Source organism: Heyndrickxia sp. NPDC080065 (genome assembly GCF_050281185.1).
GTDB lineage: Bacteria > Bacillota > Bacilli > Bacillales > Bacillaceae_C > Heyndrickxia.
The window spans coordinates 115,344-216,405 of the sequence record NZ_JBNNWS010000010.1 but is presented as its reverse complement, the minus strand read 5'-3'; the positions used below and the strand labels follow the sequence as shown (position 1 = coordinate 216,405).

Genomic DNA, 101,062 nt, shown 5'->3' with positions numbered 1-101,062 from the left:
TCGCTGGAGTCGATCCAAGTGTTTTTGAATCTGGTAAATTTTCTGCCACTAAAAATCGAATCACTAAAAGAGGATCTAGTAGACTTAGACATGCCTTGTATATGGCGGTTCGTTGTGCCATTCGTGATTGTCGTAAAAAGAAAACAACTGATGAAATCATCCCGCGAAACAAAAGAATGCGAGAGTTTTACGACAAGAAACGTGAAGAAGGAAAGCCTTTTAAAGTAGCTGTAATAGCATGTGTAAATAAGCTCTTACATTGGATATTTGCCCTTTTAAAGAACAAAACTGCTTTCCAAGATATAGCCTAGAACCTAAATATAACTAAATAATATAAAACCTTCCAAAGTTAGACTAACGGAGGGTTATTTGGCATGCACATTTTAGTATAGCATGAACTATTTAAAGTTTTTAATGAAATATATTGACAAACTATTAGCTGGTTTAGCTCAAGATCAAACTTCAACAAAAAAGAGCATTAATCCTTCTGGATTAATCCCCCCTTAGTACAATAAGTTTTATCAATAAGTTAATTTCTTTTTTAGGTAATACGGCTGATTTTCTATGTTTCGATGTTCTTCAATTACACCCAATATTTCATAACCATTTTTTTGATAGAAATTTGGGGCTTGAAATTATTCAACAAATAGGAATAACTACAACCCGTTATTTCTCCCATAGCTCAACCAGTCTACCTTCAGGATCTTTAATCCAAATAAAATTACCAAATTCACTAATCTCTTTTTCCTTTGCAAGAGGTACACCAATTTGTTTAAGATGCTCAATAGTCTCGTTTAGATTATAAACTTGGAAATTTAACATCACTTGCTGTTCTGTTGGGAAATAAAGGTCATCTTCAGTAAAGAAAGAAAAGATAGTTTCATTTCCTGAATGGGGTTTAATAATAGTCCCATTCCAATTTTCAATTTCAAGCTTCAACACTTCACTGTACCATTTTTTTATAGCATCTAGATTTTTAGTCCTCCAAAATATTCCCCCGAAACCTTTTATCATCATAATAAACTCGCACCCTTCTTTAATTTTTTGATTAAATTAGAAATTCAAGAAATAAAAACAAATTCCTTCTTTAACCAACCTCCCATAGTTGAAGAAGTATCTACCATTAGAAGCATTTTTCTCCACTTAATTTGAATCTTCTTTTCAACCACCATTTATTTTTTCCCTTCGACATATGTCAGATACTCCTTCACTGTCTGTCCTTCATAATGTTGATTAAATGTATCGAAATCCATTAAATTTTCGAATTCAAATTTTTTCCAAACCATTTGAAGTGTTTCAGCGCTCATATATTCTCTTTCATTCCATAATACATTCGTATATAACCCATGGTTCAAATAACGGCTACCTGATCTATAAGCGACATCTATTTTAGACTTAACCACTGTTCCTGCTCCCCAGCTAAAACAATATTGATCACCTATCTGTCCATAGCCCATAGGGAATTCGACTTCCTTAGCAGTTAATTTTTTCGTACCTATTACCGTTACTTTAAGTACAAACCTTCACAATCTTCAATGAAAGTAAGTGTCTTTTCAAATAATTTTGGTTGAATCTCTAAATAAGTAAGGTTATTGGGGAGGTTATCGAATAGTTTTACTTCATCAATTTCTGATATTGGCAATTGGCCAATTTCTTTTACCCTCGCAAGGTATAACCTTCCAAAAATCTTACTAACTGAATCATCCATTGAATAGTCACAAATTGGAACTAAATCAACTTCTTTGCACCCAGTCTCTTCAAATAACTCTCTTTTAGCAGTTTCATTAATTATTTCCCCAGGTTCTCTGTGCCCACCAGGAATTTCCCAGGACTTTCGTTTTTTATGTCTAACATAGAGCCACCGACCCTTATAAATAGCACTTATAACGGCAAATTTTAATTCATTTTCATTAACTGACCCTATATCATAAAATTGGATTTTCATTTTTGCACCTCAAAATTTATGGTTAATATTACATTAAATAATTCTTTACACTTTGGAATTCTCCTTTAAATTTTGTAGTGCATCTGCGTTCAAAAGAAGTTTATATAGTTGAACCCAAGAATAACTGGTATACACATTACAAAAATAGCCACAATTGGATCAAAAGCTTTATGTAATTAAACAAAGTGTTAGGTTAAAAGATTACTATCCAAACTTTGAGTTAGATAGTAAGACAAATAAACACATCTATTTACTTTTCCACAATCTTTTAACCTCTACCAACTCCTGACCATTAAATTCCATTCTGTATATATCTGGTTTTGATGTATGTAATAAAAAATTCAAATCATACTGACTGTCAAAATACCCCATCATTAAAGCCATTACAGCCCCATGAGTACCTATTACTACTTTCTGTCCTCGATAGTTCTCTAATATTTCTTTTAAAACATGTATCGCTCGGTTCTGACAATCTGCGTTAGACTCCCCACCGCTTAAAGCAAATTTCGGATTAGCAAAAGACTTCTCTAACAAAGGGAATAATTCCTTATCAGGTATTCGCTTTTCCTCAGAAGAAAAAATCCTCTCTTTTAAATCTTCAAATACTAAAACTTCTTGTCCTAAGCGATTAGCTAAATCCTGAATAGTAAGAATTGATCGGGTGTAGGGACTTGAAACAAAAACCTCAATACCTTCCTCTAGTAATATATCGGTTATTCGATAAACATCTGATTTCCCTTTTTCAGTTAACCCTCTTGTCCTATCAATACCTGTTTTTGGTGATTCTCCATGTCTCACCATGTAAATAAAAGTGTTCATAATTCCCCTCCATTGTTTTTCAATCTTGTTATTCTATATAAATCTTTGTTTTAAATCTAAGTTTAATCAACATCATATTTTATTTGATTTTTTAAAAAACTTTGCTCGTTCATCTAAGGAGTTTATTTTATAGTTGGACTTAACATGTTTATTTCATGAATGGTTTATCGGTTCTACAAATTCAAATTCAGTTTGACAATCACCTCATCCGAATCGTTAAGCTTGCCCGTTTCCTCAAACCCAAAAGATGAATACAGCTTCTTCGCAACCAAATTTGTAGGTTCATAGGCAATGTAAACTGCCGATGCTTCACCTTGGGGGAAAGTCTTAATATACTCAAGAGCTTTTTCTAAAGCTGTCTTGCCGTACCCTCTTCCTTGGTATCGTTTATCTATCATAAATCTCAGCACACCATAACAATTTTCATCACCATACTCATTCTCATCTGCATTATCATAATACATCAAGATAAAGCCAACCATATCATCATTATGATATATTGCATAAGTCATCGGAGGAAGATCATCATTTGCTAAAGCAACATATGATTGCGCAATACTATATACATTGGTTGCAAGAAAGTTTTTCTGCTCTTCATGGAGTTCTAACCGAATACATTCTTCAAAATTGTCCCAAGTAATTTTTCGAAATTCTATCATAGCCATACCCCTTCAGAATCTTGATATATAAATCTTCCATATATTACATCATGGAAAATATACAAACGATAAATCTTATTTAAACAATATAATTGTAAAAAAGCGCCTAAACTTATATAAAGGACCAAACCAATGGTTGAAGTCCAAATTTCTTAATCACTTAATATCTAATGCTATCTTTTTAATAAAAAAGCGACTGCTCATTTTGAACAATCGCACCCGATGAAAATGATTTTCCACTGTAAATGATTTAGTAGCTGCTTAATCTTTTCTTCCCGAACCAAATCCAATTACATATCCATCTAAATCCTTAATCGAAAATTCCTTCCAAGCACCCCAATCAAATTCTGTTACTTTAGGTTCTGACGCGATAATGGCACCATTCGTTTTATATTCATCATATAAAGCATCGAGATTATTATGTGTTTTTACATAGGCATATGTATTCCAAGTATCTTTATTAGGTCTAACATCTTCTATATCTTTTGCTTGTATTAATTTAAAACCTAATCCAAAATCATCTCGAACTGCCCATTGTTCATTCACGTCGCATCCTAATGCATCTTCGTAGTATTTCTTAGATTTCTCAAGATCTGAAACCAACAGTACAGTAAGGGAATTTTCAATTTTCGCCTTTATCATTAAATTAACCATCTCCTCTTTTTGTAATATCTAAATATTCTCTATAATCGTTAGAAAATCCTCCTTAAACCGAACACAATCGCAACAAGACATTTAGAAAAAACAATTTTCCAACCAAAATACCCTACTTTCAATTAAGAAGTAGGGATATATTTTCATCAGTAAGTTCTTATTTGCCTGTATTATTAAATCGAAAGATAAGTTTATATCCATCAAAAGTTTCCCCATATTCCTCAATATAATTCCCATTAGTATAATTGGAGATAGTCTTTCTCCAAAATTTTTGTCCAACTATGTTCTTTTCTAAAGGATTAGTAAACAACTCCCAATTCCCTCTAAATTGTTCAAACACTTTATTCGCCGCTTGTTCAGCAATACCATGACCTCTTAATGATTGAAGTAAGAAGAACTCATTTACAAAATAATCAATTCCTTTATTGCAATGTGGCGGGGTCGCTACTAAAATAAACCCTGCAGGTTTCTCATCTACTAAAATTAAGTAGGGAAATAATACATCTGGCTTTTCCCACCAAATATTTTGAACTTCATACTGATCTATCAATGTTTGGAAATCGTCACTCTCCTCATATATACCATGTATATTTGGAATATTGCCGTAATGTGCTGATAAATCAAATAAATACAAGGGAAATAGGTTTTTTATAATATGTGCTTCTGTTTTACCTGTTAATTTTACATCAATTTTCACCGTTTTCTCCTTTTATATGCTTCATAAAGTTAGGTAAGAGTTTGAATATAACATCCCTTTTTTCCGGCCAGACCGTAAGCGGGACTTTCATACCATTCGGAGTTGGAATGATTGTAAGCGTCATAAATGCGCTTCAATTTTTTATTTAGACAAAAACTCCTAAAATATAAACGCATTTATTAAAAAAGTACAATATCTTTCACTTCAACGATTAAGTGTAACGTTTTACAATACTAATGGAATCAATCCAATCGTAAATTGGCTTACTTATTATTATCGATAAAATATGTATCATAAGAGTCTTTTAAAATGTATCCTAGTTTTTGGGCTAATTTAACAGACTCACTATTAGCACCGTCCCAGCTCGGATATAATCCTCTATCCCTACAATCTAAAATCAATGCCGAGGCTGTAATTGTTGCTAAGCCTTTTCTTCTATGCTGAGGATGTGTAGCAATTTCTATCTCAATTCCATCATCATAGATACTATATGATGTCGCACCACATACAACTTTTCCTTCTTTCAACATAGCAAAACCTATGCCTCTATCAATAAAATCATCTAATGAATTAAACTGGCTTATAAAATCTTCCGAGAGTTCGTGGAATGATGGTTTTTTAGCTATAGTTTCATCGATTCTTATAAGTTCATAATTCGCTGGTAGTGGAGATAATAAACTCTTTAAATAGTTCCTATCGAGATGTTCCGGATTCTTAAAAAATTCGTACCTTTGAAACTTCTCAAAACTTCCTTTATGTACTTCTTCGATTCGATACTTCCATTCTTCTGTACCTACAATTGCTAGAGTATAATCTGGCAGATTGTTTAATAGTTCTTCAGCTTCCTTAGTGTGAGGGTTGCCTGCATAAAATACAAAGATCCCCACAGTAATTTGTGCAACTGTTGGTTCTTCGAGATTATCAGCCCACGCTTTTCCCATATGTCCTTGAAGACAAGAAAGAATAATTGTACTATTTAAATGCGCAAACATCGGCATAAGTTTTTTTCGTTCCTGTCCACCAATTTCAAAAATCATTCAATTCCCTCTTTCTTTATAAAAACAATAAATTCTTACCTAGTTAAATAGGCATTTTCCTTAAAGGTTATATTAATTTCTGGTAAATTACACATTTTGATTGTATTGGTAAAACGCCTATTTATCCCTGCTTTAATTTCTTCATACTTATCAGGTGATAGTGAAGATTGCCAAGCAAATTGAAAATGGAAAATATCATCTTTACCGTTTTTATCCAAGGGATTAAACGCCATACCATCTTTAGTTATTTGAGCATTTACTTGTGCAGCTAAGTTCAGGAATAAAACTTCAATAATTTTCATCTCACGTTCACTTAAATCATGGTTATTCATTATCACATTAATATCTACCATTGCAATTTTTATCTGAATCTCCACCTTTGATAAATTATAAATAGATTTCCTCTATGATTAAGCAATTATATGTATTCATACATAATTCCCCCTCTTCTTTATATATTCGACAAATTGTAATATTTTCCTTTTGTTTTCATATTTTTTCATTTTAGTTTTTTATATTAATCATATATCAAGTATATTCCTAGATTTATTTACTAACCCTAATACAAAAGCAACAAAACTGGATTTTTCCTGTTTTGTTGCTTTTTAAAGTGTTATAGTGATAGTTTTTTTTACAAAATAACTATCCAATTGTATTAATTTAACAATAAAAACTAAATTATTATAACCATTTTAATTTTTTTGCCTTCTCTTTAGCCATATTTAAAATCATTAATCTAGTTTCATTACCTTGTTCGATTTTTGTAATGATTTTTTCAGCAGTTTCAAAATTATAAATTACATAACCAGATTTCTCATAATCAAAAGTATAAGGTATAAACTTATTTGCCTTTACTAAGAACCAAACTGTATACGTATCGGTTGATTTCCAATACCACGATGCAAATGGAATCCTCTCAGAACATAGTGTCATTCCCACTTCTTCCATAGCTTCACGGTCAAGGGCTTCATCAATACACTCGTTTTTTTCAATTCTTCCGCCAATAGTTGTTAAAAGTTGCTCTTCTTCGTCCCACGCCATTACAATTGTTCCATTTTCCGTAATTGAAATACAATGTACACCCGCAATTCTTTTATCTTTTGGTAGATCAATTATAGAATTTAACATTAACATCTCACCTTTTTAATTCTTTTTCTCATCCAAAACTTCTTTTGTGATTTCCTAATCTCTACCTTATTCTGAATTATCTTTTTAAATAAATCCTTTTCGTTTGTTGAATAGAAAATGCGTTTTTATCCCCTACTTCAACAAAAATGAATAGATTTTAAGTTTCTTCCAATAAAGTTAGCAGATACAGGTTTTATTTCTATCTCTCTTGCCCATACAGAAAGTTGACCAATGTGATGGATTTCATGTGTAATAATATGATGTAATATATCATCACAAGTGTATTTATCTTCATCCCATGGGACACTTATAACTTTTTCTTTTAATTCATCTAAATTTGTATTTAATAAAAATTCAGATATTTCTTTTCGGTATGTATCTGAGAGAGATTTTACCTTCTCTAGTGTATTATGATCATCGAAATCGACTATTACATCTTCTTTGCCCTGAATACCACGAAGCCAACTATATTCCACATCGATTATGTGAAAAAGCGTATATAAAATACTTCCAACTCCACCGTTATGATCTTTTAGCAATTCCTCAGTTGTTATTTGATTACACCAGTCGAACCATTCATCTCTTACCTGCCAGTTATATTCAAAAAATTTTATCATTGGTAGCACTCCTATATTTAAATTGTCGTAATCTAAGAAACAATGTTTTATCCCAAAACTCCTTTTTTACCAAATTAATTCAACAAAAAATAAGAGCTGCCAATTTGTATCTGTAATACATCTTCAGCTCTTTACTAATCACATGAAAAAAAGTTGAATAATAAAAGTGTACAAAAACGCAACAAGATCTTCTGATTTCCTTAAGATAAATTGGTAGTTAGCCCTCTTCCAATTAAATTAGCAGAAACAGGACTTAATCCTAATTCTCTTGACCAAACCGACAATTGACCAATATGGTGAATCTCGTGAGCAATAACATGTCGAATGACTTCTGCATATGTAAAATCATCTAATTTTTGTTTTTCGATTTCTTTAGACCAGTTTTGAACAAAATCCTTGACTTTAAGTCTACAGTTATTAGACAATTCTTTTACGGAAGAAAGTGAAGGATAATCTTTGAAATTATAATGGTATTCAGGATTTCCTTGTAATCCATTAATCCAAGCTTGCTCCACATCCACTATATGAAATAATGTTTTCAAAATACTCCCAACCCCTCCATCTCGTGGGAGTATAAGTTCCTCTTCTGAAATATTTTCACACCATTGAAACCACTCATCTCTGACCTGCCAATTGTATTCAAAAAACATATACATTTGACTTACCCCCATACCCTATTGTATTTAAATTACTCTATAGTATCTAACAGCTCTACATCTAGATTTTCAGTATCATTCCAACTATAAAACTTTTCTATATGCCATTTATTTTTAAGTCTCAAATACTTGTTCTCTTCTATCCATGTATGTAAGTCATTATAGGCATCCATTATTTTATAATTAGGACCCTGATGTCTTATAACTGCATATCTTTGAGGTGGCACTGTTAAAGTTACCATATCAATTGGGATATCTTCGTACTCTTTCACTTCAACACAAACCCAATAACCATCTTCATCATCAGATTCATTTTCTACAACAAACGCTCCAAATTGTTTTAACGGGTTAACTAAATGTTTAATTTCATTAACTCGTTCACTCAACAGTAAAGACGCTTCAGGTATTTTGAATATATACTGGTCACCTGAACACAAAACCCGAAAACCTACTAACTTTAATTCATCAAGTTCTTTAATTGTCTTATTCTGTAATTTTGCTTCTGACATTTAATCCCCTCCGTAATGCAAATAATTAACTATTTCTATTATTAAAACTTACTTTTCACACTAATCTAATGTTACCTCTAGAAGTAACTTCTATAAAAAAGTGTATTAATCCTTCTTGGATTAGTACAACGGTCAGTTGAATAAAATTTGGGGTATTCGAATTATCGTGTTGAAAACATCATATTGTATATGTGTTATTTAAAGACCATGAATCGGATAATAGTGTGGAATATATGAAAGATGCATCTCCATATCAGTAATGTAGATATTTACATAGGTAACCAACACCCTGGAGTACATAAAAAGGACCCCGATTTGAGGTCAATTTTTATCATTTTCTAATAGCATTGTTTATGAAAAGTTCATCTACTGTGGTGTCCAGTACAGATGCTATGTTAAAAGCTAACTGTAAAGTAGGGTCATATTTATCATTTTCAATCGCATTTATTGTTTGTCTTGTTACATTACAAAGTTTAGCAAGCTCTTCCTGGGATATCTTTGCCGATTTTCTCAATTCTCTAATATGATTCTTCATTTAACCACTATATTTCTTCTTGTTATACAGTAGTGAGATTAAATATACAACCGAAATGGCTACAAGAAAGGTAAATGGATTCATACCCTTATAAGAACCATCTGACCAAAAAGTTAAATAAACAGATTTGATAAATTCAATTAACACTAAACCGATTACAATTGTAAATGCGTATGACTGGGCTTTAAGTTTAATGAAATTTCTTCTTTCATCCCCCAATTTGGGTAATGATGCAAGAGTAATTACAATTAGCAGGACACAAATTGCTAAAACAGCAAAAAACAATACAACCATCCAATTCATATTTCTATCTCCTCCCCATTAAAAAATGTAAAAAGAATTTGACATTTATTTTGTATCATTAGCTTCACAAATGTCAAAACCTTTTTACATTATATATTACCTATTTAAAATTTTTACTAATAGCAAAAATTTTTTAGAAAACAGCCTTTGTAGAAAAAGAAAAAGGCGTTACTCCATTGTCGAAGAAATGCCCTAATAGTTGAATATCATAAATATTTACTTATAGAAATACTTTTTGCTTTCTATATTTGGTATTTAAAAATAATCTTAATTCTGAATTATCTAGGTTCAACACAATCTGCCATTGCTACAAAATTCATAAAATATAAATCTAAAATTTGACTTGCTGACCAAGAGTTGTTGATTTTGTAATAGCAAAGTTTAGTATAGATCCGTTGAATAACTTAGGTTCTGGATATGCGTATTTGATATTTACATTCCTATTTACATCTCCATAGTATATTTTATATATATACTTCTGATTTAAAGCCAACCACCTCTATCTCTACTAACTTCTAGTCTTTTTTTAGATGTAGAGTTTGCTATAAAGACACCAGTTAAAATAATTAAAGCACCAAAATATCCCTTCACCCCCATATTTTCATGTAGGAAGATGTATGCGAATATGGCTGAAAAAATCGGTTCAAGTGAAAAAAGAAAACCAGTGCTTTCAGGTGTAGTGTACTTTTGAGCAATTGGCTGCATAACAAAGCCGTATGCAGAGCAGATGAGTGCTAATCCAAGTATGGCAAACCATTGAATCCCATTTTGGGGTAATACAGATGTTTCATAAATAACTGATCCTATCGTTGCAAATAAAGCAGCAAATCCGAGTTGAAATATTCCCAGTTGTAAGCTATCAACCTCTCGGATAAAATAGTTTGTTACTAAAATGTGGATCGCATAAAGGAAGGCTGCTATCAAACAATATATAGATCCAAACGCAAAAGTAAAATCATCCTCAATAGTAAGCAGAGCTAGACCAAACGAAACAATCGTAACTCCTAATATAATTTTTTTACTAGGCCATTTTCTTGTGATGAATGTCTGTAAAATCGGCACTAAAATCACAGTGGTACTAGTCAAAAAACCAGCCGATGAAGCATTTGTATTTTTAACACCATGCAAAAGAGCAAAGAAAATAGTGCATAGCAGTGCTCCAACAATAGCACTGTATTTCAATAATTTAACATCTACATGAATAATTTTTTTGTAAAATATCACTATCATCACGATAAATGCAATTCCAAATCGTAATCCAATGATTGTTAATGGAGAAATCGTATCCACACAGATTTTCATAAATAGATAAGATATACCCCACCCCATAGAAACAGTGGCTAATAAAAAGTTTGCTTGTTTTTGTGTCATAAATTAGTCCTACCCTTGCTTGTCGTATTACCCGCAGATCATCCTTTAGCTGCTCAAAGCAAAGTCACATTGAATGATTTAACTGATGGACCTTATATACTTAGTTTAATTTTCACCAAAAAAATCTTTTTCCAAAATAGCGTAAAAGTATTGGTCTATCCATTTATTTTGCCAAAATAGCTCTTCTTTAAAAACCCCTTCCCTGTTCATACCAATACGTTACATCAGGGCTGCAGAGCGTATGTTTTTTGAATTGCACATTCCAACCACTTTATGTGCTTCTAACTTTTCAAAAGCAAATTTTAATAATAGTTTAGCCGCATCACTTCCATGACCTTCACCTCTATATTCAGGAAGTATTACAAAACCAATTTCCCAGCTTTTCCTATAATCACTATAGCTCCATATTTGCGCTAAACCAATTGGTAGTATACTTCTATCAGCTTCTATAGATACTACAAAATCATAACTTCTTGGTTTTCCGCTTTCTTCGATTTTACTAATATACTTGTTACGGACTACATTTACATCAGTCTGTACAGATTCCTCAAAATACCATAATTTTTCATCACATTCAATCTTGCAAATAAAATCCATATCATGAATTGATATCTTTGACAATAATAAATTACCACTAGATATCTCCAAAATATTCCCTCCCTTTGTTCCACAATTGTTAAAGTAACCTTTTTCATTAATAAAAAGCGTATTACCTATTTGTTTACAATAAATTCATCACTAAAAAAATGATTATTTTAATTTGCTACGATACAAAGAACTGTACGTTAAAAACTTATAATAATTTTATAAATAGGTGGTAACTGGGATACAGTTACCACTTAATAGATATGTTACTTCCTATTAGAAAGTTTCAAAAGTACACCAACAGCATCAAAAAATATTTCATTTAGTTTATTTATTCATTGATTTATTTAAAATCCCCTTCAGCCTACCCAGCCCAGTTACAAATAAAATTATGTTGAATGAGTTTAGTAACTTCTTATTATTTATCCTCTAATCTTCCTAAAAGGTTATAAGGATCTACATCCCAAGTTTCATATGGAATAAAACTTGTTGCTCTTATAGAATCAATAGTCCGAGAGTTCATATGTGGACGAGTTATGTAATTATCAATATTATCTTCATTTAACTTTACAAATTTTGCCTCTTTTATCTCTTCTGCTTGAATCTTTATTTCCCCATCAACATACTTTGCTTTAAATACTATAGATAATATGTGCTTCGTTGCGTTGTAATAAACACCTGTAATTCCAATAGGTGAGATAACAATTCCAGTCTCCTCTAATACTTCCCTACACACAGCTTTATCTAATGGTTCCCCTTCTTCCACTTGTCCTCCAGGTGGTTCCCACGTATCAGAACGCCAATGTGTTTTAACTAATAAAGCTTCCCCATTCTCATTGGTAACATAAGCAGAAACTGCAATTATATGTTTTGGATTAAGACTACTCATTCTTATTATTCCCTCCTGATTTTTTTCTCTAAATACTCTTTTCTCCATCTTCAAGAAACCAGCCCCATAAAATAACCGTTAATTTCTTTTTCCAAAACCTACAAATGATAGACTCAAACCAATTAATATGATTATGTAAGCAAACTCTCCTAAGTTTAAACTATCATCTACAACAATGATTCCTCCAACTAAAATTAAGTTTAAACCGAGCAACATAAATTTTACCCCTGCTATATTACTTTTCCTCAAAATCCCAAAAATCACCAAACTTACCATTAACACAAAAAACATTCCAACTAACAAAGACATCTTGATCTCTCCTTATATCCTTCTTTAGTTGGTATATTCTATAAATTAATGATAATTCCTTTTTCAAATAAGATTGAACCGTTTAAGTGACTTGCTGCTGCATGTTTCTATACCGCTCCTAACATTCACCAATAAATTTATTGATAGAATAAAAGAACCTAAAAATATTCTCAATTTTTTTCCTCATGTTGCTTCCTTTATAAGAGAAATGAACAAAACAACAGACTAAAATAAATTAAAAGGAGCTTCCTAAAAGCCTTTTTGGCAATTTGGAAGCTCTTTTTTCTAATAATTTCTTTGGTCCTTATCAAATTTTTCTCAGGAACATATATTCTTTAGGTTCTTCTTGTAAATTTAAGGTAGAATAGCGAATGATCTTACTGGAAAGCCAGATGCCTTTTCTGGTTTTGGAACAATGTTAAATATGACCGCTCCTTTTGCCGGAAGCTGATCCAAATTTGTTAAAAGCTCAACTTGATATGTATCCTGCTCAAGTACATAGTATTCTGCTAACAGTGCTCCATTTTTTTGAAAGTCAATACTTGAATCAGTATCAAAGGTTTCATGACCGACCGCTTTAATTTTTCTTTCCTCAAATAAAAATTTCAATGAATCAACTGACCAACCTGGTGCATGATTATTCCCATCTTCATCTTTGTTATTAAATTCTTCTAGATTAGGCCATCGTTTACTCCAATCAGTTCGAAGAGCGACAAATGACCCTTCCTCGATTTTTCCATGATCTTCTTCAAATTTCAAAATATCGTCCACGGTTAAGGTGAAATCATGGTTTTCTGCGGCTTCCTTCGATTTATCAATTACAACAAGAGGCAAAATTAATTCCTTTAACTCTAATTCATCCAAATATCTCTTATTGCGGACAAAATGTATCGGTGCATCCAGATGTGTTCCATACTGCCCCGCAAATGTAAAACTTTGTGCAAGAAATCCATCATTATGATCAAATAATGTTTTAAAATCAGCTGAATCAAAAGCAGAAAAGTGCGGAGAATCAGGTCCAAAAGTATGGGTTAAATCAACCCAATGTTTTTCTTTCAATAGATTAATAGCTTTGATTAATTCACTTGCCATAATAAATTCCTCCTAATTTAAATAATAAAAACCTCTTCTTGAAAATAAGAAGAGGTTTTAGATTTACAATTAATACTCCTCTTATCTTCAAGCTATACGCTTCTGGAATTAGCACAGTACTTAAAAGCCTGTTGCTGAGGTATCAATGGGCCAGTCCCTCCACCTCTCTGGATAAGAAAATTACTCATATTTAATTATTTACAACTTTACATATGTCTAAGTTGAAAGTCAATTATAAATTTAAAAAATTAAAAATTATCTTAGTTAGAAATAACCATTTTCTCAAAATATATGACTAGCATATTTTTGAACATTATAAACATTTATCTTTAACACGGAAAAAGTTCTTATTACTCTAATCTATATTTTGGTCGTGATAAAAAACGTTACTGGGCAATCAACTGCAGCCCCTCTGTTAAGTCTTGATGGTATATCCAAGCGTTTTGTTCACGTGTTGTGGCACCTATCCAAATAAAATCCGGATTTGGCCCGTTTGCTCCATTGAATGTAACAATAAGATGTTTATATTTTTTAACATGATTAGATGCTATTTCTTCAAAAAATGATAATTGGGGGTTTAGTCTGCCGTTACCCCCCGTATATTCACTTCGGTATTCACTATATTCTGGTAAATCGTCATGGTGTTTTACTTGACTAAATGTAATTATGATATCTCTGTCTTCCAACACTAGTAAAACATATTCATAGGACAAGCCCGCATTTCGTACTTCAGCAATAATATTAAGTTCTGGATGTTGGTTCGCATGATGGTATATGGAGTCAAAAACATAGGAGGCACGCTGGCGGGAGATGAAATTTTTCTCTGTCAAGATTTCAGGTTTTCCTACCCTTTCCCTATAAAAGCGCGAAAGGCCTAGTTTAATACCCTTAATTATTATAAGCTTTTCTTGATCGCTAAGGTAAAATTCATGATGTAAATGATTCATTTCAATCACCATCCTCCATGATAATTCAAAACCTATATCTCAATAAGCTAACAACCCTCGAAAAAAACACAATCACAATTAATAAAATCAATTAATAAAATCTAGTCCTAATTAATCGTCTTATTCATTTTTATTTCAAACTCAGGTTTAGTTACAAATTCCATATATTTTATATCATTTTTAAAGTCCAAGTATGCTTTAAAACGTGTTTGAATAGCTGGTGTAGTAACTAATTCAAGAACTTTGTCCCTTGGTACCCACTCACTTTCTGATGTTTCTTCTGAAATACTTAGCTCTCCACCTACAGGCCTGCAAACAAAATCTAAAATTAATTTTGTAGGAACATCAGTTACACCGTCATACCATTTATGTATACCAGTATTAGAATAAACTCCAATTAATTGAGATACAGCTGTATCTATCCCACTTTCTTCTTTTACTTCTCTAATTAATGCATCCATTAGATTCTCCCCAACTTCCACTTGCCCACCTGGAAAAACCCAGCCACCATTATGTGTTTTTACTAAAAGTATTTCCCCCTTCATTATTTTCAACAATACCACTCACTGCTAATATATGTGTAGGCCAACTCATGTAATTGCCTCCTCCTGTATACCTTTTTAAATTCCTTTATTATGTATTCTTTTTCCTACTTTCACTAACCTGACTTTTCTATAAGACAAAAAATTCATTGTTAAAAGAATGTCCCCAGTAATTTATTTAGAACCACTATTTGAAATAGGATTAATAATATTCAATCACCTATTTTAACAACATTTGAGAGATCTCCTTTACCCAGTTGTGTTGATGTTGCCAACAATCCCACACATCATAAAATATTCTGAAGGTAACAAAAGTCAATTCTTCAAAGGAAATATTTTTACATTTTTCAAGATACCATTTAACTAAGTAATAGCCTAATGAATATCCTCCCCAAAAGGGTAATCCTTGTTCATCGTTTCCGAACATAAATAAATCAGTTGGACTTCCTTTATTTTTTTTGGTGTAATAACCAAATTTAAGTTTTGTATTCTACTGTATATATTCTCCTATACAACAATAAGTCCTGTTTTTATTAAAAAATAATCATGGTTAAACTACCCTGTCTTTTAGTAGAACAAGCAATAAATATCTTATCCCATATAATTAATGAATTTTACATAAAAAAATGTAAGTATTTAATTTGTAGTTATCTTGAATTTGACATATTTCAGTTCACCTTATAATACTATTATCGTAAATTATAATTGAAACGAATCCAGGGAGAGAAAAATATGGCAATAAGACCCTCGTTGTTACAAAGAGGAGATACGATTGGATTGGTTACACCTGGCAGCTCTCTAGAACCAAATGTTATAAATGCCAGAGTACAAGTGTTAAGAGATATGGGCTTTACTGTCGTTTTTGGCAGTCACGTTTATTCTCATAATGGCATCATAGCTGCCACACCTCAACAAAGAGCAGAGGATATAATGAATATGTTTAGAGATCCGAGTGTCAAAATGATCCTTTCAACCCGGGGAGGAACCGGGGTTCAAACCATTCTTCCTTATTTAGATTTTGGTGTTATAAACAATAGCCCTAAAATTATATCCGGTTATAGTGATACCTCGGTATTATTAAATAGTTTGTATCTGTATAGTAATTTAATTACGTTCCACAGCTTAATGCTTATTGACTTTCGGTCGGAAACTCCTGCTTATAATTATGACCAATTTTTCAAAGCAACTTCTACGCTTGCTTCTTCCAGGATCATCGAAAATCCACCGGACATTCCCCTGATAAGTTTAGTACCTGGTAATGTTACAGGTCCAATCGTCGGTGGAAATATGACTTCGTTAGTGAATACACTTGGCACACCATATGAAATAAATACAAAAGGAAAAATACTGTTTTTAGAAGAAACCCACACTCCTGCTACGTTGATTTTTAGGTATCTTACTCAATTCTTGATGGCAGGTAAATTTCAAGATTGTCTTGGGATTATCATGGGGGATTGTACAAATTGCCCAGTATCTTATAATACATCCTATGCAGATTTAATTAATAATTTGTTAGTCCCCTTAGGAAAACCACTGATCATCAACCTTGCTACAGGACATGGTTATTATAAAGCCGCTATTCCAATAGGTGCTAATGTTAATCTCAATTCGACAGATACTGTATTGACTGTTCTGGAACCTACTGTTTCTTAGCGAAATATAAATAGATTAGAAATGCTATTAACATTCCTAATCCAAATTTAAAGTGCATGCCTTGTTCCGAATGAATAAGAAGTGTATCTTTGTCTGTTAAGCGTTATACAGCTTAATCTAACATCGTTGAAACAAGTGAATAAGTTGATCTTAAACCGATTGTGTAGATAATAAACTTTCTCATTTACTTGAGCATGCTTAACTTTATTTTACAAAATCTGATCTAAATAGATTATTATTAAGTAACAATACTCATTAAAACTTTTCAATTGAAATATCTGTATTAATTGCCATTGCGGCTTGTATTCCAGTTGCTTCAGAAAGAACGATCTCAGTTGGTGCAGGCTGTGCAGCATCACCTGCTGCATAAACATTTTTTTCTGATGTTCTCCCAAAATGATCAACAACAATTAATCCATGTTCATCAAGATCACATGAAAATCCTTGACCAATTACGTTTGTTGTGTATGATGATGGTGTTATAAAACCTGCTTGCCTATCTACTTCTAACCCATTTTGAAAGACAATACTACTCAACACTCCATTATGACCCTTAATTTCCTTAATCTTTTCAGTAATCACATTGATTCCTTTATTTTCTAATTCCTGTTTTTCATTTTCTTTCATTTCATTACCATTTGTTGCAACGATCAGATCATTTGATAAGTTGTGAATTATTTTAGCAGTATGGGCAACTTCAGTTGTTTCATTAAAATAAATTAACTTTTTACCTTTTAATTCCCAACCGTAACAATATGGTGAAGTAAAAATACTTTTATTATAATACAAATCAATATTAGGAATATCAGACTGTATTTCGGTCCCTTCAGTCAGAAGGATTTTTTCAGCAAGAAAGCTACCATCATCAGTATAAATTTTAAATAGCTTATTGTCTGATTGTTTAATTACCTTAACACTTTTATTATCAATTGAATGAATAGTAGGGTAATGTTTTAATTTTTGTTTTCCTGATTGCATGAATTCAGGATGGTTATTACCATTTCTAAAAATACTTTCTTGGAGCTCGTATGCAAGGTGGTTATTATTTGTATCAAACAATGCTACCAATCGATTCGCTCTGCCTAACAAAAATGCTGCATTTAATCCAGCTGGTCCTCCGCCGATAATAGCACAATCATAAATACTCATCTTTCTTTTCCTCCTCTTATTTGATTTTTCATTACTTAAACCCCTATTATCTCTTTTAGATTCTCAAGAGGTATATACCCAACAATTGGATCATGTAATTTATTATTAACAATCAAACGAGAGTGCGGGATTCCTAGTACTTGGTATTCAGCTGTAAGGTCTGGGCTTTTGTCAACGTTAATTCTAATAATTTTTACCTTTTCACTCAATTCTTCATTGAGTTGATCAAGAACCATCACAAACATTTTACAAGGGCCACACCATTCTGCCCAGAAATTTATTAAGACAAGCTTGTCGGTTATTAAATGCTGTTCTAGTTCTTCCTTTGTTGATACTTGAATAATTGACATTATTTTTTCCTCCTTTATGGATATTAAATAGTTTTAAAATCTCTAAATAAGCTAATAAAAACTGTTCAAGATGAAATACCCCATATAATATGGTTTTAATTTATTTATCAAATCTACTATCCCCCTTTCAAGAAACATTACAGAGCTTTAATACCTCTAATTAAGAAAAAATTTTTTAACATCTTATATTAGATTAGTTTTCCTCTAGCACACTTAAATCCTCAACTTTCAATTGTAGAGTCGAAAACAACTGCCATCGCTGTTTTATATCCTTCAGCAGCAGCAACAATTAATGAAGACTGGCCTAATTTAGCTGTTTCCCCTGCTACATATACATTTTTCTGTGACGTACGCCCTGCCTCATCTGCCACAATGCTACCATTTTCATTTAATTTACAACCGAGTTGCTTCACAAATTGATTTTGACGGATGAATTTAGGTACTATAAAACCTCCAACTCTTTCTATTTCAAGGCCTGAACAAAATTCTATTTTTTTTAAATAACCATCCTCGCCCTGTAGGTTCTTAATAGGTTCAGTAATAATAGTTATATCTTTACTTTGAAGTTCATTCAATGTCGTAGCAGATAACTCATGACCATTTGTGGCAATAACTAAATCCTGTGACCAGTTATAGACAAGCTTCGCTTTATAAAGGGTATGTTCTTCATTTTCTGAAATAATAATTATGGGCTGATCTCTTAGTTCCCACCCATCACATGTTGGGCAGCTGAATAGACTTTTCCCATAATACATTTTAATGTTTGGAACTGATGGAAGTTCCTCTTGAACACCTGTTGCCAATATGATCTTCTCTGCTAAATACTCTGTGTCTTCTAAAGTCTCAATTTTAAACCAACCGTTTGATTGTTTTGTTATTTGCATAACCGTGTTTTGAAAATAATTAACTGATGGATATCTTTTTAGTTCATTTAAAGCTATTTCTTTAAACTCTGCTGGCTTAATTCCATCACGAGTAATAAATCCATGTGATTCCTGAGTCACGCGATTCCGATTTGTTCCATTATCAAATAAAGCGATTTTTTTACGAGATCTTCCTAAAATCAAACTCGCATTTAGACCAGCTGGTCCTGCACCTATAATTGCACAATTAAATAATTCCATAATGTTGTTTTCCTCCATAAATTGTTTTTATCATTGGCTCTTTTCGTATAAATTGTTGTTTTTAGACTATAAACTTAGTCCGTTGATTTCCGCTTCAGACACTTGCTTTCCGCGGGGAGGGATGGGAGCCTCCTCGGCGTTACCGCCTGTGGGGTCTCCCTCTTCCCTCTTTTTCCCGCAGGAGTCAAGTGCCCTCCGCTACAATCAACTCAGATTGTTAATAAAATCTCACTAAAAAAGCAACAAACTTTACGAAAACAGCCTTATCATTTATATTGTTTTCTCTAAAAAATATCATTTAAAAATCCTTTAAATAAATTAAATAGATTCTAAACTATAGCCATGCTAAAGAATTTAAAAGTAAGAAATTTAGTTAGTAGTCAAATTAAAATACAAACAAAAGACTTAAAAGACTCTTTATATCTCTAATTATTATAAAAATAATGGTGGACCATAAATCCACTACTATTTTTTTACAAAATCCGATATTTTTCTGTTTCTTAACTCATCTTCCAGTTTTTCCTCTGCAGATAACATCACTTCTTTTATCACACATTCTGGATTAGAGTATAAACAACAATCAAACAAAGACGATTTGCCCTCAATTGCATGTATAATATCTAAAAATGAAATATCTTCCCAATTCTGTCTAAGTGTATACCCTCCATTGGCACCTGAAACAGAATTAATCATTCCTTCCTTTGTTAACTTTGTTAATATTTTAGACAAATACGTTGGAGAAACATTCTGCCTTTCTGCTAATTGTTGTACACCTACTGGTTTATTTTGTGTTTCCATTGCAAGAAAAAGCATTGTGTGTAAGGCATAATTTGTAGCTTTAGAATATTTCATATTTAATATTCACCTCTATAAGAGACTTTATATATCTATAATAGCATTAAAAATATGTTATTTCAATATTTGTGTCTTAGATCTTAAGAGAAAAGTATGAATTCTAATAAAACAAAATTAGTAAATAGTAGAAAATAAACTGGCAAACTCCTCATCAGTTGATTTGTTTAAACCCATTTTACATATAGTTGGTGAAATTTATAGTATGTTACGAATTTGGAGGAATCCCATCTATTTTTTCCAAATTCTAGGTTTATATAACTTTAAATCTTGGTCGATTATTGATTAATTATGTTTGGCCACATACTAACCTACACTGATCCTATACATCCTTATTTAGTGATTTTTGATGTTCACTTAACAAGTTCTTCTTTCGTTGTTTAGTCCCTAGACGACGAGACCAAATTACCACTGGGATAAGGAGTAGAGACAAAACACCACCGGAAATGGTGAGAGTGGCGTAACTAAAATTTGAAACAACCATACCAGATAGCGCACCACCAGAGGCACCTGTTAAAGCGATCAGAACATCAACCGAACCTTGTGTTTTTGCACGCGATACTGCTGGAGTAGCATCAACTATAATTGCTGTCCCGCTAATTAATCCAAAGTTCCAACCGAGACCGAGCAACGCCAATGCGATAATTAGAAGAACAATAGAATCAGCTGGAACTAAAGCAGCCATAACCCCAGATAATAACAAAGTAACACCAGAGGTGTAAGCCATGGCTGTTCTGCCCCACTTATCAACTAAAATCCCAGTAATTAAAGAAGGGAGATACATAGCCGCTATATGAATACCAATGACTAACCCAACTTCCCCTAAACCATGTCCATGATGCTGCATGTGTATTGGAGTCATTGTCATAATGGCTACCATAACAACGTGTGTTAATATCATGACAGTTGCCCCAACCGCAATTTTTCGGTTATCGCTAACCTGATTGTCTTTCACTTCCACACCAGACTGTTGATTCTCATTTTGTGTCCGTGCAATGACTTTTGTCACTAGAAAAGGATCTGGTCGAAGAAAAGCAATTGACAGGATAAATCCATTATCTTAATCCTATTGGTGTCTCCATTACAAAAAATCAAAGTCCGATAAGCTTAATTTCAGATTTTGAATACTTAGTGAAGTGTAACTACCACCAATCATAGATTTAATATATCCATAATAACTTTTATATTTTTAATTTGTCAACCAATTTTTTTGAAAAAAAAATAATCCAAGTCTATTCAACATAATCTACCTGAAATATTTTGTTGATCTTTGACAAAGAGTTGGAGCAAAAAATAGCTATAAACCTGTATTTCAAGAAAAATTCAAAGAATCCTTTTATTATCGAACAATCAAATTAAATCTACGAATTGTCTGTTTACTTCAAGCCGATCAGAATGTTCGTAAGTGCCCTCTAGGCAGACAAGGCAGATCATTTGATTTTTAAAATGGCTAATGACAAAAATAAAAACATTTTCATGGATCGTATAAAAATAAAAGCCTTACTACATTTTTTATGTAACAAGACTTGTTAAAGTTGATTCATTTTTAATAAAGTTATTTAATTAATTCAATTAAAGCCCCGCGTTTTTTACCCAATTCTCAGTAATCTCGGCGAATTTTTTAACTGCAGGTGAAGTAGGCGTTCTAATGGCTAATCCAATGGTTCGATATTGTTCTAACTCGAGTGGTATGACCTTTATTGAATCCAATGCTTTTGGGATGACCATTTCCGGTAAAATGCTAATACCCAAATTATTCTCAACCATAGAAAAAATAGAATTTTCGGTCATATTCTCGAATCGAATATTTGGCTGGATATTGTTCTCTTTAAAAAATAGTTGTATATCGTCAAAACATGAATAAGTTGGCATAATAAAAGGAACGCTTTCTAATTCTTCAACCGATATATGTTTGTTTCTATGTAAAGGTGATTGATTTGATACGACACATAAAAGTGGATCGGTCTTTAACTTTACAATCTCGAACGAATTTAAAGGGGCTTTGCTATTAACAAAACCACAATCCACTTCACTATCTTGTAACCATTTTTCTATCTCTGCATAATTTCCTTCTAATAGCTGTATTTCTATATAAGGAAAGTTCTTCTCCATTTCCTTTATAATATAAGGAATCCAGTTCGTTGATATACTACTAAATACCCCTACCTTTACTGTTCCTTTATTCAACCCATTAATAGCACTTACTTCCTGCTTTAACATATCATTATAATATAGGATTTCTCGAATAGTGACTAATAAATCCTTACCATTCTGAGTTAGCTTAATAGTAGTATTGTTACGAATAAATAAAGGAAAATTAAACTCTTTTTCTAAACTTGTAATGGCATGACTCACAGCAGATTGCGTTAATCCCAATTCTTCAGCAGTTTTTGTAAAGCTATTTACCTCTGCTGCTTTACTAAAAATTTCATACTTAACTAAGCTCATCATTTACACCCCATGAAATTATTTCATGTACTTCATTATAATTATTCGCTGTACTAATGACAACCATATACTTATAATCAGGACATGCCTTGTAACATTACATTAAATAATGATTTAAAGGAGCGTGTATTGTGGTGAAGAAAATTTTAATTACAGGAGCTGCTGGAAAGATTGGTCAACATATTACTAATACTTTAATGAAGCAAACAAGCTACCAATTAAGATTGGCAGATATTAATTTATTTCCTTTAGAAAAATTTAAAAAGTCAGGTCATGAAATTATATATCTAGACGTATCCAATTTAGAAGAATGTAAAGAAGCATGTAATGATATAGATATAATTATTCATCTAGCAGGAGATCCTTCTCCAAATGCAGATTTTTATACTACTTTATTAGAGAGTAATATTAAAGGTTCATACAATATATTTCAAGCAGCATCGGATAACGGTGTTTCTAAAGTAGTAGTTGCTTCCAGTGCTCAAACAGTGGAAGGATATCCACTAGACTTTCAAGTAACAGAATCATCACCTGTTAGACCGAAGAATATGTATGGGGTTAGTAAATGTTTTATGGAAGCACTCGCATCGTATTTTGCATATGAAAAACAGTTACAAAGTATCGCCATCCGTATTGGTGCTTATGACGATTACAAGCCTGATGGGCAGCCACTCTCAGCTCGAGACATGAGTGCGTATATAAGTCCAGAAGATTTTAGTGATCTTCTCATAAAAACGATTTTTGCTAAAAACCTACCTCCTTTTTCCATCTTACATGGTATATCTGATAATCGTTTTAAACGTTTAAATACTGAAGAAACAAAAAGATTAGTAGATTACACACCGAATTCAAATGCATTTAAATTGTGCGGAATTCAGTTTTTTGATCGTTAGACATTGCTACAAAGCATTTAAAAGGAGGGTTTTCCGTGAAGAGCCTAACAAAAACTGTCAAAAAGAATATTCAATTAAAACCGATAGACACTAAAAGGAAGCATACTTTTAAATACTATTGGAACGAAATTATTAAAGCTCTCATTGCAACCAAGTAATTTTATACTTTTTTACTTAATTGAATCATACGTATCGATAATTAATTCATCCTTAGTGCACAAGTCTAATTCTATTACAAGAGAATTCAAGCTCAATTTGATTCATACATTTAATATCTTCAAAAGAAAATATCCTAATTTCTGTTTTCTTAAATTTCAAATATTTTATCGATTTTTTGGGCCAGCAAGCGATCATCTCATATACCACGAAGGTCGATTCAGAGTCTAATATGAGCTACTGAATTCGACCTTTTTCTTGCCCCCCCTTTAGTATAATAGAGGCAATACATTAATTATAGGCTCTTCATAAAGCCCTCAATTATTTAATTAACTGAAGACTTTTTAAAAGACAATATAAATTTTTGAAGAAAAATATTGTTCATACTGCTCATAGAGAACCAAGGAGTAACTAGAGAAACCACTAACAAATTTTAGGCAATTCGATAAGTCACTATTGACCATGAATACATCAACTAGTACTTATCAACTTTCATGATGAATATACCTAATAATCTTATTCAACTCCCCCCTTAAGCACATTACCGACACTAAGATGGTTGCGCTCCTTCGATCTCCAATTCGAAAAAAAGCACTAGTTTTCTAGAAGAATTTCAATTTTCATTAATAGGATTTTTTATCTCTAATTTCATCTTCAAATCAGCTTCTAGATATTTGTTATTCTCTATTTTTTTGGAGTAATCCTCATTACAATTCCCACCTATCAGTTCTTAATTGAGTAGACTGCCCCAATAGCTTAATAACAAAAAGCCACTAAAATAAGTAGCTAGTTCGTAAAATATTGTATCCTTTAATTGTATACAAAATTACTATTACGTTTCCTTAAGATTATTTGCAAATTTTTTATTAATCTCTTGTGAACCATTCTTAGGTATGCTAAGCAAAGTCCATTCATTATCTTTAATTTGTTTACATAGATATAGACATTGACCTAAATTATAGCTAATATGATCTCACTATAATTTTTCATTAATTCTTGGAAGTATCCAACCTAGTATGTCTTCTGATCGTTATTTACAATGGAACCTTTGTTTCATTTTTTCATCAAGTTTCCTGAATGCCTTTGTGATAGATTCCTTGGGCACATTCGCATACAAATCGCCTATACTTACCTCGAAATAGCAAGTCGTTTCATCAATTTCTTTTAAATAACTTGTTATCCCAATTCCTGTTTGCCGCTGAACTTCTATTAGAATAGGTTCTACTTGTTCTTTCGCTTGATGGAAATGGACATGAAACATATTTGAAACAGGAACGAGAGGTAAAGTTGAAATGTCATAGCAAGAATTAAAAAGACCAGCGAGTTCCTTTGCTTCTTCATAATACTGTTGCATTTTATGTGATCGCATCTCAAAATAATAATCCGCTGATATAATATAAGGATACAAGCTTATCAAATCACCGCCATAACGCCTTTTCCAAATTTTCGATTGTTCGATAAAATCTTGATTCCCGGCTAAAATCGCCCCTGAAATCCCACCAATGCCTTTATATAACGATATATAGACACTGTCAAAAAGAGAGCAGACTTCAACTGCCGACTTTTGGTAATACGGTAATACTTCTAATAAGCGAGCACCATCAAGGTGAAGCTTAATGCCATTATTGCGACAATACGTCGAAATTTGTTTAAGAGTTTCAAAGCTTGGCAATTGCCCTCCTATTTCTCGCTGAGGCAATTCCAACAATAAACATGAAACGCCTTCTTCCATTTCCATGATATCATTCAGCTCTATTACTCGGTTTTTTTCAGCAAGCAATACTGTTTCAATTTTATGTAATTCCTTTAAACCATCTTCTTCATGAATTTCTAAATGGCACAATGGATGATAAGCTACTTTTCTTATGCCTTTTTCATCACACCAGATTCGTAAAGCAATCTGCTGAGCCATTGTTCCACTTGGGAGAAAAACCGCCTTCTCTTTTCCTAGTAATATAGCCATTTTTTCTTGAAAATCTTCAATAATCTGTCCTTTTCCATACATATCACTTTCTAAATCACCTTCAATATTTTGAAAAGCTTTTTTCAAAACTTGAATATTTCGTTTACCATGATTCGCCAATTGGTATTTAGTATGGCTGTATGCAGCTTGTAGTGGATTTTTTTGATTCATTATGCACGCTCTCCTGACTTTTTTCTAAATATTCGATTTATAGTTATATAATATATCATTTTTTATATGTGTACTACTCTACAAATAATTTGATATTTCTTCCTTAAACAAATAATGAGATCAAACATTTCATTTCTTTTTTTAAGTACATGATATTGTGTTTTACAAAAATAAGTACACTGTGCTTGATAGTGGATAAAACCTAGAGGTAATGAGACTCTATTAATAATAAGGAGTTAAGAATAAAGGAAAGTAAAAAGGGGTTATATGGTGATTATATTGTATGAGATATAGCATTTTGAATGTACAGCGCTACATATGCTATATCTCATATACTAGTAAGCTTGGAGTAGTCTTCCTATCATCGATGGGACGATGGACCAGACCCTGTGTCCCTATCTACCGCAGCATTTTTTATATTTTTTTCCGCTTCCACAAGGACATGGTTCATTTCTGCCTATTTTCTTTTTGGTTTTCATATTTATTATGTTATTTTTCCCTGAAGGTAAAGGCTGTAATGATTTTTTCTCTTGTTTTGCTAATTCGTTTGGAGAATAGCCTTTTAGAAACCACTGCCTTGTATTATTCATGAGCTCGACCACTCGTCCCATAATTGCTTGTACTGAACTTAAACTTTCTAATTCAAGCCTGCTACTAAGATATTGAAGAATATCAGCGGGTTTCTCACCTATTCTCGTTGCGTATACACACTCTTCAGCTATGCTGTCAGCTTCTTGTTTAGTAATGTCATAATTATCGTTTATATAGGAAACCAACTTAACATAACTATCTGTTCTATCGACATAATCTATTTCTCCGGCTTTTAACAATTGCTGTTTGGTAAAAGGATAGAAATTAAGATCTTTTCTCATTTTCTGTTCCTTAATGACCTTTTCAGGATCAAATACCCTTGCATTGGAGAAGTCGTGATTATCTGAGCGAAACTCTTGATAGTATAAATTGGCATTATATATTACGCTCAAATATTCTGATAGATCTCCTCGAACATTTGTGTACTTTTCCATTAAATCTATTAGATCCGCGATGCTAACCGTTCCATAATAATAAAGTAAACCATGAGTTAGCTTGATCCATTCTGTGTTTTGGCTGATAATAGAATCTATTTTGTTGTTTTTTTCAATTAATATTAATTTCTCCATTATTTCCTTTGGAATTGAGAATATTCGTTTTCCCTCATAGGTACCTGTAAATATGAAACCTAATGATCGATAGTAATTGATTTGGTTTGTTTTTAAGTTTTGTGCTGATATGTATCCTCCTTTACTAACTATATTTCTAATTATTTGATAGCGCTCCTGATCCAGTTGGAGGATTACCTTCTCCAGCAATTCAGGAATTTTTTCTTCTAGTAATGCGATTAATTCTGCTTTTTTTAAACTACTCGCATTTTTTATCTCTAATTTTTTTCGAATCGTATCTAGGTCGTTTTTCGTCAGTCTTGATAAACCATCATGAAGGGTGATTGGAACTTGAATATCGCTCCATACTTTTTGATCTATTCGCTCCTGAGTTTTCCTATTCATTTCTTTAGCCCTTACTAAAGCTTCTTGTAATTTATTTGAAATTTTATTATCTATATCTTTTTTCACGGTATTCACCTCTTAAAGCCTTTCAACTTTTAAATCAACTTTTTTATGCACTATACATAGTAACATCTATATTACCGAACGTAAAACGTTCTAGGGAAAATCAAGATTAGGAAATTTTTGGGGAAGTTATTCAATAGGGAGCATGTTAGATGTATTTTTATTCTTTTTTCCTAGAAAATAAAAAAATCCCCCTATTAAGAGATCTAAATCAGTTAATAGAAAATTAAATGTAACCATGTTCTTTATGAACCTGTAAACACCGAAAAAAGGGGCATTTCCTTAAATTACCTTATACATTTTCACTAGATTGGCTATAATTTTAATAGAAATGGAGGAAAAGATTATGATTCGTTTTTTTATAGTACTTGCATCTATATTTTTATTAATTTTTTCCTGGCCTACTTTAAAGAACATAGATTATCATAAGGCAATTGATTCTATCAAATCTGAAATAGAGAATGTAAAAAAAAATAAAGACTTACAAGCAGCTATTGATTCTGGAACTGATAAGGTTCAACAATTTTTGAATCGGATTGACACACATTCAAGTGATCAGCCGCAAGCTGATTCAAGTCAAAGCAAAAATATTTCATTGAAAACTCCATCAAATCAATTGTTTTCTATTAATAACATTGAACTTGGGGATTCAAAAGATGATATAGAACACCGTTTAGGACCGGCAAAGCGGTCATCACTGAATGAGTATGGGGCAAAGTGGTATGCTTATCATAAAGATTACCAACAATTTTTTATGGTGATGTACGATAACAATCGTAAAGTGACTGGTTTATATACAGACCAAGCTTTGATTGCCTCTACTAAAGGAATTAAGCTAGGAATCTCAAAGGAAAAGGTTCGCGCTAAGTTAGGTACTCCTCTTTCCGGGCTACAAAAAGGGTTAATCATCTATCAATTTCAAAAAAACAGTGATTATGACATGTACTTGCTCGATGGGGTTTATGTGACTCTTTTTTATGATAAACATGAAGGCAATACCGTAACAGCGTTGCAGCTGATTAGCCAAAACGTGGAACAAAAGAAAAAAGATTATTTCACAAAAGCAAGTTCTGCATTAGAAAAAGGGTTTGAATATCAATTATTCGATTTAACAAACTCTTCCCGTGTTAAGCATCATCTTCTGATCTTATCTTGGGATCAGCATGTTAGAGGAACCGCCCGTAATCATAGCTTGGATATGGCTGAAAATCAATATTTTGATCATACAAACCTTAAAGGTCAATCACCATTTGATCGAATGAATCAGGATCATATCACTTTTCTTTTAGCTGGAGAAAACATTGCTTACGGACAGCTTAGTAGCATTTTCGCCCATGAAGGTCTGATGAACTCACTCGGCCATCGTGAAAATATCTTGCGTAAGGATTATAAATATCTAGGTGTGGGAGTCGCTTTTAGTAATGAGTCACAACCATACTATACGGAAGATTTTTATGCAAAATAGTGGTGTTAAGGGTAAAATAGAGCTTATCACTTCGGAAAAGAATTAAGATTATTAAATAGGATATATTATAAACGAGCAATTTTCATTGCTCAAAACTTCGTCGGGAGTGATGTATCATGGCTAGAAACAAACTTTTGGTTCCTGGTGCAGACAATGTTCTGGATCAAATGAAAGAAGAAATTGCCAATGAGTTTGGAGTTCAACTTGGTGCTGATACAACCGCACGAGCTAACGGTTCAGTTGGAGGCGAAATGACAAAGCGTTTGATCGCATACGCTGAACAATCTTTAAGAAATCAACAAGGCAAATAATTGCAGCCAGTGATTTCAAAGGAAAGGGTGTCCTAAATTAGTAGGACACCCTTTTCCCAATATGGTATGAAGATATTATTTTTCTTATGTAACTAATCCCCTACTCTTCAGGCATTAACATAATCCCTTTGCTTTTTCTTATCATGTCCGTGATATTTTCGCTTGGTACAGGTCGACTGAAAAGATATCCTTGTCCAATTGCACAAGAGTGCTGTGAAAGGAAATCCAACTGTTCTTTTGTTTCGATACCTTCTGCAATAACATTCAACCCTAGCTGTTGAGCCATAGTCATAATCGTTTTGACAATTACTCCATCATCAATAGAAATATCTTCAATAAAAGTACGGTCAATTTTTAACGTATTGACTGGAAATCTTTTTAGATGTGCGAGTGACGAGTATCCTGTTCCAAAGTCATCAATCGAAAGTGATACACCTATTAATTTAAGCCCTTCTAATAAAAGAAGTGCATTTTCCGGGTCCTGCATAAGACTTTCAGTAATTTCAAGCTCCAATAACTCGGGCCGGATTTGATTTTGTTGTATGATTTTATTAATGAGTTCGACCAATCCATCTGATTCAAATAGATATGGAGATAGATTGACTGCCACAAAGAATGAAGGAAGTCCGGCGTTTTGCCATTGTTTAAGCTGTTTACAGGCCGTTTCAAGCACCCATTCACTAATTGGGAGAATTAATCCTGTTTCCTCCGCTATAGGAATAAATTCGGATGGAGGAATCATTCCATCTGTTGGGTGATGCCATCTAATTAATGCTTCGACACCAATCATTTTTTGTTCATTTAAATCAATAAGCGGCTGATAATATAGCACGAGTTCCTTTTTAGCAATTGCCTCCCTTAATGCCATTTCGATTTTCATATTTTTTGAAAAAATATCATGTACATCGTTAGAATAAAAACGTACAGAGTTATTTCCCGATTCCTTTGCTCGGTACATAGCTAAATCAGCTTTCTTTACTAATGTTTCGATATCTGTTCCATCTTGAGGGGCAAAGCTTATACCGATACTAGGACTAAAATAGTATGGGTTGTTATGTAATAAAAAAGGTTTTTTAAATATCGATTGCACCCTTCGAACAATTTCCTTTACTTCAACAAGGGATCGATTTTTGATGACAATTGTAAATTCATCTCCGCCAAAACGATAAACATCCACAAATCCTTTTAAGTGGCGTGATAAGCGTTTGGAAATTGATTTAAGTAAATAATCTCCTTTAGAATGACCTAGCGTATCATTAATATATTTAAAACGATCGATGTCCAGAAAGATTATTGCTAACTGATTCGTTTGACTTTTCATGCTTAACCACATATTTAGTTCTTCATTAAAACAACGACGATTCGATAATCCGGTTAATTCATCATGATAGGCATTGTAAAGCAATTGCTCTTCTAGTTTTTTGAGATCGGATATATCTTGACGTATGGCAATATATTGATATGGCTTCCCTTTCTCATTTAAAAAAGGTACGATGGTCGTATGTACCCAGTAAAATGAACCATCCTTTGCCTTGTTTTTAATCTCGCCCGACCAAATTTTTCCACTCCCGATCGTTTTCCACATACTTTTAAAATAGCTTTTCGGATGATATCCAGAATTAAGAATACGGTGATCTTCACCAATTAATTCTCCCTGCCTATATTTAGAAATGTCACAAAACTTCTTATTTGCATATATGATTTTTCCTCTATTATCGGTGATTGCCACGATAGATGATTGATCTAAGGCAAATTTAATATCCATTAATTCTTTGAAATTTTGATGTTCATATGTCATTGACATACCTTTATTCTGTATTTCTTGTAGATTACTTATGGACTTACTCATTTCAAATCGCTCTCCAATTATGCAAAAAATCATTATAGATAATTATACCTATCATTTAATATTAGGATAGTCATTATAACACAAATTTTCTTCAATTTTGTGAAGAATAGAACAAGGTTATCCACCGGTCTTTCAAATAGAATATTATTACAAAAAGCATTTTGAACATTATTTTACTATTTAATGGTAGTTTTTAGAATCAGCATTTTTCTTTCCTTTTAAAGATACATAATATTCGCAATTCCCTAACAAATTCCTTATTATTAACTTAATGACATAGAAGGAGTTGATATGTTTGAACAAGTTTAAGGTTGGGATTATTGGAACAGGTTTTGGCGCAAAAGTTCATGCACCAATGATGAATTTTCATGATGGTTTTGATGTAGTTGCAATTGCTAGTGTTTCAAGAGGAAATGTGGAAAATGTGAAACAATCAAGCGGAGTAAATAACGTGTACACAGACTGGAGAAAAATGCTTGATCAGGAACAGCTCGATTTTGTAGTTATTGCTTCAGCTGTTCATATGCACAAGGAAATGACATTTGCTGCTTTTAAAAAGGGGATCCATGTATTAGGTGAAAAACCGATGGCATTACATATCTCAGAAACAGAAGAAATGATTTCTGCTCGAGACGATGCTGGGAAATTCGGACTTATCAATCACGAATTCCGTTTCCTACCTGCTCGAACAAAGGTAAAAGAGATTTTAGAAAGTGGAAAAATGGGAGAAATCATGCATGTTCGCTATGAATATACATTCTCAGGCTACACTTCCCTTATTTCAAATTCACGAGGTTGGCTTGGTCAAAAAGAAACAGGAGGAGGCATGCTTGGGGCGATTGGATCTCATATGGTAGACTCGCTCCATTGGTGGCTGGATTCAGAACTTAAAGAAGTGTTTGCAAATCTTTCAACCCATGTTCCTGTATTTACAGATGATCAAGGTAATGTAGAACACCGTACTGCTGATGATGCATTCCAAATTATTGGGACTTTAAAAAATGGTGCGACAGTGACATTGGAATTTCTTTCATCTGCCCGCCAAGCTGATAACGACTGTAAGCTTGAGATATTCGGAAAAAATGGTACACTCGTCATGCTTAACGATAGTAAAGTTCTCTTCTCTAGTGAGGATTCACCACTAAAAGAAGTAGAACTAGCACCAGATATAACAGCACCGGAAGGAATGCCAGTGATTGCCGCTAGATATTACAACGGTTTTAACCGTATGCTTGATGCACTTCATGAAACGTTTAGTACTGAAAAGAAACATCCTTATCTTGCTGACTTTGAAAATGGGCGAGTGACGCAAAAAGTGCTTGATGCCGTACGTTTGTCTGCAAAAGAAGGGAAAAAGATTAAAATCAATTAAATAATACCTGGGACACGGGACCAGGTCCCGCGTCCCAGTCCTTTTCGTAATACCAAATTCAGTATTTTATTAGCTTAGATTCGAAATAATTGAAGGTAATTCTGCTAAATCATTAATAATTAAATCTGTGGAGAAATTGTTCCATTGAATATCTTTTTTCCAAATTCCTTTCATACCTACGTTTTGTGCAGCTTTCACATCATTTTCTGGATGGTCGCCAACATAAATACTTTGATTTGGCAAAACATTAAGTTGTTCCAAGGCTCTATGAAATATTTCGGGATCAGGTTTTTTTATTCCTTCCCATTCAGATACTAAGATCGTTTGAAAATACTTTTCAATACCTAGAGCCTTTATGTTATCCATTTGAAAATGCCCTAAACCATTTGTAATTATTCCTAATGAAAAGTTGTTATTTCTCAATTCATCCAACATTCTAAAAAGATTTGGAAAAGGGATGCAATTATTCTTAAATTGACTTATATAATCTTTAAGTAAGTCCTCCCAAGTTAACCCAGTAATATTAAGTTCCCTAGTTAATTGTTGATATACTTGATCTTTCCAAACATACCCATGTTTGTCGAGTTCTATAAATCGTGTAATATATTTTTCTTTTGGTATATGGCTTACCCATTGATTCAATCGCTCGTATTGATTATCAATAAATTTTATTACTGATTCGTCTCTATTTAACAACGTTCCATCTAAATCAAATATGACAGCCTTTATCATTATGTACACCACTCCCTATACAAAAAACACTGTTTTACTTTTTCTTTTTCGTTAATTGAAATACTTAAATCTTAAAAAAAACTGAGATTCTATAACCGTTTTTATAAGATACAATAAAAAACAATACAATTGAAAGAATTGACACAAAAATGCTTACTTTTATAATATTAATGCTATTATAAAAGTATTGTAAATACTGATATACCATTTTTTACATAAATCGGATTCTATTTTAGCACTATAATTTAACATAATTTTATTATGTAAACTATTAATCATTAACCAAGAAAAGAGTTGGAAAAATGTCCATACATACCCAATCAAAAATTATAGTAGATTTACATACTTCCTTAATTGACCAAAATATTAACATTCAGGCAGTAGGTTTAAAACCTGGAGAAAAATATGTCATCGGTCTAAAAAGACGTTCTGTAACATTGAAAATGATTAAATATTGGGAATCAAGAGCCCTTTTTTGTGCAGACGCCAATGGAATGATTTCATTAAATGAGGATGCTCCCCTCTCTGGTTCCTATTCCGGAAAAGAAGGCATGGGTTTATTTTGGTCATTGGTAGTCAAAAATTCTCAAGAAAACGAAAATGAACCATATAACAAATTGGCTCCCAATGAATTTCTTCTTTATCTTGAACATGAAGGGAAAATTATTGATGAAAAACGAATAACCCGTTATTGGTATTCTCCAGAAGTTACGCGAATACCAGTAAAAGAATCAGGGCTTGTAGGAACATATTTCCGTAATCAACGTGCTAATTCACTTCCTGGCATTATTGTTGTAGGAGGATCCGAAGGCGGTATTTTTGAATTTCTTGCTGGATTACTTGCTTCAAATGGTTTTAATGTTCTTGCCCTCGGCTATTTTGGTGTCGACAATTTGCCAAAAAATCTAGCTAATATTCCTCTTGAATATATTCAATCTGCAATTGATTGGTTAAAAGAAAGAAAAGAAGTAGAAAAAGACTGGATTGGAATCCATGGGACTTCAAGAGGTGGAGAATTGGCATTATGGTCAGCAAGTCTTTTTCCAGAAATAAAAGCTGCCGTCTCTATGAACGGATCACCTATTTCATTTGCCGGAATTGTTCCTTGGTCGAATGATTTGATTTTACCACCAGCTTGGACGTTTAAAAATAATCCACTTCCATATGCTTCTCCAACAAATCCTGTTGATGTCGCATTAGAATGTAAGCAAATGTGGAATAATAACGAAAATCCATTATCTTTTTGGTACCGCTCCCTTATTTCTAACCAAAGTACTTTAGAAAAAACAATCATCCCAGTTGAACGTATAAATGGTTCTATCCTATTCATTTCAGGTGAACAGGATGCAAACTTCGACTCAGTATCGTTCAATCAAATAGCAATGACTCGTTTAAAAACATTTAAACATCCATACTCATATGAACATCTTGTCTATTCTGGTGCCGGTCATGAAGTAGGCTTTCCGTACATACCAATACTAGCAAACATATGGACTGGTGGTAATAAGAAAGAAACAGCTCATGCAAGTATCGAAGCATGGCAACGAACGATTGAATTTTTCAAAGAAAGTTATAAAAACACTAGGAAATAATCGTTTTACTTTAGGTTAGCTTTCATTGAAATAACCATTCTTTTCTCATTGCTGCGACAGCTTGCCAAAAGCTGTCGCGTAAATCATTTTTTCTTGATATTCATTTAAATGAAACAAATACCTATTTTGGTCCAAAAATTTCTTTAAATTAATTCCACTCTTCTTCTAAAATAGCGTAATAGTACTCATCCCACCATTCATTTCCATGTGGGATACACTTCTTAAAGTACCCTTCTCTTCTCATTCCAATTTTCTCCATCACTCGATATGAAGGAATATTCTGTGGCTGACAAGTAGCTATGATTCTATGTAATTTCATTTTCTCAAACCCATATTTCAATATAGCTTTTGCTGCCTCTGAAGCATACCCTTTATTATAATACTTTGGATTAAATACCCACCCAATCTCATATGTATGGCTGCCAAAATACTTATGGAAAATGATATGTCCAATAAGGACATTTTCATCTATTAAAATAACGGGAAATTTCTCAGCATGATCCCCCATGTTCTTTTTTACAAATTCTATTGTATCCTTATCTGAAAAAACTCCTTCAGGTATATATTTCATCACATTAGCATCTGATGTATATTCATGTACAGCTGCCCAATCATTCTGTTCAAAGTTACGAATTAATAATCTTTCAGATTTAATGTTCATTTCTTTTCTCCTATCTTGATATTCATTTCTTGCTTAATTAATATTTCTCTTTCACTATACATATTTCCTTCTTATTCAACGAACTCTGCATAAACTTTAATATTTTTTTAAAAAGGGATTGGGTTGCATTCATTGGAATTCTTTTTATTTTTGTTAAAATAGTTATAATACCATTGCAAACGTTCGGAGGAAATCATGAATCCAATTCCTGAGCATTTACAAAACAATTTAGATATTTTGTTCGTTGGCTTCAATCCAAGTATTCGTTCTGGTGAAACTGGCCATCATTTTGCCAATCCTAATAATCGATTTTGGAAAATACTATATGAATCTGGCCTCACACCGAGAAAATTTCATCCCGAGGAAGATTACAAACTGCTTGACATTGGATATGGTTTAACGAATATAGTTTCAAGACCTACAAAGGCAGCAGATGAAATAACGAAGGATGAGTATCAAAAAGGCAGGGAAATATTAAAAAAGAAAATTGCCAAGTATCAACCAAAAATTGTTTGCTATGTCGGGAAAGGTGTGTACCAAGAATACAGTAAAAAACGAGTGATCCCTTGGGGACGTCAAGAAGAAGCTGTTGTGCATGGAACAATCGACTTTGTAGCCCCTTCCTCAAGTGGACTTGTAAGGATGAAGTTAGATGAGATTATTGATATATATAAGAAGCTTCATTATCTGTTGATAAATCTTAAAGGTAAACATTAGACCCTGAAAAGGGATATAGAATTGAATGATCCATGGGGACTAGACAGGGCACAGTCCCGAAAGTGTTTTCCCACAAAGAGCAAAAAGATATCTGCTATATGTAAAATTAGAAATATAGTACTCTAGTATAACATTAATCCCAGTACCTTATCCTTAGAGGAAAAGGTACTGGGAAATAAATTAAAGATTGTTCAATAAAAGGACTTCTCCAGTTGACGCATGAATACCATAATCGCAATCAAGTTTTCCGCATAAAATATAATTTCTTTTCTTTCGATCGTATACATAGGTAGGTTCCAACTCGAACAAATCTTTTAATCTTTCATATGCTTGGATTTTATCGATTTTTATAGAATCTGATTGTTCATAGCTATCAAACATTTCTAGAAGTGGCTCATTATCTATATAATTAATCACACGAAGACTCTTGGAATCGATCATAACGAGAAGTTTCCTTTGAAATACACCCTTACTTTGTTCGACAAGCCTTAAGGTGGCATGTATGTAGCCATTATCACGATGCAATGTTTTAAGTATCCATTTTCCGGTATCATCAGGATATACCTGACGTAAAAAGTCTTCTACTACACTCAAACATTTATCAACATTCGTTATCGGAAATGTATCTGGATGAGTTTCTTTTGATAACGCTTGTTCGATTGTAATATCTTCTTGGAAGCTGATTAGATTTCTTTTAAAGTTCATTGGAATAGGTTCGTTCCAAATCATCTGTTTATCTATATTTATATATTCTCCAGTATCTACAAAAAACTCGAAAGGGAGTGTAGATATACCGTTATTAGTAATATAAATCTCCTCTATCCCATAAACTGCAACTAACTTTTTCTGTTCATCAGAAGGAAATTCAATCAGCTTCAATTGCTCTTTTACTATGAAATCTACATTTTCAAGTGCAAGAGAGTAACTCTCTATTATTACATCATCACTAGTAGGAAATGGCTGGAACACCGAAAAATGAATCAGCCTCCCTGCATCATCACATTCAATCTCAATTAGGCCAGATGGAGAGACAGGAGTTCCATCAATACAAGCTTGAAAATGTAATCTACTATCCTCAGTTTTTGTTTGTTGGAATTGTTCCCTATACCTCAAACCTGTTTCTGACTCAATATATTTGATCGCTTCATTTATATCAAAATGTTTAAAGGTAGGTACCGTAACAAAACTTTTCCCTCCTACAAAAATAACGCTTTTCGTCTGCGCTGTATGAAAATCTATTTCCACTACCGCTGTTCCATCAGGATTTAAATCCTCATCCTCCCGTTTTGTGATATGATTTGGAAACCATTCCATTGACAAAGAATATTCGGTTTCATTGTTCATATTTACCTTACGATAAAGCTGATATTCATATAAATGGTAGTCATTTAGATTGTATTTATCTCTTGTAAAATCAACTAATTCTTTTATTTTTGTATGCATATCCGCTACCTCCCTCTTATTTACCTCAAGAGCATTCTATTTCTTACTTCAGTCAATGAGCTTCCCTTTCATTTACCGTAAAGGCATTCTTTTTCTTTTTTCGGTAAACCAACCTCACTTTCATTTTTCACAAGAACATCATTTTTCTTTTTTCGGTTAATGTACTATGCTCTAAAGATTCACGACTTGGGCAAGGAACTCTTGTCCCACAATATTTCACGAATGTCTTCTTCAGTTAAGGTAAACGACGCTCGTTCTTCGTGATTAATAATTTCTTCGATTAAATTTCTTTTTTTCTCTTGAAGTTCGTTCATTTTTTCTTCGATAGTTCCGCGGGCAACAAGTTTTATCACTTGTACTTCATTTTTTTGACCGATACGATATGCACGGTCTGCTGCTTGATCCTCAACCGCTGGATTCCACCAAGTATCATAAAGAATTACTGTATCCGCACCAGTTAAATTAAGGCCTGTACCTCCAGCCTTCAATGAGATGAGAAATAAATCACGTTCTCCTTCATTAAATCGATTACAGATTTTAACACGGTCTTCAGATGGCGTTTGTCCATCTAAGTAAAAATATGGCAGTCCTTGTTTTACTAATTCTCTACCTATGATCTCGAGCATTTTTGTAAACTGCGAAAATATTAATATCCTTCTGCCGGATAGTTTGGATTCTTCAATAATCTGCAAAAGCTGTTGGAATTTCGCGGAACTTCCTTTATAGCCATCAACAAACAAGGCAGGGTGACAGCAAATTTGCCGCAACCGGGTCAGACCAGCTAGGATTCTGATCCGATTTTTTCGAATAGTATCCTTATCTAAATGCTTTAACGTATCGTGTCTTAATTTCGCTAAATAGGCAGCATATAGTTTTTTCTGGTCAGGAAGTAAATCAACAGAATCTGTCAACTCGATTTTTTCAGGAATTTCCGACAGGACTTCCGCCTTTAACCTTCGAAGCAAAAATGGACGAATCCTTCGGGAAATGGTCTTTCTAGTAAGGTTACTATATTCTTTAAACCCGAGAAACAATTCTGGAAAAACAACATGAAAAATGGACCACAGCTCTTCCAGTGAATTTTCTATTGGTGTTCCAGTAAGTGCAAATCGATGATCAGCTTGGATCTTTTTAACAGCTCGTGCCGTTTGTGTCATTGGATTTTTAAAAGCTTGTGCCTCGTCAAAAAACACCGTATGGAAATTTTGTTTTTCAAACCATTTTATATCTCTACGTAACAACGGATAGGAGGTAATGATCACATCCATTGTCATAGCATCCTTCTGTATGTTACTTCGCTCATTTTTACTTCCATCTACAACAATGGAGTTTATATCTGGGGCAAATTTCATCATTTCGCCAAGCCAATTATACGTTAATGATGATGGGCAAATAATCAAGACTGGGAGCTTTCTTGTTCGAATCTCAGGTAGTACGGAAAGAATATAGGCAATGCTTTGCAATGTTTTTCCAAGTCCCATATCATCCGCGAGTATTCCTCCGAAGCCAAAGCCTGCAAGTGTTTTCATCCATATGTAACCTTGTTTTTGATAATCACGCATGATCATTTCTAAACTTAATGGTACCTCGATTTCCGTGCTTCCTGGGTTTTGCAACGTTTTTAAGAAATGACGAAATGATTCCTCGACATTAAATATTTGACTTGTATTTATCGAATCAAGAGATGGAAAAGCCTGGATAACTGGTACTTCAAAGCGACTTTCCCAATCTTCATTTTGAACTGGAAGGGCTTTTAGAAAACGATGAATTTCTTCCATTTCCCTTGTCTCCAACGAGAGTAAAGATCCATCTCGTAATCGAAAATACTTCCGTTTTTCCTCTAGAGCCAAAAGAATATCACGAATTTGTTTTTCAGGAATGCCATCCATTTCAAATTTAAACTCAAGCCAATTTGTACGTTCTTTTTTCATCTTTATTCTAATTTTAGGAGGATGATTGCCCTTAGATATCCGATTTCTTACTGCTGTTGTTGCATAGATTTGAGCGAGCTTTTGCAGTTTTGGCAGGTTATGATACAAAAACTCATACTCTAACTCTTCATTTTGTAAAAAATAGCCTTCGTCCGTCTTCGTAAACGAGCTATTATCCATTATTTGCAGGACTTCATCTTCCTTCTCTATGTCCCTTATTATCATAGATCCTGCTAGGATCTCTCTATTTTCCAATGGATTAATGACCATATTTTCATAATGGAATTCCAAACTAGCAAGTAAACGATTTTTAAGACGATCCAAATAAAGCTTCGCTTTTAACGGTGTCTTTCTAAACTGCTCCACCATCGTTCCTTTGATATGAACCTCACCCAGTTTTTTTAAACCTGGAATGACTTTTTCTAGAAATAAATTTATTTGATTCTTGGAAAATGATATTTGATTCGTACCTGAGCCATCTAACATTTGCTTTAGGTCTGATAAACGCTTACTTTCCTCGCTTTTTAGCTGGATCAATTTCCCTTCAAATAGCACAGAATGGTAGGAATTGAGAACAATTATTCGATTCAATTCTTTGATCATAAGTGAGAAGCTATTATTTTCAGTTTCTTCAAGATCAAATTGTAATGGAAGATTTTCTTCAGAGATGTGGAGACCATTGACATATTGTCCTTGATACTCAAGCGTTACTGAAGGAGCATTTGAAAGCAAGGGATACAGCCTTTTCCAAGAAGACGGCGGAATGAGCAATATGTCTTCATAAAATGTGTAAGTCTCTATATCTGATAATTCTTCAACAAAAACTTTTTCATCCTGTATCACTTGGATTAACTGTTGTATTACCGCGTCTGTATCCATTTGAAAACAGTATACGCTTGGATCGTATGTAAATGAACTTGAAAGCAAACTAGAGTGACCTTTTTTCACCTGGGCCAGAAAATCGCGGATATTTTGAATGTGGATCGCGCCTATATTCATTTCAATACCGAACATATATCCCCTTTCTGTCGAAATAGGTTTGCAGATAAATTCGGCATTCAGTACTTGTCGATTTTCAAAGTGAAGCTGATGGCCACTAGGTCGTTTTGGATGATCATTGAAAATGTTCAGCAATCCATCTGTCAAATTCTTATCTATTGTAGTTAAGGATTGTGTTTCAATTGGAATAACGGGCAGTGTTCCTTTACGCTGATGCTCGTATATAGCAATTAGAACCGCTGCGATATGCTGACAATCCCTTTGAAATGAAGTAAGTGTAGGACAACTGCATTTTGTGTGAATCCCTCCATTCACATCTTCTTCAATGAGGACATGGAAATTTTCCATTCCTGAAACGATAGCTTCAGTTCGATCAAATCCATATTTTTGAAATATTACTTTATGAGCGTGAAAAAAAGCCTCGCCTCTTTTGTATGAGACAACACCACACCTTTCTTGAATGATTTTTTGGTTTAATCTTATATTCAAACTCCATGCCCCTTTCCGAGGATATACCACTTCAGGATCTGATTTTTTGATGATATTCTTAAATAATGGGAAAAATAGCTTTTCAGCTTCATAATTATATGTTTTTAAAGAGGTTTACTTTTTTATATAAAGATAAAATTGGCAATTAACGAAAAGTACGATATTAAATTATATCTTTATTATACGGCTAATTATAAAAAATATCTAAAGGTGATATACAAATGGCTTTGTTAATAGTTTTTGTTGTCGAAAACCACCAAATAAGTAGGGACAAGGGACCCGGTCCCTTGTCCCACTCATTATTTCCTTGCTAGTTGAATAGAGGAAAGTACTTCTGTTTTGTTAATTTCACCAAGAATTGCAGTTGTTATAGTGGAGGAGTTATGTTTTTTCACTCCACGTACTTTCATGCAGAAATGTTCTGCATGAATCATGATGAATACGCCTTTTGCGTTTAAATGTTTAAATAAATATTGTGCCACTTCATTTGTTAGTCGCTCCTGAATTTGTGGACGGGAAGCAAAGTAATCTAAAACCCTTGCGCCTTTAGATAGGCCCATTACTCGATCATTTGGCAGATAGGCAATCGTCGCTGTTCCTATAAAAGGTTGAAAATGGTGCTCACATAAAGAACTGAATGGAATATTTTCAATGATCACAAGCTCTCTTGAAGTATTCTCATCTAAAGGAAATGTCGTAATAACTGGTGGTTCTGAAAATAAACCATTACAAGTCTCATTCACTAGCATTTTCGCTACTCTTGCTGGTGTATCTTTTATTGAAGGGTCAGTTAAATCCAAACCCAATTCTTCTATTATATTAGCAAAATGACCGGCAATCCGTTGTCGTTTGCCCTCTAAAACTAATTCACTTGGATTTTCTAAATTTACATTATAAACTTTACTCATACTATACTCCTCGCTTATTTGCCCATACCAATGCGTGCAGCTGAGGCAAGGCTCGAACATTATTCATTTCCGGATCTTCTATCACTTTACCCCATAACCAATCGAGTGATTGCAATAATCGAGAAGAAATATCCCCTTCCTCGTATGGATCTTTATTTCCTACCGATACATAAAAATCTACATCTGGATAACGTTTATGTACTACTTTAGCAAACTCAAAATCTTTATTATCAAAGATAACTACCTTCAGACTAATTTTTTCAGGGTTCAAAGATTGAATCATTTTATCTAAAATGTTAAAGTCTGTTTTCATTCCACTGCTCGGTGGTTTTGGACTAATCGTTAGATCATCAACTAGAACAAACCAATCTTGCCATTTGCTGCCTTGTGTCTCAAGCCCAACCTTACAATGATTCTCATGTAATAATTGGATCAATTCCAACATAGGTTTCCCAATTAAGGCAGGATTTCCCCCACTGATCGTCACATGGTTAAAATTTTGCCCGCCTAATTGAACTAATTCCCGATAAACTTCTGATGCGGTTAATAATCTGGTATTTGCTTTTTCTGAACCATCCCAAGTAAAAGCAGAATCACACCATGAACAACGATAATCACAACCTGCCGTACGCACAAACATCGTTTTCTTTCCAATTACCATGCCTTCTCCTTGAATAGTAGGCCCGAATAATTCGATTACAGGAATTTTTCCATTACTCATGATTAGATTTCCCCTTACTCTCTTTTGGTCGATAAACTACGTAAGATGTCGGTGTTTCGCGAACCATTACTTGGATGCATTTTGGTTGATTAGCTAGTGTTACTAAATAGGCTTCAACCACTCCATAAATGGTTTGTGCAACAACCTCTGTTGATGGAGCCATTTTCTTAAATTCAGGGAAATCATTTAAGAGATGATGGTCATACTTTCCGTGAACTAATTTTTTCAAATCGCTAAAATTCACTAACATCCCCATTTCATCTAATTCATCCCCAACGATAGTAAGATTAACAAAATATGTATGTCCATGAGTTAAAGAACATTTTCCCGCCTTATCATTAGGGATAAAATGTGCTGACGAAAAGTTCATATCCTTATTCAACTCGAATTTATAGGAATGTGGAAATGGTTGCGGGTAAAACTGCTGTAACATAAGATCAACTCCAATTATTTTAATTCATTTCTTACTTTCAAATATGCTTCTAGACCCCTTTTTCGTAATTTACATGCAGGACATTCTCCACATCCATCAGCAATCATTCCGTTGTAGCACGTTAACGTTTTTTCACGGACGAAATCAAATGCACCAAGCTCATCGGCCAATTTCCAAGTTTCCGCTTTATCAAGCCACATTAATGGAGTGTGTATGACAAATCCCTCATCCATCGATAGATTTAAAGTGACATTTAATGATTTTACAAAGATGTCTCTGCAATCGGGATAACCACTGAAATCTGTTTCACACACACCGGTTATTATATGTTTTGCACCTACTTGACTCGCTAACACACCTGCAAACGACAAAAATAATAAATTTCTACCGGGAACAAATGTTGACGGAAGCTCGCCTTCTTCCCCATCCACGACCTCAATATCATTTCTTGTTAAAGCATTCGGAGCTAATTGATTTAATAGACTCATATCTAAAATGTGATGTTTAATCCCAAGCTCACTAGTAATATTTTTTGCACATTCAATTTCCGTTTTATGTCTTTGATTATAGTCAAACGTTACCGCAATGACTTCCTCAAATCGTTGTAATGCCCAAAACAAACAAGTTGTACTATCTTGACCGCCACTAAACACAACAATTGCTTTCTCTTTTTTCAAGTCAAAAACTCCTTTTTTTGAAAATAAGTTTTTAATATATAGATAGCTCAAAACTAACATAATATTTTCCAAAAAAATAAGTAGGCAATTCCCTTTCATCGCCGTTTTACATATGTAAAAACGGCCAAAAGAGGAAATCAGCCTACCCATACTAATTGTTAAAGAAAATAAAAAGGCTTTGTTAAAGGACAATGATGAAAACAAATGATCAGAGTAGTAGAGCTTAATGGTCTTTTATCCTCGAATCAATCATCATATTTTTTAACACAGCCAAATAAAAAAACAGTACAACTAAAAAAACGTACTGTTTCATTAGTTTTTTAAAGAGGGTAGCTAGAACCTCTACCGCAATTGCGGATTTTTCTATATTAAATTAACTTATTTCGTCATTAGATTAGTAGTCCTGTACTACGAGAAAATGTACTCCTACATATTAGCACTCTTTTCTGCCAAATGAAAGACCAATCTAACATAAGTCTAAAAAAATGATCAAAAGATTAAGTTACATTTTTAACTTCACCCGATAATGGCGCATCGATTTAGGAACACCTTTCATTTCAAGTACGCCGCTATATACTAACTCCCTGATTCTATATTCCATATATGAATGATCTAGTGATTTGTCTAATTGTATTAATGTACCGATGAGTCGACCCGTCAAGATGAAATCTTTTTCATCTTGTTTTTCATGAAGGTTTTTCAAGATATCAAGGATTAATGAATCATAATAATTTTCAGGAACATGGATAATTTCATTCTTTTTATACAAACGTAATATTTCTTTTGATTGGGTGAGTATTTCCCATTCATTTTGATATTGAACTCGTTCTTTTTCTGTCAGAGGTTTTGTCTTGAATCTGTCATATATTTTTCTTATTTGCTGTGGATGCAACCCAGCAGTATGAAGAATATTTTGTTCTTCATCATCTGGTTTCGTAAATGACTGAAAAAGTTCAGATGAGTTGAAAAGGAAAATATCATTTCGTTTATTCTTCAATAACCGAAGGATGAAGCGAAGTCCTGTTTGTTCATCGGGATTGTTCCCATACCAAATATGAATTGGAGCCTTCTCAATTATATCTTCAATTTCTAGCAATGTATTAGCAAAATTATTTTCATAAACATAATCATCCATTTCAAAATTAATATGATCTTTCAACCAATCATTTCGAAAAGCTTGTCCTTCTTGACTTTCTAACATCCATAATGGTCCGATTGAAAAAAAGCCAGGGAAACCGATGACCTGTTTCGGACGCTCTAAAGCTACTCTTAAACAACCTGCAGCATGTTCTGAACTGACGATATGAACTGGACTGACATCTTCTTGATTAGTTTGTTGGCGATGTCGTTGAATTTGTTGATTAATGATGTTAAGCATTTTTATGTTATCTTTTTGACTAATCAGGTATCCACGACCTTCTAATGCCTTGCTTTCTTTGTGATTAAATGAATCGAAGTCTTCACCATCCCCAAGCTCGAAAGTTTTCCATTCTCCTCTGTGACTCACTGTTTCTAAATTTAAATAATAATCCGATTCAATTTTATAAACAAAAATAATATTCGGTTCCATGAAAAAGTACACAAATGGATACTTTGCTCTGCTTTTCATTCATCAATCACCTCAACAAAAAATTTCCAATAATCAAAGTATACCATTATTCTCCAGGAAGACACAGTAAACTATCCCCCCTCGAGCTTCATACGACAAAAAAAGCCCTGCAGAGTTTCTCTCTCTACAAAGCTTTTTACAAAGAATTAGTTTATTAGACCTTGCCTGCGGGACGGTGGACCAGACCCCTTGTCCCTGCGACAAGACACCTTGTCCCTATTCCTTTACAAATTCCTTTGTGCTTCTTACTGTATCGATTGGTCGAACCATTTTTTCGATTTCTTCTCTTTTAGGTTCTAGGAATGGTGGCAATGATAGTTTTTCTCCTAGGGTTTCATACGGTTCGTCTCCCATGAAGCCTGGACCATCGGTTGCAAATTCAAATAGAATTTGTGGTGCTACTCTTGCGTATAAAGATTCAAAGAAGTGACGATTAACATAACCAGAAGTATGGAAACCAAAGCCTTCCATACGTTGGACCCACTCTTCTAAAACGGTACGATCTTCTACTCGGAAGGCAGCATGGTGTACCGTACCATATCCTTGTCTTCCTGGAGGGAGAATAACATTATGTTCCACTATGACTTGGGCACCATTTCCTCCTTCTCCAACTTCAAATAAATGAAATGATCCTTCATTAGCTATTTCCTTAAATAGTAGAACTGTTTCCATCATTTCTTTAAAATATTTAAAGTCTGCAATACGTACAAAAATAGGTCCTAAACCTGTAATTGCATATTCTAGTGGAATCGGTCCCTTTTGCCAAGGTGTACCTGATTCAACCCCTTTATTGTTCTCATCTGAAATTAATTGATAGTGTTGATCATCAAAATCAACAAAAGAAAGAGTTTTTTTGCCAAATTGTTCTTTAATGCCAGTATGTTCTACTTCTAGACGATCAAAACGTTTAACCCAATAGTCTAATGCTGCATCACTTGGTACTCGAAATGATGTTTTTGCTATTTCATTTGTTCCATGACTTCCTTTTGGAATTCCTGGAAAATCAAAGAAAGTCATATCAGTACCAGCACTGCCTTTGTCATCTGCAAAGAATAAGTGATAAGTTTGAATATCATCTTGATTCACCGTTTTTTTAACTAAGCGCATTCCAAGTACATATGTGAAAAATTCGTAGTTTTTTTCCGCACTACTTGTAATCGCAGTAACATGATGAATTCCTTTTAAATGGTTCATTTATAGATCCTCCTATAGAGATAATATATTAACTATTTTTTCATTGATTCTGAAATTTATTTTATATTTGAGTCGAATTCAAATATCTCGAATTCGAGATAAATATAACATAGCTTCAATTTGATTGTCAATCATTTACTCTATTTAAGATATTACGAATAAACAAGATATACGTAAATGAAAGAAACCCCACTATCAAAGCAGGGTACCCTTCAATCCAGAATCCATAATAAAATTACTTTTCTACAGCAATATTTTCCTCTGTTAATGCAGTAGAAAATCCTGTTAACATGTACGCGATATGGACGATACCATCTTCAAAATCTTGAATACGAATGGATTCATTAGGTGCATGTGCTTTTGATTCTACCCAGCCAACACCTGTACTGACAATTGGAAGCTTTAATTGCTCACCAAAAATGTACATCGGTCCCGTTCCAGCTGAATTCGGAGCTAGAATTACATCATTTTGATAAACTTCTTCTGCCGTGTTCAAAACATGAGTAACAAATGGATGATTGTAGCTTGATCGATAAGCTTTTTGTCCATTGATTAACTTCACTTCAACATCATCGAAACCGTGGTATTCTAAATGCCTTTTAATACAATGAAAAATATGATCAGGATCTTGACCAGGTACTAATCGACAATCAATCTTCGCCATAGCTTTTTTCGGTAAAACCGTTTTAGCTCCTTCTCCTGTGTAACCACCTTCTAGTCCACAGATCGTCATAGTAGGGTGAAAAACCATCGCTTCACGCGGGTCAACACCTTTAGATTTTGTAATGAGTGGCCTCTTTAGTCCATAGAGACGACTAATGGCATTTTCGTCAAAAGGTAAGCTATGTACAGCTTGCTTCTCACTTTCTGTAGGTTCTAGCACTCCATCAAAGAAACCATCAACTAATATTTCATTTTGTTGATTTTTCATTGTACCTAGTGCATGAACCAGCCTCCATGCAGCATTATCTACATATGCTCCTACAGAAGAATGCATATCAATATCTGCTCCAACACATGTTAGTTCCATATAGGCCATTCCCTTTATACCAGCTACCATACTTATCCTATTCTTCTCATCCTTACCGCCGAATTCCCAGATACAAGCATCCGCATGAAATAAATCACGATATTTTTCAAGATAAGGGGCTAAATTGGGGCTGCCAATTTCCTCTTCCCCTTCGATTAAAAATTTCACATTACAAGGTAATCCACCCTCTAATTTTTGTAATACGTTGATCGCGCTTAATCTTGCAACTAAATCACCTTTATTATCCGATGCCCCTCTAGCAAACAATTTTCCATCGATAATAGTAGGCTTAAAAGGTTCTGTGTTCCATTCATCCAACGGTTCAGGTGGCTGTACATCATAATGGTTATAAAAGAGAAGAGTTTTCGATGAATCTCCTTTTTTCCCTGCAGGAAAAAAACCGTAAACCACGGGATTTCCCCCAAGATCATCTAAAACTTTCGCTTCACCACCTATTTCCTTAATCATTCCTACAACATAGTCTACCGTTTCAGGTATGGCTTTATTTTGAGCAGATACCGTTGGCAAGCTTAAATATTTTTTTAATTTTTCAATAGAAACAGACGCTAGTTCCTTTACCGATAATCGAATACGTTCTAAATCTTGATTGCTCATATATTTTGTCCCCTTTCAAGTTGTTCTACTTTTATACTTCGACGCACGAAACAAAATACCTTTATATTTTTTAAATTGAAAGAAAATTTAAGCGTATTATGTTCATGGTGATTATCTTGGAAATAATTTGGAAAAACGCTAAGTTTAAAAATATACAGCTATTTCCAGTTTACATAATAATATTATTGAGTACTAATTTAACTTTAGAATTGAATATGTTTTTCAAGAACACTCGTTCTGTTTATGTGACAATGATATAATTAGGACTATAGGACAAATTATTAAAAGGAGGTTTTGATTATGGATCATGAAATTAAAGAGATGGTGCATCGACTTGAGCAAAGTGTTGAAAAGTTAAATGAAGGACAAACGAGGACTAACAAAATATTAGTTGGTATGGACAAACGATTCGACGGGATTGACCACCGCTTAGATGGTATAGACAAAAAGTTCGTTGAAATCGATAAAAGATTTGATACAGTCGATAAAAATTTTATTGCAATTGATAAAAGATTTGACGATGTGGATAAAAACTTCGATGAAGTTGGCAAAAGATTTGATACTGTCGATGGAAGATTAGATCATTTAGAAATAGGCCAGGATGAATTAAAAGAAATGCTTAGACACAGTACTACTCTTTTGACTGAAAATTTCACAAATATAAGACAAGACTTAAGACACAAACAATCAGAATCAGACTCCGATATAAACTTACTTTTCAAAAAAACCGAAAAACATGAACGTGATATTGAGAAAATTAAACAAAAATTAAATTTGTAACCTCTCCTATCTACTTCCAATATATAATATTATGTGAATCTTAAGTCTTTATTTTCCATAAAGACTTTTTTGTTTTAACACGAGATAAAAAGAAACAATCGTATAGTATATAATACGACTGTTCATTTTTCCTTCCATACCAATATTTGACTAAATCTCATATTGAAGAAGTAATAGCACAAATATACAATACTCCTTCCACCTCAAAATATGGAGGTCTACAATGCATTTTATTAGACTTCTAAATGCTTTAACATCATTTTTTTGATAATTCTAATTTGCCCTCTATGATTAAGTTCATCCTCGAAAACATGAAACCATTTAAAATAATTGTTAGCAGGCTGATCAAACCAAAATGTAGTTTGTTTAAGCAACCAAGTATCTGGAAGTGTTTTAAAGGTTTCAATTGTTTTGTTTCGCACTTCAATTAGTTCATTTAAATAAAAATCAATTGTATTCCCTTTAATTTCTTTACGAGCTCTACTTCCTAATTCTAAGGCAGGGTTCAAATTGTCAATTTCTTCGTCTGTTACCTCACGATTTTTGAAGGTTTCAATTTGATAGGCTTTTTCAACTGCTGTCATATGTGCTAAAAGCATTCCAATCGAATTGGCTTCTTCATCATAAAGAAAATCCAACTCTTCGACTGTTAAATTTTCCACTTCTTCAAGAGTCCTAACTCGCGTATAATTCATCATAGAAACTAATTTACTAAATTCTAAACTTAATCCTTCTTTTTGATCGATTAAAAATAATGTTGTTCTATCTACAGCCATTTCTTCATCCTCCTACTATAAAATACATGTATAAAACTTTCTACTTCCACTTTGGAAAATCCTACATAAAAATATAAATTTTACTGACACATTTATTGACGATAACTCCAAATTTAGGAATGATGATTTAGTTTATTTAATTTGGCTCTCTTCGTATAAATTGATGTTTTTAGACTATAGACTTAGTCCGTTGATTTCCGCTCCAGACACTTGCTTTCCGCGGGGAGGGATGGGAGCCTCCTCGGCGTTACCGCCTGTGGGGTCTCCCACTTCCCTCTTTTTCCCGCAGGAGTCAAGTGTCCTCCGCTACAATCAACTCAGATTGTTAATAAAATATCACTTAAAAGCAACAACCTTTACGAAAACAGCCTTTAATTTCAAAAGTGACTGTGACTATGTTTTTTGGAATTTTTTTATCTAGTTAATTCTGATCCAAACAACTTCTTTTTTCACTAGGCAAGTTTGAGTCATATTTTTCATTCGCATAACTAAAAAAGCCCTGCAGAAATTCACTCTACAGAGCTGTTCAAATTATTTACTCATAAATGCCTCGATTTCTTCAACAGAACGGATAATATCCTTTGATAAAACTTCATGACCCTCTTCTGTAACTAATACATCATCTTCAATTCGTATTCCTATACCTTCTTCGTCGATATATAGACCCGGCTCAACGGTTAATACCATTCCCGGTTTTAAAACTAAGTCCTTGTAACTTCCAACATCATGTGTATCTAAACCAAGGAAATGGCTGACACCGTGATAATAATATTTACTAATCTCGCTTTCTTCTTTAATCAACCCGACCTTGATACATTCTTCAGCTAGTACTTTCTTTGTATGTTCATTTAATCTAGCAAATGGTACACCTGGTTTGATCAGTGCTGTTGTTTCTCTCAAAGCTTTTAAAACTATATTATAAAAAGTTTTTTGTTTTTCTGAGAATTTTCCATTTACCGGAAATGTATAGCTAATATCGGCACTGTAATAGTCATATTGTGCACCTAAATCAAGAAGAACAAGGCTGCCATCTTCAACGATAGAATCATTTTTATCATAATGAAGAACTGTCCCATTTTTTCCACTTGCCACAATTGTGGGAAAAGCATAATCTTTTACACCTTCTGATTTAAGTGTAAAGTCAAAATAAGCTTCAAGTTGATACTCTTTCATTCCGCCTTTAGCATGGCTCATTAAATTCTTAATACCAGCAATGGTTATTTCTATAGCTTTGTTTATCTTCTCAATTTCTTCAGGCTTTTTATAAACCCGTAGTTCACAAATCTCTGGATACACATTTTTAATTTGCAAAAATGGATAATTCATATGTATTTTATTTGCAAATTGCTGTGCTTTTGTTGTGGCAGTATCCATTTCTCTTCTCTCAAGATCTAAATACAAATTAGCTGCCGAGATAGATAATAGTGTTTGTGATAAAACAGATTCAAATTGATCAATCAATCGAATATTAGTAATACCAGAAATAGCAGCAGCTTCTTCAGCAGATATCGTTTTTCCTACCCATTTTTCCATTACAGGATCAGCTTTTTTAATAAAAAGATATTCCTCAACCTTATTATCCATCTTCTTTGCTAGAAATATAATATTCGGTTCGTCTATCCCTGTTAAGTAATAAAAATTACGATTAGGAACAAACTTATAATCCTCATCAGCTGATTTTTGTGGAGCTTTGCCTGCAAACAAAATAAGTAATGAATTATCATCTAGCTTCTCGTATAAATCATTCCGATTATGTACATAAAAATCCTTGTTCATGATTTCCCTCTTTTCTAAAACTTCGAATAAATTATTATTCTTTAACTATATCATTTATCTGATATTTCTTAAATAATGAAGCATCAAAATTAAAAATGGTCTGTTCCGATAAAAAAAATATCCAGAAAATAATCTGGATATCAAAAGTATATATATAAGGGGGAAAAGCTATGCTATTAATTATATATGCTTTAAAGCGTTAACACATGAGTAAAATGGTATAAAGAAAATATACCTACTCAATGATTTTAGAACTTTTATTTTACTTGTGCCTCTCCCTTACCTAATTTAACAAAGTTTTCACAATAAATCTTGCTTATAAACATTGCCACATTCCAAATAAACTTTTAATAATGTTAATGCTTCACCCCACCCTACAGCGCACCCTAAACATGCTTCTAAATCCTTTTCAGAATTTGAATATCCCGTCTCACATAGAATGACTAAAGTTCCTTTCTTAAAAGATTCTAGTTTAAAAGATACTGTTGTTTCTCCCTCTCCTGGAGACCATCGAAAAACAAATGATTTATTAGGAACTGCCTCAAGAATGTTACCGCCATCCTCAATATTTTCCTTTTTACTTCCGAACTCAGTCCACCTTAATCTAATTTCACCCGTTCCATCAGAATTTAAATTTATAGAGGTGTTGTCTGTGAACCAGGCATTCCATCCTTCAGACGTTGTAAGTGTTTTATAAACATTTTCTTTATCAACTTTAATGTATACACGATGATTTATATCAGGCATTTTTCAACCTCCATTTTCAATATGGCTTCTGAGTCCCTTAAGCAACATTAAATAGATTTCAAACTAAATAGACCATTAGGCTAAAAAGAGTAAATACTTAAAAAATACCTACTGAAATTTCCTGTTATTCTTATTATACAAAAAATAATTATAAAAAAACTCTATTGGAAATCCAATAGAGTTTAAATTAATAATTAATGATTAAGTTCTTGAAGTTCGTTTTCAATCTTTTTAAATCCAACTGATAGAGAAGAAATTTCTTCATGTTGAGAAGAAACAAGCTCTAAAACATCATGTAGACTTTGTTTATTAGAATCTGTCATAGTCACACTTTCTTCTGCCTTTGCTTCTACTTCTTGCATCATCGATTGTACAGACAAGATGAAATCTTTAAGAATGGCTGTTTTACCTGTAAAGTCCTTAATATTTGACGCAACATCTTGAAAAATATCTTTTACTTCTTGCATACTACCTCTATTTTTCTCGATAGATGATTGAGATTCTGAAATAGTATTAGATGCTAAAGTAATACGTTCTTTAAAAGTTAATAAAAGCTTAGAAATGGTTTCCGAAGATTCTTTTGATGATTCAGCAAGTTTTCTTACTTCAGTAGCTACAACAGCAAATCCTTTTCCATGTTCGCCAGCACGTGCAGCCTCTATATTAGCGTTTAATGCCAATAAATTCGTTTGAGCTGAAATATCCGAAATTGTTTGGATGATTTTCTCAATATTTTCAGTTTCCAAATGAATTTCATGCATGTAATTAATGGTTTTTTGAATGTTTCCATTAAAACTTTCCAAATCATTTTCCAGGACACCGATTTTATTTCCACTTTCTTTTGTTGCTTCTTGTGTAGATTCGAGATATTCATTCATTTCTTTCATAGATTTTGTCATGTCATCTACTTGTTCATTTGTCTCAGCCATTCCAGATACCAATTCATTTGATTGCATCGTTTGAATATCAAATGATTCAATAATGTTTCGGATAGATTGAATAATTTCAGAAGATTGTTCACTTACTTCATTCGATGTATTATTCAAGTTATCTTGATATTTTTTAACGGAAATAAGAGAATTGTTTATTTGTTTCAACATGTTTTCCATTGATTCTTTTGAATTGACAGCCTCTTCTTTTTGAACTACTATTTCTTGTTGCAATTTGTTATTAAACATGGATTGCATAAAACTTGATATAGAGACAAAACAAAATGTTAAAACATAGTAAATCAAATCAGTATAATTTGTTGAATGAAATATGAGTTCCCCTTGCGTTACATAAAAGTAAATCAAAATCCCTAAAGTAAAAACAATGGTTAATGAATTTAACAATTTATCTTGATAAATCCCCATAACAGCTACGAAGAAAAATAAACTCATGATATTAATCAAATGAGGATCTAATGAAATAGCCACAAACATAAAAATGCCAATAACTAATAAGTTAAAGTATTGCATGGGAATAACTAATTTATCTTTAAATTTTGTTTTATTAGCAATAAATGTAAATGGAGCAATTACTCCACATAATATCCCCATGAGAGATATAACAAAACTAAAGGGTATTCCTAAAATAAGGTTTAAAATCTCAACAGCTGTTATCGTTCCTACAAATACAAATACAACCCAATTATTTCTCTTTCTTATTAATTCATAGTTTTTCATAATAAAACTCCTTCTTTCTTTTCAATTGGTTGCTTGAACCATGAAAATTTTTCATCATGAATATTGTCGTATGCTTCTTGTAAATGAAATAAAGCAGGAATTACATAATCACCTTTATACCAAATTTGTTCTTTTACTTGAGTAGCTCTAATATGATAAGTTTTATTAAAAGAACGAAAAACAGCTGGGTCAGAAATAGCGACAGCATGTGTATAGCCAGTTTTTTTAGCATAATCTAATAGAAAACAAATTATTTCACGACCAAGTTTTCCGCGATATTTAGGTAAAACTGAAAAACTATCTATTTCTACAGTAACCATATTTTTTTGAACAACATCATTAAATAAATTTTTCATAAATGGACTGGTAAACTGTGGATACGGTGTAAATTCAAATGTTCCACCTGGTAAATCATCATCGCCATAAAATAGAAAAAGGTCAGAACCTTCTTTTGCATATTCCATATCGAAGCCTTTTCCCTCCCAGGAAACCTGCTTAATTTGATGAAATACATTCAATTCTTCTTGGTTTGTTACACGTTTGTACATAAGTATCTCTCCTTTTTAGTTAAAACCTGTTGCAAATTTACATCTAAATATAGATTCTTTTCTTTTTCTAACCTTTTATATTATGTAAGAATACTAAAAAAATAATTAAATAGTCTGTGATAAAACCTATTTAAAGCTTTTGATTTAATCAAAATTATTCCGACAATCTTATATATCGGTTTTAATTTCTATTTTTGAATACTTTATGGTGGAAATTACCTTTGTAATAGTTGATTCTATTTATTCAGAAAAGGGGAATTATTGAAATAAAAAAAACAGAAGGAATGATTCCAACTGTTTTTTATGTAAACGATTTTTATATCAACAATTCAAAAATTTTTAATTCCCATTATTATTCAGAGCGATCGACTCTTTTTCCTCTTCTTGTTCCCATCCTTTACAAACATCTACCCACTCTTTTGCCGATGAAAATTGTTGCAATTCATCATTTGTCAATTCAATCGCAGAGTTTGCACTGCCGCATGCAGGGAAAACAGTAGTAAAACGTTTCATTGAAATGTCGAGGTAGACATCGAGTTCATTTTTCAATCCAAATGGGCAAACACCGCCAACGGCGTGTCCTGTTTGCTCAAGCACTTCCTCAGGTGAAAGCATTCGTGGTTTGATACCAAATCTTTGTCTGAATTTCTTATTATCAATTTTTGTATCACCAGCAGCAACTATCAAGATCGCTTTCCCATCTTCATCACCCCTAAAGGAAATCGTTTTCGCAATTCTAGCAGGAATGACACCAATGGCTTCTGCTGCCAATTCAACGGTAGCACTCGATGTATCAAATACCATTACATCTTGTTCACGATTCCATTGTTTAAAATGGGCTTGTACACTTTCAAATGACATCGTTATCTATCCTTTCCACTTTCAGTTTATGAAAAATGATAACATACTTTTACATAATATAGAAACTAACTAATTGATAAAAGCGAATTTTCTGATTTGCCCAAGTGTATTAATATATTACGTATTAACAATTTATATCAGCCTAAATATCAATAAAAGCCGATCTCCCTCACGTAAAAGAGAAACCGGCTAATATTTTATCGAAAGAAACGTAATTTCATAATATACTCATGATCTTAAGAAAATATTGAAAAATATATCGAATTATATCCATATTAACACTGCTTCTGTATGGAAAAACGTATTTACCTTCCTCTTAAACTATTTATTTAACTTGCATTTCTGCAATTAAATCTTCTAAGCGCTCTTTTTGTGCAATGATTTCTTCGATAGATGGTTGATAACCAGCTTGCGGCTGTTGTGGATATGCGCTTCCTGGTTGAACAAGACGCTTAAGTTGACCACTGTTTTGTTCATATAAGCGATATCCTACCGCACCAACAACAGTTCCAGATAAAAATCCCATTAAAAAATCTCGATTTAATGCCATAAAGTTTTTCCTCCTAATATAATAATTTTATTTATATAACTTTGTTCATAGTTATTGTTGATAAATAGACCTATAGGATGGGTATACGGATTAACACTATACCTTTCAAGACTTTATTATTATCAACAATACTATTTCACAAAGCCTTTTATATAAGCCCATTTATAGGTATGGACGAATACACTAAACGTAAGTTAAATGATTGTTTCGGCGAAGATCATATAAAAGCTCTAATGCGTTAACTGCCCAGGTGACAATTGAAACTTGAAGCATATTCGAAGCTCCAAGCGATATTAAACTGATAATTCCAGTTAAAACGTCGGGATGACTTAATCTATTTGTACCATGGGATATGACGGTATAACCCGTTGATATAACAGATATGTAATCTAGCACGTCAGGAGTACTCCCCTTCGTACGTCTCATATAAGCAACTAAAAGTAAGACCCCTGTTACTAATGATCGAAACAAATCATTTCTTAATCTTGGCTTTATATTGACCATAATGGGATCGAATGGATCAAAACTAGCCCGATGAAAGAAAATAGACACGTAACGCAATATGTTATTTCGTGATAATTCTTCTGAATTGTATTCTATTAACATCGTATGGATGATTGGTTGAATTCTTACGAACTGTATTCCTTTAATAGATGAAAACATATTTTCAATGTCCTGGTAAGATGTTTGGTCTATAAGTGCGGGAATTTGTAAGCGAATCCTTCCAGGAATATCATGAAGAATATAAAATTTCGGTTCCATGATCTTTATCTCCTATCCATAAGATTTTTGCGCTATTCAAAATAACACCAATTGTTGCTGTATTATGAATGGCTGCCCCCATAATAGGTGAGATAAATCCGCATGCTCCAAGTAAAATAGCTGCTCCATTAATAAAAAAGGTTGCTACAAAGTTTTGCCTAATAATATTCATTGTACGTTTCGATAAGTTAATGAACGCTGGTATTAGCTCAGGGTTATCAGACGTGATGATAATATCACTTGCCTCAGAAGCGATATCAGTACGTTTCCCACCCATTGTTACACCTACATTTGCATAAGCTAAAGCAGGTGCATCATTGATGCCATCACCGACCATCATGACAGAATGTCGACGTCGATATTGTTTAACATAAGTCACCTTATCTTCTGGCAATGTCTCTGCATGATACCAATTAAAATTTAACCTTCGAGCCATTTCTTTAGCTACGCTTCGTTTATCACCTGTCAGCATCACAACTTCACCAATTCCCTGCTTGCGAAGTTTTCGAATTGCTTGTGGCATACCGGTACGAATTTTATCAAAAATACTAATGATTCCTACAAGTGTATGGTCATAAGCAACATAAATAACATTTTCATCGTAATCAAACGTTTTTGGAAAATGATCAACATTAATTTTCAGCTCTTTAAAAAAAGAAAGACTGCCAACTACAATTGGTTTTCTATCAAAATAACAACGAACCCCTTTTCCAACGATTGTTTCTGCCAGTGTATTTGCATCCCGATTCGGAACCTGTATTTTCCATTCCTCTACCTGCTTTAAAATTGCCTCTGCAATCGGGTGGGAAGAATTCTTCTCAGCAATAGCTGCTAGACGAATGACATCCTCGTGGTAAAATCCATCACAAGGGAAGACTTGTTGTACGACGGGAGAACCTTCAGTAATGGTTCCGGTTTTATCCAAAATAATCATATCAATAGTTGATGTTTGTTCAATGTTGTGGCTGCCTTTTACAATTATTCCTTGTTTTGCTGCTTTTCCCATCGATGCATAAAAAGCAGTAGCAGTTGAAAGTTTAAGTCCACATACAAAATCAATAACAAGCATGTTCATGGCTCTGTTAAGATTTCGAGTGATCAAATAAGTAACAAGAGCTAATCCAAATGAAAATGGAACCATTTTCTCTGCCAAGGAATCCGCAGTGTTTTGAATCGGAGCTCGTTTTTTCTGAGCTTCCTCGAGCAACTTAAGCATACGGGAGATTGCCGTATCATCTCCGACCTTTTCTACCTCCATAACAATATGCCCACTTTTTAAAATGCTTCCGGCAAATAAGTTTTCGTAAACATTTATTACTTTCGGCATGTACTCTCCGGTAATGGATGATTCATCGACAATTCCAGACCCTTCAAGTACTCTTCCATCAGCTGGAATTTTTTCACCAGTAAATACTACAATATGATCGCTCACATTCAATTCTTTAACAGAGACCTTCACTTCTTCACCTGCCGGATTAAGACGCCAAGCATATTTTGTATCGAGTTCCATTAATGAAGAAATATAGTTTTTCGTTTTTTCAGCAGTGTATTCTGAAAGCTTCTCACTTATTGTCGACATAATGGTAATAACAAGAGCAGATGCTGGATTACCATTATAGATAGAAGCGAAAATAGACGCCGCTGTTAGTGTGTTCGCATTTACTTTCCTGTTTTTGAAAACCGTTGTAATTCCGTCTTTTATCACATCAATAGAAGATAAAAGAGCTGTTGTTGCTGCAGTTTTATACAAAATAGGCCTAAGCGGTAAAAGGATTGGAATTCTATTTACGGCACTGTGGATTATTAATACACTAATACAGCTAACTAATGACCCATATTGCTGCCATGAAAAAATATGATTACTTATTTTTATAGACATGAACGTTTTTGCAAAATTAATTATGGATTGAAGAGATAATGTTTGTTCGTGGTGTAATAGAAGACTGCACGTTTCTTTTGTATATGTAGCTGAATATATTCCCTTTATAGAACGAAAAAAACATTCAACTTGAACTGGGAGCAATTCACTAGGAATATAAAGCCGGGTTCTTCCTGGCAATGAATGAATAACTGCTACCTCACCATTCATGGAATTTTTTATTTTCTCCTTTTTTAATGATTGTGTATGCCCAGTAGAGAAGACTTGCTGAAAATGTGGGTGCACTTTTAAAACTATGCAATCCCTTTCCTAAAAGGAATAATGTAAACAGGCTGTCAAAATCAGCAAATCCACTCGTTTGTTTTTTAATCCCTTTGTCAACGATATGTAATGATTGCTGCATCATGTTCATCAATTTAGCATCTGTATGAAGGATCGCATCTGCTGCAGCTGTAACAATTACCTTCATTAATTCATCTAACTGCAGCTGGGTAATATGCGGCACTGTAAACTTTATTAGCAAGCTCCCTGTTATATGTGAAGCCTCGCAGGATAAAACAAGTGGTTCAGTTTTTAATTTTTTCTCTATGTTTTCTACAATAACTTTATGCTTCCATTTATCACATTGCAGCCTAAGTCTTCCAGGCATGGCATGTATAATTTTTATTTTTTGCTCACTAAATTGGGAAAGTAGTTTTGGGGCAATGAGAGAAGCTCCCAAACTCACAATTGATGAAATCATACCTGCCCCCCCTTAATTGCCGAATATTCATGCTCGTAAATTTGTTCAAGCAGTTGCAACCATTGCTCCATACCATGCGATACCTCTACAAAATTAGAATCATAGGTGACTAGTAAACTACCTGTCTCTTTTGTAAAGTGAATTGAAAAAATAAACGGTTCTTTTTCTAGTTGTTTTGTTATCTTTGTGATCAGTGATTCATTTATTTTCCATTCATTAGACTTTAATCGAATTCGACCTGGAATAAAATGGACAAGGGCTATATTATATTTATTTAGTTTTCTCTCTACTTCCTTTTTAACTAAAAATTCAGAAACTTTTTTAAGCACTATATTTCACCGACTTTTTTCTTTTACGTAAATTTTAGCAATAAACCCAGCACCTGACAATAAAAAAAATATTGTTGGAGCTCATTTTGAAGGAATACTAAATAATAAAAACGCTGGTGATCAGTATCAACAGCGTTTTCCAAAATTATGTACCTAATCAATCGTTAAGCTTTTCAAACAACAAAGGAAGATTATTAAAGTTCTTGCTCCAGTTTAGATAACAAGCTTATCACTTCTTTTGATGCTTGTTCCAATAGTACAAAAACTTCCTCTGCACCATTTGTGTCTCCTTTTTCATAGCACTCTACCGCTTGGATCGCGTATTGATGTACAGTATGGTGCGGAACTTCTAATTGTTTAAAAGACAAACTATTTTTCAGATTGTCAGGTAATTCACCATAGTACCATTTTCCAAGCCTACAATCCTCATAAGTTGGTATTTTCCTCATATCAATCTTTTCAATCCCTAAAAGCATGTTATAAACTTTCCACTTCCAGAGGAGATGATCGGTTTTAGTTACTTTTACAATATCTTTCGAATTCAAATGAACATTAACTCCAAAAAAGGTATTCCGATAATTCTCCATTTGTTGACTAAGTACAAAAACATTATGTGCAGTTTTCTTTGCAATTTCTTGGGAGGCCATATTGTGTTCGTAAATCACGGAATTACGTTTGGTGATTTCCAAAATCGTAGATGTCTGTTCTTCATTCATTGCTGCAATTTGTGATGTGGCATCATTAATTTCTTGCATCGTTGAAACAATGTTTTTTAGTGCATCACCTGCATATTCGGCTCTCATTACACTATTTTCAACCAGTTCACCGGTTTGGTTAATTTCTTGGGTGACCTGATTTGAAACCTGGTGCAATGATTCCATATTGGATGTAATTTGATTAATCTGTTCTTTAGTATGCTCAGATAATTTTCGAACCTCTGAAGCTACAACCGAAAAGCCTTTTCCATGCTCACCTGCTCTAGCTGCTTCAATACTGGCATTTAAGGCAAGAAGATTTGTTTGCTCAGCAATACCATTAATAATATTGACAACATTCTTCGTTTGTTCAATTTCTTGATTTAATTTGTCTACTTTCTCCACTACTTGATCATATATATGACCTACCTGCTTAACAACATTTAACGTTTCACCTACTACTTGTTTACTTTGCTCAGCAGCTTGAACCGCTTCATCGGTACCTTCAGCTACCTTTACCGCATAGTTGGAGACCTCTTGAATAGATGCTCGTATCTCTTCAGATGCTAATGTAACACTGTGAGTTTCCTCAATCTGCTGATCCATTCCAGTAATCAACTGTTTCGTCGTATCCAATTGAGTCGTATGATTTAGCATGTCAGAAACACCGAATAAAAAATATTTAATCGTTTCCTCCATATATACTCCCACAATCAACTGCTGATCAAATGCGGATAATTTTTGTAGGGCAACTACAGTCTCCATTAATTGATTACGTTTAAGATGTGATTTTTCCGTTAATATGGATATCATAATCTGGATTAATGTATGGTGGGAAGAAATAAAATGATCCGCAGTTAAATGGATTCGACTATGTACTTTTCCAACGATTTTTCTTGTTTTAATATATTCATCGTTGACCTCAGCTTGAAGAAATTGATCTAAATAACTTTCCATCGTTTTTCTTAACCTCTCGATGCTTGAATGCTTGAGAATAATATTCTGAAGATGATCGACAGAAGTAATATTTCTATAAAATTGATCAACCAATTCTTCTTTATATGGTGATAGAATAGTAGCTGCTTTCTTTACAAGATTCAATGTATCCTGATTGATGCCTAAAAATGATAAACGTTCTTTTGTTCGTTCATCTACCTGAGAAATATCTGTCCCACTAAATTGTTGGTTCATGGATGTCGCTCTTTTTGTAAAAATTGTCATCATTTCCTCCATTTTTCTTTATTCGCAGACGCTCATAACCTGCTTTGATACCTCAATCCCTATTTTTTACCGTTTTTTTAAAAAGGAGTTCCCAAGTTGTATATTTGATGCTTCATAAACTGGGAAAAGATTCATATGGAGATATTATATAACAATATAGGACTATTTATCCTAAGAAATATGTCCTATCACTTAATTATGAGGTATTTAATAAATAAATAGTTATTCTTCCCTATGTTTGATCACATAAATAATCAATCTCAATATACCTATTTTTCTATTTTTTTAATAAAAAGAAGCAATATAACCCCAAATAATTTTTAAGATCATCTCTCTATTTATCATATATATAACCATTTTGATTAACTATTTAAAAATTAATTAAAACATTTCTTGAATAATTAGTGACAAAAATCACATTTGATTCATGAACATTTTGTGAAATGATTCACATTATGATGTTTTCTAAAATAAAACGTATTAAGATAATGTCGATGTATCCATTTAACAAATTTCATATTTCTAATGCAATGAAACTTAGAGAACAGAGAAAGGAGTCTTACCATGAAAATTAAATGGGCTTTATTGACAGTAATTTTCACTATTATTACTGTACTTACGGGTTGTGAACCATTAAAGGTTTTGGATCCTAAAGGTCCTCAAGCTAAAACCCAAGCGGATGACATAATCTTATCTATTTTGATCATGTCATTTATTGTCATCGTTGTTTTTGGACTCTTAATCTTTATATTAATGAAATATCGAGCTTCCAAACAAAGTAAAGATTATGAGCCTCCACATATCGAAGGAAATCATATTGTAGAAATAATATGTGTGGGGATTCCGATATTAATCGTAATTTTCCTTTCTATTATGTCCGTCAAATCAAACTATAAAGTTGAGGCAACACCGAAAGGCTATGAAAATCAAAAACCATTAGTTATTTATGCTTCAACCTCAAACTGGAAGTGGCATTTTAGTTATCCTGAAGAAAATATCGAAACCGTTAATTACTTATACATTCCAACCAAACGTCCGATAGAATTTAGACTTTATTCATACGGACCGATCACTAGTTTCTGGATTCCACAGCTCGGAGGACAAAAATATGCGATGTCCGATATGGTTACCACATTACATTTAGCGGCTGATGTGCCTGGTGAATTTGATGGTCGAAATGCAAACTTCAGTGGGAAAGGTTTCGCAGAAAATACATTCAGCGTCAAAGCAATGCCTGAAGCTAAATATGATGAGTGGGTAAAAGATGTTAAAAAAACAGCTAAGCCTCTTACTGAAGCAAAATTCAATGAATTATTAAAACCTGGTCATGTTGGGCAGTCCACATACACTGGAACCCATTTGAAATTTTCACCGGCACCAGAAATGGAACATGGTGGACATCATCATGGCTCAAGTGATTCCGATGATAAATCTAAAGATGAACATATGGATATGAATCATATGGACCATATGGATATGGATCATATGTCAAATGATTCTGATCAAAAAATGGAGCATAATCATTAATCCTTTCTAAAAATAATCACATCAGGTTTTGTATGACAAGCAATATCACTCGAAAGGAGTCAAAAGAGTATGGATTTTTTTAGTAGATTCGCGATACCTAATCCAAGTTTTCCAATATACGCTTCCATGGTTGCCATTGGACTTACTGTTATCGCAATTATCGCTGGCTTAACCTATTTTAAAAAATGGGGTTATCTATGGCGTGAATGGTTAACAACTGTGGATCATAAACGTATTGGTATTATGTATTTAATCTCTGCATTGTTGATGCTCTTCCGTGGTGGCGTAGATGCCATTATGATGCGCGCTCAACTTGCTTTACCTGAAAATAAATTATTAGATCCTCAACATTATAATGAAATTTTCACAACACATGGGGTCGTTATGATCATATTTATGGCTATGCCATTCATTATGGCCTTAATGAACTTTGTTGTTCCATTACAAATTGGAGCTCGTGACGTAGCATTCCCTCGTTTAAATGCCCTAAGTTTCTGGTTATTTTTCATGGGTGCGATGCTATTCAATATCTCTTTCATTATTGGTGGATCTCCTGATGCAGGTTGGACATCCTACTTTCCACTTGCAGGTAATGAATTCAGCGAGTCTGTAGGATCAAACTATTATATGATTGCTATTCAGATTGCTGGTCTTGGTACATTAATGACAGGTATTAACTTTATTACGACTATACTTAAAATGAGAGCCCCTGGATTGACATTAATGAAAATGCCAATGTTCACTTGGGCATCACTAGTGACAAATGCAATTATTGTTTTCGCTTTCCCAGTATTAACAGTATTACTGCTTATGGGAACGATGGATCGACTATTTGGAACTCATTTCTTTGCAACAACAAATGGCGGAATGGATATGCTTTGGGCAAACTTATTCTGGGTTTGGGGCCATCCTGAAGTTTATATATTAATTTTGCCAGCTTTCGGCATATATAGTGAGATTATCTCTACCTTTGCACGTCGTAACCTATATGGCTATAAATCTATGGTTGCTTCTATGGTAATCATCTCACTTCTATCATTCTTAGTTTGGGCCCACCATTTCTTTACAATGGGTCAAGGTGCATTAGCAAACAGTATCTTCTCTATCACAACCATGGCGATTGCTGTTCCAACGGGAGTTAAAATCTTTAACTGGTTGTTTACGCTTTGGAAGGGAAAAATTGTAGTTACTACTCCAATGCTCTATTCATTACTATTCCTTCCGATTTTCACAATCGGCGGGGTTACTGGGGTAATGCTTGGGATGTCTGCAGCTGACTATCAATACCATAATACGATGTTCTTAGTTGCTCACTTCCATATGGTTATCATTCCTGGTGTAGTATTTGCGATGCTTGCTGGTCTCACATACTATTGGCCAAAAATGTTCGGTTTCATGTTAAATGAAAAAATCGGGAAATTGTCAGCATGGATCATCGGAATCAGCACGCTTGTTGCATTCATGCCGATGTTTTTCACTGGTTTAGATGGGCAAGCTCGTCGTATGTATACGTATTCTGCATCAACTGGATTTGGTCCATTGAATATGATTTCGTTTGTCGGTGCGCTTGGACTCGCAGTAGGTTTTATCTTAATAGTTTACAACATCTACTACAGCGTTCGTCACGCTTCAAGGGATATAGGATCAGACCCATGGGATGCACGTTCATTAGAATGGGCTACTCATACGCCAGTACCGGAATATAACTTTGCCATTGTACCGCAAGTTAATTCTTCCCAGGCATTTTGGGATGCTAAGAAAAACGGGGATGTTCTATTCAAAGGTGAATATGAAAAAATTCATATGCCTAATAACACCGGAGTACCTTTTATTATGAGCAGCATCATCTTCGTTTGGGGATTCTCACTAATATTTAGCCTGTGGATTCCTGCAATTATTACAACTCTTGGTATATTTGCTTGTTTGCTGCATCGTTCATTTGAGAAAGATCATGGGCGTTATATTTCAGTTGAAGAAATTAAAGAAACAGAAAACAAATTGGGAGGTACTAGAATATGAAAATAGATCACACGCTCCCTCTTGAATACAGTACAGAAGAAAATCGTTTGAAAATATTAGGATTCTGGATCTTCTTAGGTGCCGAAATTATGCTCTTTGCGACACTTTTCGCTTCCTATTTCACCTTGGTTGATCGTACAGGCAACGGCCCTGCTGGATCAGATATTTTCGAAATCACTCCAGTATTAATTGAAACCATCTTGCTCTTAACAAGTAGTTTTGTTATCGGTCTTGGAATCCATGCTATGCGCCTTGGCAAGAAGAATGCAATGATCACATTCTTTGCTATCACACTTCTGCTGGGTCTAGGATTCTTAGGATTTGAAATTTTTGAGTTCGTTCACTATGTTCACATTGGAGCAGGGATTCAGACGAGTGCCTTTACAGCGATCCTATTAACAACATTAGGCACACATGGAGCACACGTTACATTTGGTTTGTTCTGGGGATTAAGCATCATCATACAGGCGAAAAAACGCGGGCTAACTCCTGAAACAGCCAATAAATCATTCATTTTCTCTCTTTACTGGCATTTCCTAGACGTTGTTTGGATCTTTATCTTCAGCTTCGTCTACTTGAAAGGAATGATGTAATTATGAAAGAATTATTCCCGCTTAAACAAGTAATGGGCTTTATATTTTCATTAATCCTTACAATTGTGGCACTTGCTGTTTATTTCTTTAACATGTCATTCCCTTTTGGCATGACGGTTCTACTTGTAACAGCATTTATCCAAGCAGCTGTACAGTTAGTCGTGTTTATGCATGCAGGAGAAACTGAAGATAAAAAGTCCATCTATACGAATATATATTATGGAGTATTCATAGCATTAGTTACTGTTTTCGGTACCCTGCTTACCATGATCTGGGGTTATATGTAAAACAAAAAACAAAAGGAGCGTCTAAAATGGCGCTCTTTTTTACGTTAAATGAGTTTTTTATTTAGGCTCTTTTCTTAAACTTTGTTGCTATTTTTAAATAGAGTAAAAATCGGCAGAGATTTTACGCAGTAAATATCTAGTAGGATTTTTACGGTTATTTCCACTATCAAAATAAAATATAGGATGTAGAAAAGAGCTCGACACTATATTTATTCAGGCTTCACACTATATGCGAAAAGCAACAATCTTTACGAAAACAGCCTTTATTAAAAAAAGTATAAACTTATTTCTATTGTTTACTAATCAACGAATTTTTTATTGCGGGAACCATTTCCTCACGATGATCAATTTTCTCAAGCATTTCTTCAGTTGCTACAAAAAATATACCCATTAGAAAAATAAAAACTGCACCCATTACTGTACCAATACCTATTGGTGTGATCACATGGTAATCGTTTTTTAGAAATCCGAATACTACGATGATCGTTCCAATTGCAAGCACTGTTCCAGCAACAAACTTCACAGCATTTAATATTTTCAGTTTAGATTTCATTTCTCTCATCTCCCTTTACATATATTATTCCTCCAGTTCACAAAATTGTCAAATGAATTTCATTTTTTGTACACATTTCTTTTTTATTTTCGCAGCTAGTATAATTACATTCTTTTTGTACAATTAAAATGGATAAAATCTAATTTTTTATCGACCATTTCATTTTTTACAGGTCTGTAAATGAAAAATGCGAACAGAGTATTTACTGTTCGCATTTTTACTATTGCTTTTAAGGTGTGTTATTTTATCGTTTTTGTTGAAAAATTTTTCTGCGAGAGGTTTTATTAATAAACGTTTTCCTTAGGTTTTTTTAGCAATAATGTTAGAGAATAACTTTATTGAAGGTAATATAGGTTTTTTTCAGTGTATTAAAATGTTTGGTAGAGTTATAATAAAAGAAACACAGTATGTAGTGTGGCAAAGGGATGGTGACTTTCCATGAAAAATCGTGATAAAAGGCGAAAAAGGAAACGTGACGTTCTTAAGGATTATTTGAAAGAAAAGCTAAAAAATTGGAAGCCTAGATCGGAAAAATCGCCTTTGTCTAATAGTAAAATAATAAATAGATAGTAAATCAATGAGGTTTGTTTCTTGTGGCAAACGCTTTCACTTGCAAAGGAGAAAACATGCCTCCTTTCTTCTTTTTTTATCATTAATTTTATTATTGAATTTTCTCTAACTCCTCTTCAAAGTAAAAAATCGCTGGATGTTCTTTAACAATATATGAGTATCTTTTCATATTGCTAATATACTTCGATTTAATAATAGTTACGTTCTCATCGGTTTCTTTAATTTTTACGAATTCATTTTTTTTAAATTTACAATCCTTCATTTTTTTCACCTCTTATTATCATTATACCATATTGTAAATTTATATTTGCGTAATTGGGATATTTTGGTTTTGAGGGATGAATGATCTTTTTTAAAAGCTGATAATGACATTTTTACAATTGCAATGAGAAAGTAACAGGACACTTCTGTTGAAATTTCTATCATGATTGATTTTCGGTTTTCTAAATTTCTCGAAATCTCCATATAAAGCTTTGAAAATCCCCTCTTAAGTTCGAAGGAACGGCTACTCCAGAATACATCAACTCATCACCACCGTAAGAATTTAATGCCCCAGTTATTTGATATTCTTTTTTCGGATTTAAACCTTTTAGAAGGATTTTCTTGAGTGGCGAATTCGGTTCAGCTAGTATTCGGTAATAAAATACAATTGCCTCTGATTGATTTTCACTAACAAACATCCAAGCGGTTTCATTTCCTTCAAATGGACTTAGGATTCTGTGAAAGCTGCCGAACTGAATGAGGAATCTGATTTCTTTATAAAACTTAATTTGAGCTTTCACCTTTTCCATTTCTGCAGTAGATAGTTTCGTGAGATCCAATTCATATCCAAGATTCCCAGACTGGGCTACGTGTCCACGCAATTCCAACGATGTTGTTCGATGAACTTGATGATTAGGGACAGCAGATACGTGTGAACCGATAGAGATAGCTGGATAAACGATGCTTGTGCCATATTGGATTTTTAACCTTGAAATAGCATCTGTGTTATCACTAGTCCATGTTTGTGGCATATAATAAAGCATTCCTGGGTCAAATCTCCCCCCACCCCCAGAGCAGCTTTCAAATAACACACGTGGAAATTTTGTTGTAATTTCTTCTAATATTCCGTATAGTCCGAGCATATATCGATGGGCCGTTTCTCTTTGACATTCAGGAGGTAATTTTGCTGAACCAATCTCCGTCATATGACGGTTCATATCCCATTTAACATAATCAATCGGAGCATTCGCTAAAATGTTTGATACCATCGATATGATTTCGTCGCAAACATCTTTTCTAGATAGATCCAAAACTAATTGATTTCTGCCTTCTGTACGGTTTCGATTTGGTACATGTAAGCACCAATCCGGATGTTTTAGATATAATTCACTTTTCACTGAGATCATTTCAGGTTCAAACCATAATCCGAATTTCATTCCTATCCCATGTATCCGTTTTGCTAAACCATCTAAGCCATTTGGAAGCTTCTTTTTATGAACATACCAATCACCTAGGGAGGTTTTCGCATTGTCACGTTTTCCAAACCAACCGTCATCAAGGACAAAGAGCTCGATTCCAACATTTTTTGCTGCTTTCGCAATATCCAAAAGTTTATCTTCATTAAATTTAAAATAGGTAGCTTCCCAATTATTTATAAGAATAGGGCGCTCTTTGTCACGATGATATCCCCTAGCTAAACGTTTACGATATAAGGAATGATAAGTCCGCGACATATCTCCAATCCCCTCTGAAGAATAGACCATGACAACTTCTGGACATTGAAAGGCTTCATTCGGATGCAATTTCCAAGTAAAATCAAAAGGGTTGATTCCCATTGAAACTCGAGTCGTTCGAAATTGGTCAACTTCAACTTGAGCGAGGAAATTTCCGCTATACACAAAGCTAAAGCCATACACATCTCCATGATCCTCGTTTGTTTCTTTTCTTGATAGGGCTATAAACGGGTTTTGCTGGTGACTACTTGCTCCCCTTCTGCTTTCTATCAATTGTGCACCTAATTTAATTGGATACCTGACAATATCTCGTTCCCTCGCCCATGCTCCCGGCAAATGGATCAAATCATAATTGTCATCTTGGAAATCAACATTCATACTTAGAGCTCTGAGGATGCAGAGCTTCTGTTTCCCTTCGTTTTGAAAGCGAACTGATCGTGTAATAACATTTTGCCTTTCATAAACACAATATGTCAGGATTACTTTAAGACCGATTAGAGAATCAATTAAATCTATTTCAAGTGTTGTAGCTTCATTTTCGTTTTCAATATAAGTAGCGGGAAGTCCTTCCAATTTTTTCTTCCCTGAAAAAATTCGATGGGAGTAATAACGTAAGTCTGTGATGGTAGATCCATTTTCCAATTGAATTTGATAAGCTGGATTTCGAAAATCGGATGTCCCGTAACAAGGATATTCTTGTGGAAGTGTATCGAGTGAATAATCCTTCCCTTGTTCGGGATTCGATGTAAATGTCCTTTTTACTATTTGAAGCTTGCCTGAACCTGCATAATGGCGAAGCTTTTTTCCCCAATACAAATGTTTAAGATACTTGGATTCGAATAATTGGAAAATATAGCTTGTATTTTTACTCTGTAAATGGAATATTTGATTTGTTAAATCATAGTGTATTCCCATTTCTCCCCTCCTTGTCTGCCCATATGTCGTCTTTATTGATATTATATTTACAATGGATGTGTACTTAGACATAAAAAATTCCATCCTGATTCGGATAGGTCAATATGCGTTTATTTTGTGTTTCGTGATTTCGTGACTCTTTTTGTATTTGTGTGCCCCAATTTAGCTATTTTGTACCTCTTCCTTTCTTTTACGTGCCGAATATTTGAAAGTGCACGACTTTTTTTATTGTTCCCACTTCCATGTCTGTGAAGGTTACACATGATTCCTTGCACCATTGTAATTTTTTTGAAGGAATTTCCTATTATTAAAAGAATATTTAACGTAACGACATTAAAACTACTTTGGATAGTCAAGGGGGCAATTATGCATAAAAAGAAGTATTTGCTGCTTATTCCACCAGCATTAGTAATTTATATCGTCCTCATTCTAACTGTTTCAGCAGAAAAAAGACCATATATTATATTCATCCCTATTGTTGCTTGGTGTTTGTATTACATTTGGATATACATTGAGAAAAAGAAGAATAGGAAAAATTCTGATTAAGCAGAAACCGGTAATTATCTATTTTTATAACAAAGGAGCTATTAAGTTGATTTTTCAAAAAGATAAAATAGTTGTTCGTAAACTTCAGGAAAAGGATAAAGTTTTATTAGTTAAATGGCTCTCTAATCCAGTAGTTTTACAGTATTATGAAGGGCGAGATCGGCCACATAATTTAGAAATGGTCAATCAACACTTTTATAATCGAAAAAATCGTGAAGTGATTGGTTGTATTGTTGAATATGATGGTGTAGAAGTAGGTTATATCCAATACTACCCTTTAGACGAGGAAACCAAGAAAACATATGGCTATTCTGGAATAACAGAAACGATTTATGGAACAGATCAATTTATTGGCGAAGAAGAATATTGGAATCAAGGGATTGGAAAACTTCTTGTAACTTCCATGATTGAGTTTTTAGTTAATCAAAAAAAAGCTGATAGGGTCGTAATGGATCCTCAAGCATGGAATAAACGAGCCATTGCTTGTTATGAAAAGTGTAATCTTAAAAAAGTAAAATATTTACCGAAACATGAGCTTCATGAAGGTGAATACAGGGATTGTTGGATTATGGAGTACAAAAAATAGAATTAAGAAGGACACATGGGTTTCATGATGAAACTCATGTGTAAATGAGTTGCAATAATACCCTAATATTTTTAAATGCCGATAATGCCCCTTTTTTACCCCCAAACCTCATTTAAGGCTTCTCGGAATAATTTGTTTAAACTCTCGGTTGGGTCACTTATCTTTATGTTTAATGACTTTCCATATTGAGTTAGGTGCTCTATTTCAGATTCTAAATATTCATTAATAACCTCAATTCTAGGTTCAAAATTAAGTTCCATTCCACTTACTTTTCTCTCTATAAGATGATTAATCTCTGTTTTCAATAATCCTTCTGGAATGATATCGTTTAATAATTTTGTAAATAGCAACGGTGGGACAGAATTATATGTTTCAATCCATTTACATGCCAAAATTGGACGAAGAACATTGAAGTATTTTTTAACCTTCACCTGATCATTTTTTAATAAATCACGATAGTTTCTTTTTGCCATATTTAAATAATGGTATATACCTGCTGTTGGCATATAAAATCTATTTGTCAAATCCCTTAATTTATCAACTACAGAAAATGCTTGATAATATACAATTCCAGAATTTAGCCACTCAAGTAAGGGTGGATTAGATTTTCTAAAAAGTCTTAAAGCCTTGGTCAATTCCCATCCATTGATATCTAAAAAATCATTCATTGGAAGTTCAATTACATCTCGCTTTTGGTCGATTGATAAATACCAATCTCTATTATGTATATAGATAAAACGAACATCAAAATCGCTGTCTTTTGAGGGAAATCCCCATGCCCGGCTCCCTGACTCACAAGCATATAAAACTTTCACATGATGTGAAAGTTCGATTTTTTTTAGTTCCTCTAGAATTTTTCTCCTCATTTTATCAACTCCACAAACGATCACGTTTAATTTGTATCTTCTTTACTTGAAATTATTAATAATGAATAGCTATTTTTACAGATCACAGCAACAATTAAGCTTTTCTCTAGTATTAACAATAATCTGGTCATTATAGATTCGATCAGAAGTCCTTTTTTAGACAAGTAAAACCAGGAAATTAAAAATAAAAGTACTTTCTCATATTCGAAATAAAATAATAAAGTGGAGAGCAAATGTTTCTCTCCACTTTTTATTGAAGATTCTGTTCATTATACGTTATTGGTGAACCAGTTGAAGTATGCTGATTAACCCAGTCAAGTGATACTTTCGAAACGGCAGACCATTCTGGTATTTGCGCTTTATGTTGTTCCACCCAGCTCATACAATATTGCGGATCGATATTATTTTCTTGGCATTGTACTAAGAATGACTGAATAGTTTTTTCTGTACAGTTTTGCCATGATCCACATGTATTTACCCAAATACTTTCCATCTTCGTTTGGAGAGAGAGATCTTTCCCATTGGGCATAATGATTCCTCCTTTTGTTAAAGGCAGTTGATAACTTACACACTAACATCATTAAGTATGTCCAAGAGTGAATAATATATTACTGGTTTTGAATAGCAGTATGAACATGAAAAAGATTTTGAATAACGATTTAAAGCTAGCTTCATTTCATATACCCCAATTAATATACCCCTGAAATTAAGAATACAATCGGTAAAATACCAAATGCGATATTAACAATAAAGTGACATATAAGAAGCGGAAATAATCTTTTTTGTTTGTAATAGATGATGCCACTGCCAATCCCCCATAAAAAGAAAGCAGCAGCATAAACGATTGCTCCCTGTAAACTGGCCGCCAACAACATATGTTGCAAAGCAAAACCAACAGATGGAATCAATATTCCAATCCAAACTTTATTATAATGTTTAATAAATAATGGCTGCGCATAACCTCGATACATTAATTCTTCGATCGGCGCATTTAAAAAAGGGAAAACAACAGAGAAACATGCTGTGAACCAAATTAACCATCTAGGTCTTGTAAAAGAAAATGTGCTTTCATCCCCTGAAAAAATCGTTTGAAAATGTGCGAATAAGTCCATTCCATACATAATAAACATCGTTCCTAGAATTGCAATCAAAAATGGAATATACAAAACAAATAACCATACAAAGCCGAACAAAATATCTTTTATTAAACGTTCAGAGTGAAATCCGATTAGTTCTTTCATCGAACGTCCTTCTTTTATTGATAAGCGATGTAAAAGATAAAAACAAAGGACATTAACAACTGTAAAGTAAACGGTTGAGAAATCTGGTAAATAAGGAAAACGAAAACCTAATCCAAAGATTTTTAACAATAAAAAGAAAAACAATAAAGTAACAATAAGCATTGGGAATCTAATAAAAGAAACAAGCCACGCATTCTTCAATTAAATAGCACCTCGCCTCTTTGGAAGGAAATTATCAATAACTTCTTTTAGCTGTTCATAAAAGATAATTTCAATAAATATTCCAATGAATGTTAGGAAGTGAATAGCAGTTTACCTATTCTTACATTATATTTTTAATAGGTAAATAATAATCCTTAACAAAGATATATGTCATAATCGATCATATTTTTCATAATGTTTAACAAAGATAAAGAGGTGAACGAATTTGCTTAAATTTCTTTTTGTAACTTTAATCATCATTTCATTTATTGCCATTATATTTTTAATTCGTAAAAAAAATAAACAGCAATCTATACAAGTTTTTTCTTTCAAATATTTTATTGGTGATCATAATATTCATAGCACGAATGTACAAAATAAGTCTTTCATTCACACGATTAATGATTTCTTCGAAAAAAACAGTAATAATTTTGGCGACGATCATAATGATGATTCAGGAGACAATGGAGATGATGATAGTGAATAATCAAAGCCCAAATAAATCATCAATTCCGATCTCTTATTTGATATTGCAGTAAAAGAGGTTAAATTCTAAACTTAAAAAAATTGATCATCAACTACTAATTCCCAAATAATTGGTTTTCATTTCTTCCTCAATGATATTTTTATTCATAGATATAACTTTATACGCTTTGGCACTAGTCCTTGAGCTTATGATTTTATTAATCTTCTGATCAATATAATGAATGGCAGCCCCATCATCTACCGCAATTCCACTTTGAATAGCTCCAGAAAGAATGAGTTTATGATAAGCAGGCTTCCTATCTTGTTCGCCATCATAATGTGGACAATTGCTTCCTTTTAAAAATCCTAAACATTTAATAGGTTCAAGACCATCGCCAAAAGAATCAGTCACACCCTCCTCAAACCAGCATATGGATCCGGCACTAATGCCGGCTAAAATCGTCCCTTGTTCCCATGCCTTCTTTAAAATATAATCTAAACCCCATTCCTTCCATAAAGCTAACAAGTTCTTTGTATTTCCCCCACCCACATAAATAATATCTTTTTCCAAAATAAAGCTCTCTATATCTCTACTTGGTGGCTTAAATAATGATAAATGAGATGGGTTACAATTCTGCTTTTTAAAAAATTGATAAAATCTTGATATATAGTTATCAGAATCTCCGCTAGCTGTAGGAATAAAACAAATGCTTGGATTTAACTGGTTTGATTGTTTTAATATGTATAAGTCTAATAATTCATTGTCAGGTTCCATCGAGAAACCACCGCCACCTAAAGCAATTATTTGCCGCATTCGGTATCCTCCCTTTCTCTATTTTGAGTAGGATCATATAGCAATTGTCTTGATTAGTTTCTGCTTTCGACGGTAACAGACAAAATTCCTCTATTAAAATAAAATAATTGAACCATTATATTCGAATAAATATTGATCAAAAATCTTAGTCGTTTTATCCTGAAATATGCAAAATAAAAACACCCAGTTATTGAGTGTTGTCGTTATCCTTTTTGTTCGATCAGGTTGATTAATTTATCTAACTTTTCATTTCGTTCCTTTTCTAATCTAGATTTATCATCAAGATGCTTTAATACTCTCAACACCGCATACACCCCAAATATAGCAAATCCAAGTTTAACTAACATTGGAATTACCATTGAAAAGAATGCAATTAAATTTATCCCCAACATTTTAACACCCCCTTTTATATACAATACCATAATATTACAACAAAAATGATAGCAAAAAAAAATCCCCACAATTTAATGTAGGGACAATCTCCAATTAATGCACAACGTTTATAATTTTATTATATTAAAATAGGGAAGTCAATGTACATTATGTGAACAAAATGAAAAAGACACTTACAACTTAATGTAAGAGGCTTCTAAACTTATTTCTTTATTTCCACCATCTTACTTATTATTTAGACTAAAATGTAAACATCTTTCAAATAAATTTTCTACACTAACCATTTTATCAGAGAACAAATTTTTATCTCCAACTCATAAAAAATTCCTTAAAGAAATCTTCATAAAAACAAACAAAACCCACCTTTCGCATGAATTTCTCATGCAAAAAGTGGGTAAAACGTTTATCATCATAATAATTATTAATTTAATGCATGTATATCAAAATTCGTTAGATTTTCAAATTAGCTAATGCTTGATAAACCTTATATATCAAGGGATTAATCAAGTTCCACATTGTGGTAAACTTGCTGTACGTCATCTAAATCTTCCAGAGTATTAATCAATTTTTCAAATTGTACTTTGGAGTCTTCTGACAATGGTATGTCATTTTGTGCAAGCATTGTGATTTCAGCAACTGTAAATTCAGTAATGCCTACATTCTTAAATGCTTCTTGAACAGCATTGAATTGATCTGGATCAGCATAAACAACTACTGATTCTTCTTCTTCAATAATATCACGAGCATCAACGTCTGCTTCCATTAACAATTCAAGCACTTCATCCGCTGTTTTTCCTTCCACACCGATAACAGCTGTTTTATCAAACATATATGCAACAGATCCAGAAACACCCATATTTCCACCGTTTTTACCAAATGCTGCTCTTACATCTGATGCAGTACGGTTTACATTATTCGTTAATGCATCAACAATTACCATTGATCCATTTGGTCCGAATCCTTCATAACGAAGCTCGTCATAGCTTTCGTCTGAACCGCCTTTTGCTTTTTCAATTGCGCGGTCTATTATATGTTTTGGTACATTGTATGTTTTTGCACGCTCAAGCACAAATTTTAACGCCTGATTTGCTTCTGGATCAGGTTCACCTTGTTTTGCTACAACATAAATTTCGCGTCCAAACTTTGCATAAATACGACTTGTATTTGCATCTTTTGACGCTTTCTTATCTTTAATATTATTCCATTTACGGCCCATATACTGAACACTCTCTTTCCATTTTGAATCTACATAAAAAATACTAATACGAAATAAGCATCTCTTCAACACTTTTCCATAATAAATGATAGAGGCATATCGTGACAAATAATACGAATTACATGTTACACTCAATTATATTATACATCAATTACATTAATTGTTAGAAGCTATAATTTCATATGGTTATTTCGATTATTTTGCTCTTGTGACAAGATTATCCCATACCTGTATAATCACTTCCAGCTCTTATTCCTTTTCTAAGTATTTTTTGTTTCTCAGATAAGTTTTAAAAAAACAGTACAATCACCCTTTCATTTCTTTAATAATTTCATACCATATTATCGAGAAGGAAAAAGGAGGGATAGAGAATGGGTAGTGCATTTGCATTAATTGTTGTGTTGTTTATCTTGCTCATCATCGTAGGAGCAGCATTTGTTGGCGGCGGCGGATATGGTGCTTATTAATTAATTTAAGCATGTTCAGCAAAAAATTAGGTTCTTAGCTAAATTTTAGGGATACAAATCTTTTGCTTCCTATGATTTTAGCTATGCAAACATTGTTCAAAGGTAGTTCCAAAATTAATAATTTTTTATAAAGAAAGGAGAGTGTTTTTATGGGATTCGGAATAGGCTGTGGATGCGGACATGGGGGTTATGCTTATGCTCCCGCACCTAGTTATGGTGGCGGTGGCCGTTGGTTTGCTTTAATCGTTGTATTGTTTATTCTTCTAATCATCGTTGGAGCAGCATTTGTTGGCGGCGCATATTAATTAATTTTTAGCAGGAAAGAGAATTTATTTTCTAAGGCTAGTGGTAAAAGTGAATGTTATGCTTATGCAACCTCTTTTTCCAAAACCGCCACTTTCTTCAATAAGAATAAGGCGATCTTCTTTTGAAGATCGCTTTATTTATTCGTGTCATTATTTAGCAGTACTAACAGGATACTATGTCTCATATCCCCCCTGCTTAGTCATTTTATTTTACTTTCTTTACAATATCCATTAAATAATTTACAAAAATATCGTCTGTTACTAGCCAAGCTTCAAAATTTCTTTTTATATATTTTTCTCCTTCATCATAACTTGGAAAGGTCTGTTCCATTCTTTTATTATTTTTTTCAAGTACCCATTCACTATCGTTGGATGGGTAAAGCAAAAAGATCTCTTCCATCCGGTTTCTATAAAATGAACCAAATGAGGAGTGCTTTACATTATATCGATTACGTTTCGCATCTTCATGAAGTGGCTCTATGTGAAACGTATCTTCGACAAACTTCTTGTATGCTTCATCAGTTAAAGAACAACCAGATGCTTTAGCATGCCCTCCCCCACCGAAATGTCCTGCGATTTCAGACACATCAATATGGTCATGGATCGTCCGAAATCCTATTCGTTTTCCTCCAATATTTAATATAGCGATGTAATCAAGATGAGGATAATCTTTACCAAGTTCATTTCCCAGCTCCGAATGATAGGATTCTGCATAAACAACTCCAGCAAAAAAGCCATCCACTTCTGTCTGAACGAGTTCCCGTCTTTTTCTACGAATATATCGTTCGATTTTATGTTCTTCCATATCAAGTATTTTCGTCTCAATCTCATCAAAGTGGAAATGTTCACTTGTCATTAGCCGATTAATCATTTTTTCTTCAAATTCATCAATTGATACTAAAAAAAAGAGCGCATTAAGCCGCTGAGCTTGATAATTATCATTTTTCTCCCATTCCCATGTATCATACTGTCTCACAAGCTCTACAAATTCAGCAACTGCGTTAGATGGTTCCATTAAATGATTCGTTACAAGGTATTCATATAATAATGAAGTTGCAGAAGCTAATTTTCCTTCACTATCCTCAACCAATACATGCCCCCAATCATAAGCATTAAAATGCAGTGCTGTTTTATGGTGGTCAAGTAACTGTACATTACCGTGAGCTTGATAAAAATCATTAAGTCTTTTCTCATTTTCTTCATTTACAGATAAATCCGTAATAAATAATAATGTATCCTTAGCGTCATTTTCCAAAAACCATTCCACTTCACGATCAAGACCTGATACAGAATTGTATCTCACCTTGACTTGTTCACCAAAAGCGAGTTTCGTTAAAATTCCACAACCGACTCCATCTAAATCATTATGTGACAAAAGTTTATACATGTTCTTCACCTCTGAAACTAGTATGGTAATAACAGGCGAAAATTATTTGATTCTTTTTATAGTTTCAGCTCTTGATAAATCATTTAGATAACACATAAAATTTAAAAAAAGCAGCCTAAATTCAAAGGAATTTAGCTGCTTTATGATTGATTTCAATATTAATGTGCAGTATAACCACCATCAACAAGGAGGGTTGTACCATTCACAAAACTAGCATCATCGCTTGCTAAAAATAGTACCGCTTTGGCAATTTCTTCTGGTTTTCCAAGTCTTCCTTGTGGGTGTAGTGATGCTAAATATTCTTTCTTTTGAGGGTCAACCTCGGCAAGTAATGGTGTATCAATATATCCCGGACAAACCGCATTTACTCGAATACCTTCTTTTGCATAGGCTGTACAAAGGTTTTGAGTTAAAAGCTTTACGCCGCCTTTTGCAGAAGAATAAGCAGTTGGGTTGGGCAACGATACAAAACTATGAATTGAACCTGCATTTACAATTACTCCACCATTACCTTGTTTCAAAAACTGTTCGATTGCGTATTTATCAGAAAGAAATACACCTGTTAAGTTAATATCAATGGTACGTTTCCACTTTTCAAAGGATAATTCATGTGCAGGTGCATCATCTGCAACCCCTGCATTAGCATACATAATGTCAAGCTTACCGTATTTATTTACGGTTTCATTGATCATATGTTTAATCTGTTCTTCGCTTGTTACGTCTGTTTTAACAAATAATGTATCATATCCATTCGCATTCAATTCTTCTGAAATATCTTTACCACGTTCAGAAAAATCAGCAATAACGACTTTTGCTCCTTCTTCTACAAAAAGGCGAACTGTCGCTTCTCCAATGCCACTAGCTCCACCAGTTACGATCGCTACTTTATCTTTTAATCGCATTTTAATCTCTCCTGTCTATGATGATTACTTTTTTATCTTGCTGTTGCTCCGCCATCAATTACAAATTCCGCACCTGTTGAATAAGCAGATTCATCTGAAGCTAAAAATAATACAGTATTTGCAACATCCTTTACAGAGCCGAGATGTCCTAAAGGAAAAATACTTTTACCTAATTCTTCTTTTGAGCTTCCAGTTACTTCTGATGCATAATCCGCCATTCCTGTATCAATGTATCCAGGATGAATAGAATTTACACGAACTCCAAAAGAAGCATATTCCATTGCCGCATCCTTAGTCATAATACGTACAGCCCCTTTGCTGGCACCGTATAGAACATGGCCTGGTGAACCATTTAGTCCTGCAATTGAGGAAGCATTAATGACAGAACCTTTCTTTTGTTTGGCCATGAATGGCATAATATGTTTCATTCCTAAAAATACGCCAGTGACGTTAATAGACATAAGACGATTCCAGTCTTCTAATTCAATTTCTGCAAGTGGTTTAATAATATAGATTCCAGCATTATTGAAAAGAACATCTACTTTTCCAAATGTTTGAATGGTCTCCTCAGCAACCATTTTCCAATCTTCTTCTTTGCTAACATCATGATGGATATATATTGCCTCGCCACCATTTGTTGAATATCTTTTAATGTTTGATTTCCAGATTCTTGATTGATATCAGTAATGACAACTTTTGCTCCTTCTTTAGCAAATAGCAAAGCAGTTTCTTTTCCGATTCCCGTTCCTCCACCAGTAATAATTGCTACTTTATTGTCAAGTCTCATATTCATCACGAACCTTTCATTATTCTTTATTTACACCGCGTATCAATGAACATTTTCAATGATTTACTTTCAGCTATGAAAAGATTCACTAACTTGCTACAATTCCATCTTACTACTTTCATTTTGAAATACTATCCTATAAAATGCTGTATAATATAACCATGAATCCCCTCCATTTATAGGGTGAATTTTTGTAAGGAGAAACATTCTGATGACTCAATCTTTTATTCCATATGAAGAAATATCATTTGAGCAATTCCTTTTATTTATAAAAAATAATAGACAACAACTAGAAGAAAATATAAGTATCTATTTGAATCAAGAATCCTCTCTATCTGATCACGAGCAAAAAATGATTGGAACATTATTGACATCGTTTCTACATTTCTTCATTTATACCAGAATTGATGAGGTGGAAACCGATTATCAAAGTAATTTAACGACATGGCTTCAATCACAGTTAACTATCTTAAATGTAAAAAGCTTTAACCTGTTTCGGTTAATTTTTGAAAAGGCATTGATCACCTTAATGATACAAATGAAACATAATCGAAGCACTGCCATCCTGATGTTTTTGTTATCTATATATACACATCTAAACCAGAAATTTAATGAATCGTTAACCGAGGATAACTCTCATTTACATACAAAAATATCTCAAGAAAGTCGGACTCTTAAACAACTCCAATCATTAGACCGATTAAATAAACTTCTCATTCGTTCATCTGGAGTTCATGATTTCGCTCATATATTGAAAAAATGTGAAGAATATTTTCAATATAAACGATGTGTTTTTTACGCCTATATTCCTTGGTCAAATCAATTTTATGGAGTAATCGGAGCCGAACTGCCAAAGGTTCAAAGTATGAAAGGCGAGCTTAATTCGAAACAAGCAATGTTTTTTAATACTCAAAAAGCGATATTTTTAAAAAATCCTAAAGGGTTTGTAAAAGAAGAGCATATCGAGCTCTTTAATCTCTCCTCAGTTATTTTTGTGCCTATCATTAATAAACAACAATTATTTGGATGGTTAACATTTGATAAATTAGGGGAAGAATTCGATTCTTCCAAGGAAGAATTGGAATTACTCGAGCAAGTGGGAAATCGCTTAGGGTTATTTTTATCTAGAGATGGAGAAAAACCAATGGAACCTCCTAACCTTCACTTAACTGAAAGGGAAAGCATGATTCTGGACTTACTCGCTGAAGGATATGATAATAAAAAAATGGGAGAATTATTGTTTTTAAGTGAACATACAGTAAGAGATTATGTGAGTAGCTTAATGACAAAACTAAAAGCAAAAAATCGCACACAGGTCGTTGCTTCAGCTTTTCGTGTTGGCTTATTAAAATAATAACGTATTCTTTTAGGAAATATAGTACTTTTTTTGAGGAAAAAATCTGTACGAATAGACTTAACATTAAACTAAGTAAATAATTTCACAAAATAAATGGCACATAAAAAAGCTCAGACAAGGCGCTGAGCTTTCTATTGTTCTTGTTATCATACTCATTATTTCTTTTGAATCAGTCCAAAACCAATTCCAGTTGGATCTACTAAATAAGCGAGGAAAAACTCGTCAAATTCCATCTTATCTCTAACGACCATGGCACCATTTTCTTTTGCTTTCGAAATCGCTTCATCAATTACATCCACTTCAATTTGAATACGTGTTCCATGCGGATAATCAAATGGTCCTCTAGCTATCCCGCCATTTTTTCCACAATCACCAGTTGAAATTTCACGATAATCCCATTGAGGTTCAGCAATTTCCCATCCGAAAACAATAGAATAAAATTCAGCAGCTTTTTCAGGTTCTTGACTATTTAACTCAAATCCAATCACTTTTCCTGTAAGTTTTTTCATACTAGCTTCTCCTCTTGATAATAAATATTTAAGTTGAGAGTAAAAAATAAGCTTTCATCTTTATTTCATAATACTCCCCTTTTTTTCTTTTTTATGTGTACAAGAAACACCAATCTTATCCAAAAATCTGGGCAGCAATACCATACAAAGTATTATTCCGCTCTGGCAATACATCAGAATTTTTAACCATAATTGGAGGTTGACTCACTTTGGAGAATCCACATTTTTCTAATAGAGATATAAAAAGCTTATTCTCAGAAGGGACATCGATTCTTAATTTACCACTATGGTTTTTCGCTAATTTATCAACTAATGAAAATGCTGTTTGTGGGTCAGGCGCTACAATAGGACCTAAAATAAGATTAACAGGACCCAAAATAGACAAACCATAACCAATAATTTTCCCCTCTGAACTTTTAACAGTTAATGCTTCATTTGATTGTTTAATCCTATTGATAAGAAAGGTACTTCTATTTGCTCCAAAAGCAGCCTGATCCAAATCTACTATTTGTGATAAATCTTCTTCTCCAAAGGAGTTTATTTCACAAGTTATATTTCTTATTGTCTCGTTGGGTTGATAACTATCACAAAGAAATTTATGAATACGATCGATTTCAGTAAAACCCATTTTTTTATACATTGGTTTTCCTGCTTCTGTTGCAATTAACATAGCAGTGGTGCTTCTTGAAATAGACTCTAAACACTTCTGTGTAGTTATCCTCCCTAGCCCCAATCCTCTATATTCTTCATGAACGATAACCATGCCGATAGATGCTAAAATTGAATTATATTCAATTATTGCTGCACAAGAGACAATTTTACCATTGTTCGTTTTATGCCCATATACTCTCCCAGAAGACAGGATTGTCATAATTTCATTTTGATCATAATCCCATCCAACAGAATTTGATAATTCAATTAAACTAGTGATATCGCAATAATCAAATTTTTCTAAACGCATTTCTGCTATATTTAATTCACTCATATGTCAACTCTCCTTATGCATGAAGTAGCAGATCTATTTCTTTATCTTCTAAAACTAAGAATTAGATAACTTCTCCTTGATGTTACTGACAATTGTGTCGACACTTATATCTTCAGTGTTTATGTATTCCTCGAAACTATTTCCTTTAAATGCCTCTATACATTTTCTTGTTTGTTGAAAGCACCAATTCCCTTCTTCTTCTCCTCTATTCCTAAGCCTTTCGAATATGGTCGACTCATTAGCAACCAAACAAAAGTGATAGGTTTGTTCATCAATATTTTTAAATCCATTGAAAATGTAATTGAAATATTCTTCGTTATGTATGGTCATAGGTACGATAAGGTTTTTCTTATATTTTGTCGTTAAACTTTTGGCTACAGTGACAGTTAATTCCTTCCAGAGTTCTAAATCTTGAAAATCACCTGTTGTTGCTTCCATTTGCTTAATTTCTATCGGTATGATGTTTCGTAACATAAATCCTACTTCTTCAGGGTCAAATAACATACTATTTTCTACCTGTTTTAATAGTTCCATTGAGACAGTGGTTTTTCCTACACCAAAAGCTCCATTTATCATAATAATCACTATTTATACACCTCTTTTTCAACTGCCAAAACTACTATCTATAATAAAATTTAGCTTTCCTAATAATCACTCCAAATTTCAATCCGATTTCCATCAGGGTCCTCAAATCCAAATGATAATCCTGCATAATTAGAGATTTTTCCAACTTTTATACCTTTATCCTTGAATTGCTGATAAACGACTTCAAGATCAGAAACAGTAAATCCAAAGGAAGCCTGTGGGCCATTCGAGTAGTTCATATGTGAATGAATATTTTCATCGTTATTTGGTATTAAAAATATTCTGAATCCAGATTCCGTTCTTAATTCAAGAAAAATTGGGTCTTCCATTACAATATTAAATCCTAAATGTTCCTTATACCATTTGGCGGCTGCTTGAAGATTAGTTACAGGTATATAGTTGTAACTACTTGTAATTCGCACACTGATTCATCTCCATTTTTATCTTGTTCATGATATTATCCTATTTGCATAAACGCAAACATCTTTTGACGAATAATCTAGTTCAACACTATTGCTTATTATTCATTTAAATAATGTTTAACGTCATTAATATAACTTTCCAAAGGCTGACCAGAATCAACAAGCAGACACTTAATATCAGAAGGTTTTTTGCTATTATCAATTGCAATTTCAAAATTATTTTTCGAACTCACTTCATGAATTTGACTTGGCATACGATCCCGTTTTTTCAATCTTTTATTAATTTCTTGAATATCATTGAGATAACACTCAACATATTTATATTTTGCTTGATATTTCTTTGACAGTTTAGATCCTTTTTCAAATATTTCTGAATAAAAACATGGACTATCAAATATTACATCATAACCTTGTGATAAATGAAATTCAATTAGCGACCAATCGATATTGTAAGAAATCTTACCAGCAACTTTTGAATCAATATTTGATTCCTCAATGGATTCTAATAATGCGGATTTAACAATATCATGATCAACAATAATCGCACCAGTACTTTTAGCTATTACTCTAGCAAGTGTGGATTTCCCTGAACCCGGAAAACCCGACATTTGAAGAAAAAACATGTATTAATTCCTCACTTTTTACTTAGAATCACTTTCCATATAAATATTTCTTTCTCCTGAATAAAAATCTATCGTTTCTTTCTTTACTTCTCTAACCATCTTATTTAAATGAATCCCAAAATCCACATACGCATGACCTTGTGCTGTAAGAATATTTTTATACCTTACTAGAGGTTGATAAATATACGTTTCTTCGTCAAAACACCTTAGAAAATTTCTTTGTTCTTTTGATAAAGTGACAGTATACGGAATTCCTTTCAACACTTCCGCTTGAGCTAATACATATGCACCGCTACATATTGCAGCAGTTACCTTACCTTGTTCAGCAAAGTTTTTAACCCAATCAAATAATTCTTTTGCTTCAGCAATTGGTTGTAAGTCACCACCAGGAATGATGAGAACGTCAAAATCGTTAGGGTCTGCTTCATTTATGATTAAATCGGGAACTGTAGTCAATCCCGCTTCGGATTTACAAAGATTTTTCTGAAGTGATATCGTATATAAATCATGTGTTTCTCTTAACATGGAAATAGCTGCTGATATTTCAAATTCACAATATCCGTTAAATATGAATAATAATGCTTTCTTTCTAAACAATTTCTACCCCCCCTTCTCCTCAAATATTAAATTCGTCAATAGGAGTACGAATCCTTTATTTCATATATAATTAAGCAAACAAGATTTCAAATGAAAAAGTAATTTTCTATACTACAAATTTTAAAAACAAAAAAATGTAAGAACAGTCGATTTTTCAACAGTTCTTACATTTTTGTTAAGATAATATCAAAATATTTGCAGTATCATATTTACCTAAAAATACATCGTTAAAGAGATAAACCTTTCTCTAAAAGCATTAAGGAATCATCAATTATTTTTAAAAAGTCTGCCTCAGGATTTTGTGCACAGTAGAAAAAAATAGATGAAATGGTACCCGTAACTGCCCCAGCAAAAGTAATAACAGATACATCGGATTTGTCACGCCCAATCCTTTCAGCTACCAAATTGGCGATCATATGGGTACTTTCAGATAAATGAATAACTGAGGCTGCACGGAGTTCTGGAACTTTCATTGATAATTCCACTCGTTCACGAATTGTCTCTAGCTCCACATCTGTAAGCTTGGATAGACCTTCTCTCACTGCTCCCCGTAATGCTTGAATTGGGCTAAGTTCAGGTGGTTGTTGCTTATATGATTCAATAAGTAATGGATCATAATCATCTTCTAATACGACAGATTCCTTCGTTGGAAAGTATCGAAAAAATGTACTAGGAGATATTTCAGATACTTCTGCAATCTGTTCCACCGTGGTGGCTAGATAGCCCTGCTCACGAAATAGGCGAATTGCATTTTTTTGGATCGTTGCCCTTGTCTTTGCCTTTTTGCGTTCCCGAAGACTTGGCTTTGGTTCTCCTTGTGTAGACAATATTTCACACTCCTAAATTCACCGAAAATCACATAATTATTATAGAAGGCTATTTCTCAACGACAGCTATAATCTTACGCAATAAATAAATTAACATTGATTTTTAGAAACATTAAGAAGAAAGCCTAGCAAATAATTACTTCATATTTATATTTTACATTGTATACTTCCAGTGTACAATTAGGAGACCTTTTTTTCTACAATAGAGGTTTCTTTATTTGGCAAATATATTAATGTTAGTACAAATCCCATTACTGCAAAACCACTACAAAGCAATAGCATTATATCCATTCCATGAACGAAGGAGCTACGCACAGAATCGAGCAGGTTTACGGAATGAAGTTTATTAGCTATAGCTACCCCTGCAGATGCACTTTGTTTCACTATAACTGTAACTTCAGCTGGCAAATGAGTAACGTTAATGTGGCCACGGTAACTTGAATTAAGTACCGTACCTAGAAGTGCAACTCCAATTGCGCCTCCAACTTGGCGTAATGCCATGATTAGTGCAGATCCAACTCCACTTCTTTCAACCGAAAGTTCTCCTATCGCTAAATCCATCAGCATTGGCAATGCAAGGCCTAATCCGAAACCAAAGATTGTCATCCAGAACGCAACAAAACTATAATGACTCGTAATCTCAGTTGTTGCACCCATTGCTAAACCTATTGCTATAAGAACAAACCCAGTTGCAACAATATTTTTCACATTTATTCGAGCAGCGAATTTATCCGCCGCTTTAGCACCTACAATTAGTCCAGCAATCATTGGTAGTAAACGGACTCCCGTACCAAATGAATCTGCTCCAGCAACTACTTGAAAGTACTGCGGCATTCCAAACAGTAATCCAAATATGGCAAAAGAAACGAGTGTTGCTAATAATGACCCCCAAGTAAAGCTTGGCGCCCGAAAAAGTGATAAATCGATAAGTGGATTTTTTGATTTTTGTTGCCATAGGATAAATCCAATCAATACCACAATTCCTCCGATTAATGTTGTTAGGACCTCAATGTTATCCCACCCCTTTTCTCCAGCTTTAGTAATTCCGTATGTGAATACTACAAGACCAATACTGGATGTGACTACTCCAAAAAGATCAAGTTTTTGTTTTATGGCGCTTTTTGACTCTGGCATCAACAAGGTTACGGCAATTAAAGCGACAACTACAAATGGAATATTAAGCAAAAAGACTGAGCCCCAATGATAATTCTTCAGCAGCCAACCACCTACAATCGGACCAAGAGGAATTCCAAGCATATTCGCAGTTGCCCAAATCATCATCGCTTTCGTTCGTTCATTTTCTGAGAAGAGAACTGGGAGAACTGAGATTGACAATGGAATTAGAAAAGCTGCGCCAAGTCCAAGAAGAGCTCTCATTCCGATTAGCATTTCTGGAGATTTTGAAAATGCACAACCAATTGATGCAGCTCCAAATAAAATCAATGCCATTAATAACCATTTTTTTCGACCAAAACGATCACCAAGCATACCTGCTGGTAATAAAATAGCAGCTAATACTAAAGAATATGCATTTACAAACCACTGAAGCTCACTCATGGAAGCATGTAACTCCGTTGCTAATGTTGGCAATGCAACATTTAATACTGTCATGTCAAGACCAACTGCAATTAAACCAAAAGATAATGCACCAAGAACCCACCATCTGCGTGTTTTCATATTTTTCATAAAAATAACCACCCTCCGCTTTAAAATGATACTAACATTAATTTGAATGTCGTTTTATAATGATAGTTTATTTAAAATGAAAGTAACTGTCAATATTTTTTGATAAAAAAATACTGTCTTAAACACGATAATGTACTATCGAATTTAAGACAGTCCTTCCTCATTAAACAATATAACTGGAGAAATTGCTTAACCTGTTAAATCAAGAATAACAATAATATTCGATACTTGCTTATAGGTTAAAGATTCTTATTTTAATTTATTACAAAAATTCCCTATCCTTCACTTCTTTTAACTTATTCCTGTAACAAAACACACTTCAAATGCGTCTAAATAATAGGCTGTTTTCGAATAGATTTTCAGGGCTAGAATAATTTTGTTACGTGCTCTTTTTCCCTATATAATAAGTCTTAAATTCTAATAGGAAGATAAATTAGGACCGTATAAATCCTAGTAGATATTTACTTCGTAAAATCTCTGATATTTACTTGATGTTATAAACAACAAAGTTTACGAAAAGAGCCAAATCATAAAATTAGAAAGGTCGAAGATATATGAAATTTTTATGCTCATTATTTATTTTGTGTCTGCTTTTAGTTGGATGTGGTCATTCAAATTATGTAGAAAAAGGAAAAATTGATCTTGATGGGAAAATCGTTCAAATCGATGTTGAGTCCAATCGAATTTTATTAGAGGATGCAGCAAGTTTTAAAACATGGGTTCGTTTACCAGAGCATATCGACATAACCAAATACACCATTGGTGAAGAAGTCGTCGTTTGGACTAGTTCCATAAAGGAATCAAATCCTGCTGATGCGACCGCTTTGAATATTGAACGAAAAATACCGAAACAATAATCTTTTAAACTATTAATATATTGGCTTATTTCCTTGGAGAAAAATCCTATCACCACGATGAAAGATTAAAATATCTTTATTCTTAAATGCTGGAATTGGTATCGTAGAAAAAATCGTAGTATCCAATTCCTCTAAAGCATTTGATGATAAAAAAAGCCAACAGAGTATGTTGACATACAAACAATATTAACTATATAGAATCTTCATATGCAACATAAGTTCCAGCAATAAAATCATGAATCGCCCTTTTATCTTCACGAAAGATAACCATAAAAATGCTGACGATTGTGGCAACCCCAAATGTAACATAGGACAAAAGAATTTTTCCAACTATTTCTCTTAAAAACATATGATACAAATCTACTTGACTTTCATCAATTTGTTTAATTCTAATATTACAAATGCGTTTGCCAATAATAAATCCTTTCCACAAAACTGGTACTATAGTTAAATAGATAGCATAAATAATATTCCATAGAAAACTGTTTGTCCATTCGAAAGAAAACTTTCCCGTCAAGAAATAAAGAAATATAGCTATTGGAACAATAAAAATAATCGAATCCAAAAAATCTGCTGCAAATCTTCTGCCAAACCCCACCGCTTGTCCCAAAAAAACCCCTCCCCCTTACTCCTACTATCTTTTTAATTATTCTGTAATTTACAGAGAAAACCCTACTTATGACATCTAGTAACTGACGATCCCAAAAATAAACTTAAATTCTTTTCGCTGTTTTCTTACTCTTTTAAATCCATCTCTATAACATAAAATATAAACATTCTTTCCTATCCACACTCTTAAATAGATAGAATGAAATTTAATCGGTCCAACGATTCCTTTTTCTTCATATTCCGTGCCATCTTCCAATTCTGTTTCTGTTCGAACTATCCAAGTATTCCCTATTCCAAATTCAATAAACTTCAATCCTGTACCTCCACTGTTTTAAGTTTATGAAAAAATGATTCTAATAACTATATAATTTAATAAGCCAACAATTTATATATGATTTACTCTTATTAATTCTATTTTTTCTATCCACCGTTTAAAAAAAAGACTGTTAATATCGACATAATGAATGAAAAAGCCAATGTCATTATCCAATCCTTTTTTTTCGTTAGTTTAAAAAGAATGTTAAAAAAACTGCTCAGGAATAAAAAGAGTAGAAATACAAACCCAATTTCAATTAGTTCAATCAATTTTTCCACCTACTTTATTGTCAGCACTTTCCATATATATTACCATAATAATTGTATTTTTCCGAAAGTAATCAAAATTACTGCACTTTTTTTGATCGAAACTTTAGTGAAGCGATCAAATAAACAAAAAACTAATCCTCACCTTTGAACGTTCTTTCATAAAGGCTCTTTTCGTATAAATTGTTGTTTTTAGACTATAAACTTAGTCCGTTGATTTCCGCTCCAGACACTTGCTTTCCGCGGGGAGGGATGGGAGCCTCCTCGGCGTTACCGCCTGTAGGGTCTCCCACTTCCCTCTTTTTCCGCAGGATTCAAGTGCCCTCCGCTACAATCAACTCAGATTATTAATAAATTATTACTAAAAAAGCATCAAACTTTACGAAAACAGCCTTCATAAAAAAATCCTTATATTTTCTTAATGATTTACATACATATAATTTCACTTAAAAATATAATTAGAAATTTTCACAATTAATGACAGCAAGATATCCGAAGATGATAATCCTATTTTTAGACAGAAGTTAATGTTAATGCATCCTCTAATATTAATTTTGATAGTTCATGATCATTAATGACAAATGGAATTTCGGTTGGTTCAACCCAAATTCGAGTGATCGATTCATGTTCGCGGAGAAAAGGTAAGCATTCGATAACATCCATTCTATAAAACACTTGATAACCAATTAATGGATATTTTCCTTTTGGATCAAATAATGGATTAAACTCATGACTGACTTCAATTGCACCTATGTATTGAATAGCTCCTTTTACATACCCCTCTTCATAAGCTTCTCGATGTAAAGCTTCCTCAATTTTCTCCCCTAACTCAATGTGTCCACCTGGATAATTAAATCCTCTATTTTTAATATGAGCTAATAGAACCTTCCCTTCATTAAAGCATATAGCATGAACACTTGTTACTTTTGTAGATTCAAGTATTTTCATACGCGGAAGCCAAGTAAGCTTCACATTATTTCCACTCCAATCAACAAAGATCGACTTCATCATTTAACCTCCATTAAAATAGATTCTTATGGGCGCCCATGTAACTAAATCAGGTTCCTCATGAGGGTGCGTAATCTTGCCTAAGAGAAAATCGATAGCCCCTCCTCCACGCAATTATAATTGAAAATGATTTGATGAACAATTTTCATTTATATCACGTGAATCTTTGACATAATGCTTGAGTAAAAAATACCCCGAATCCCATAGTTTTAGATAAATAATACAAATCCATTTTGAAAAAAGATTGATCAAAATGGATTCGTCTCTGGCGGATATAGGTACTTATTTATAAAAAGGGTGACTATTTTTGGTATCCTTTTTCCCCGTTAATTAAAGAGGGTCAATCCTTTTCTTTGGAACTAAGCCCCTTACATCTTGCTATCAGTTCAGAAGTTTCAACATACCAGTACCGACATGACGAAGCATCTCTATATCATTGGGTTCTGCTCCAATGGCTACGACTTCATTTGGACTAATTCGAATGCGTTAAGTAAGCGTTTTATTTTAGAACATAAAGAAATATTAGGTGCAACCATTTCAAAACCCTCATTCCAATTGATGACTTCTGCTCCCTTTTTAAACAAAGCGGATACTTCAGGACTTGGTGCACCTGTTCGAACAAAATATTTAACATCCATTTATAGATTTGAGTTTTCTCCGGCAGATTTATAAATTTCTTCGATCGTCTTTCCCTTCGCCCGTGCCAGAACCTCAATTCTTGCTTTAAGTTGTCTTTCCGAGTATTTATTAATTTCAGAACTGTATTCGCTTGTTTTTTCCCCATCCACAATAACACCCTCTGCATTTAAGGAAACAGCAAGAGGCGCCAATTCCTCGAGCTTTTTAATCACCCTATCAAAAAGATGAGGATGCTCACAAATTAACCGCTGAAGTAGAAATGTACCATATGCAATATGCCTTGATTCATCTCTCTTTAAGTGATCAACCCCCTCTAGAAGTCCTGGCATTTTACCGATCTTTTGTAGTCCATCGTAAAATGATTTATACCCAGTTTCCGCCAATACTCCTTCTGCAAACATATTGTACACTGTAGCTGCGTCAGCTATTACTTCTGGAGTCTGTTCGTACCATAGGCGTTCCATTGTTTCAGGTAGAATTTCATAAAATAACTTACGATACGATTCAGAATGCAAGTGTGAAAGATCTTCGTTTACACCAATAGCATTTAACACTAGACGAAAGAATTCAGTATGTTTAGCTTCATCGGATAAAAATGTAGTGAGAAACATCTCTTCTTCCAACCTACCCTCTATAGCAATCACCCTCAGCAGAGGGAGTAAGTCATAGGTTACAGCCTCTTCCCCTCCCTGAAATTGCGCGAGAAGTTTCAGAATCCAGTCTTTTTGTTTAACAGAAAGTGTTTTCCAGTCTTTTTGATCTTGTGAAAAATCGATATTCTGAGGATTCCAAACTCCAAATTTTTTTGCCTTTTGATACAAGCGGTATGGGTATGAATCTTCCATTAAACCTTCTGAACTCGTGGTTAAGAGTTTCTTTCTCAAGAATATCCCTCCTTAGTGTTTTATTTTTTGTCTATCTTTGCTGTTTACAGTTTCTCGGATTTCTTATAACCTTTAGCACTAATTGTGCTACTTTCTCTGTACTTTTTTTGTTACATGGTCAGCTATACGTTTGAAGATTCTTATTTTATTTCTTAACTTCTTGAATTTTTTATTTAATTCTTTTTTCATCTTAGAACCTTTTATCTTTAAAGTCTCGGAATGTTCAACTGCTGCCTTCATGTTACTCATATACACTATCCTTTCTAGTATTTTTCATTTTCATGGTTAAATCTTGTGGGCTCCAATTTATGCATAAACAATTTCTACAAACAAAATTCCTTGACGCTATTCACTATGGATATAATCATTAGAATCCACAGTCTTTCCGTATAAGGTTTTTATAAAAAGACCATAATCAATAACAACCATTTCGTTATCGTGTGTCAAAGCTATATTTGCGAGCTTTAAATCGACTGGAACAATCCCATGCAATAAAAACTTTATTATCAGGTCACTTAACTTCTGGAGGTTTACCAAATTCATAGATGCCTTGTGATCCATCTTCTTCATGACAATCCAACCTTGTCCTTTTTCCATCACCGGACAGAGGTATTGCTGGATATCTGGATGGGAGAAGTGATAAAGTCTAAATTCTTGAGCATTACTTATCAAACCTATTTCGGAGAGTGCAATTTTTAAGACATATCCGTTACCAAGATCATAAACCATTCGGTTCAAACCATTTCCAATATTCTTATGTGGAATCTCAAGTGTGCGTTGAGCTATTTTCCTTTTGACTATTGGAATAAGGAGGGGATATTTTTTCATTTCGGATGTCCATTCCTCAATAGATCTAATCTCTTCACTCGATAAAAAAGAGCTTTCTTTTTCATATTTAATTGGCATATTTTCCATCATCCCTTCTTAATAAATTGTTTTTTATAAGACTATGGACTGCTGAAAACAGCCATTTTTTGAATCAGATTTTGACATTAGATATCAATTTCCTAATAGGAGCTTCTGCTATCTGCTGATCATTTTATGATCGAAATCCGGTACACATCCTGGAAAGGCACCAAACGAATCATTATTACTTCAACATAGCTCTAAATCTTTTAAAAAAACCAGTATATCTTTCTCGAATTTCTTGCATGTCCCAAAATCACCTCCCTTAGGTTGCGAAAATTTTTCAAATATCTAAATCAGTCAAAAGTGTCTGTGCTCCTCAATTTTTTTACTATTATTTTATGACACATAAGTAGAATGGTTTGTACTATAGCTGAAAGTTAAAAAAAATTAATAGAATGTGCCAATATACGTGAATGGATATAGCAATGCCTGTATGATGATTAGACTTAAACTATTAATATCTAGTTCAAATTTAAGATTTGAAGCTGTATTAAAAAAAAGCTGAATTTTCCTTAAGTCAAATAAGGAAAATTCAGCTTTTGTGTTCATGGAATACTTTTTTCATCAACAAAATTCTATATTATTTCACTCAGACATTCGAACTAGCAACCATCCTCTAGGTCAATCAATTCCATTGCTCTTTACATTTAAGATTATCCATTATATTCATATTAATAAAACCTATGATTTCTTCTATTGCTTTTTTGGCAGATTCTTTTTGATAATTCGAAGAATATGGGTCACCGAATCCGTGCTTTCCCTTCAATTTATGGATGTCGATTAACTTTTCGCTTAACTTTGAAATAAGATCATCCACAGAAAAAGTTGGTTCTTCCTCTGGGAAAAATAGCAGTACCGGACATTGTGGAGTTATATCAGTATATTCTCGTATACGTGAACCATAATATCCAACGATTCCATTCACACTAGAAATTTCACTACATAACCACGCAACCGTTGCACCGACACTAAATCCGATGATGATTATTTTTTCATATTTATTTTGAATACTTGAAAGGGTATGCCTGATATTATTTAAAGCTTTGTTAAAACCGATGTTCTCCATAAAATGACTATAAGCAGCTTTTTCCTCAGAATAAGCGAAAGCTGCCTCTCTCTCAATCATATTAGGACAGAATACATCAAATCCTTGTTTTCCTAATATTTCACAAAAATTAAGCATATGTTGATTAAGACCATAAATTTCATGGACAACAAGTATAGCAATATCTGAATGATTGTTTTTGACTATCATGATTTCTCCTCTAATAGCTTTTTTTCGAGAATAATTTTCGGTTCCCCGTGGTCATTTGTATAAGTACCAATAACATCAAATCCATGTTTAATATTCAAAATAAGCATATTTCGCCACTGATTCTTTGTTTTCGTTTGTACCTTCTTATAGTTATGGTCCACTAAATATTGATGCTGGTTTTCCATTAGTTTTGAAGCAATCCCGAGATTTCGATACTTTTCATCAACCCCTCCAAGCCAACTATAAAACTTCTCATCATCCAGCATATATCCTATTTTGTATCCAACCACTTTTTCAGCAGCTAATGCTAGATGAATAAGCAAGTCAGGCTTGCTTTCCATTTGCCTGACCAGCTGATTTGATTCCCCAAAAATGGATGTGTGTAATTGTAAAATATCATTTACTATCTTTGTATTGGGCATGTATTTAAAATACATGAAATCAATTTCCATGGAATCATCCTTCCTCTCCATAAATAATTCTTTAATATGATAAAGACCCCTGAAAATTATGATTCAACAGCAAAGGAGGATAGCGGTTTCTTTAACTTCTTTTGCACAAATGACATGACACTGTTTATAAACAATATACATGCACAAAACAACAGTGCCCAGACAGAATTCATCCGCTCTGATACGATACCAGCATAACTATTAGCTAAGATTACAACGGTACTTGAAAGCAAGATCCCTCCACTACTTACACGTGCTAAAAACTGATCTGGTGTCAACGTTTGTCTTGCCGCCCCATTTATCACAAATGCCATCGAAAGTGCACCATCAAATACAAACATACCGAGAAAGATTACCCACATATTTGTAGAATGCGCGACAATAAATATCCCACATCCTGAAGCTAACATAATTGATCCATATAGTTTATTCCACTGGATATCTTTTAAATGATGCATTAGAAATATACCAATCAAATTCCCCCAACCAGCACCAGAAAGTAAGAATCCTATTTGAGTTGGAGACAGTTGTAAATCCTGCTTTGCTAAGACAATTACTAACAAACTAACAGCTTGAGTCGTAAAATTAAGTACTATATGATTAAAGGTAATAAATCTTTGTATTTTGGTTGAAAATAGATACTTTACACCACTTAATCCTTGCTTAAATAATGACTTTTTATTTATTTTCCTCTTACTTGGTTCTCTTTCAATGAATGTTAATACTGAAATGCTGATAAAGGATATTAGAAAAGAAGCGGCATCTATACTAAGAGTAGCTGCCGCTCCAATATAAGACAAAACTACTCCAGCAAGCAATGGACCAAGTAATGTACTAATAGCATCAGCTGCTTCCATATAATTATGCGCTTCTACTAGACTAGTTCTCCCTGCAATCCCAGGCAAAATCGTATTCATTGAAATTCTAAATAACAAACCAGCAATTCCGGATACAAATAATATTGAAGAGATAACAAAAAGATTGAAATGACCAAGAAAAATCATCATAACTAGTAATGACATCATAATCATACGTGCTAATTCTGAAACCATCGCGATCTTTTTTTTCGAATGATTTTCTACCCAAACACCTGCAGGAAGAGAAAAAAGCAATGGAGCCATTTGCATGCTTATAGCAACAATTGAAGCTTTTATAGGTGAATTCGTCACTTGAAGTACGATCCAAGGAATGACAAGCTCACTAAACCTACTGCCAAAAATCGAAACCAATTGACCTAACCATAAAATTGAAAAATTTCTTTCTTTTAACATACTACACCCCAAGTATAAAAATTTTCTTATGAAGTTTTGGGTTTTTGTCTATAATTTTTACATTGGATCGTTTCCTTTCTTTTGAAAATATGGTTAGGTTTTGTCTGAATTTCTTTTTTTCTATTTACTTATACTACTAAACCGGACAGATGTTACATCACTTTTTCCGCTCCATACGAAAAAGGAAGTGACTGATATCAGAATTTTTTGAGCAGCCATTTATGACATAGTCTATTTCACCTGGTACGTTTTCTTCTTCTACTATTTTTGAACATACATCGGTTTCTACTCCCTTATCATTACCTCCAAAGGCATCATTGGAGTTGTCATACTTATATTGAATGGACTTTCCGTCAAATTCTAAATCCTTATATATGGGGTCCCCTTCATCTGTATAGCCAGTGACTCGAATAGTATCTTTTTTGTTTTTCGATATATTAGATAAAAATTGCTCAAACCTATCAAAATTATAAACTTTGTTTTGATAAACGATATCGCCTCTTTTTATTGCTTCTTCCAACCCATACCCGCTTGAACAACCACTCATACTGAAAACGATAATAAAAAGAAGTATTATATAAAATTTCCTCATTTCCCTCATCCCGCTTCTAAATATATATATATTTTCTTGCAAACTTTAAAAATAATCTATTTCCGACAAAATAAATTCCTACTAATAAAGTTATGGTGAAAAATAACCAACAAATGTTTGTTGACTTTTATTGGTTTGTAATTATTTATTTTTTTCTGCCATACTTAGCCAGTAATTGGCTTTCTTCAAATCTTCGTTTACCCCTAGACCACGTTCATATTTTTTCCCAACATTAAACATGCCGCTTGAGTCCCCATTTTCAGCAGCTTTTAAATTCCATTCAAAAGATTTTTTATCATCTTTATTTACTCCAATACCCTCTCCATACATATAACCAAGATTCACCATAGCTGTTGTATTACCATTTTCAGCACTTTTAATATTCCACTTTAAGCTTTCTTTAAGATCTACATTTACTTTGACTCCTTGTTGATAATACGCTGCTAAAATTGCTTGTGCTTCAGAATCATTCTGTTGAGCTAATTTTTTTATTTCATTAATTTCTAGTTTACTATAATCTTTTTCCAGTAAAGTTAATAAGTATGCTCCTAGCGAAAGTAATACAATAAAATAGATTAAATATCGTTTTTTCATCTCTTTATCTCCTCTTTTAATAATCGTTATTCCTTTATTATATATCACTAAATTTATACAATATATAATAAATTTTACAATTGCAACAAAAGTTCTATTCTTGTTAATTCAATTACAATTTATAAAAAATATTTGCTTCTTTAACAGATTTTTACGAGATTCGTTAGATCTGCTGATGACATGGTATTTATGTAAATTCTCTTTTTCCATCTAAACAGAACGAATGTTTTGTTATAAAATAAGTAAAGCGTGGTTTTATGAATAAATACCGCAAAATTTGTATTAAGGTGGAAAAGAAATGAACGGTACAGCACATTTAACAATTGGAGCAGGAACCGGATTTATCGTTGCTAACACTATCCAAACCTCTCCTTCTACTACACTCCTACTAGTTGGACTAGGAGCCGTTTCAGGATTATTTCCTGATCTCGACGTCGACGGAAAGCTGCGAAATAAAATCACCTTATCACACAAGGTCATCCAAACTGTTGCCCAGTTGATTGGGGTACTCATGATTTTTTACAGTTTATATCAGGGCAAGGCTGAAGAGAAGTGGCTTGGTTTTGGAATTGGTTTAGGGATGATAACCTTATCATCTTTAATCAAGCAAAGGCATATGTTAACAATTACAGGAATCGGAGTACTTGCTGTAGGAATTTCCTTGCAAGAATTATGGTTAATTCTACTCGGGATATATATATTAATTGCCTCTTTCACTCCGCACCGCAGCTATACCCATTCAATATTGGGCGTTATTTTCTTTGGGTTTATCGCTAATAAATTTGAAATATCTATAGGAATAAATGGTGTTTTCTACACATGCTTATCTGGATATATTAGTCATTTGATCGCAGATATGAAACTATTACCTTTTAATAAACGTGGAGTTAAACTGTTTTTACCTGTTTCATCGATGGAAATATAAAAAATAGGCAAGTACTTTATCTTAATGATTTTATTTCATTTAAGGGTATTTTGGTAATACATCCCCTGAAACCTTCTTCAATTTTTTTTAATATTTTTTGTCACAAAACCCCCTCCATATTCGTTTTGATTACAGAACGAAATATAGGAGGGATTTTTTATGAATAAATATGATGTTGTGATAATCGGTGGAGGTCTTTCTGGATTAACAGCTGCAAATTTTTTAGCCAGTGAAGGAAAAAAGGTTGTAGTTTTGGAAAAATCAAACCGCCTTGGCGGAAGAGCGATGACGAACAATAAAAATGGGGTCCTTATGAATTTGGGAGCACATGCTTTATATTTGGAAGGAGAAGCATCAAAGATTTTAACCGAACTTGGAATCACTCTTCCAGGAGGAAATGCTTCAGAATCCATTAATATTCAAGGAATATGGAAAAATAAAGTCTATACAATACCGACGAGTTTTTCCTCTATTTTGTCATCCTCACTTTTAACCTGGAAAGCCAAGGTAGTGTTTTCCAAATTAATGGTGAAACTTATGAAGATGAATATTGATCCTATACCAAAAATAAGCTTAAGTGACTGGGGAGAAGCGGAAATTCATGACCCTATGGTAAGACATATATTTTATGCACTGTGTAGATTGGCTACCTATAACTGTGCTCAAACGTTACAACTTGCAAAGCCGGTTTTAAAACAGGTAAAAAGGGCATTGAATGGTGGTGTTTTATATGTAGATGGAGGCTGGGAAACCATTATTCAAAAGCTAAAGAAGGAGGCAATAGACGCTGGAGCGGATATCATCTGTGGTAGAAACTTGATAGAAATAGAGCATCATGATCAATCTATTAGCATCCTATGCTCAAATGGGGAATTATTAACCTCCGCTGATTGTATAATAGCTACTCCTCCGAAAGAAGCTATGAAAATGATAAAGGGTTCTGAAAACACATCGCTCTATCAATGGAACGAACAATCCATTCCTGTTACTGCAAGCTGCTTGGATTTAGCTGTAAAAAAATTGCCTAATCCTGCAAATCAATTTGTCATAGGTCTAGATCAATCTTTGTTTTTCACAAATCAATCAAGAGCGTCAAAACTATGTGAAGATGGCACATTAGTTGTAAGTCTTACAAAATATCATTACCCTATTAACCATACCATTAATCCACAAATAGAAAAGGATCAATTAGAGACTGCTATGGATTTGCTTCATCCTGAATGGAGAACAGAAGTGACCGTACAACAATTTTTACCAAAAATAACAGTCTCACATGATTTTCCACATATAAAACGAAGAGAAAATCCAGGGCCCTCCATTCCTGAAATGAAAGGATTATATATTGCAGGAGATTGGGTCAGCCATGGAGAAGTATTAGCTGATGCTGCACTTGCTAGCGGGAAACGTGCTGCTCTACAAATTTTAAAAAAGAACGAACTGATCTTAGTGAAAGAAGGTTAACTGTTTTGGATACTGAGCAGCTATATGAAACTTACAAACCTTTGTTGTTTTCAGTTGCTTACCGAATGACAGGAAGTGTCATGGATTCAGAAGATATTGTGCAAGAGGCATTCCTTACATTTAGTCGATTAGATAACGAAAAAGTGATTGAAAATGAAAAAGCATATCTTTGCAAAATTGTGATGAACAGCTCATTAGACAAATTACGTTCTGCAGCTAGTAAGCGTGAAGTTTATACTGGAGAATGGTTACCCGAACCAATTGTCAATGAAGCAAATGACCCTTCCAATACTTATTTGATCAAGGAATCCATTTCGACTGCCTATCTCCTTCTATTGCAACAGCTATCAGAAGTTGAGCGTGCTGTCTTTATTTTACGAGAAGTATTTCAATACAATTATGAAGAAATTGCAATGATTGTTGAGAAATCCTCCACCAACTGTAGGCAGATCTACCATCGATCTAAAAAAAGCATGACCAATCGTCCAAAAGCTTCAGCCCTTGATTTCCATTCAATGAAGAGCAGTGTAGAACAATTTTGCTTTGCACTTCAAAAAGGAAACATCGATAAAATGCTGGAATTGTTACGAACAGATGCTGTATATATTGCTGATGGCGGCGGTAAAGTAACAGCAGCCATTAAACCGATTTACTCGGCTACTCGTATCGTATTTTTGTTCACTAGTATTCTTAAAAAGCTTCCGGAAAACAATAAAATAGAATTCAAAGTTGTTAACGGCAGTCCAGGTGTTGTCGTACTGATAGACGGCATCGTTGCTTATGTTCTTTCATTTGAATTCGAGGCAGACCAAATTTCTCGAATATATATGGTTGCTAATCCAGATAAACTTTCACATTTACTAATCAAAGGATAGAAAAAACGAGGACAGTCGGAATCGTTTGTAAATAAAAATAAAAAAGTTATTCTGGCTGAAGTTGTTACCCTATTTTTATTAAGGATATCAGGAAGTCCATTAGTTTCATTCTTGATATCCTTAGTTAACTTAACCCCGTTCATGTCAGTCATTCCATTTTCATCTTTTTATATGCTAACGGTGTCATGTTCATTGACTTTCGAAATTTATCAATGAAATAGCTTGTACTATTAAATCCTACTTGATAGGCAACCTCTGTTACATTGGAGTCTGCTTGTTGCAATAGGACTAAGCTTTTTTGAATTCGATATTCGGTCACGTAATTTAGTGGTGATTTCTTTAAAAATCGTTTAAAATATCGACAACATTCGGAACGGCTTAATTGACCAGCACTTGCAATTTCCTCTAACATGATTTTCTCACTAAAATGTTGATGGATCCAATTTAGCATTTCCTTCATTC

General features: G+C 33.5%; 111 protein-coding genes, 2 pseudogenes and 2 riboswitches (1 of these 115 running past the window's edge). Of the genes and pseudogenes, 25 read left to right on the top strand and 88 right to left on the bottom strand.

The features are described from left to right. Positions 1-311 (top strand): transposase (locus ACQKP0_RS14310; protein WP_427406529.1); only part of this gene is annotated, 311 nt, incomplete at its 5' end. A gap of 355 nt (positions 312-666) precedes the next feature. On the opposite strand, the gene ACQKP0_RS14305 is transcribed toward ACQKP0_RS14310, so the two are convergent. The 23 genes from ACQKP0_RS14305 to ACQKP0_RS14195 all read right to left on the bottom strand — a co-directional run bounded on the left by ACQKP0_RS14305 (position 667) and on the right by ACQKP0_RS14195 (position 15,721). Next, a complete protein-coding gene (locus ACQKP0_RS14305; protein WP_427406537.1) occupies positions 667-1,014 on the bottom strand; it encodes a VOC family protein in 348 nt (115 codons plus the stop codon). Between the two features lie 158 nt (positions 1,015-1,172). Continuing rightward, positions 1,173-1,457 carry a hypothetical protein gene (locus ACQKP0_RS14300; RefSeq protein ID WP_427406528.1) on the bottom strand — a complete coding sequence of 95 codons (285 nt, stop codon included), beginning with the start codon at positions 1,455-1,457 and terminating at the stop codon, positions 1,173-1,175. A 47-nt stretch (positions 1,458-1,504) separates the two neighbouring features. Beyond that, positions 1,505-1,945 (bottom strand): NUDIX hydrolase, encoded by a 441-nt coding sequence (locus tag ACQKP0_RS14295; RefSeq protein ID WP_427406527.1) that lies wholly within the window; start codon positions 1,943-1,945, stop codon positions 1,505-1,507. Positions 1,946-2,191: 246 nt separating this feature from the next. Continuing rightward, on the bottom strand, positions 2,192-2,764 hold the full coding sequence (locus ACQKP0_RS14290; RefSeq protein ID WP_427406526.1) for a histidine phosphatase family protein: 573 nt from the start codon (positions 2,762-2,764) through the stop codon (positions 2,192-2,194). Positions 2,765-2,937: 173 nt separating this feature from the next. Continuing rightward, positions 2,938-3,423 carry a GNAT family N-acetyltransferase gene (locus ACQKP0_RS14285; protein WP_427406525.1) on the bottom strand — a complete coding sequence of 162 codons (486 nt, stop codon included), beginning with the start codon at positions 3,421-3,423 and terminating at the stop codon, positions 2,938-2,940. A gap of 261 nt (positions 3,424-3,684) precedes the next feature. Continuing rightward, positions 3,685-4,065 (bottom strand): VOC family protein, encoded by a 381-nt coding sequence (locus tag ACQKP0_RS14280; RefSeq protein ID WP_427406524.1) that lies wholly within the window; start codon positions 4,063-4,065, stop codon positions 3,685-3,687. A gap of 169 nt (positions 4,066-4,234) precedes the next feature. Then, positions 4,235-4,774 carry a GNAT family N-acetyltransferase gene (locus tag ACQKP0_RS14275; RefSeq protein ID WP_427406523.1) on the bottom strand — a complete coding sequence of 180 codons (540 nt, stop codon included), beginning with the start codon at positions 4,772-4,774 and terminating at the stop codon, positions 4,235-4,237. 263 nt (positions 4,775-5,037) lie between these two features. Beyond that, positions 5,038-5,811 carry a GNAT family N-acetyltransferase gene (locus tag ACQKP0_RS14270; protein WP_427406522.1) on the bottom strand — a complete coding sequence of 258 codons (774 nt, stop codon included), beginning with the start codon at positions 5,809-5,811 and terminating at the stop codon, positions 5,038-5,040. A 35-nt stretch (positions 5,812-5,846) separates the two neighbouring features. Then, entirely contained in the window at positions 5,847-6,188 is a 342-nt protein-coding gene (locus ACQKP0_RS14265) for a hypothetical protein (RefSeq protein WP_427406521.1), read from the bottom strand. A gap of 304 nt (positions 6,189-6,492) precedes the next feature. Beyond that, the gene (locus ACQKP0_RS14260; RefSeq protein ID WP_427406520.1) at positions 6,493-6,939 is read right to left on the bottom strand and encodes an NUDIX domain-containing protein; all 447 of its coding nucleotides are present in this window, start codon (positions 6,937-6,939) and stop codon (positions 6,493-6,495) included. 137 nt (positions 6,940-7,076) lie between these two features. Then, complete coding sequence (locus tag ACQKP0_RS14255) at positions 7,077-7,556, bottom strand: DinB family protein (RefSeq protein WP_427406519.1); 480 nt, start codon at positions 7,554-7,556, stop codon at positions 7,077-7,079. 200 nt (positions 7,557-7,756) lie between these two features. Then, the gene (locus ACQKP0_RS14250) at positions 7,757-8,212 is read right to left on the bottom strand and encodes a DinB family protein (RefSeq protein ID WP_427406518.1); all 456 of its coding nucleotides are present in this window, start codon (positions 8,210-8,212) and stop codon (positions 7,757-7,759) included. A gap of 32 nt (positions 8,213-8,244) precedes the next feature. Next, positions 8,245-8,721 (bottom strand): GyrI-like domain-containing protein, encoded by a 477-nt coding sequence (locus ACQKP0_RS14245; RefSeq protein ID WP_427406517.1) that lies wholly within the window; start codon positions 8,719-8,721, stop codon positions 8,245-8,247. 331 nt (positions 8,722-9,052) lie between these two features. Next, positions 9,053-9,256, bottom strand: a complete 204-nt coding sequence (locus ACQKP0_RS14240) for a helix-turn-helix transcriptional regulator (protein ID WP_427406516.1) — start codon at positions 9,254-9,256, stop codon at positions 9,053-9,055. Further along, positions 9,257-9,559 (bottom strand): hypothetical protein, encoded by a 303-nt coding sequence (locus ACQKP0_RS14235; protein ID WP_427406515.1) that lies wholly within the window; start codon positions 9,557-9,559, stop codon positions 9,257-9,259. 483 nt (positions 9,560-10,042) lie between these two features. Beyond that, entirely contained in the window at positions 10,043-10,930 is an 888-nt protein-coding gene (locus ACQKP0_RS14230) for a DMT family transporter (RefSeq protein ID WP_427406514.1), read from the bottom strand. Between the two features lie 219 nt (positions 10,931-11,149). Next, positions 11,150-11,578 (bottom strand): GNAT family N-acetyltransferase, encoded by a 429-nt coding sequence (locus tag ACQKP0_RS14225; RefSeq protein WP_427406513.1) that lies wholly within the window; start codon positions 11,576-11,578, stop codon positions 11,150-11,152. Between the two features lie 355 nt (positions 11,579-11,933). Further along, complete coding sequence (locus ACQKP0_RS14220; RefSeq protein WP_427406512.1) at positions 11,934-12,404, bottom strand: NUDIX hydrolase; 471 nt, start codon at positions 12,402-12,404, stop codon at positions 11,934-11,936. A gap of 78 nt (positions 12,405-12,482) precedes the next feature. After that, positions 12,483-12,713, bottom strand: a complete 231-nt coding sequence (locus ACQKP0_RS14215; protein ID WP_427406511.1) for a hypothetical protein — start codon at positions 12,711-12,713, stop codon at positions 12,483-12,485. 354 nt (positions 12,714-13,067) lie between these two features. Beyond that, positions 13,068-13,805, bottom strand: a complete 738-nt coding sequence (locus tag ACQKP0_RS14210) for a cyclase family protein (RefSeq protein ID WP_427406510.1) — start codon at positions 13,803-13,805, stop codon at positions 13,068-13,070. Between the two features lie 78 nt (positions 13,806-13,883). Then, positions 13,884-13,983, bottom strand: a riboswitch (SAM riboswitch). Positions 13,984-14,191: 208 nt separating this feature from the next. Further along, a complete protein-coding gene (locus ACQKP0_RS14205; protein ID WP_427406509.1) occupies positions 14,192-14,752 on the bottom strand; it encodes a hypothetical protein in 561 nt (186 codons plus the stop codon). Between the two features lie 107 nt (positions 14,753-14,859). Continuing rightward, on the bottom strand, positions 14,860-15,297 hold the full coding sequence (locus tag ACQKP0_RS14200) for an NUDIX hydrolase (RefSeq protein WP_427406536.1): 438 nt from the start codon (positions 15,295-15,297) through the stop codon (positions 14,860-14,862). 217 nt (positions 15,298-15,514) lie between these two features. Next, positions 15,515-15,721, bottom strand: a complete 207-nt coding sequence (locus ACQKP0_RS14195; protein ID WP_427406508.1) for a DUF2268 domain-containing putative Zn-dependent protease — start codon at positions 15,719-15,721, stop codon at positions 15,515-15,517. 305 nt (positions 15,722-16,026) lie between these two features. Between ACQKP0_RS14195 and ACQKP0_RS14190 the strand changes: the two genes are divergently transcribed. Further along, positions 16,027-16,947, top strand: coding sequence for a S66 peptidase family protein (locus ACQKP0_RS14190; protein WP_427406507.1), 921 nt, complete (start codon positions 16,027-16,029; stop codon positions 16,945-16,947). 255 nt (positions 16,948-17,202) lie between these two features. Here ACQKP0_RS14190 and ACQKP0_RS14185 read toward each other — a convergent pair whose 3' ends face one another. The 6 genes and pseudogenes from ACQKP0_RS14185 to ACQKP0_RS14160 all read right to left on the bottom strand — a co-directional run bounded on the left by ACQKP0_RS14185 (position 17,203) and on the right by ACQKP0_RS14160 (position 22,870). Continuing rightward, a complete protein-coding gene (locus ACQKP0_RS14185; protein WP_427406506.1) occupies positions 17,203-18,096 on the bottom strand; it encodes an NAD(P)/FAD-dependent oxidoreductase in 894 nt (297 codons plus the stop codon). A gap of 35 nt (positions 18,097-18,131) precedes the next feature. Next, positions 18,132-18,446: a thioredoxin family protein gene (locus ACQKP0_RS14180; protein ID WP_427406505.1), complete on the bottom strand. Its 315-nt coding sequence runs from the start codon at positions 18,444-18,446 to the stop codon at positions 18,132-18,134. Positions 18,447-18,667: 221 nt separating this feature from the next. Continuing rightward, positions 18,668-19,570, bottom strand: a complete 903-nt coding sequence (locus ACQKP0_RS14175; protein ID WP_427406504.1) for an NAD(P)/FAD-dependent oxidoreductase — start codon at positions 19,568-19,570, stop codon at positions 18,668-18,670. A gap of 465 nt (positions 19,571-20,035) precedes the next feature. Next, positions 20,036-20,422 (bottom strand): Rrf2 family transcriptional regulator, encoded by a 387-nt coding sequence (locus ACQKP0_RS14170; RefSeq protein ID WP_427406503.1) that lies wholly within the window; start codon positions 20,420-20,422, stop codon positions 20,036-20,038. A gap of 322 nt (positions 20,423-20,744) precedes the next feature. After that, positions 20,745-21,452 (bottom strand): annotated as a pseudogene (locus ACQKP0_RS14165) (MFS transporter); the annotation flags it as partial. Between the two features lie 542 nt (positions 21,453-21,994). Further along, positions 21,995-22,870, bottom strand: coding sequence for a LysR family transcriptional regulator (locus ACQKP0_RS14160; RefSeq protein ID WP_427406502.1), 876 nt, complete (start codon positions 22,868-22,870; stop codon positions 21,995-21,997). A gap of 134 nt (positions 22,871-23,004) precedes the next feature. Here ACQKP0_RS14160 and ACQKP0_RS14155 point away from each other — a divergent pair, with 134 nt between their 5' ends. Beyond that, positions 23,005-23,763 (top strand): NAD-dependent epimerase/dehydratase family protein, encoded by a 759-nt coding sequence (locus ACQKP0_RS14155; RefSeq protein WP_427406501.1) that lies wholly within the window; start codon positions 23,005-23,007, stop codon positions 23,761-23,763. A 35-nt stretch (positions 23,764-23,798) separates the two neighbouring features. After that, complete coding sequence (locus ACQKP0_RS14150) at positions 23,799-23,921, top strand: hypothetical protein (RefSeq protein ID WP_427406500.1); 123 nt, start codon at positions 23,799-23,801, stop codon at positions 23,919-23,921. 830 nt (positions 23,922-24,751) lie between these two features. On the opposite strand, the gene ACQKP0_RS14145 is transcribed toward ACQKP0_RS14150, so the two are convergent. From ACQKP0_RS14145 to ACQKP0_RS14135, 3 genes are all read right to left on the bottom strand, one after another. Beyond that, complete coding sequence (locus ACQKP0_RS14145) at positions 24,752-24,886, bottom strand: DUF1572 family protein (RefSeq protein ID WP_427406535.1); 135 nt, start codon at positions 24,884-24,886, stop codon at positions 24,752-24,754. Between the two features lie 63 nt (positions 24,887-24,949). Then, complete coding sequence (locus ACQKP0_RS14140; protein WP_427406499.1) at positions 24,950-26,053, bottom strand: threonine aldolase family protein; 1,104 nt, start codon at positions 26,051-26,053, stop codon at positions 24,950-24,952. 395 nt (positions 26,054-26,448) lie between these two features. After that, positions 26,449-27,663 carry an SEC-C metal-binding domain-containing protein gene (locus tag ACQKP0_RS14135; RefSeq protein WP_427406498.1) on the bottom strand — a complete coding sequence of 405 codons (1,215 nt, stop codon included), beginning with the start codon at positions 27,661-27,663 and terminating at the stop codon, positions 26,449-26,451. 343 nt (positions 27,664-28,006) lie between these two features. Here ACQKP0_RS14135 and ACQKP0_RS14130 point away from each other — a divergent pair, with 343 nt between their 5' ends. Both ACQKP0_RS14130 and ACQKP0_RS14125 read left to right on the top strand, forming a co-directional pair. Beyond that, positions 28,007-29,125, top strand: a complete 1,119-nt coding sequence (locus ACQKP0_RS14130; RefSeq protein WP_427406497.1) for a CAP domain-containing protein — start codon at positions 28,007-28,009, stop codon at positions 29,123-29,125. Between the two features lie 116 nt (positions 29,126-29,241). Then, complete coding sequence (locus ACQKP0_RS14125; protein WP_427406496.1) at positions 29,242-29,436, top strand: small, acid-soluble spore protein, alpha/beta type; 195 nt, start codon at positions 29,242-29,244, stop codon at positions 29,434-29,436. Positions 29,437-29,536: 100 nt separating this feature from the next. On the opposite strand, the gene ACQKP0_RS14120 is transcribed toward ACQKP0_RS14125, so the two are convergent. Beyond that, the gene (locus tag ACQKP0_RS14120; RefSeq protein WP_427406495.1) at positions 29,537-31,285 is read right to left on the bottom strand and encodes an EAL domain-containing protein; all 1,749 of its coding nucleotides are present in this window, start codon (positions 31,283-31,285) and stop codon (positions 29,537-29,539) included. A gap of 295 nt (positions 31,286-31,580) precedes the next feature. Between ACQKP0_RS14120 and ACQKP0_RS14115 the strand changes: the two genes are divergently transcribed. Continuing rightward, positions 31,581-32,657: a Gfo/Idh/MocA family protein gene (locus tag ACQKP0_RS14115; protein ID WP_427406494.1), complete on the top strand. Its 1,077-nt coding sequence runs from the start codon at positions 31,581-31,583 to the stop codon at positions 32,655-32,657. Between the two features lie 69 nt (positions 32,658-32,726). On the opposite strand, the gene ACQKP0_RS14110 is transcribed toward ACQKP0_RS14115, so the two are convergent. Then, positions 32,727-33,389: an HAD family hydrolase gene (locus tag ACQKP0_RS14110; protein ID WP_427406493.1), complete on the bottom strand. Its 663-nt coding sequence runs from the start codon at positions 33,387-33,389 to the stop codon at positions 32,727-32,729. A 302-nt stretch (positions 33,390-33,691) separates the two neighbouring features. Here ACQKP0_RS14110 and ACQKP0_RS14105 point away from each other — a divergent pair, with 302 nt between their 5' ends. Continuing rightward, positions 33,692-34,981, top strand: coding sequence for an acyl-CoA thioesterase/bile acid-CoA:amino acid N-acyltransferase family protein (locus tag ACQKP0_RS14105; RefSeq protein WP_427406492.1), 1,290 nt, complete (start codon positions 33,692-33,694; stop codon positions 34,979-34,981). 148 nt (positions 34,982-35,129) lie between these two features. Here the strand turns inward: ACQKP0_RS14105 and ACQKP0_RS14100 are convergent, their stop codons facing one another. Continuing rightward, entirely contained in the window at positions 35,130-35,642 is a 513-nt protein-coding gene (locus ACQKP0_RS14100) for a GNAT family N-acetyltransferase (RefSeq protein WP_427406491.1), read from the bottom strand. Positions 35,643-35,837: 195 nt separating this feature from the next. On the opposite strand from ACQKP0_RS14100, the gene mug reads away from it, so the two are divergent. Next, positions 35,838-36,359: a G/U mismatch-specific DNA glycosylase gene (mug, locus tag ACQKP0_RS14095; RefSeq protein ID WP_427406490.1), complete on the top strand. Its 522-nt coding sequence runs from the start codon at positions 35,838-35,840 to the stop codon at positions 36,357-36,359. 180 nt (positions 36,360-36,539) lie between these two features. Here mug and ACQKP0_RS14090 read toward each other — a convergent pair whose 3' ends face one another. The 9 genes from ACQKP0_RS14090 to ACQKP0_RS14050 all read right to left on the bottom strand — a co-directional run bounded on the left by ACQKP0_RS14090 (position 36,540) and on the right by ACQKP0_RS14050 (position 48,408). Then, positions 36,540-37,802 (bottom strand): hypothetical protein, encoded by a 1,263-nt coding sequence (locus tag ACQKP0_RS14090; protein ID WP_427406489.1) that lies wholly within the window; start codon positions 37,800-37,802, stop codon positions 36,540-36,542. A 179-nt stretch (positions 37,803-37,981) separates the two neighbouring features. Next, a complete protein-coding gene (locus ACQKP0_RS14085) occupies positions 37,982-41,221 on the bottom strand; it encodes an SNF2 helicase associated domain-containing protein (RefSeq protein ID WP_427406488.1) in 3,240 nt (1,079 codons plus the stop codon). Between the two features lie 299 nt (positions 41,222-41,520). After that, on the bottom strand, positions 41,521-42,129 hold the full coding sequence (folE, locus tag ACQKP0_RS14080) for a GTP cyclohydrolase I (protein WP_427406487.1): 609 nt from the start codon (positions 42,127-42,129) through the stop codon (positions 41,521-41,523). A 1-nt stretch (position 42,130) separates the two neighbouring features. Further along, positions 42,131-42,850 (bottom strand): 7-carboxy-7-deazaguanine synthase QueE, encoded by a 720-nt coding sequence (gene queE / locus ACQKP0_RS14075; RefSeq protein WP_427406486.1) that lies wholly within the window; start codon positions 42,848-42,850, stop codon positions 42,131-42,133. Next, positions 42,843-43,283 carry a 6-carboxytetrahydropterin synthase QueD gene (queD, locus tag ACQKP0_RS14070; protein ID WP_427406485.1) on the bottom strand — a complete coding sequence of 147 codons (441 nt, stop codon included), beginning with the start codon at positions 43,281-43,283 and terminating at the stop codon, positions 42,843-42,845. The genes queE and queD overlap by 8 nt, the downstream gene beginning before the upstream one ends. Before the next feature lie 14 nt (positions 43,284-43,297). Further along, positions 43,298-44,020, bottom strand: a complete 723-nt coding sequence (queC, locus tag ACQKP0_RS14065) for a 7-cyano-7-deazaguanine synthase QueC (RefSeq protein WP_427406484.1) — start codon at positions 44,018-44,020, stop codon at positions 43,298-43,300. A gap of 246 nt (positions 44,021-44,266) precedes the next feature. Further along, positions 44,267-44,309, bottom strand: a riboswitch (PreQ1 riboswitch). Between the two features lie 153 nt (positions 44,310-44,462). Further along, entirely contained in the window at positions 44,463-45,569 is a 1,107-nt protein-coding gene (locus tag ACQKP0_RS14060; protein ID WP_427406483.1) for a DUF1835 domain-containing protein, read from the bottom strand. 216 nt (positions 45,570-45,785) lie between these two features. Beyond that, positions 45,786-46,763 carry a ring-cleaving dioxygenase gene (locus ACQKP0_RS14055; RefSeq protein ID WP_427406482.1) on the bottom strand — a complete coding sequence of 326 codons (978 nt, stop codon included), beginning with the start codon at positions 46,761-46,763 and terminating at the stop codon, positions 45,786-45,788. A gap of 235 nt (positions 46,764-46,998) precedes the next feature. Further along, the gene (locus ACQKP0_RS14050) at positions 46,999-48,408 is read right to left on the bottom strand and encodes a M20/M25/M40 family metallo-hydrolase (RefSeq protein ID WP_427406481.1); all 1,410 of its coding nucleotides are present in this window, start codon (positions 48,406-48,408) and stop codon (positions 46,999-47,001) included. Between the two features lie 300 nt (positions 48,409-48,708). Here ACQKP0_RS14050 and ACQKP0_RS14045 point away from each other — a divergent pair, with 300 nt between their 5' ends. Beyond that, positions 48,709-49,188, top strand: coding sequence for a hypothetical protein (locus ACQKP0_RS14045; protein ID WP_427406480.1), 480 nt, complete (start codon positions 48,709-48,711; stop codon positions 49,186-49,188). A 233-nt stretch (positions 49,189-49,421) separates the two neighbouring features. Here the strand turns inward: ACQKP0_RS14045 and ACQKP0_RS14040 are convergent, their stop codons facing one another. The 12 genes from ACQKP0_RS14040 to ACQKP0_RS13985 all read right to left on the bottom strand — a co-directional run bounded on the left by ACQKP0_RS14040 (position 49,422) and on the right by ACQKP0_RS13985 (position 61,741). After that, the gene (locus tag ACQKP0_RS14040) at positions 49,422-49,964 is read right to left on the bottom strand and encodes a DinB family protein (protein ID WP_427406479.1); all 543 of its coding nucleotides are present in this window, start codon (positions 49,962-49,964) and stop codon (positions 49,422-49,424) included. A gap of 531 nt (positions 49,965-50,495) precedes the next feature. Beyond that, complete coding sequence (locus tag ACQKP0_RS14035; RefSeq protein ID WP_427406478.1) at positions 50,496-51,740, bottom strand: aminopeptidase P family protein; 1,245 nt, start codon at positions 51,738-51,740, stop codon at positions 50,496-50,498. Between the two features lie 300 nt (positions 51,741-52,040). Then, a complete protein-coding gene (locus ACQKP0_RS14030; protein WP_427406477.1) occupies positions 52,041-52,487 on the bottom strand; it encodes an SRPBCC family protein in 447 nt (148 codons plus the stop codon). 194 nt (positions 52,488-52,681) lie between these two features. After that, the gene (locus tag ACQKP0_RS14025) at positions 52,682-54,154 is read right to left on the bottom strand and encodes a methyl-accepting chemotaxis protein (protein ID WP_427406476.1); all 1,473 of its coding nucleotides are present in this window, start codon (positions 54,152-54,154) and stop codon (positions 52,682-52,684) included. Beyond that, positions 54,151-54,702, bottom strand: a complete 552-nt coding sequence (locus ACQKP0_RS14020) for a GNAT family N-acetyltransferase (protein ID WP_427406475.1) — start codon at positions 54,700-54,702, stop codon at positions 54,151-54,153. The genes ACQKP0_RS14025 and ACQKP0_RS14020 overlap by 4 nt, the downstream gene beginning before the upstream one ends. A 339-nt stretch (positions 54,703-55,041) precedes the next feature. Then, on the bottom strand, positions 55,042-55,563 hold the full coding sequence (locus ACQKP0_RS14015; protein WP_427406474.1) for a YbaK/EbsC family protein: 522 nt from the start codon (positions 55,561-55,563) through the stop codon (positions 55,042-55,044). Between the two features lie 325 nt (positions 55,564-55,888). Beyond that, positions 55,889-56,113 (bottom strand): hypothetical protein, encoded by a 225-nt coding sequence (locus ACQKP0_RS14010; protein ID WP_427406473.1) that lies wholly within the window; start codon positions 56,111-56,113, stop codon positions 55,889-55,891. Positions 56,114-56,296: 183 nt separating this feature from the next. Beyond that, complete coding sequence (locus ACQKP0_RS14005; RefSeq protein ID WP_427406472.1) at positions 56,297-56,875, bottom strand: HMA2 domain-containing protein; 579 nt, start codon at positions 56,873-56,875, stop codon at positions 56,297-56,299. Next, on the bottom strand, positions 56,847-58,964 hold the full coding sequence (locus ACQKP0_RS14000) for a heavy metal translocating P-type ATPase (protein WP_427406471.1): 2,118 nt from the start codon (positions 58,962-58,964) through the stop codon (positions 56,847-56,849). The genes ACQKP0_RS14005 and ACQKP0_RS14000 overlap by 29 nt, the downstream gene beginning before the upstream one ends. Then, a complete protein-coding gene (locus ACQKP0_RS13995) occupies positions 58,954-59,496 on the bottom strand; it encodes an HMA2 domain-containing protein (protein ID WP_427406470.1) in 543 nt (180 codons plus the stop codon). Before ACQKP0_RS13995 ends, ACQKP0_RS14000 begins: the two co-directional genes overlap by 11 nt. Next, positions 59,493-59,825, bottom strand: coding sequence for an HMA2 domain-containing protein (locus ACQKP0_RS13990; RefSeq protein WP_427406469.1), 333 nt, complete (start codon positions 59,823-59,825; stop codon positions 59,493-59,495). Before ACQKP0_RS13990 ends, ACQKP0_RS13995 begins: the two co-directional genes overlap by 4 nt. A 194-nt stretch (positions 59,826-60,019) precedes the next feature. Beyond that, complete coding sequence (locus ACQKP0_RS13985) at positions 60,020-61,741, bottom strand: methyl-accepting chemotaxis protein (RefSeq protein WP_427406468.1); 1,722 nt, start codon at positions 61,739-61,741, stop codon at positions 60,020-60,022. Between the two features lie 564 nt (positions 61,742-62,305). On the opposite strand from ACQKP0_RS13985, the gene qoxA reads away from it, so the two are divergent. The 4 genes from qoxA to qoxD all read left to right on the top strand — a co-directional run bounded on the left by qoxA (position 62,306) and on the right by qoxD (position 66,167). Further along, positions 62,306-63,268 (top strand): cytochrome aa3 quinol oxidase subunit II, encoded by a 963-nt coding sequence (gene qoxA, locus ACQKP0_RS13980; RefSeq protein ID WP_427406467.1) that lies wholly within the window; start codon positions 62,306-62,308, stop codon positions 63,266-63,268. Between the two features lie 69 nt (positions 63,269-63,337). Then, positions 63,338-65,287 carry a cytochrome aa3 quinol oxidase subunit I gene (gene qoxB / locus ACQKP0_RS13975; protein WP_427406466.1) on the top strand — a complete coding sequence of 650 codons (1,950 nt, stop codon included), beginning with the start codon at positions 63,338-63,340 and terminating at the stop codon, positions 65,285-65,287. Beyond that, entirely contained in the window at positions 65,284-65,880 is a 597-nt protein-coding gene (qoxC, locus tag ACQKP0_RS13970) for a cytochrome aa3 quinol oxidase subunit III (protein WP_427406465.1), read from the top strand. The genes qoxB and qoxC overlap by 4 nt, the downstream gene beginning before the upstream one ends. 2 nt (positions 65,881-65,882) lie before the next feature. Further along, entirely contained in the window at positions 65,883-66,167 is a 285-nt protein-coding gene (gene qoxD / locus ACQKP0_RS13965) for a cytochrome aa3 quinol oxidase subunit IV (RefSeq protein WP_427406464.1), read from the top strand. 289 nt (positions 66,168-66,456) lie between these two features. On the opposite strand, the gene ACQKP0_RS13960 is transcribed toward qoxD, so the two are convergent. From ACQKP0_RS13960 to ACQKP0_RS13950, 3 genes are all read right to left on the bottom strand, one after another. Further along, entirely contained in the window at positions 66,457-66,720 is a 264-nt protein-coding gene (locus tag ACQKP0_RS13960) for a hypothetical protein (protein WP_427406463.1), read from the bottom strand. Positions 66,721-67,381: 661 nt separating this feature from the next. Continuing rightward, positions 67,382-67,552: a hypothetical protein gene (locus tag ACQKP0_RS13955; protein WP_427406462.1), complete on the bottom strand. Its 171-nt coding sequence runs from the start codon at positions 67,550-67,552 to the stop codon at positions 67,382-67,384. A 181-nt stretch (positions 67,553-67,733) separates the two neighbouring features. Continuing rightward, entirely contained in the window at positions 67,734-69,920 is a 2,187-nt protein-coding gene (locus tag ACQKP0_RS13950) for an alpha-galactosidase (RefSeq protein ID WP_427406461.1), read from the bottom strand. 366 nt (positions 69,921-70,286) lie between these two features. On the opposite strand from ACQKP0_RS13950, the gene ACQKP0_RS13945 reads away from it, so the two are divergent. Next, complete coding sequence (locus ACQKP0_RS13945) at positions 70,287-70,466, top strand: hypothetical protein (protein WP_427406460.1); 180 nt, start codon at positions 70,287-70,289, stop codon at positions 70,464-70,466. Positions 70,467-70,512: 46 nt separating this feature from the next. Then, positions 70,513-71,052: a GNAT family N-acetyltransferase gene (locus ACQKP0_RS13940; RefSeq protein WP_427406459.1), complete on the top strand. Its 540-nt coding sequence runs from the start codon at positions 70,513-70,515 to the stop codon at positions 71,050-71,052. Between the two features lie 95 nt (positions 71,053-71,147). On the opposite strand, the gene ACQKP0_RS13935 is transcribed toward ACQKP0_RS13940, so the two are convergent. The 3 genes from ACQKP0_RS13935 to ACQKP0_RS13925 form a co-directional block, all read right to left on the bottom strand. After that, positions 71,148-71,918, bottom strand: a complete 771-nt coding sequence (locus ACQKP0_RS13935) for a nucleotidyltransferase domain-containing protein (protein WP_427406458.1) — start codon at positions 71,916-71,918, stop codon at positions 71,148-71,150. Between the two features lie 250 nt (positions 71,919-72,168). Further along, positions 72,169-72,447 (bottom strand): hypothetical protein, encoded by a 279-nt coding sequence (locus ACQKP0_RS13930; RefSeq protein WP_427406457.1) that lies wholly within the window; start codon positions 72,445-72,447, stop codon positions 72,169-72,171. A 160-nt stretch (positions 72,448-72,607) separates the two neighbouring features. Further along, entirely contained in the window at positions 72,608-73,360 is a 753-nt protein-coding gene (locus ACQKP0_RS13925; RefSeq protein ID WP_427406456.1) for a CPBP family intramembrane glutamic endopeptidase, read from the bottom strand. Positions 73,361-73,586: 226 nt separating this feature from the next. Between ACQKP0_RS13925 and ACQKP0_RS13920 the strand changes: the two genes are divergently transcribed. Next, complete coding sequence (locus tag ACQKP0_RS13920; protein WP_427406455.1) at positions 73,587-73,847, top strand: hypothetical protein; 261 nt, start codon at positions 73,587-73,589, stop codon at positions 73,845-73,847. An 87-nt stretch (positions 73,848-73,934) separates the two neighbouring features. Here the strand turns inward: ACQKP0_RS13920 and ACQKP0_RS13915 are convergent, their stop codons facing one another. The 3 genes from ACQKP0_RS13915 to ACQKP0_RS13905 form a co-directional block, all read right to left on the bottom strand. Further along, a complete protein-coding gene (locus tag ACQKP0_RS13915) occupies positions 73,935-74,639 on the bottom strand; it encodes a Type 1 glutamine amidotransferase-like domain-containing protein (protein ID WP_427406454.1) in 705 nt (234 codons plus the stop codon). A gap of 203 nt (positions 74,640-74,842) precedes the next feature. Beyond that, positions 74,843-75,031, bottom strand: a complete 189-nt coding sequence (locus tag ACQKP0_RS13910; protein WP_427406453.1) for a hypothetical protein — start codon at positions 75,029-75,031, stop codon at positions 74,843-74,845. A gap of 500 nt (positions 75,032-75,531) precedes the next feature. After that, positions 75,532-76,248 (bottom strand): YebC/PmpR family DNA-binding transcriptional regulator, encoded by a 717-nt coding sequence (locus ACQKP0_RS13905; RefSeq protein ID WP_427406452.1) that lies wholly within the window; start codon positions 76,246-76,248, stop codon positions 75,532-75,534. 371 nt (positions 76,249-76,619) lie between these two features. Between ACQKP0_RS13905 and ACQKP0_RS13900 the strand changes: the two genes are divergently transcribed. Continuing rightward, positions 76,620-76,715, top strand: a complete 96-nt coding sequence (locus ACQKP0_RS13900) for a YjcZ family sporulation protein (RefSeq protein ID WP_427406451.1) — start codon at positions 76,620-76,622, stop codon at positions 76,713-76,715. A 149-nt stretch (positions 76,716-76,864) separates the two neighbouring features. Then, the gene (locus tag ACQKP0_RS13895) at positions 76,865-77,020 is read left to right on the top strand and encodes a YjcZ family sporulation protein (RefSeq protein WP_427406450.1); all 156 of its coding nucleotides are present in this window, start codon (positions 76,865-76,867) and stop codon (positions 77,018-77,020) included. 205 nt (positions 77,021-77,225) lie between these two features. On the opposite strand, the gene ACQKP0_RS13890 is transcribed toward ACQKP0_RS13895, so the two are convergent. From ACQKP0_RS13890 to ACQKP0_RS13880, 3 genes and pseudogenes are all read right to left on the bottom strand, one after another. Next, the gene (locus tag ACQKP0_RS13890) at positions 77,226-78,407 is read right to left on the bottom strand and encodes a DHH family phosphoesterase (RefSeq protein WP_427406449.1); all 1,182 of its coding nucleotides are present in this window, start codon (positions 78,405-78,407) and stop codon (positions 77,226-77,228) included. 158 nt (positions 78,408-78,565) lie between these two features. After that, on the bottom strand, positions 78,566-79,309 hold the full coding sequence (locus ACQKP0_RS13885; protein ID WP_427406448.1) for an SDR family NAD(P)-dependent oxidoreductase: 744 nt from the start codon (positions 79,307-79,309) through the stop codon (positions 78,566-78,568). 32 nt (positions 79,310-79,341) lie between these two features. Further along, positions 79,342-80,096, bottom strand: a pseudogene (locus ACQKP0_RS13880) (SDR family NAD(P)-dependent oxidoreductase). Between the two features lie 211 nt (positions 80,097-80,307). On the opposite strand from ACQKP0_RS13880, the gene ACQKP0_RS13875 reads away from it, so the two are divergent. Next, a complete protein-coding gene (locus ACQKP0_RS13875; protein WP_427406447.1) occupies positions 80,308-81,450 on the top strand; it encodes a LuxR C-terminal-related transcriptional regulator in 1,143 nt (380 codons plus the stop codon). Between the two features lie 158 nt (positions 81,451-81,608). Here the strand turns inward: ACQKP0_RS13875 and ACQKP0_RS13870 are convergent, their stop codons facing one another. From ACQKP0_RS13870 to ACQKP0_RS13835, 8 genes are all read right to left on the bottom strand, one after another. After that, on the bottom strand, positions 81,609-81,962 hold the full coding sequence (locus ACQKP0_RS13870; protein WP_427406446.1) for a VOC family protein: 354 nt from the start codon (positions 81,960-81,962) through the stop codon (positions 81,609-81,611). A 115-nt stretch (positions 81,963-82,077) separates the two neighbouring features. Next, the gene (locus ACQKP0_RS13865) at positions 82,078-82,947 is read right to left on the bottom strand and encodes a GNAT family N-acetyltransferase (RefSeq protein WP_427406445.1); all 870 of its coding nucleotides are present in this window, start codon (positions 82,945-82,947) and stop codon (positions 82,078-82,080) included. Between the two features lie 54 nt (positions 82,948-83,001). After that, the gene (locus ACQKP0_RS13860) at positions 83,002-83,523 is read right to left on the bottom strand and encodes an AAA family ATPase (RefSeq protein ID WP_427406534.1); all 522 of its coding nucleotides are present in this window, start codon (positions 83,521-83,523) and stop codon (positions 83,002-83,004) included. Between the two features lie 68 nt (positions 83,524-83,591). Next, positions 83,592-83,954, bottom strand: a complete 363-nt coding sequence (locus ACQKP0_RS13855) for a VOC family protein (RefSeq protein ID WP_427406444.1) — start codon at positions 83,952-83,954, stop codon at positions 83,592-83,594. A gap of 98 nt (positions 83,955-84,052) precedes the next feature. Beyond that, entirely contained in the window at positions 84,053-84,577 is a 525-nt protein-coding gene (locus ACQKP0_RS13850; protein WP_427406443.1) for an AAA family ATPase, read from the bottom strand. Positions 84,578-84,595: 18 nt separating this feature from the next. Continuing rightward, the gene (locus ACQKP0_RS13845; protein ID WP_427406442.1) at positions 84,596-85,174 is read right to left on the bottom strand and encodes a DJ-1/PfpI family protein; all 579 of its coding nucleotides are present in this window, start codon (positions 85,172-85,174) and stop codon (positions 84,596-84,598) included. A gap of 227 nt (positions 85,175-85,401) precedes the next feature. Further along, positions 85,402-86,001, bottom strand: a complete 600-nt coding sequence (locus ACQKP0_RS13840) for a TetR family transcriptional regulator (protein WP_427406441.1) — start codon at positions 85,999-86,001, stop codon at positions 85,402-85,404. 180 nt (positions 86,002-86,181) lie between these two features. Next, the gene (locus ACQKP0_RS13835) at positions 86,182-87,687 is read right to left on the bottom strand and encodes a DHA2 family efflux MFS transporter permease subunit (protein ID WP_427406440.1); all 1,506 of its coding nucleotides are present in this window, start codon (positions 87,685-87,687) and stop codon (positions 86,182-86,184) included. Positions 87,688-88,241: 554 nt separating this feature from the next. On the opposite strand from ACQKP0_RS13835, the gene ACQKP0_RS13830 reads away from it, so the two are divergent. Continuing rightward, entirely contained in the window at positions 88,242-88,544 is a 303-nt protein-coding gene (locus tag ACQKP0_RS13830) for a hypothetical protein (protein WP_427406439.1), read from the top strand. Positions 88,545-88,734: 190 nt separating this feature from the next. Here the strand turns inward: ACQKP0_RS13830 and ACQKP0_RS13825 are convergent, their stop codons facing one another. The 3 genes from ACQKP0_RS13825 to ACQKP0_RS13815 all read right to left on the bottom strand — a co-directional run bounded on the left by ACQKP0_RS13825 (position 88,735) and on the right by ACQKP0_RS13815 (position 90,743). Next, a complete protein-coding gene (locus tag ACQKP0_RS13825; RefSeq protein ID WP_427406438.1) occupies positions 88,735-89,154 on the bottom strand; it encodes an RDD family protein in 420 nt (139 codons plus the stop codon). Positions 89,155-89,229: 75 nt separating this feature from the next. Next, positions 89,230-89,466 carry a DUF3977 family protein gene (locus ACQKP0_RS13820; RefSeq protein WP_427406437.1) on the bottom strand — a complete coding sequence of 79 codons (237 nt, stop codon included), beginning with the start codon at positions 89,464-89,466 and terminating at the stop codon, positions 89,230-89,232. A gap of 782 nt (positions 89,467-90,248) precedes the next feature. Then, positions 90,249-90,743 (bottom strand): NUDIX hydrolase, encoded by a 495-nt coding sequence (locus ACQKP0_RS13815; RefSeq protein ID WP_427406436.1) that lies wholly within the window; start codon positions 90,741-90,743, stop codon positions 90,249-90,251. Between the two features lie 375 nt (positions 90,744-91,118). Between ACQKP0_RS13815 and ACQKP0_RS13810 the strand changes: the two genes are divergently transcribed. Next, positions 91,119-91,415 carry a hypothetical protein gene (locus ACQKP0_RS13810; protein ID WP_427406435.1) on the top strand — a complete coding sequence of 99 codons (297 nt, stop codon included), beginning with the start codon at positions 91,119-91,121 and terminating at the stop codon, positions 91,413-91,415. On the opposite strand, the gene ACQKP0_RS13805 is transcribed toward ACQKP0_RS13810, so the two are convergent. The 8 genes from ACQKP0_RS13805 to ACQKP0_RS13770 all read right to left on the bottom strand — a co-directional run bounded on the left by ACQKP0_RS13805 (position 91,382) and on the right by ACQKP0_RS13770 (position 97,339). Next, complete coding sequence (locus tag ACQKP0_RS13805) at positions 91,382-92,266, bottom strand: R2-like ligand-binding oxidase (protein ID WP_427406434.1); 885 nt, start codon at positions 92,264-92,266, stop codon at positions 91,382-91,384. The two genes, ACQKP0_RS13810 and ACQKP0_RS13805, sit on opposite strands and share 34 nt — an antisense overlap. Positions 92,267-92,353: 87 nt before the next feature. Next, positions 92,354-92,515, bottom strand: coding sequence for a hypothetical protein (locus ACQKP0_RS13800; RefSeq protein WP_427406433.1), 162 nt, complete (start codon positions 92,513-92,515; stop codon positions 92,354-92,356). Positions 92,516-92,611: 96 nt separating this feature from the next. Then, the gene (locus ACQKP0_RS13795) at positions 92,612-93,172 is read right to left on the bottom strand and encodes a hypothetical protein (protein WP_427406432.1); all 561 of its coding nucleotides are present in this window, start codon (positions 93,170-93,172) and stop codon (positions 92,612-92,614) included. 628 nt (positions 93,173-93,800) lie between these two features. Continuing rightward, positions 93,801-94,430 (bottom strand): dienelactone hydrolase family protein, encoded by a 630-nt coding sequence (locus tag ACQKP0_RS13790; protein WP_427406431.1) that lies wholly within the window; start codon positions 94,428-94,430, stop codon positions 93,801-93,803. Then, complete coding sequence (locus ACQKP0_RS13785) at positions 94,427-94,882, bottom strand: GNAT family N-acetyltransferase (RefSeq protein WP_427406430.1); 456 nt, start codon at positions 94,880-94,882, stop codon at positions 94,427-94,429. Before ACQKP0_RS13785 ends, ACQKP0_RS13790 begins: the two co-directional genes overlap by 4 nt. A gap of 56 nt (positions 94,883-94,938) precedes the next feature. Further along, positions 94,939-96,153, bottom strand: coding sequence for an MFS transporter (locus tag ACQKP0_RS13780; RefSeq protein WP_427406429.1), 1,215 nt, complete (start codon positions 96,151-96,153; stop codon positions 94,939-94,941). 157 nt (positions 96,154-96,310) lie between these two features. Beyond that, positions 96,311-96,745, bottom strand: a complete 435-nt coding sequence (locus ACQKP0_RS13775; protein WP_427406428.1) for a DUF4362 domain-containing protein — start codon at positions 96,743-96,745, stop codon at positions 96,311-96,313. Between the two features lie 141 nt (positions 96,746-96,886). Then, positions 96,887-97,339 carry a tetratricopeptide repeat protein gene (locus tag ACQKP0_RS13770; RefSeq protein WP_427406427.1) on the bottom strand — a complete coding sequence of 151 codons (453 nt, stop codon included), beginning with the start codon at positions 97,337-97,339 and terminating at the stop codon, positions 96,887-96,889. A 298-nt stretch (positions 97,340-97,637) separates the two neighbouring features. Here ACQKP0_RS13770 and ACQKP0_RS13765 point away from each other — a divergent pair, with 298 nt between their 5' ends. The 3 genes from ACQKP0_RS13765 (at position 97,638) to ACQKP0_RS13755 (ending at position 100,600) form a co-directional block, all read left to right on the top strand. Then, a complete protein-coding gene (locus ACQKP0_RS13765; RefSeq protein ID WP_427406426.1) occupies positions 97,638-98,264 on the top strand; it encodes a metal-dependent hydrolase in 627 nt (208 codons plus the stop codon). Positions 98,265-98,423: 159 nt separating this feature from the next. Continuing rightward, positions 98,424-99,725, top strand: coding sequence for a phytoene desaturase family protein (locus tag ACQKP0_RS13760; RefSeq protein WP_427406425.1), 1,302 nt, complete (start codon positions 98,424-98,426; stop codon positions 99,723-99,725). Positions 99,726-99,730: 5 nt separating this feature from the next. Further along, entirely contained in the window at positions 99,731-100,600 is an 870-nt protein-coding gene (locus ACQKP0_RS13755) for an RNA polymerase sigma-70 factor (protein ID WP_427406424.1), read from the top strand. Between the two features lie 148 nt (positions 100,601-100,748). On the opposite strand, the gene ACQKP0_RS13750 is transcribed toward ACQKP0_RS13755, so the two are convergent. After that, positions 100,749-101,062, bottom strand: the final stretch of a protein-coding gene (locus ACQKP0_RS13750) for an AraC family transcriptional regulator (protein WP_427406423.1). The gene runs 571 nt beyond the window's last position; 314 of the gene's 885 nt are visible here — the last part of the coding sequence; its start codon lies beyond the right edge, outside the window; the stop codon is at positions 100,749-100,751.

Coding starts and splice junctions, on each gene's coding strand:
- ACQKP0_RS14100 (WP_427406491.1), bottom strand. CDS start 35,642: ATGAACATTAAATCTGAAAGATTATTAATTCGTAACTTTGAACAGAAT.
- ACQKP0_RS14175 (WP_427406504.1), bottom strand. CDS start 19,570: ATGGAATTATTTAATTGTGCAATTATAGGTGCAGGACCAGCTGGTCTA.
- ACQKP0_RS14240 (WP_427406516.1), bottom strand. CDS start 9,256: ATGAAGAATCATATTAGAGAATTGAGAAAATCGGCAAAGATATCCCAG.
- ACQKP0_RS14015 (WP_427406474.1), bottom strand. CDS start 55,563: ATGTCATTTGAAAGTGTACAAGCCCATTTTAAACAATGGAATCGTGAA.
- ACQKP0_RS14180 (WP_427406505.1), bottom strand. CDS start 18,446: ATGTCAATTATTCAAGTATCAACAAAGGAAGAACTAGAACAGCATTTA.
- ACQKP0_RS13785 (WP_427406430.1), bottom strand. CDS start 94,882: ATGGAAATTGATTTCATGTATTTTAAATACATGCCCAATACAAAGATA.
- ACQKP0_RS13985 (WP_427406468.1), bottom strand. CDS start 61,741: ATGACAATTTTTACAAAAAGAGCGACATCCATGAACCAACAATTTAGT.
- ACQKP0_RS14105 (WP_427406492.1), top strand. CDS start 33,692: ATGTCCATACATACCCAATCAAAAATTATAGTAGATTTACATACTTCC.
- ACQKP0_RS14050 (WP_427406481.1), bottom strand. CDS start 48,408: ATGAGCAATCAAGATTTAGAACGTATTCGATTATCGGTAAAGGAACTA.
- ACQKP0_RS14260 (WP_427406520.1), bottom strand. CDS start 6,939: ATGTTAAATTCTATAATTGATCTACCAAAAGATAAAAGAATTGCGGGT.
- ACQKP0_RS14305 (WP_427406537.1), bottom strand. CDS start 1,014: ATGATAAAAGGTTTCGGGGGAATATTTTGGAGGACTAAAAATCTAGAT.
- ACQKP0_RS13935 (WP_427406458.1), bottom strand. CDS start 71,918: ATGAGGAGAAAAATTCTAGAGGAACTAAAAAAAATCGAACTTTCACAT.
- ACQKP0_RS14190 (WP_427406507.1), top strand. CDS start 16,027: ATGGCAATAAGACCCTCGTTGTTACAAAGAGGAGATACGATTGGATTG.
- ACQKP0_RS13800 (WP_427406433.1), bottom strand. CDS start 92,515: ATGAGTAACATGAAGGCAGCAGTTGAACATTCCGAGACTTTAAAGATA.
- ACQKP0_RS13955 (WP_427406462.1), bottom strand. CDS start 67,552: ATGAAGGATTGTAAATTTAAAAAAAATGAATTCGTAAAAATTAAAGAA.
- qoxC (WP_427406465.1), top strand. CDS start 65,284: ATGAAAATAGATCACACGCTCCCTCTTGAATACAGTACAGAAGAAAAT.
- ACQKP0_RS14170 (WP_427406503.1), bottom strand. CDS start 20,422: ATGAAATATTCTAAAGCTACAAATTATGCCTTACACACAATGCTTTTT.
- ACQKP0_RS13770 (WP_427406427.1), bottom strand. CDS start 97,339: ATGAAAAAACGATATTTAATCTATTTTATTGTATTACTTTCGCTAGGA.
- ACQKP0_RS14290 (WP_427406526.1), bottom strand. CDS start 2,764: ATGAACACTTTTATTTACATGGTGAGACATGGAGAATCACCAAAAACA.
- ACQKP0_RS14280 (WP_427406524.1), bottom strand. CDS start 4,065: ATGATAAAGGCGAAAATTGAAAATTCCCTTACTGTACTGTTGGTTTCA.
- ACQKP0_RS14125 (WP_427406496.1), top strand. CDS start 29,242: ATGGCTAGAAACAAACTTTTGGTTCCTGGTGCAGACAATGTTCTGGAT.
- ACQKP0_RS14235 (WP_427406515.1), bottom strand. CDS start 9,559: ATGAATTGGATGGTTGTATTGTTTTTTGCTGTTTTAGCAATTTGTGTC.
- ACQKP0_RS14140 (WP_427406499.1), bottom strand. CDS start 26,053: ATGAATCAAAAAAATCCACTACAAGCTGCATACAGCCATACTAAATAC.
- ACQKP0_RS14285 (WP_427406525.1), bottom strand. CDS start 3,423: ATGATAGAATTTCGAAAAATTACTTGGGACAATTTTGAAGAATGTATT.
- ACQKP0_RS13875 (WP_427406447.1), top strand. CDS start 80,308: ATGACTCAATCTTTTATTCCATATGAAGAAATATCATTTGAGCAATTC.
- ACQKP0_RS13930 (WP_427406457.1), bottom strand. CDS start 72,447: ATGCCCAATGGGAAAGATCTCTCTCTCCAAACGAAGATGGAAAGTATT.
- ACQKP0_RS13760 (WP_427406425.1), top strand. CDS start 98,424: ATGAATAAATATGATGTTGTGATAATCGGTGGAGGTCTTTCTGGATTA.
- ACQKP0_RS13910 (WP_427406453.1), bottom strand. CDS start 75,031: ATGTTGGGGATAAATTTAATTGCATTCTTTTCAATGGTAATTCCAATG.
- ACQKP0_RS14060 (WP_427406483.1), bottom strand. CDS start 45,569: ATGAAAAGCAGAGCAAAGTATCCATTTGTGTACTTTTTCATGGAACCG.
- ACQKP0_RS14250 (WP_427406518.1), bottom strand. CDS start 8,212: ATGTATATGTTTTTTGAATACAATTGGCAGGTCAGAGATGAGTGGTTT.
- ACQKP0_RS14005 (WP_427406472.1), bottom strand. CDS start 56,875: ATGGAACCGAAATTTTATATTCTTCATGATATTCCTGGAAGGATTCGC.
- ACQKP0_RS14030 (WP_427406477.1), bottom strand. CDS start 52,487: ATGCCTGATATAAATCATCGTGTATACATTAAAGTTGATAAAGAAAAT.
- ACQKP0_RS13790 (WP_427406431.1), bottom strand. CDS start 94,430: ATGATAGTCAAAAACAATCATTCAGATATTGCTATACTTGTTGTCCAT.
- ACQKP0_RS13885 (WP_427406448.1), bottom strand. CDS start 79,309: ATGCGATTAAAAGATAAAGTAGCGATCGTAACTGGTGGAGCTAGTGGC.
- ACQKP0_RS14110 (WP_427406493.1), bottom strand. CDS start 33,389: ATGATAAAGGCTGTCATATTTGATTTAGATGGAACGTTGTTAAATAGA.
- ACQKP0_RS14300 (WP_427406528.1), bottom strand. CDS start 1,457: ATGGGCTATGGACAGATAGGTGATCAATATTGTTTTAGCTGGGGAGCA.
- ACQKP0_RS13865 (WP_427406445.1), bottom strand. CDS start 82,947: ATGAGTGAATTAAATATAGCAGAAATGCGTTTAGAAAAATTTGATTAT.
- ACQKP0_RS13950 (WP_427406461.1), bottom strand. CDS start 69,920: ATGGGAATACACTATGATTTAACAAATCAAATATTCCATTTACAGAGT.
- ACQKP0_RS14220 (WP_427406512.1), bottom strand. CDS start 12,404: ATGAGTAGTCTTAATCCAAAACATATAATTGCAGTTTCTGCTTATGTT.
- ACQKP0_RS14230 (WP_427406514.1), bottom strand. CDS start 10,930: ATGACACAAAAACAAGCAAACTTTTTATTAGCCACTGTTTCTATGGGG.
- ACQKP0_RS13835 (WP_427406440.1), bottom strand. CDS start 87,687: ATGAAAAATATGAAAACACGCAGATGGTGGGTTCTTGGTGCATTATCT.
- qoxA (WP_427406467.1), top strand. CDS start 62,306: ATGAAAATTAAATGGGCTTTATTGACAGTAATTTTCACTATTATTACT.
- queE (WP_427406486.1), bottom strand. CDS start 42,850: ATGAGTAATGGAAAAATTCCTGTAATCGAATTATTCGGGCCTACTATT.
- ACQKP0_RS14200 (WP_427406536.1), bottom strand. CDS start 15,297: ATGAAGGGGGAAATACTTTTAGTAAAAACACATAATGGTGGCTGGGTT.
- qoxD (WP_427406464.1), top strand. CDS start 65,883: ATGAAAGAATTATTCCCGCTTAAACAAGTAATGGGCTTTATATTTTCA.
- ACQKP0_RS14210 (WP_427406510.1), bottom strand. CDS start 13,805: ATGGCAAGTGAATTAATCAAAGCTATTAATCTATTGAAAGAAAAACAT.
- queC (WP_427406484.1), bottom strand. CDS start 44,020: ATGTTAGTTTTGAGCTATCTATATATTAAAAACTTATTTTCAAAAAAA.
- ACQKP0_RS13995 (WP_427406470.1), bottom strand. CDS start 59,496: ATGATTTCATCAATTGTGAGTTTGGGAGCTTCTCTCATTGCCCCAAAA.
- ACQKP0_RS13890 (WP_427406449.1), bottom strand. CDS start 78,407: ATGTATAAACTTTTGTCACATAATGATTTAGATGGAGTCGGTTGTGGA.
- ACQKP0_RS13775 (WP_427406428.1), bottom strand. CDS start 96,745: ATGAGGAAATTTTATATAATACTTCTTTTTATTATCGTTTTCAGTATG.
- ACQKP0_RS13850 (WP_427406443.1), bottom strand. CDS start 84,577: ATGTTTTTTCTTCAAATGTCGGGTTTTCCGGGTTCAGGGAAATCCACA.
- ACQKP0_RS13765 (WP_427406426.1), top strand. CDS start 97,638: ATGAACGGTACAGCACATTTAACAATTGGAGCAGGAACCGGATTTATC.
- folE (WP_427406487.1), bottom strand. CDS start 42,129: ATGAGTAAAGTTTATAATGTAAATTTAGAAAATCCAAGTGAATTAGTT.
- ACQKP0_RS14045 (WP_427406480.1), top strand. CDS start 48,709: ATGGATCATGAAATTAAAGAGATGGTGCATCGACTTGAGCAAAGTGTT.
- ACQKP0_RS13815 (WP_427406436.1), bottom strand. CDS start 90,743: ATGAAGTCGATCTTTGTTGATTGGAGTGGAAATAATGTGAAGCTTACT.
- mug (WP_427406490.1), top strand. CDS start 35,838: ATGAATCCAATTCCTGAGCATTTACAAAACAATTTAGATATTTTGTTC.
- ACQKP0_RS13870 (WP_427406446.1), bottom strand. CDS start 81,962: ATGAAAAAACTTACAGGAAAAGTGATTGGATTTGAGTTAAATAGTCAA.
- ACQKP0_RS13780 (WP_427406429.1), bottom strand. CDS start 96,153: ATGTTAAAAGAAAGAAATTTTTCAATTTTATGGTTAGGTCAATTGGTT.
- ACQKP0_RS14215 (WP_427406511.1), bottom strand. CDS start 12,713: ATGTCTTTGTTAGTTGGAATGTTTTTTGTGTTAATGGTAAGTTTGGTG.
- ACQKP0_RS13900 (WP_427406451.1), top strand. CDS start 76,620: ATGGGTAGTGCATTTGCATTAATTGTTGTGTTGTTTATCTTGCTCATC.
- ACQKP0_RS14090 (WP_427406489.1), bottom strand. CDS start 37,802: ATGCATACAAAAATAAAAGAATTAGTTGATTTTACAAGAGATAAATAC.
- ACQKP0_RS14255 (WP_427406519.1), bottom strand. CDS start 7,556: ATGATAAAATTTTTTGAATATAACTGGCAGGTAAGAGATGAATGGTTC.
- ACQKP0_RS13795 (WP_427406432.1), bottom strand. CDS start 93,172: ATGCCAATTAAATATGAAAAAGAAAGCTCTTTTTTATCGAGTGAAGAG.
- ACQKP0_RS14020 (WP_427406475.1), bottom strand. CDS start 54,702: ATGTACAAACGTGTAACAAACCAAGAAGAATTGAATGTATTTCATCAA.
- ACQKP0_RS14120 (WP_427406495.1), bottom strand. CDS start 31,285: ATGAGTAAGTCCATAAGTAATCTACAAGAAATACAGAATAAAGGTATG.
- ACQKP0_RS14000 (WP_427406471.1), bottom strand. CDS start 58,964: ATGAATGGTGAGGTAGCAGTTATTCATTCATTGCCAGGAAGAACCCGG.
- ACQKP0_RS13945 (WP_427406460.1), top strand. CDS start 70,287: ATGCATAAAAAGAAGTATTTGCTGCTTATTCCACCAGCATTAGTAATT.
- queD (WP_427406485.1), bottom strand. CDS start 43,283: ATGTTACAGCAGTTTTACCCGCAACCATTTCCACATTCCTATAAATTC.
- ACQKP0_RS14195 (WP_427406508.1), bottom strand. CDS start 15,721: ATGTTCGGAAACGATGAACAAGGATTACCCTTTTGGGGAGGATATTCA.
- ACQKP0_RS13915 (WP_427406454.1), bottom strand. CDS start 74,639: ATGCGGCAAATAATTGCTTTAGGTGGCGGTGGTTTCTCGATGGAACCT.
- ACQKP0_RS14295 (WP_427406527.1), bottom strand. CDS start 1,945: ATGAAAATCCAATTTTATGATATAGGGTCAGTTAATGAAAATGAATTA.
- ACQKP0_RS14270 (WP_427406522.1), bottom strand. CDS start 5,811: ATGATTTTTGAAATTGGTGGACAGGAACGAAAAAAACTTATGCCGATG.
- ACQKP0_RS14205 (WP_427406509.1), bottom strand. CDS start 14,752: ATGAATCATTTACATCATGAATTTTACCTTAGCGATCAAGAAAAGCTT.
- ACQKP0_RS14160 (WP_427406502.1), bottom strand. CDS start 22,870: ATGAGCTTAGTTAAGTATGAAATTTTTAGTAAAGCAGCAGAGGTAAAT.
- ACQKP0_RS14040 (WP_427406479.1), bottom strand. CDS start 49,964: ATGGCTGTAGATAGAACAACATTATTTTTAATCGATCAAAAAGAAGGA.
- ACQKP0_RS13960 (WP_427406463.1), bottom strand. CDS start 66,720: ATGAAATCTAAACTGAAAATATTAAATGCTGTGAAGTTTGTTGCTGGA.
- ACQKP0_RS14035 (WP_427406478.1), bottom strand. CDS start 51,740: ATGAACAAGGATTTTTATGTACATAATCGGAATGATTTATACGAGAAG.
- ACQKP0_RS14130 (WP_427406497.1), top strand. CDS start 28,007: ATGATTCGTTTTTTTATAGTACTTGCATCTATATTTTTATTAATTTTT.
- ACQKP0_RS14055 (WP_427406482.1), bottom strand. CDS start 46,763: ATGAACCATTTAAAAGGAATTCATCATGTTACTGCGATTACAAGTAGT.
- ACQKP0_RS13830 (WP_427406439.1), top strand. CDS start 88,242: ATGAAATTTTTATGCTCATTATTTATTTTGTGTCTGCTTTTAGTTGGA.
- ACQKP0_RS13895 (WP_427406450.1), top strand. CDS start 76,865: ATGGGATTCGGAATAGGCTGTGGATGCGGACATGGGGGTTATGCTTAT.
- ACQKP0_RS13905 (WP_427406452.1), bottom strand. CDS start 76,248: ATGGGCCGTAAATGGAATAATATTAAAGATAAGAAAGCGTCAAAAGAT.
- ACQKP0_RS13860 (WP_427406534.1), bottom strand. CDS start 83,523: ATGATAAATGGAGCTTTTGGTGTAGGAAAAACCACTGTCTCAATGGAA.
- ACQKP0_RS14245 (WP_427406517.1), bottom strand. CDS start 8,721: ATGTCAGAAGCAAAATTACAGAATAAGACAATTAAAGAACTTGATGAA.
- qoxB (WP_427406466.1), top strand. CDS start 63,338: ATGGATTTTTTTAGTAGATTCGCGATACCTAATCCAAGTTTTCCAATA.
- ACQKP0_RS14010 (WP_427406473.1), bottom strand. CDS start 56,113: ATGGCATTAAATCGAGATTTTTTAATGGGATTTTTATCTGGAACTGTT.
- ACQKP0_RS14025 (WP_427406476.1), bottom strand. CDS start 54,154: ATGAAAAACTATGAATTAATAAGAAAGAGAAATAATTGGGTTGTATTT.
- ACQKP0_RS14185 (WP_427406506.1), bottom strand. CDS start 18,096: ATGAGTATTTATGATTGTGCTATTATCGGCGGAGGACCAGCTGGATTA.